This is a genomic window from Enterococcus gilvus ATCC BAA-350 (assembly GCF_000407545.1).
Classification (GTDB): domain Bacteria; phylum Bacillota; class Bacilli; order Lactobacillales; family Enterococcaceae; genus Enterococcus_A; species Enterococcus_A gilvus.
This window is the reverse complement of the sequence record NZ_ASWH01000001.1, coordinates 840,515-955,857: the sequence shown is the minus strand read 5'-3', so window position 1 is coordinate 955,857 and position 115,343 is coordinate 840,515. Positions and strand designations below refer to the sequence as shown.

108 protein-coding genes, 1 pseudogene, 1 riboswitch and 1 other annotated feature (2 of these 111 running past the window's edge) are annotated in these 115,343 nt (G+C 41.5%); of the genes and pseudogenes, 32 read left to right on the top strand and 77 right to left on the bottom strand.

The genetic code is table 11. The annotated features are described in order from the left end of the window. The 3 genes in view from I592_RS04665 to yjbM are tightly spaced (at most 4 nt apart) and all read right to left on the bottom strand, a layout consistent with a single transcriptional unit that may run on beyond the window. Positions 1–391: the 5' portion of an RluA family pseudouridine synthase gene (locus tag I592_RS04665; RefSeq protein WP_010781371.1), read on the bottom strand. 503 nt of this gene lie to the left of the window's left edge; the window shows 391 of its 894 coding nt (coding positions 1–391); its start codon is at positions 389–391; its stop codon lies beyond the left edge, outside the window. 4 nt (positions 392–395) lie between these two features. Then, the gene (locus I592_RS04660; RefSeq protein ID WP_010781372.1) at positions 396–1,199 is read right to left on the bottom strand and encodes an NAD kinase; all 804 of its coding nucleotides are present in this window, start codon (positions 1,197–1,199) and stop codon (positions 396–398) included. Next, positions 1,171–1,836 carry a GTP diphosphokinase gene (gene yjbM / locus I592_RS04655; protein WP_010781373.1) on the bottom strand — a complete coding sequence of 222 codons (666 nt, stop codon included), beginning with the start codon at positions 1,834–1,836 and terminating at the stop codon, positions 1,171–1,173. Before yjbM ends, I592_RS04660 begins: the two co-directional genes overlap by 29 nt. 205 nt (positions 1,837–2,041) lie before the next feature. Here yjbM and I592_RS04650 point away from each other — a divergent pair, with 205 nt between their 5' ends. Together I592_RS04650 and I592_RS04645 are read left to right on the top strand one after the other, a co-directional pair. Continuing rightward, positions 2,042–2,650, top strand: coding sequence for a CYTH domain-containing protein (locus tag I592_RS04650; RefSeq protein ID WP_010781374.1), 609 nt, complete (start codon positions 2,042–2,044; stop codon positions 2,648–2,650). Then, positions 2,647–3,297 (top strand): DsbA family protein, encoded by a 651-nt coding sequence (locus I592_RS04645; RefSeq protein ID WP_010781375.1) that lies wholly within the window; start codon positions 2,647–2,649, stop codon positions 3,295–3,297. The genes I592_RS04650 and I592_RS04645 overlap by 4 nt, the downstream gene beginning before the upstream one ends. Before the next feature lie 34 nt (positions 3,298–3,331). Here the strand turns inward: I592_RS04645 and I592_RS04640 are convergent, their stop codons facing one another. The 6 genes from I592_RS04640 to spxA all read right to left on the bottom strand — a co-directional run bounded on the left by I592_RS04640 (position 3,332) and on the right by spxA (position 10,356). Next, on the bottom strand, positions 3,332–4,471 hold the full coding sequence (locus I592_RS04640) for a class C sortase (RefSeq protein ID WP_044926429.1): 1,140 nt from the start codon (positions 4,469–4,471) through the stop codon (positions 3,332–3,334). Positions 4,472–4,511: 40 nt separating this feature from the next. After that, positions 4,512–5,690 (bottom strand): class C sortase, encoded by a 1,179-nt coding sequence (locus I592_RS04635; RefSeq protein ID WP_010781377.1) that lies wholly within the window; start codon positions 5,688–5,690, stop codon positions 4,512–4,514. Positions 5,691–5,984: 294 nt separating this feature from the next. Next, positions 5,985–7,802, bottom strand: a complete 1,818-nt coding sequence (gene pepF, locus I592_RS04630) for an oligoendopeptidase F (protein ID WP_010781378.1) — start codon at positions 7,800–7,802, stop codon at positions 5,985–5,987. A gap of 170 nt (positions 7,803–7,972) precedes the next feature. Further along, positions 7,973–8,977, bottom strand: a complete 1,005-nt coding sequence (locus I592_RS04625; RefSeq protein ID WP_244265155.1) for a competence protein CoiA — start codon at positions 8,975–8,977, stop codon at positions 7,973–7,975. A gap of 134 nt (positions 8,978–9,111) precedes the next feature. Next, positions 9,112–9,756: an adaptor protein MecA gene (locus I592_RS04620; RefSeq protein WP_010781380.1), complete on the bottom strand. Its 645-nt coding sequence runs from the start codon at positions 9,754–9,756 to the stop codon at positions 9,112–9,114. Between the two features lie 201 nt (positions 9,757–9,957). Beyond that, positions 9,958–10,356, bottom strand: a complete 399-nt coding sequence (gene spxA, locus I592_RS04615; protein WP_010781381.1) for a transcriptional regulator SpxA — start codon at positions 10,354–10,356, stop codon at positions 9,958–9,960. Positions 10,357–11,133: 777 nt separating this feature from the next. Between spxA and I592_RS04610 the strand changes: the two genes are divergently transcribed. After that, complete coding sequence (locus tag I592_RS04610) at positions 11,134–11,853, top strand: HAD family hydrolase (RefSeq protein ID WP_010781382.1); 720 nt, start codon at positions 11,134–11,136, stop codon at positions 11,851–11,853. A gap of 18 nt (positions 11,854–11,871) precedes the next feature. On the opposite strand, the gene I592_RS04605 is transcribed toward I592_RS04610, so the two are convergent. From I592_RS04605 to I592_RS04595, 3 genes are read right to left on the bottom strand one after another with little or no spacing between them, the layout of a single operon-like run. Next, positions 11,872–15,051 (bottom strand): DEAD/DEAH box helicase, encoded by a 3,180-nt coding sequence (locus I592_RS04605; protein WP_010781383.1) that lies wholly within the window; start codon positions 15,049–15,051, stop codon positions 11,872–11,874. Continuing rightward, positions 15,052–18,174, bottom strand: coding sequence for an AAA family ATPase (locus tag I592_RS04600; protein WP_010781384.1), 3,123 nt, complete (start codon positions 18,172–18,174; stop codon positions 15,052–15,054). It lies immediately after the preceding gene. Beyond that, a complete protein-coding gene (locus I592_RS04595) occupies positions 18,174–19,307 on the bottom strand; it encodes an exonuclease SbcCD subunit D (RefSeq protein ID WP_010781385.1) in 1,134 nt (377 codons plus the stop codon). The genes I592_RS04600 and I592_RS04595 overlap by 1 nt, the downstream gene beginning before the upstream one ends. A gap of 158 nt (positions 19,308–19,465) precedes the next feature. On the opposite strand from I592_RS04595, the gene I592_RS04590 reads away from it, so the two are divergent. Beyond that, positions 19,466–20,194, top strand: coding sequence for a DUF554 domain-containing protein (locus tag I592_RS04590; protein WP_010781386.1), 729 nt, complete (start codon positions 19,466–19,468; stop codon positions 20,192–20,194). A 67-nt stretch (positions 20,195–20,261) separates the two neighbouring features. Here the strand turns inward: I592_RS04590 and I592_RS04585 are convergent, their stop codons facing one another. Continuing rightward, the gene (locus I592_RS04585; protein ID WP_010781387.1) at positions 20,262–20,891 is read right to left on the bottom strand and encodes a lysophospholipid acyltransferase family protein; all 630 of its coding nucleotides are present in this window, start codon (positions 20,889–20,891) and stop codon (positions 20,262–20,264) included. A 75-nt stretch (positions 20,892–20,966) separates the two neighbouring features. Here I592_RS04585 and I592_RS04580 point away from each other — a divergent pair, with 75 nt between their 5' ends. Then, positions 20,967–21,701 carry a tRNA1(Val) (adenine(37)-N6)-methyltransferase gene (locus tag I592_RS04580; RefSeq protein ID WP_010781388.1) on the top strand — a complete coding sequence of 245 codons (735 nt, stop codon included), beginning with the start codon at positions 20,967–20,969 and terminating at the stop codon, positions 21,699–21,701. Continuing rightward, the gene (locus tag I592_RS04575; RefSeq protein WP_010781389.1) at positions 21,691–21,966 is read left to right on the top strand and encodes a GIY-YIG nuclease family protein; all 276 of its coding nucleotides are present in this window, start codon (positions 21,691–21,693) and stop codon (positions 21,964–21,966) included. Before I592_RS04580 ends, I592_RS04575 begins: the two co-directional genes overlap by 11 nt. Before the next feature lie 148 nt (positions 21,967–22,114). Here I592_RS04575 and I592_RS04570 read toward each other — a convergent pair whose 3' ends face one another. The 4 genes from I592_RS04570 to hisS all read right to left on the bottom strand — a co-directional run bounded on the left by I592_RS04570 (position 22,115) and on the right by hisS (position 28,513). Then, positions 22,115–23,995 (bottom strand): acyltransferase family protein, encoded by a 1,881-nt coding sequence (locus I592_RS04570; RefSeq protein ID WP_010781390.1) that lies wholly within the window; start codon positions 23,993–23,995, stop codon positions 22,115–22,117. Between the two features lie 314 nt (positions 23,996–24,309). Further along, entirely contained in the window at positions 24,310–25,188 is an 879-nt protein-coding gene (locus I592_RS04565; RefSeq protein WP_044926427.1) for a YitT family protein, read from the bottom strand. Positions 25,189–25,381: 193 nt separating this feature from the next. Further along, a complete protein-coding gene (gene aspS, locus I592_RS04560) occupies positions 25,382–27,154 on the bottom strand; it encodes an aspartate--tRNA ligase (RefSeq protein ID WP_010781392.1) in 1,773 nt (590 codons plus the stop codon). Between the two features lie 60 nt (positions 27,155–27,214). Beyond that, the gene (hisS, locus tag I592_RS04555; RefSeq protein ID WP_010781393.1) at positions 27,215–28,513 is read right to left on the bottom strand and encodes a histidine--tRNA ligase; all 1,299 of its coding nucleotides are present in this window, start codon (positions 28,511–28,513) and stop codon (positions 27,215–27,217) included. Between the two features lie 437 nt (positions 28,514–28,950). Between hisS and I592_RS04550 the strand changes: the two genes are divergently transcribed. Beyond that, entirely contained in the window at positions 28,951–29,886 is a 936-nt protein-coding gene (locus I592_RS04550; protein WP_010781394.1) for an aldo/keto reductase, read from the top strand. Positions 29,887–30,045: 159 nt separating this feature from the next. After that, positions 30,046–30,981, top strand: coding sequence for an aldo/keto reductase (locus tag I592_RS04545; RefSeq protein WP_010781395.1), 936 nt, complete (start codon positions 30,046–30,048; stop codon positions 30,979–30,981). Positions 30,982–31,007: 26 nt separating this feature from the next. Here I592_RS04545 and I592_RS04540 read toward each other — a convergent pair whose 3' ends face one another. From I592_RS04540 to I592_RS04525, 4 genes are all read right to left on the bottom strand, one after another. Beyond that, positions 31,008–31,982 carry a D-2-hydroxyacid dehydrogenase gene (locus I592_RS04540; protein ID WP_010781396.1) on the bottom strand — a complete coding sequence of 325 codons (975 nt, stop codon included), beginning with the start codon at positions 31,980–31,982 and terminating at the stop codon, positions 31,008–31,010. A gap of 338 nt (positions 31,983–32,320) precedes the next feature. Continuing rightward, on the bottom strand, positions 32,321–33,760 hold the full coding sequence (gene proS / locus I592_RS04535) for a proline--tRNA ligase (RefSeq protein ID WP_010781397.1): 1,440 nt from the start codon (positions 33,758–33,760) through the stop codon (positions 32,321–32,323). 315 nt (positions 33,761–34,075) lie between these two features. Beyond that, positions 34,076–34,927, bottom strand: a complete 852-nt coding sequence (locus tag I592_RS04530; protein WP_010781398.1) for a DUF368 domain-containing protein — start codon at positions 34,925–34,927, stop codon at positions 34,076–34,078. Positions 34,928–35,282: 355 nt separating this feature from the next. Continuing rightward, positions 35,283–35,849: an NAD(P)H-dependent oxidoreductase gene (locus tag I592_RS04525; protein WP_010781399.1), complete on the bottom strand. Its 567-nt coding sequence runs from the start codon at positions 35,847–35,849 to the stop codon at positions 35,283–35,285. A gap of 195 nt (positions 35,850–36,044) precedes the next feature. Here I592_RS04525 and I592_RS04520 point away from each other — a divergent pair, with 195 nt between their 5' ends. Then, a complete protein-coding gene (locus I592_RS04520) occupies positions 36,045–36,572 on the top strand; it encodes a CDP-alcohol phosphatidyltransferase family protein (RefSeq protein ID WP_010781400.1) in 528 nt (175 codons plus the stop codon). 453 nt (positions 36,573–37,025) lie between these two features. Here the strand turns inward: I592_RS04520 and I592_RS04515 are convergent, their stop codons facing one another. The 14 genes from I592_RS04515 to I592_RS04450 form a co-directional block, all read right to left on the bottom strand. Continuing rightward, complete coding sequence (locus tag I592_RS04515) at positions 37,026–38,222, bottom strand: acetate kinase (protein ID WP_010781401.1); 1,197 nt, start codon at positions 38,220–38,222, stop codon at positions 37,026–37,028. A gap of 47 nt (positions 38,223–38,269) precedes the next feature. Next, entirely contained in the window at positions 38,270–39,277 is a 1,008-nt protein-coding gene (locus tag I592_RS04510) for a class I SAM-dependent methyltransferase (RefSeq protein ID WP_010781402.1), read from the bottom strand. Between the two features lie 166 nt (positions 39,278–39,443). After that, on the bottom strand, positions 39,444–39,794 hold the full coding sequence (comGG, locus tag I592_RS04505; RefSeq protein ID WP_044926069.1) for a competence type IV pilus minor pilin ComGG: 351 nt from the start codon (positions 39,792–39,794) through the stop codon (positions 39,444–39,446). Continuing rightward, positions 39,757–40,170, bottom strand: a complete 414-nt coding sequence (comGF, locus tag I592_RS04500; RefSeq protein ID WP_010781404.1) for a competence type IV pilus minor pilin ComGF — start codon at positions 40,168–40,170, stop codon at positions 39,757–39,759. The genes comGG and comGF overlap by 38 nt, the downstream gene beginning before the upstream one ends. Next, positions 40,157–40,438 (bottom strand): competence type IV pilus minor pilin ComGE, encoded by a 282-nt coding sequence (gene comGE, locus I592_RS04495; RefSeq protein WP_244265154.1) that lies wholly within the window; start codon positions 40,436–40,438, stop codon positions 40,157–40,159. Before comGE ends, comGF begins: the two co-directional genes overlap by 14 nt. Then, on the bottom strand, positions 40,416–40,880 hold the full coding sequence (comGD, locus tag I592_RS04490; RefSeq protein ID WP_139243567.1) for a competence type IV pilus minor pilin ComGD: 465 nt from the start codon (positions 40,878–40,880) through the stop codon (positions 40,416–40,418). Before comGD ends, comGE begins: the two co-directional genes overlap by 23 nt. Continuing rightward, entirely contained in the window at positions 40,852–41,130 is a 279-nt protein-coding gene (gene comGC / locus I592_RS04485) for a competence type IV pilus major pilin ComGC (protein ID WP_010781407.1), read from the bottom strand. The genes comGD and comGC overlap by 29 nt, the downstream gene beginning before the upstream one ends. Continuing rightward, a complete protein-coding gene (gene comGB / locus I592_RS04480; RefSeq protein WP_010781408.1) occupies positions 41,127–42,140 on the bottom strand; it encodes a competence type IV pilus assembly protein ComGB in 1,014 nt (337 codons plus the stop codon). Before comGB ends, comGC begins: the two co-directional genes overlap by 4 nt. Further along, positions 42,100–43,050: a competence type IV pilus ATPase ComGA gene (comGA, locus tag I592_RS04475; protein WP_044926424.1), complete on the bottom strand. Its 951-nt coding sequence runs from the start codon at positions 43,048–43,050 to the stop codon at positions 42,100–42,102. Before comGA ends, comGB begins: the two co-directional genes overlap by 41 nt. 92 nt (positions 43,051–43,142) lie before the next feature. Further along, positions 43,143–43,793 (bottom strand): tRNA (guanosine(46)-N7)-methyltransferase TrmB, encoded by a 651-nt coding sequence (trmB, locus tag I592_RS04470; RefSeq protein ID WP_010781410.1) that lies wholly within the window; start codon positions 43,791–43,793, stop codon positions 43,143–43,145. Positions 43,794–43,875: 82 nt separating this feature from the next. Then, complete coding sequence (locus I592_RS04465; RefSeq protein WP_010781411.1) at positions 43,876–44,658, bottom strand: phosphotransferase family protein; 783 nt, start codon at positions 44,656–44,658, stop codon at positions 43,876–43,878. Between the two features lie 89 nt (positions 44,659–44,747). Next, the gene (gene dat, locus I592_RS04460) at positions 44,748–45,617 is read right to left on the bottom strand and encodes a D-amino-acid transaminase (protein WP_010781412.1); all 870 of its coding nucleotides are present in this window, start codon (positions 45,615–45,617) and stop codon (positions 44,748–44,750) included. A 3-nt stretch (positions 45,618–45,620) separates the two neighbouring features. Beyond that, the gene (locus tag I592_RS04455) at positions 45,621–46,829 is read right to left on the bottom strand and encodes an ABC transporter permease (protein ID WP_010781413.1); all 1,209 of its coding nucleotides are present in this window, start codon (positions 46,827–46,829) and stop codon (positions 45,621–45,623) included. Next, entirely contained in the window at positions 46,822–47,559 is a 738-nt protein-coding gene (locus I592_RS04450; RefSeq protein ID WP_010781414.1) for an ABC transporter ATP-binding protein, read from the bottom strand. The genes I592_RS04455 and I592_RS04450 overlap by 8 nt, the downstream gene beginning before the upstream one ends. Positions 47,560–47,837: 278 nt before the next feature. Between I592_RS04450 and I592_RS04445 the strand changes: the two genes are divergently transcribed. The 5 genes from I592_RS04445 to I592_RS04425 all read left to right on the top strand — a co-directional run bounded on the left by I592_RS04445 (position 47,838) and on the right by I592_RS04425 (position 51,332). Further along, positions 47,838–48,263, top strand: coding sequence for an HIT family protein (locus tag I592_RS04445; RefSeq protein ID WP_010781415.1), 426 nt, complete (start codon positions 47,838–47,840; stop codon positions 48,261–48,263). Next, the gene (locus I592_RS04440) at positions 48,264–48,650 is read left to right on the top strand and encodes a YtxH domain-containing protein (protein ID WP_010781416.1); all 387 of its coding nucleotides are present in this window, start codon (positions 48,264–48,266) and stop codon (positions 48,648–48,650) included. Positions 48,651–48,806: 156 nt separating this feature from the next. Continuing rightward, positions 48,807–49,739, top strand: a complete 933-nt coding sequence (locus I592_RS04435; RefSeq protein WP_010781417.1) for a peptidylprolyl isomerase — start codon at positions 48,807–48,809, stop codon at positions 49,737–49,739. Between the two features lie 104 nt (positions 49,740–49,843). Then, entirely contained in the window at positions 49,844–50,671 is an 828-nt protein-coding gene (locus I592_RS04430; protein WP_010781418.1) for an NUDIX hydrolase, read from the top strand. Between the two features lie 181 nt (positions 50,672–50,852). Further along, entirely contained in the window at positions 50,853–51,332 is a 480-nt protein-coding gene (locus I592_RS04425; RefSeq protein ID WP_010781419.1) for a DUF2798 domain-containing protein, read from the top strand. A gap of 171 nt (positions 51,333–51,503) precedes the next feature. Here the strand turns inward: I592_RS04425 and I592_RS04420 are convergent, their stop codons facing one another. The 4 genes from I592_RS04420 to I592_RS04405 form a co-directional block, all read right to left on the bottom strand. After that, on the bottom strand, positions 51,504–52,319 hold the full coding sequence (locus tag I592_RS04420; RefSeq protein WP_010781420.1) for a hypothetical protein: 816 nt from the start codon (positions 52,317–52,319) through the stop codon (positions 51,504–51,506). An 80-nt stretch (positions 52,320–52,399) separates the two neighbouring features. Further along, positions 52,400–53,467, bottom strand: coding sequence for a dual-specificity RNA methyltransferase RlmN (gene rlmN / locus I592_RS04415; protein WP_010781421.1), 1,068 nt, complete (start codon positions 53,465–53,467; stop codon positions 52,400–52,402). Between the two features lie 262 nt (positions 53,468–53,729). Beyond that, entirely contained in the window at positions 53,730–54,512 is a 783-nt protein-coding gene (locus I592_RS04410; protein ID WP_010781422.1) for a glycyl-radical enzyme activating protein, read from the bottom strand. A 14-nt stretch (positions 54,513–54,526) separates the two neighbouring features. Next, positions 54,527–56,875 carry a formate C-acetyltransferase gene (locus tag I592_RS04405; RefSeq protein WP_010781423.1) on the bottom strand — a complete coding sequence of 783 codons (2,349 nt, stop codon included), beginning with the start codon at positions 56,873–56,875 and terminating at the stop codon, positions 54,527–54,529. A 168-nt stretch (positions 56,876–57,043) separates the two neighbouring features. On the opposite strand from I592_RS04405, the gene I592_RS04400 reads away from it, so the two are divergent. Beyond that, a complete protein-coding gene (locus I592_RS04400) occupies positions 57,044–57,802 on the top strand; it encodes a DeoR/GlpR family DNA-binding transcription regulator (RefSeq protein ID WP_010781424.1) in 759 nt (252 codons plus the stop codon). 39 nt (positions 57,803–57,841) lie between these two features. On the opposite strand, the gene I592_RS04395 is transcribed toward I592_RS04400, so the two are convergent. From I592_RS04395 to I592_RS04320, 16 genes are all read right to left on the bottom strand, one after another. After that, positions 57,842–58,933, bottom strand: coding sequence for a PTS fructose transporter subunit EIIC (locus tag I592_RS04395; protein ID WP_010781425.1), 1,092 nt, complete (start codon positions 58,931–58,933; stop codon positions 57,842–57,844). 11 nt (positions 58,934–58,944) lie between these two features. Next, positions 58,945–59,256 carry a PTS fructose-like transporter subunit IIB gene (locus I592_RS04390; RefSeq protein ID WP_010781426.1) on the bottom strand — a complete coding sequence of 104 codons (312 nt, stop codon included), beginning with the start codon at positions 59,254–59,256 and terminating at the stop codon, positions 58,945–58,947. A gap of 28 nt (positions 59,257–59,284) precedes the next feature. Then, positions 59,285–59,746 (bottom strand): PTS sugar transporter subunit IIA, encoded by a 462-nt coding sequence (locus I592_RS04385; protein ID WP_010781427.1) that lies wholly within the window; start codon positions 59,744–59,746, stop codon positions 59,285–59,287. A 4-nt stretch (positions 59,747–59,750) separates the two neighbouring features. After that, complete coding sequence (locus I592_RS04380; RefSeq protein WP_010781428.1) at positions 59,751–61,697, bottom strand: BglG family transcription antiterminator; 1,947 nt, start codon at positions 61,695–61,697, stop codon at positions 59,751–59,753. Positions 61,698–62,004: 307 nt separating this feature from the next. Beyond that, positions 62,005–64,413, bottom strand: a complete 2,409-nt coding sequence (locus I592_RS04375; protein ID WP_010781429.1) for a DNA translocase FtsK — start codon at positions 64,411–64,413, stop codon at positions 62,005–62,007. 114 nt (positions 64,414–64,527) lie between these two features. Then, the gene (locus I592_RS04370; protein WP_010781430.1) at positions 64,528–65,355 is read right to left on the bottom strand and encodes a transporter substrate-binding domain-containing protein; all 828 of its coding nucleotides are present in this window, start codon (positions 65,353–65,355) and stop codon (positions 64,528–64,530) included. 26 nt (positions 65,356–65,381) lie between these two features. Further along, positions 65,382–66,017: an amino acid ABC transporter ATP-binding protein gene (locus tag I592_RS04365; RefSeq protein WP_010781431.1), complete on the bottom strand. Its 636-nt coding sequence runs from the start codon at positions 66,015–66,017 to the stop codon at positions 65,382–65,384. A gap of 13 nt (positions 66,018–66,030) precedes the next feature. After that, positions 66,031–66,672 carry an amino acid ABC transporter permease gene (locus I592_RS04360; RefSeq protein ID WP_010781432.1) on the bottom strand — a complete coding sequence of 214 codons (642 nt, stop codon included), beginning with the start codon at positions 66,670–66,672 and terminating at the stop codon, positions 66,031–66,033. Positions 66,673–67,095: 423 nt separating this feature from the next. Next, positions 67,096–67,321, bottom strand: a binding site (T-box leader). An 80-nt stretch (positions 67,322–67,401) separates the two neighbouring features. Further along, positions 67,402–68,493, bottom strand: coding sequence for a DUF871 domain-containing protein (locus tag I592_RS04355; protein WP_010781433.1), 1,092 nt, complete (start codon positions 68,491–68,493; stop codon positions 67,402–67,404). Positions 68,494–68,512: 19 nt separating this feature from the next. After that, a complete protein-coding gene (locus tag I592_RS04350; protein ID WP_010781434.1) occupies positions 68,513–69,901 on the bottom strand; it encodes a glycoside hydrolase family 1 protein in 1,389 nt (462 codons plus the stop codon). Positions 69,902–69,990: 89 nt separating this feature from the next. After that, positions 69,991–71,256 (bottom strand): PTS sugar transporter subunit IIC, encoded by a 1,266-nt coding sequence (locus I592_RS04345; RefSeq protein WP_010781435.1) that lies wholly within the window; start codon positions 71,254–71,256, stop codon positions 69,991–69,993. Between the two features lie 19 nt (positions 71,257–71,275). Next, positions 71,276–72,418, bottom strand: coding sequence for a GNAT family N-acetyltransferase (locus I592_RS04340; RefSeq protein WP_010781436.1), 1,143 nt, complete (start codon positions 72,416–72,418; stop codon positions 71,276–71,278). Between the two features lie 11 nt (positions 72,419–72,429). Next, positions 72,430–72,759: a PTS lactose/cellobiose transporter subunit IIA gene (locus I592_RS04335; protein ID WP_010781437.1), complete on the bottom strand. Its 330-nt coding sequence runs from the start codon at positions 72,757–72,759 to the stop codon at positions 72,430–72,432. A 25-nt stretch (positions 72,760–72,784) separates the two neighbouring features. Continuing rightward, positions 72,785–73,102: a PTS sugar transporter subunit IIB gene (locus tag I592_RS04330; RefSeq protein ID WP_010781438.1), complete on the bottom strand. Its 318-nt coding sequence runs from the start codon at positions 73,100–73,102 to the stop codon at positions 72,785–72,787. Between the two features lie 121 nt (positions 73,103–73,223). Next, the gene (locus I592_RS04325; protein ID WP_010781439.1) at positions 73,224–75,902 is read right to left on the bottom strand and encodes a sigma-54-dependent transcriptional regulator; all 2,679 of its coding nucleotides are present in this window, start codon (positions 75,900–75,902) and stop codon (positions 73,224–73,226) included. 95 nt (positions 75,903–75,997) lie between these two features. Then, on the bottom strand, positions 75,998–76,537 hold the full coding sequence (locus tag I592_RS04320) for a TetR/AcrR family transcriptional regulator (protein WP_244265153.1): 540 nt from the start codon (positions 76,535–76,537) through the stop codon (positions 75,998–76,000). A 100-nt stretch (positions 76,538–76,637) separates the two neighbouring features. Here I592_RS04320 and I592_RS04315 point away from each other — a divergent pair, with 100 nt between their 5' ends. After that, on the top strand, positions 76,638–77,558 hold the full coding sequence (locus tag I592_RS04315; protein WP_010781441.1) for a ketopantoate reductase family protein: 921 nt from the start codon (positions 76,638–76,640) through the stop codon (positions 77,556–77,558). 66 nt (positions 77,559–77,624) lie between these two features. On the opposite strand, the gene I592_RS04310 is transcribed toward I592_RS04315, so the two are convergent. Then, positions 77,625–79,700, bottom strand: coding sequence for a DNA topoisomerase III (locus I592_RS04310; RefSeq protein ID WP_010781442.1), 2,076 nt, complete (start codon positions 79,698–79,700; stop codon positions 77,625–77,627). Next, positions 79,639–80,010 (bottom strand): DUF1033 family protein, encoded by a 372-nt coding sequence (locus tag I592_RS04305; protein ID WP_010781443.1) that lies wholly within the window; start codon positions 80,008–80,010, stop codon positions 79,639–79,641. Before I592_RS04305 ends, I592_RS04310 begins: the two co-directional genes overlap by 62 nt. A gap of 243 nt (positions 80,011–80,253) precedes the next feature. Here I592_RS04305 and I592_RS04300 point away from each other — a divergent pair, with 243 nt between their 5' ends. Both I592_RS04300 and I592_RS04295 read left to right on the top strand, forming a co-directional pair. Further along, positions 80,254–81,501: a multidrug efflux MFS transporter gene (locus tag I592_RS04300; protein ID WP_010781444.1), complete on the top strand. Its 1,248-nt coding sequence runs from the start codon at positions 80,254–80,256 to the stop codon at positions 81,499–81,501. 51 nt (positions 81,502–81,552) lie between these two features. Continuing rightward, positions 81,553–81,810 carry a hypothetical protein gene (locus I592_RS04295; RefSeq protein ID WP_244265152.1) on the top strand — a complete coding sequence of 86 codons (258 nt, stop codon included), beginning with the start codon at positions 81,553–81,555 and terminating at the stop codon, positions 81,808–81,810. 40 nt (positions 81,811–81,850) lie between these two features. Here I592_RS04295 and I592_RS04290 read toward each other — a convergent pair whose 3' ends face one another. Both I592_RS04290 and mnmA read right to left on the bottom strand, forming a co-directional pair. Beyond that, complete coding sequence (locus tag I592_RS04290) at positions 81,851–83,596, bottom strand: carbon starvation CstA family protein (RefSeq protein WP_010781446.1); 1,746 nt, start codon at positions 83,594–83,596, stop codon at positions 81,851–81,853. A 207-nt stretch (positions 83,597–83,803) separates the two neighbouring features. Next, positions 83,804–84,922, bottom strand: a complete 1,119-nt coding sequence (gene mnmA / locus I592_RS04285; protein WP_071875860.1) for a tRNA 2-thiouridine(34) synthase MnmA — start codon at positions 84,920–84,922, stop codon at positions 83,804–83,806. A gap of 181 nt (positions 84,923–85,103) precedes the next feature. Here mnmA and I592_RS04280 point away from each other — a divergent pair, with 181 nt between their 5' ends. From I592_RS04280 to I592_RS04270, 3 genes are read left to right on the top strand one after another with little or no spacing between them, the layout of a single operon-like run. Continuing rightward, on the top strand, positions 85,104–85,472 hold the full coding sequence (locus tag I592_RS04280) for a GntR family transcriptional regulator (RefSeq protein ID WP_010781448.1): 369 nt from the start codon (positions 85,104–85,106) through the stop codon (positions 85,470–85,472). Between the two features lie 5 nt (positions 85,473–85,477). Next, on the top strand, positions 85,478–86,854 hold the full coding sequence (locus tag I592_RS04275; protein WP_010781449.1) for a PH domain-containing protein: 1,377 nt from the start codon (positions 85,478–85,480) through the stop codon (positions 86,852–86,854). Between the two features lie 22 nt (positions 86,855–86,876). Further along, a complete protein-coding gene (locus tag I592_RS04270; RefSeq protein WP_010781450.1) occupies positions 86,877–87,374 on the top strand; it encodes a GNAT family N-acetyltransferase in 498 nt (165 codons plus the stop codon). A gap of 58 nt (positions 87,375–87,432) precedes the next feature. On the opposite strand, the gene lepB is transcribed toward I592_RS04270, so the two are convergent. The 7 genes from lepB to I592_RS04235 form a co-directional block, all read right to left on the bottom strand. Continuing rightward, positions 87,433–87,975: a signal peptidase I gene (gene lepB, locus I592_RS04265; protein ID WP_010781451.1), complete on the bottom strand. Its 543-nt coding sequence runs from the start codon at positions 87,973–87,975 to the stop codon at positions 87,433–87,435. Positions 87,976–88,150: 175 nt separating this feature from the next. After that, complete coding sequence (locus I592_RS04260) at positions 88,151–88,756, bottom strand: metallophosphoesterase family protein (RefSeq protein ID WP_010781452.1); 606 nt, start codon at positions 88,754–88,756, stop codon at positions 88,151–88,153. Between the two features lie 138 nt (positions 88,757–88,894). Continuing rightward, a complete protein-coding gene (locus I592_RS04255) occupies positions 88,895–89,539 on the bottom strand; it encodes a hypothetical protein (RefSeq protein WP_010781453.1) in 645 nt (214 codons plus the stop codon). Positions 89,540–89,784: 245 nt separating this feature from the next. Then, positions 89,785–90,132: a DUF1831 domain-containing protein gene (locus tag I592_RS04250; protein WP_010781454.1), complete on the bottom strand. Its 348-nt coding sequence runs from the start codon at positions 90,130–90,132 to the stop codon at positions 89,785–89,787. 64 nt (positions 90,133–90,196) lie between these two features. Further along, positions 90,197–91,342, bottom strand: a complete 1,146-nt coding sequence (locus I592_RS04245; protein ID WP_010781455.1) for a cysteine desulfurase family protein — start codon at positions 91,340–91,342, stop codon at positions 90,197–90,199. A 317-nt stretch (positions 91,343–91,659) separates the two neighbouring features. Further along, a complete protein-coding gene (locus I592_RS04240; protein WP_010781456.1) occupies positions 91,660–92,631 on the bottom strand; it encodes a ribose-phosphate diphosphokinase in 972 nt (323 codons plus the stop codon). Positions 92,632–92,674: 43 nt separating this feature from the next. Then, positions 92,675–93,238 (bottom strand): hypothetical protein, encoded by a 564-nt coding sequence (locus I592_RS04235; protein ID WP_010781457.1) that lies wholly within the window; start codon positions 93,236–93,238, stop codon positions 92,675–92,677. A gap of 147 nt (positions 93,239–93,385) precedes the next feature. Here I592_RS04235 and I592_RS04230 point away from each other — a divergent pair, with 147 nt between their 5' ends. After that, positions 93,386–95,293 carry a M13 family metallopeptidase gene (locus tag I592_RS04230; RefSeq protein ID WP_010781458.1) on the top strand — a complete coding sequence of 636 codons (1,908 nt, stop codon included), beginning with the start codon at positions 93,386–93,388 and terminating at the stop codon, positions 95,291–95,293. Positions 95,294–95,342: 49 nt separating this feature from the next. Here the strand turns inward: I592_RS04230 and I592_RS04225 are convergent, their stop codons facing one another. The 7 genes from I592_RS04225 to I592_RS04195 all read right to left on the bottom strand — a co-directional run bounded on the left by I592_RS04225 (position 95,343) and on the right by I592_RS04195 (position 103,752). Continuing rightward, on the bottom strand, positions 95,343–96,179 hold the full coding sequence (locus I592_RS04225) for an SDR family NAD(P)-dependent oxidoreductase (protein ID WP_010781459.1): 837 nt from the start codon (positions 96,177–96,179) through the stop codon (positions 95,343–95,345). A 96-nt stretch (positions 96,180–96,275) separates the two neighbouring features. Next, positions 96,276–96,893 carry a hypothetical protein gene (locus I592_RS04220; RefSeq protein ID WP_010781460.1) on the bottom strand — a complete coding sequence of 206 codons (618 nt, stop codon included), beginning with the start codon at positions 96,891–96,893 and terminating at the stop codon, positions 96,276–96,278. 41 nt (positions 96,894–96,934) lie between these two features. Next, entirely contained in the window at positions 96,935–99,055 is a 2,121-nt protein-coding gene (locus I592_RS04215) for a hydantoinase/oxoprolinase family protein (protein ID WP_010781461.1), read from the bottom strand. Between the two features lie 37 nt (positions 99,056–99,092). Next, entirely contained in the window at positions 99,093–100,421 is a 1,329-nt protein-coding gene (locus I592_RS04210; RefSeq protein ID WP_010781462.1) for a hypothetical protein, read from the bottom strand. Positions 100,422–100,666: 245 nt separating this feature from the next. Beyond that, on the bottom strand, positions 100,667–101,956 hold the full coding sequence (locus I592_RS04205) for an MFS transporter (protein ID WP_010781463.1): 1,290 nt from the start codon (positions 101,954–101,956) through the stop codon (positions 100,667–100,669). 74 nt (positions 101,957–102,030) lie between these two features. Then, positions 102,031–102,879, bottom strand: coding sequence for a shikimate 5-dehydrogenase (locus I592_RS04200; RefSeq protein WP_010781464.1), 849 nt, complete (start codon positions 102,877–102,879; stop codon positions 102,031–102,033). 18 nt (positions 102,880–102,897) lie between these two features. Then, the gene (locus tag I592_RS04195) at positions 102,898–103,752 is read right to left on the bottom strand and encodes a sugar phosphate isomerase/epimerase family protein (protein WP_010781465.1); all 855 of its coding nucleotides are present in this window, start codon (positions 103,750–103,752) and stop codon (positions 102,898–102,900) included. 262 nt (positions 103,753–104,014) lie between these two features. On the opposite strand from I592_RS04195, the gene I592_RS04190 reads away from it, so the two are divergent. After that, on the top strand, positions 104,015–104,917 hold the full coding sequence (locus tag I592_RS04190; RefSeq protein ID WP_010781466.1) for a LysR family transcriptional regulator: 903 nt from the start codon (positions 104,015–104,017) through the stop codon (positions 104,915–104,917). A 61-nt stretch (positions 104,918–104,978) separates the two neighbouring features. On the opposite strand, the gene I592_RS04185 is transcribed toward I592_RS04190, so the two are convergent. Continuing rightward, a complete protein-coding gene (locus tag I592_RS04185) occupies positions 104,979–105,719 on the bottom strand; it encodes a hypothetical protein (protein ID WP_010781467.1) in 741 nt (246 codons plus the stop codon). Positions 105,720–105,899: 180 nt separating this feature from the next. Continuing rightward, positions 105,900–105,996, top strand: a riboswitch (THF riboswitch). 36 nt (positions 105,997–106,032) lie between these two features. On the opposite strand from I592_RS04185, the gene I592_RS04180 reads away from it, so the two are divergent. From I592_RS04180 to I592_RS04140, 9 genes and pseudogenes are all read left to right on the top strand, one after another. Next, complete coding sequence (locus tag I592_RS04180; protein WP_010781468.1) at positions 106,033–106,563, top strand: folate family ECF transporter S component; 531 nt, start codon at positions 106,033–106,035, stop codon at positions 106,561–106,563. A 184-nt stretch (positions 106,564–106,747) separates the two neighbouring features. Then, a complete protein-coding gene (locus I592_RS04175) occupies positions 106,748–107,647 on the top strand; it encodes a WaaS/CpsH family glycosyltransferase (RefSeq protein WP_010781469.1) in 900 nt (299 codons plus the stop codon). A gap of 365 nt (positions 107,648–108,012) precedes the next feature. Further along, positions 108,013–109,119 (top strand): annotated as a pseudogene (locus I592_RS04170) (tyrosine-type recombinase/integrase). A gap of 540 nt (positions 109,120–109,659) precedes the next feature. Beyond that, complete coding sequence (locus I592_RS04165) at positions 109,660–110,385, top strand: hypothetical protein (RefSeq protein WP_010781472.1); 726 nt, start codon at positions 109,660–109,662, stop codon at positions 110,383–110,385. 297 nt (positions 110,386–110,682) lie between these two features. After that, positions 110,683–110,886, top strand: coding sequence for a hypothetical protein (locus tag I592_RS04160; RefSeq protein WP_044926420.1), 204 nt, complete (start codon positions 110,683–110,685; stop codon positions 110,884–110,886). A gap of 21 nt (positions 110,887–110,907) precedes the next feature. Continuing rightward, positions 110,908–111,126, top strand: a complete 219-nt coding sequence (locus I592_RS04155) for a DUF2922 family protein (RefSeq protein ID WP_010781474.1) — start codon at positions 110,908–110,910, stop codon at positions 111,124–111,126. A gap of 64 nt (positions 111,127–111,190) precedes the next feature. Beyond that, on the top strand, positions 111,191–111,580 hold the full coding sequence (locus I592_RS04150; protein ID WP_010781475.1) for a hypothetical protein: 390 nt from the start codon (positions 111,191–111,193) through the stop codon (positions 111,578–111,580). Positions 111,581–111,633: 53 nt separating this feature from the next. Beyond that, positions 111,634–112,233 (top strand): DUF2922 family protein, encoded by a 600-nt coding sequence (locus tag I592_RS04145; RefSeq protein ID WP_010781476.1) that lies wholly within the window; start codon positions 111,634–111,636, stop codon positions 112,231–112,233. A gap of 541 nt (positions 112,234–112,774) precedes the next feature. After that, complete coding sequence (locus tag I592_RS04140) at positions 112,775–113,227, top strand: hypothetical protein (protein ID WP_010781477.1); 453 nt, start codon at positions 112,775–112,777, stop codon at positions 113,225–113,227. Positions 113,228–113,280: 53 nt separating this feature from the next. Here I592_RS04140 and I592_RS04135 read toward each other — a convergent pair whose 3' ends face one another. The 3 genes from I592_RS04135 to I592_RS04125 all read right to left on the bottom strand — a co-directional run. After that, a complete protein-coding gene (locus I592_RS04135) occupies positions 113,281–114,009 on the bottom strand; it encodes a helix-turn-helix domain-containing protein (protein ID WP_010781478.1) in 729 nt (242 codons plus the stop codon). A 221-nt stretch (positions 114,010–114,230) separates the two neighbouring features. Next, positions 114,231–114,794, bottom strand: a complete 564-nt coding sequence (gene efp / locus I592_RS04130) for an elongation factor P (protein ID WP_010781479.1) — start codon at positions 114,792–114,794, stop codon at positions 114,231–114,233. Between the two features lie 181 nt (positions 114,795–114,975). Beyond that, on the bottom strand, positions 114,976–115,343 hold the 3' portion of the coding sequence (locus I592_RS04125; RefSeq protein ID WP_010781480.1) for a YczE/YyaS/YitT family protein. The gene runs 253 nt beyond the window's last position; the window shows 368 of its 621 coding nt (coding positions 254–621); its start codon lies off the right edge, out of view; it ends in the stop codon at positions 114,976–114,978.

The following is a 115,343-nucleotide window of genomic DNA, read 5'->3' as shown; positions in this document are numbered from 1 at the left end:
TAACGACATGAACGACCTGATTGGCATACCCTTGCGCCACATAATAAGCTTTCACCCGATTCGCCATTGTTCCTCTTGGATGATACTGTGCTGGAATCGAGGCGATCCCTGCTGGCTTGTTAATAACCAATAAATGCTCATCTTCAAAAACAATGTCAATCGGCACATCGTCCGCCAATAAGGTTTCATGAGGCGCTTCATCTGGAATCACAACTGTTACAATATCATGGGCTTTTAAAGAAAACAAGACGTTTTGTTCTGCCCTGTTCACTAAAATTTTCCCACCTTGAAATTTGATTTTTGCCAATAATTTTTTCGATATTCCTTGATGCTTTAAAAAAGTTCTTACGAGCAAAGGAGTCTGCTCTTGATAAGTCCAATTAAATTCCACTTAATTAATCCTCTCGAATAAAGGCATCTTTCACGCGATGCCAAAAATGCATATGCCGATAGGAAGCAAAATGAATCCGCTCTTCAGCAATCTTATATTTGATCGATGTGATGTCTTTTCTGTTGATATCCAGTTGATCAATCGTGATCGAATGGTATTCATTGCTCTTTAGCCGTACGTCGATCCACTCGTGAGACCCAATAATACTAGGCGAACCGAGCGTTCGAAAAACACGATTATTCAATGAAGCGATCTCCGCCAATTGCATCGCGTTGATGCTAGGATGAACCACTGCTCCCCCAACACTCTTATTATAAGCAGTCGAACCGGTCGGAGTAGAGATTGCCAACCCGTCTCCTCGAAAACGCTCAAACAACTCTTCCTTAATATAGACATCTGCTACCATCGTGCGGCTGCCTTTACGAATCGTGGACTCATTCAAGGCCAAAAAATGTTTTTGCTCCCCTTCGTTCGTTGTTAACACAACGTCTAAAAGAGGGTAGCTGACACTTTTTCCTTGTTCGGCGCTCAAGCTGTTTACAAGCTCCGTCAGCTCATAGTCACGCCAATCTGTATAAAATCCCAAATGTCCAGTATGTACGCCAAGAAAGCGTACTTCATCCAGGCGATGGTTGTATCGATGAAACGCGGACAACAAAGTCCCGTCTCCGCCAATGGTGATCACTAACTCGGGATTACGATCCACGATTTCTAAATCATCCTTTTCTGCTAATAACTTGCGCAAACGCTGCAATACTTGAATCGATTTTTCTTCTTGATTATGGATGATTCCGATCCGTAGACTCATGTCGTCTCACTTCCTTTTTCTGTTCCTTACGATTGAATAAATGCTGAGCTTCTTGAATCTCTCCGCGAATACTGGACATTTCTTCATCCAATTGATAGGCGGCTTCTGCTGCTCGGAATAAGCGTTTTTGAATATCCTCAGGAATCTGTCCTTTATATTTATAATTCATTGAATGTTCGATCGTCGCCCAAAAGTTCATAGATAATGTTCGGATTTGAATTTCAGCTAACAGTTTCTTTTCCCCTTCTAACATCTGTACCGGATATTCGATAACCAAATGATAGGAACGGTACCCGCTCGCCTTTCGGTTCGTGATGTAATCTCGCTCCTGTATGATCCTCATATCGTTGCGTCGTCGCAATATTTCTACAACTAAAGGGATGTCTTCAACAAACTGACACATGATACGCATCCCTGCCATATCAGACATCTCTTCTTCTAAACGATTCATGGGGATTCCCCGAAGCTCTGCTTTGTTGATAATACTTTCTAATGGTTTTACTCGTCCAGTAACAAACTCGATCGGAACATGCCCCCCGCTCGTTCGGTACTGTTTACGTAATCCCCGTAATTTTATCTTTAGTTCAGCAACTGCCAATTCATAGGGCGCTAGAAATGTATCCCAGTCTCTCTCCATCGTGTATCCCCCGCTTCTCTTTCCGTTCCTTACCTATCTTATCATAAACTTTCAATAGAAAGAATTGCCACATTTTTGTCTTTTGACAAATATTACAAAATACTAACATTTTCATGTATTTGATTCTAATCGTTTGACTAATCAGGTTATTCTATGTGAGGATGACTTATATTAGGAATATTCTGAAATCAGGAGTAAAATAAGATTGAGCAAAGAGATTGAAATCGAATTCAAAAGTATGTTAACAAAAACTGAATACGAGCACTTGTTACGTTTCTATCGTGTTACGGATAACCAATTTGTCACACAAACGAATCTTTATTTCGATACAGTTGATTTCCAATTAAAGCAACATGGTATGGGTTTAAGAATCAGGCGTTTCTCAGATCGTGCAGAAGCGACATTAAAGGTTCCCCAACCGATCGGGCTATTAGAGGTCACTGATCCCTTGTCGCTATCAGAAGTTGACAACGCCATGGAAAGTGAGCAATTCACACCTGAGGCAAACGAGATTTCTGATTGGCTAAAGGATTTAAAGATTCGATTACAAGACGTGCACCTTATTGGGAAATTAGTCACAAAGAGGGCAGAGTTTATGATCCCAGAAGGAAAACTGGCTTTAGATGAAAGCTGGTACAGTAATCAGCATGATTTTGAATTAGAACTTGAAGTACCTGATTCAACTTTTGAAGAACTCGATTTTAAACAGCTCCTCAAGCGTCATGATCTACCCTATCGCCACACACAAAATAAGATTGTTCGAGCAGTGACGGCATTGCAAGAACAACATAAAGAGATGGAGGGACTTCAGTGATTGAGATTTATTTGTTTGTGAATCCAATTGGAAAAAAATGTTTGTCAATTGAACAACGAATTATTGATTTGATCAACAAATACGATATGAAAATTCAATTACGTTTGGTTCCCATCATGAATCTAAATACTGTTTCAGAATTCATGCAGCGAATCGGCGGCTCTGAAAAAGATATTCAGTTACGAACAGAATTATCTCAAGAGATACATTCTGCTGCTTTAGATGTAAAAGCGGCGCATCTTCAAGGAAAAAAACGCGGGCGGGACTTTTTGATTGAACTGCAAAAGGCTGTCGGTGAACAGAAACAACCCTACTCGAAAAAATTAGCCATTCAATTGTTCACGAAAGTGGGCGGAGACTTAGAAATGTTTTTAGAGGATCGACACTCTGCTTTTGTGCAAGAATCTTTCCTGACAGATCAGCAAATCGCCCATGAAATGGAAATCACCTCTCACCCTTCTGCGGTTATCTACAATTACGGAAGTAACTGTGATGCCGGGATTCGCATTGAAGGTTGTGACGCGATCCACCATATTTTAGATACATATAACACGAAGGAAGCGCTGCTTGCTTTCTTAGAAATCGAGAGTAAACATGCACCCATGAGACACTCTCCAGATATTGACCATCATTTATCGTTGATTTAATAAAAGCGTCATTGCCGAGATTGGCAATGACGCTTTATTTTTTTAGATACACCGCATTGTCTTTTGTGAAAATATACTTCTTTTGCTGCTTATTTAGATAGAGAGTAATACGATCTTGTCTTAAATTCTTGATTCCAGCCTTGAATCCGACCATGTCACTCTCTTTGACAACATATACACCACCCGGAATATTTTCAAATCGGGCGCGCCCTTCCTCATTTGTTGTCGCCATGAATGGAAGGCCTTCTCGTTGAATCGATTGCTTTCCGTTCTTTGTATATAAAGCGAATTCTTTTCCAGTTAAAGGATTTCCTTCTTGATCCATTCGAAGAATAGTCAAATTGAAACGCCTGCTCCGCAAAAGATAGCTATGAACCGCACGATATATTCCAAAAAGTAAAAGTAAAACGGTCAATGCAACGCCAATCAATACCAACAATTCTTTTAATTTTCGTGTGTCGTCAGCCTTTTTTATTGCTTGCGCCATTTTCTTTGTATAGGGGACGCGATGTCCCGTAACTAAAAGTCGGTGACTGTTGATCATGTAAGGTGTACAGGTAAGCAATGTAGCGATGTCACGTCCAGGTTCAATCGTAATTACGGAGGTGTCTGAAGGTTCGACGATATCTATTTTTTCTACTTCATAAGCTAATTTATCATCAAAAAGGTCAATGACAAAGACTTCTCCAATTTTCACATCTTCCAAATCGGTAAATAGTTTTTTTTCTGGCAATCCGCTATGAGCAGAAATGACGGAATGAGTGTCTGCCCCTCCTGTTGGATAGGAGGTTCCCTGCAAAACAGTGGCTCCCTCTTGCAGCAGCTTCTCATTTGTTGTGTCAAATAGCGGCAACGTGATCTCGATCGCCGGAATACTGATCGCACCAATTAGGTGTTTGCGAATGTAAGCATCCCCTACGATTTTCCGTTCATTGCTGTTTGTAAAAGGCGGTGCTTTAGGAACTAGCCCGTTTTTTTTCAGCTCTTCATTGCGTTGCTTCATTCGTTCTTTCGCTTTACGTACTTGTTCTATATTTTGTTCTCGATTTTTTCGTTGAACTTCTTCCATCCGCTTTTGATCGATAAAATCATTCACCGCATTGATATAAAAAGGATACGTCATTACTAACAACCCGACTAAGAAAATCAGTATCATAAAAATCTTGCTGACCATTTGTCTCTTCGGACTCTTTTTTTTAGGTGCGCCTTTCACGCTAGTTCACCTTGCTTTCAATAATAAAATGTCTGATTTTCTGTTTGATATTCTTGTATCCGCGATGCTTGAGAATTTTGAATTTCTTGTCCTTCAATCGCCATACTTTCCCTTTCACACTTAAGCCATTCTCGGTCTCTGCTCGGTAAACACCACCAGGGATTTGCTTGAATTCAACCTTTCCATAGGCATCACTGACTGTGTGGACAAGGCGGCCATCTATCCGAACAACGTCTCGTTTTTGCGTCAGTAACGCTCGAACCCCCGGTAAAGGTTCGCCATTTTTATAGAGATAAAAGACAAAGGTATACTCGCACTTCTTCGATTGATAAAGGATGATCTTACGCCAGACAAAATAGCCAAAAAGCGCTGCAAAGAACAAGCATCCTGCTACAAGATAATAGACTCGTTGCCGGTGGTAGGATTCAGTCTCTTTGATTTTTTTTGCAGCCTCTACTGGGTAGGCTACTCGATGGCCTGTAACGAGCAATCGATGGCTATTTACCCCATAAGGTGTACAGGTCAACAACGTCACTAAATCTCGATCCAACTCTATTTTAAGTGCCGCATAATTATCAGGTTTTACTTTCTTGATGCGATCAACCTGATAAGCGCGTTTCTTTCCTTCAATATGTAAGAAAAAACGGTCTTTCTTTTTCAACAGCTCCAGGTCGGTAAAAAGCTTTTTCTCTGGCAAGCCTGTATGACCCGTTATCACTGAATGTGTTCCTTTCCCACCAACAGGAAAAGACGTTCCTTGTAAAACAGTTGCGCCCTTATCCAATAGGAAATCATTGGTTTCATCGTATACAGGCAAACTAACTTGTATTTTCGGAATAAATACCGCGCCGATCATATGCTTTTCATAGTATTCTTTTTTAGGGCTTTTCGTTCCTCGCAACGAAGACTCAAATGGATCATCAAAGCTGCCAGCACCAGGAATAATGGTTTTTAACTTCTTATTTTCTTTTTCAAGTCTTTCAAGACGCTTTTTCTTATCCGACTCAGAACGCGACTCCATCTTTTCCTGCACGGCTTCCAAACGCTGCTGATCTACATAGTTGTTGATAGAATCAACGACGAATGGGTACATAAAAATCAGAAAACCCGCAATAAACATGACGGCAATCGATAGCTTTAAAAACAAATCGATTTTGTCTCTTTTATTTGGTTTGCTCATCTTTACCCACCCCCCTATACTTATGCTAATTTTCTCATAATTATTATCAAAAGAGAAATTCCGTTTATAAAATTTTTTTCAATTATTTGAATACATTGGCCTTAATTATTAAGTTTTTATTGAGAAAACGCTTAAACCCTTAGATATCCACTTTTAATAAGTCCTTCGCCTCTAGTTATCCACATTCTAAAAAAATAAAACTAGCGAATCCTTTTCTTTTTTCGCTTTCGCCTCCATGAAACGCCATTGAACCGAAAAAAAAGCAGAGGCTGTCACCTCTGCTCACTCACGCCATTATTCTTTTAATTCTGCTACCAATTCTTCTAACTCATCCAACCGGCGAGCGAAAATTTCCATAGCATCCTCGATATATGTCGGTTGTGTCATATCCACGCCCGCTTTTTTCATTACTTCGATCGGATAATCACTGCTGCCGGATTTTAAATACGTTAAGTACTTGTCTAAAGCATCTGGCTCCCCTTCAACGATCCGTTTCGCTAATGCGCTTGCCGCTGAAAAACCTGTCGCATACTGATAAACATAATAATTATAGTAGAAATGCGGAATTCTTGCCCATTCGTCTTTTATTTCCTCATCGTTAACGACGATCGGTCCATAGTATTTCGCATTCAGTTCACCATAAAATTTGCTTAGATGTTCGCTAGTCAGTGGTGTGCCAGCCGCATCTTCCGTATGAATAAAGTGCTCGAATTCAGCAAACTGGGTTTGACGGAAAATGGTTCCTTTAAATCCATCTAAGTAATGATTGATAATATAGGCACGAATTTTCGGATCTTTCTCCGTCTCTAATAAGTAGCTCGTCAGCAGATTTTCATTCGTCGTAGACGCGATTTCTGCTAAAAAGATTGAATAATCTCCATAGACATAAGGCTGTGTGTGACGGGTAAAATAGCTATGGGCACTGTGGCCCATTTCATGGACGAGTGTGTAAAGCTCATCTAATCGGTCGTGCCAGTTTAAAAGAATGTACGGTTGCGTATCATAGGCCCCAGAAGAATAGGCACCGCTGCGTTTGCCTTGGTTTTCTACAACGTCGATCCAGCGCTCTGCAAATGCTTTTTTGACGACATCTAAATATTCTTCCCCTAAAGGTTTTAACGCTTCAAGCGCTTTTTCTTGCGCTTTTTCATAAGTAAACTTCATTGGTGCTTCTGCTAATAGTGGTGTGTACAGGTCATACATATGCAACTCTGGTAGACCCAACAATTCTTTACGCAATTCCACATACCGATGTAGCAGTGGTAAATATTGGTTGACCACGAGCGTCAATGTTTCATAAACATCCTCTGGAATATGATTCCCACTCAATGCGGCTTGGCGGGCAGACGTATAACCGCGTACTTTTGCTTTATAATTATGCCCTTTTACATGCGTGCTCAATGTTGTTGCCAGCGTATTTCGAAATTGATGATAAACGGAATATAAGGCCTTGAATGCCTCCTCGCGAACTGTGCGATCCGTACTTTCTAGTAACTGTCCATAGACCCCATGAGTCAATTGAACATTTTCCCCTTCTTCATTTTTTACAACTGGGAATTTCAGATCCGCGTTGTTCATAATTGAAAAAGTATCCGCTGAACTGCTAAAAATCTCACTGGCTCCAGCTAACAAGGCTTCTTGCTCAGCAGGTAAAACGTGGGCTCTTTCTGAGATGATTTGTTCAACAAAGTGACGGTACAACTCAAGTTTTGGTTCAGCTTCAAAGAAAGCCCAAATTTCTTGATCCGAAAGCTGCAACATTTCCGGTTCAAACCAGCTAACCGCTTCACTGACCTGCGCGATCAGACTAGATGCTCTGGCGTAAAGTGCTTGGTTGGTCGTATTAGCCGTGTCTTCATCGTTTTTCAAATGAGCATAGACATAAATGACCTCCGCTTTGCGATAAATATCCAAAATATAGTCAATCGCCATTAAAAATTCTGTTGCTCCTTGATTTAGACTTCCCTTGATCTTGTTTACTTCGGTCAATTCATTCGCTAAATCTTGAAATTTTTTCTCAAAAGCAGCAGCATCAACAAAGATTTTGGTTAAATCCCAAGTCAACTCCGCTGATACTTCTTGACGCGTTGGTAATTGCTTTGCCTCACTCATAACTACACTCCTAACTCTATTTTCGTACTTTTTCCATTAGAAAAAAGCAGCATGTATGAACGTTTATCTTTACACTTCAGTCGTTTTACTACGTAAAAGTAAAGGATAATCGATTGTATTTTTCATCCTCAATCTTACCACAATTTAGAAAAAAGTAATTTGGAAAACTGCTAGGGGGATAAAACTTTAGCCTTTCTTTGACAAAAAATAGCCTCAAGATACATTCTCTCTAAAATTTCGCGCTGGTCAATTCTATAAAACAGCCATTCTTTCTGATTCTCTTGACGGAATTCCAAAAATTTCTGAAAGATTCGGGAAGCGTTCTTAGCTTCCTTTTGAAACAAGTAGCGAAATACAAGAAGATCTTCCTGATAGAAAAAAGAATAGCGGCTGGGAAAATATACCCAATTAGGCAAATACAACAAATGTCTACGCTCACTATAAAGATATTCTTGCAACGCTCGGACTCTGGGATTGCTTTGAACAAGCTTGAGACTCAATTCCTGTTTTCTTTGACTGATACTTTCACTAGTTAGATAAAGATGGGGCGGACGTTTTGCAACACAGGAATGATAAATTTCTTTTAACGGGTGGGAAGTCTCCGACCACCGCTCTTCTGAATAAATCACCTCATCGATTTCGTGGATATGATAAAGCAATCGAATTTGATTATCTCCTAACAGCCATAAATGAACCCCTCGTTCTTTATCGAAGGAACAAAACTGTTTTTGCAATACCGTAAATTTTTCTTTTGGCCAAAGTTTTTTTCCTAATAACCACCAATCCTGATAGTTTTTGTCCCGGTACCCGTGGATACGTTCTTCTAAGCGCGTGCTTTTCAACGGGGAGCATTGAATTTCCACCGCAATACGTTCATGGAGCAGGTCTGGACGTTGCGGTAGATCTGGTAATGGCGTTTCCAACTGCCACGTTTCGTCAAAGTGATTTCCCCATTCATGAAAAAACCATTTTGCTCCCAGATGTTCCGGTGTCTCTCCTTCACTTAAGCCATGACACTCCGAGTGTCTTCCATGAGCGAAATGAGGAATCTTGATTTGACCTGCCTTTCGAATCAATCCTTCACCACAATCCGGACAAAAAACATGTTGTTTCTTTTCAACTTCCGAAGCTTGTACCATCTCTTTTTTTTCAGTATAAGCAAATATCATTCTCATCACCTCAAAAAAAGATACGCAATTGCATTCAAACCTGCCCATTTTTTGTAGAAGCGTTTATTCCATTCGACAAATATACTGAAAATCAAAAAAAGCCCTCGTTCAAACGAACGAAGGCTGTAATATCAAACTATTTAATTAAAATGAGCACGGGTAATTTCAATCGCTTCACGATGCATCAAAAGCTTCCCATATTCTTCTAACATTTCTGTCGACACAGAAGAATCTTGCGCATATTCCAAAACTTCAGCAATCACGTCTGATAAACCAAACTCACCGAAAATTTCAGGATCAAAGTAGACTTGTAAATAATAAGTCTCGTTCAACAGATATAAATCACACCAAGCTTCATCTAAAAAGTGATAACTTGCTAATTCAATCATATCCTCAAAACTATTCAACTGAAAAACCCGTAAGCGGCTTGTTACTTCGTCCTCTTCAAGGCTTTCAGAGTTTGCTAAAATTTGTTGACGAATCAGTTGGTCAAAATCATTCGTTTCGAACTCTGTCGAATTGTTCATCTTGTTGATGTCTTCTGGTGTCAAGTTTTTACTAATAAATAGTTCCAATCCGTCATTTTTCGGAAGGACCTGAAACGTTACCGCTTCACTACTTTTAAACTCATCTTCGATATCTACTTCTTCTAAAATACTGTAAAAGAAGGATTCGATTTCTCGATGATTTCCTAGTAGATCTAAGAAAGTAATACCGCGCTCCGCTAGATCTTCATTCTCAATAATGACTCGGATCGTATTTTCATTGATGTGTTCCATCTCCATCTTGGCACACCTCACTTTAAAGATAGATTATATGTTCATTGTAACTGATTCCGGTTAAAAGTAAAGAAAGCCATCGAATTTTATTAAATTCCTATAAACAAAAGAGGAAACACTCATTTATAAAGGCTGTGCACTCAAGAAATTTTCCCCTTAGAAAAAAAGAGAATCAAAAAAACACCTCGCAACCGCGAGGTATTTATTCTATAATCCAGCCATTAATTGGGCTTGACGTAATTCATATTGGCGAACATCACGCGGTAGGAATCGACGAATTTCATCTTCATTAAATCCTACTTGCAAACGTTTCTCATCGATCATGATCGGACGACGTAATAATCCAGGATTGTCTCTCACTAAATCCAACAATTCCTTCAGTGACAACTCATCTAAATCCATGTTCAACTTTTGGAAAACTTTCGAACGGGTTGAAATGATTTCTTCAGTCCCATCTTCAGTCATTTGTAAAATGGCCTTCAACTCATCAATGTTCAATGGCTCAGAAAAGATATTTCGTTCAACATAAGGAATCTCATGTTCCTGTAGCCAAGCACGTGCTTTCCGACATGATGTACAACTAGGGGAAGTATATAGTGTTAACATGCATATCACTCCTTTTCTTGACTCTCAATTTTTGTAACAGATAATCAGTACTTCCTGCTATCTGTTTCTATTATACAAAAAAAAGGTAACAAAAAAAAGAGGACATTGTCTTTTTTTTTACAAATATTAACGTTATTTAATTTAGGCTTCCGTTATACAAGGAGTCACGACACTTCCCATTTGTCAATATGAGAAAACAATGGCGTATCTCTCATTTCAAACAGTGCTATAACAGTTGCGAAATCTGTAACATAATAAGCGCCATTTTTAAATAAAATCAAATTTTATTCTTTTAAAAAATTTTTTTTATCTTAGAAAAATTAAAAAACAATATTTTTATAAAGTAAATTTGTGTTTATAAAACTTTATATAACAAGGCTTTTTTAGAATGATTTTAAAAAACTTCAGCTAATAAAGTACAGCAGTTATTATTTTATAGTTATTTTATTTTGTGCTGTGAGTAATTTTTCTGTATCAAATTTTTTTACTATTTTGCGGTTAAACAATAGATACAGCTTCCAAATAGTCGAAATAAATCAAAAATTTTATGGAGTTTTCAAAAATTGGTAGACCTTAAAATTCCGCACTTTCTTCCCATTTCAATCATTATTTTTTTCTGCATGAATATTTTTGATTGATGGCGGTCTATGTTTTTTCATCCATTTTGATGCATTGATAACATAACAAGAATTCTCTTAAGTTTCTATTTTTTTGCTCAGAACTGTTAAGAATTTATTATTTGCTATAATAGAGGTACAAACTATTAGGAGTGAGAAAATGATCCAAGGTATCGTATTTGACCTAGATGACACTTTATACGAACAGCAGTCACCTTTCGCAGAGGCGATCAAAAGCCTATTCCCATCGTTTCCAGCCAGTAAAATGAATGATCTTTTTATCCGGTTTCGCTATTACAGTGATTTGCATTATATGAAATCAATTACGGGGGAATGGACGCTTGTGAAAATGCGCTATGAACGCATTCGACTTGCTCTGGCTGACTTCGGTTACCTCCCGACTGACTCAGAAATTCATACTTTTCAAGAAAACTATGATCACGCTTTAAAGAACATTGCTCTTCCTTATGAAATAACGGAGGCACTCGACTATTTGAATCAGTCAGAAATTCCTATTGGACTTATCACCAACGGTCCTGTCGAACGCCAAAATGATAAGATTCGCGCATTGAACATCCCTCGCTGGATTGACCAGAAACATATTCTAATTTCTGATGGTGTTCAAATTCAAAAGCCGGATCCCGGTATTTTCAAGCTGATGGAAGCTGCTTTGAATCTATCACCTGAATCGCTTCTATATGTTGGCGATAGTTTTGATAACGATGTTCTCGGCGCTAAAGCTGCGGGATGGTCTGTTTGGTGGTTCAATCATCAGAGACGTGAAATACCTAAGAATCAACTCCCTATTTTTGAAAAGGAACTGCGGAGTTTTAACGAATTAAGCCAAGCCCTTATGAACAAAAAAAGTTTGCAGCGCTAACGCACTGCAAACTTTTTTTTATTCACCCAAACTTAAAATCATCCGAATATCTTCTTCTGTAAGTTTGCTTGTTTGTTCTTCATTGCCTTGGATCACTTTTTGGAACAGTTCACGTTTTTCTTGCTGCAACTGATTCATTCGTTCCTCAATCGTCCCCTCAGCTATCATTCGCCAGACTTCGACCACTTTCTTCTGTCCGATTCGATGCGCGCGTCCAGCTGCTTGTTCCTCTACAGCAGGATTCCACCAGAGATCGTATAATATGACCGTATCTGCACCTGTTAGGTTTAGACCAGTGCCTCCTGCTTTTAATGAAATCAAGAAGACGTCTTTCTCACCTGAGTTAAATGCATCGACCATGGTCAAACGATCAGAAACTTTCGTACTGCCTCGCAAGTAGAAGCTGCTGATTCCTTCTTCGGCAAATTCTTTTTCGATAATTGAGAGCATACTGGTAAATTGTGAGAACAATAAGACACGTCGACCATTTTCTTTGGCCGCATGGATCAGATCCTTGACCTGATCTAATTTACCTGAGCCGCCTTCGTAGCCTTCCATGAATAATCGAGGATCATCACAGATTTGGCGCAAGCGGGTCAGTCCTGCTAAAATACTTACACGCTGTTTGCGGAATGTTGCCGAATCCATTTGATCAACTTCTTGACGCATCCGTTTTAAGTACGCCAGATAAACGGTCTTTTGCTCCTCTGTCAGGCTGCTTAAGACATTGGATTCGATTCGTTCTGGCAACTCCTGCAACACAGTGTCCTTATCACGACGGAGCACGAATGGCTTGATCATCTTTGCAATTTCTGGAACAGCCATTTGTCGGAAGCGTCCAATAGGTGGAAAGAATCCAGGCATGACTGTTTGAAATAATGACCACAGCTCTTCCAGATTGTTTTCGATTGGTGTCCCACTCAAGGCAAACTGATGTGGAATCGACAAATTCCGTAGTGCGCTCGAGGTTTTAGTCGAAGCGTTTTTCACCATTTGCGCCTCATCAAGAATCATGTATTGATACCCATTCTTTTCGTGAAGGTCGATATCCTGACGCAAACTTGCGTAAGAAGTAATGACGATCTCCTTTGCTTCTCCAAGCAATTGCTCACGTTCTCCTCGATTACCGGAAACTACGATAGAGTCCAGCGTAGGAGCAAATTTTCTAATTTCTGCCTGCCAGTTATAAACCAAGCTTGCTGGAGTCACGATCACCGCTTTGATCGGATGCTGTTCTTTTTCTGCTAAGAGGAACGTAATAACTTGGATCGTTTTCCCAAGTCCCATTTCATCTGCTAAAATCCCTCCAAACCCATAATCACTCAGCATTTTCAGCCAACGGAAACCCGATTCTTGATACGGACGCAACGTGGCTTGCAGATTATCCGGCATCGCCACTTGATACTCTTCTGGATGCGTCAAGTCTTGTACCATCGCAGTAAAGCTTTCACTGAATTGCGCTTGCGGATTGTCTTTTAAGCGCTGCTCCAGCATGATTCCTTGGCTTTTAGGCAAACGAATCAGCCCATCTTTCGCACTAATTTTATCACGCAGCTGGCCGATCATCTCACTAGTCTGTTGAAATGCCTCTGAGTCAAAAGATAATACTTCGCCATTGTCTAATGTATAAAAACGATCTTTTCTCAGTAAACTATTCAATACATGATCTATCTCATTGTCTTTAATACCTGTGACATCAAATTTGATATCTAACCAAGACCCGGCTTGATCGACCTCGATCGTTGGCTGGTATTCTTCTCCGTCTAAGAACAATTGACGAAGTTTTTTCCCCATTCGTACTTCAGCGTATTTTCTAAATTCTTCTACTTCAACCTTGAAAAAGTAATAAAGATTGTCTTTCACCGGCAATTTTTTTTCAAACCCGGTATCGATTTTTTGATAGCGATAAGTATCGAAGAGATCCAATAGTTGCTTTTCCTTTTTCCGGTCTCTCAAGATCTCGACATTATTAGGAAGCTTGGGCTGATGGGTCTCATTCGTTGAAAAATAAGCGTTCCCGTAATGGAATTCTACCTCTGTCTTAATCATCCCTTTAATTTTCCGAAAAATTACTACCGCGCGCAAAGGTTCCTCTTTCATGATTTCAGCAACCTCATCCAAAACAATCACGCGCCCAATTTTACGCAAATACGGAAAGACATCCGTAAATAATTGTGAAAGCTGACGTTGCTCGTATCCAATAACAGGCTCTTTCAAGCGTTTCATCAATTGCTTCAATGTGATGTAGGTATCCTGCTGCTCATGAGTCATCAAATAATAAGAATTCTCGACAAATCCCAAGAAATAGTTGCTGTAATAATTTGTAAAACCATCCTCAACAGTCAAACCGAAGTCATTTTCCCCACGCTTCTCTAACGTAAACGTTAAGGGTAATTCTTGCCCTTCATGAACTTCAGAATAGGTCTTATCCCCCAGATTGATAGTTAAATTTCCCGTGACTTCCATTTCCTTCAACAATTCCTGCATCCGATGAACAGGCAATAATAGATAACGCTTGTCTAATTTACCTTTGACTTGTAGACCTGCTTTACCTAGCAATTGATACGTTTCGCTGATGCCTACTAAATCTTCAATCAAATCTCGACATTTTGGATCAAAAGCGCCCGCTTCGATTTGGAAACGGTACTGTTTATTTACGGTGTATACGGAATCCGTTTGGTACGCATGAAGAAACTCATATAAATTCTTAACGATGTAGCTCCGTTTATTCAAATTACTTCCAATTCTTAGTGAAACTGCTAAAACATCCAATTCAGGGTGGTACGGATTTGTCGGGATTGCTTCTACCACGAATTCCACAAATAATGAACGCAAAGGTTCTGCTTCCTTCTCTAATCGGGAAAACCCTTGATTTAGGAGATCCGCAAAAGAAACACTGCTCTCCATTTTTTTAGGTAGTACACTTTCAGGTTTGATTACTCGTGACAATCCTTTTTCCCGCAAATACAATTCCACAGCTACCGTGTGCTTGCAATAGCCATGCTCTTCCCAATAAGGACATGCACAAATATCATTTTCTTTTCCACTGCCATCTAAATCAACCAGATAAAGTTCACTGCCTAATACTTCACCATGCCAAACACGACGAGCGGGATCTGCCTCTACAGACAAGACCCGACCTTCCTTCAAGTAAGTTCTGCCGCGTTCGATCACTTTTTCTGGAATACTCCATCTCATTTACGCTTCACTCCATCCTTCTAGCTGGTAACGAATACTGCTGCGTCCCGTCCCGCTAGTTTCCACCACAATTTGCTGCGGAATACGTTCTTTTAATTCTCGTACATGACTGATGATACCGATCATACGTCCTGCACTTTCTATTCCTTCTAAGGCTTCCATTGCCATTTCTAATGCCTCTTCATCTAACGAGCCAAACCCTTCATCAATAAACAAGGCCTCAATTGCTACTCCACCTGCTTGATTTTGGATCACTTCGGCTAATCCTAATGCCAATGACAATGCGGCAATAAAACTCTCTCCTCCAGATAATGTGTGAGAACTGCGAGTCGCCCCTGCATTATCATCGTATACATTGATTTCTAATCCGGTATTGCCTTTAGAGCGTCCCGTTTCTTGTTTTAGTTCAAACTGATAACGCCCTTTTGTCAGCTGCTTTAATTGCTGATTGGCATTTTTTAATACTTCTGCTAAATACCACTGCAATACATAGCGCTCCAAACTGATTTTTTGAGGATTGTCCCCATTCATCGTTTGATACAACTGAATAATTTGACTTAAATCCGTTAACTTGTCCTTACTTTGTTCCTGAAGACTTTTGATTTTCATCACTAAATCACGCTGCTGCATTAACTGATTCTCTTTAGCATAGTACTGTTGCTGATACAACGCAACTTCTGCATCACTTTCGGTCAACAGTTTTTTGAGTTGTTCCATATCCGGTTCAACCTGCCCCTGTAACGTCTCTTCCAACTGTTTCTGACGATCACTCAGAACAAGCACTCGTTGTTCAAAATCACTGATCTCCTGCTCCAGCAGAGAGACATTTACGAGTGGCTGCTTCACTTGATCGATCGTTAAGCTTTTTTCAGCCAATTGACTGTTCAACGATGTTTGATAGCTCTCAAGAGTTTGGGCCGAGTCCTGCTGTTGTTTTTCTAAAAACCTTTGCTGTTCGTGCAAACGAATGCGCTTCTGTTCGACCTCTTTTACTAACGCCTGATGAGCGTCTAATTGCCCGTGGTACTCCTCTACACGTTGCTTCAGATCAGAGATACGAGCTTCTAAAGCCGCAACTTCCCACTCTTTTGTTTGTTCATCGACGCTGGCTAAACGCCCTTCTATACGTTGGTTTTCTCCTTGAAGTACGTGGATACTTGTTTCAAATGCATGCTTTTCAGTTTCATTTTTTTCAAGACATGCTGCCAACTCTTGCATATCGTGATTGGCTTTTGAAATTTCTGCCAATGCGTCTGCTGTTTCATTTTGTCGCTCCTCAAGAAATTGAAGGATCGGTTCAAGTTCTGCAGCAACCTTTTTCTGGTAATAAGTTTCAAAATCTCTTTGAACACGTTTTATTTTCTCTAATAATGACTGTTGTTCAGATAAACGAGCTGCTTGCAGAGTATCGAAAGCAGTCATTGAAAGCTCATAACGAGCTTCAGTTTGTTCCCTTATCAGCTCTAATTGTTTTAAACGAGCTTCTTGCGTTTCAAGTGCTACCTGTAATTTACCTAAGTTATCTAGTGTTAATTCTTTATGCTGTACCGGATTCGGATGCTCTTTTGATCCGCACACAGGACAAGGCTCTCCCGGCAGAAGGTCCATGCTTAAACGAGCGATCTCTGCTGAAGCCCATTGGCTCTTTAATTTTTTATATTCTGCTTTTTCACTCGTCAGCTGGTTGCTTGTACTGCTGACTTTTTCTACTAATTGAGCTAATTCGATCTGTTGGGATTCTTCCGCTTCTTGCTGCTCAAAGATATGTTTAGCTGATTCTTTTAACTCCGCAATTTTTTGTTGAAACTGCAGTTCTTCATACCGTCGCTCTTGCCAAAACTTTTCGCTGTTTTGCTTTTCTTTCAATGTTGCTTGCTTATCTAGCTGCCTCGTGATTTCCTGATTTAGTAGCGCTAATTGTTCCTGTTGCTGTGCTAGCTTTTGGATCAAATCATTTTTTTGTTTGACCAATTCTTCCTTTTGTCGAACCAGAGGCAAGAAGGATTCTAAACTTTGCAATTCTTTTTCTTTTGCTTGCCAATCGGAGCGCTGTTCTTCAAACAGGTCCGATTGCTTTTGACAACGTGTAGATTGGCTTTCTAATTCTTCAGATAACCGTTTATTTTCATTTTCTTCAATCGTTTGCTGCGCTTGGATTTTGAGTAATTCTTGTATGCGGTCATAGGTTGGACGCAACTTCTCAATTTCTTTTGTTTCACTCAATCGCCGCTTTCTTAATTCATTCTCGGGTAAGTCTGCTTTCACTTCTTGCAGCTGCTCTTGGGTCTGGCGATACGATTTGAAACTCTCAGACACCTTTTCTGCTTTTTGAACTTGCGACAGCAGCGTTTTTTGCTGTGTCTGTTTTTCAACAAGCGCCGCTTTTTTTTGTGTTAAGGCCTGCGCCTCCTCAGAGAGATAGCCCTCAGCAAAAATCAATGACTCTTCATAGGTTGCCCCTTTTTCAGCTAAGACCTGTTGGAATAGCTGATCGATCCTAGTGGTCAGCTCACTAACCCCTTTTTCCAATTCTGCCTTTTTGAGTTTCAAATTCTCTGTAAACTGTCGATACACATTCGTTCCAAATAAACTACGCAAAACGGCCTCTTTTTCTGTGCTGTTCGCATTTAAAAAGGTTCGGAATTCTCCTTGAGGAAGCATGACGATTTGGCGAAATTGATCTTTTTGCAAATGTAAAATCTGATAGATCACTTCGTTCACGGCATCTACTTTTGTATAGGCTTCCGCTTCTTTTCCAGTATCGTCAAAAATGCTGAGCTGAACCTTTTGATTTTTAGTCGTTTCACCCTTGCCGTTTTTCTTTGCTAAAGTCTGCTTTGGCCACCGCTCGATGGCATAGCTTCTTCCCTGATGTTCAAAAATAAATTGAACGCGGGTTTCTTCCGTAGGCTCCGCAAAGGAAGAACGAATCTCATTAGATGAACGTATTCCCCCTGAGGCGTCTCCATACAAAGCAAAGGTTATGGCATCAAAAATGGTGGTTTTTCCGGCACCTGTTTTTCCACTGATCAAAAACAAAGGCGCTTCTGTCATTTCTTCAAAATTTACTTCTTCATGAAGGAAGGGGCCGAAATTTTCCATAATAATCTTTTTGGGAAGCATTATTCCTCGCCTCCTTTTTTAAGTTCGGTATGCAAGCCTTCTTCGATCCAGAACTTTTGTTGTGTTGTTAAGTCATTTTGTGAGACCTCTGTGAAGAAATCCTTCGTTAATTCTATTGGGGATTTTTCTTTAATATTTTTTACTTTTAAACGTGTCTGACTTTCATTTTCAAATCCATTCGCTCGTTCTACTTGAATGATCCGTGGATATACCTGCCTCAATTGATTCATTAAATTCGGGATCACAGCTCGGTCTTCCAACAGAATAGAAAGATAATCTTCACGGTTAATCGTTGAATAGAACGCCGGATCGAGCAATGTTGCAAAATCGGCTTGCAGCTCTTTAATTTCATGAAGCGGCGACAATTCCCGAAAGGAGAACGCCAGCGTTTCTGTATCTAAGATCCAAACACCCTTCGTCTGGTCTTTTTCTGACAACGAATATTTTAAAGGCGAACCACTATATCGCGCATTCGGCATTTTTAAGGCATTTTTTCCATGTAAGTGTCCCAATGCAACATAATCAAAATCCGACAATAATTGCCCATTGATTCCATCAAGTCCGCCCACTTCGATCTTTGTCTCAGAATCGGTCTTACTGCTTCCTGCAACAAAAAAGTGGCTTACAAGTATCTGTTTTTTGCTTGGATCAAAACTTTTGACTATTTCCTGCATTACCTTTGGCATTGCCTCTTGAATCGTCCGAATGCTTGAATCTTCAAAATAGATGCGGGCATCCACGGGTTCAAAGTATGGAAGCAAGTAGAACTGAGTATTGCCTATCTCGATCGGAAGTAGCCCTTCCTGTAATCGCGTATGTAAATGAAAGTTTGCTTGATTGAACCAAGGCGCACCCGTTGCTAGTCTCGTGGCACTATCATGATTCCCAGAGATCGCTAGTAGCGGAAATTGTTCCGTTAAATTCCACTCAGCAATCGTTTGATTTAATAACCGTACACTGTCCTCTGAAGGAACAGAACGATCGTACAAATCCCCTGCGATCACAATAGCATCTACTGCTTCTTCCTGTGCGATTTTTTTTATTTGATCAAGAATATATGCTTGGTCTGACAACAAGTCATAGCCATGCAATTTTTTTCCTATGTGCCAATCCGCAGTATGCAAAATTTTCATTGATCCACCCTTTTTCTAATAAAGTCCTTCCCAAAAGTATAACATGATTTCCCTTTTTTTTCTGCTTGGCGAGTGAAGGTCACACTATAAAAGACTTTCTCTTCAACGTGTTTTACGATACGATAAATGAAGTGTCGAATAAAAAAGGAGGAAACGTTGTGCCTGTTGGTATTATCATTAATTCGCTCTCTATTATTATTGGCGGAGTCTTGGGGGGGTTTTTAGGACATCTGCTTTCTGAAGATTTTAAAAAGCAAATCACCTTGATTTTTGGTGTTTGTTCAATGGCTATGGGAATTCCCAGCATAAGCCAAATGGCGAATATGCCTGCTGTGATTTTAGCTATTATATTAGGAACCTCATTAGGACTTCTCTTACATTTCAATCAAAGGGTCAATGACGCTGCCGCTCTGATGCAAAAACCGATCGCACGATTCCCGCAAAAAGATTTACTTCTTTCACAGGATGAATTTATGGGAACACTCGTTACGATCATTGTCCTTTTTTGCGCAAGCGGGACGGGTATTTTTGGCAGTTTGACTGAAGGGATGACAGGAGACCCCACGATCCTCATTGCAAAATCGATTTTGGATTTATTCACCGCAGCAATTTTTGCCTGCAACATCGGTTACGTCGTTGCAGTAATCGCCATTCCTCAATTTATTATTTTTTTCTTTCTGTTTCTTATCGCGGTTTTTATCTTTCCATTGACAACGCCGTCCATGATCTTAGATTTTAAGGCTTGTGGAGGATTTTTAATGCTCGCAACAGGATTTCGCATGATCAAGGTTAAAATGTTTCCTACAGCCGATATGATTCCAGCAATGCTTTTGGTGATGCCCATTAGCTGGATTTGGACGTCGTGGATTGTTCCGTTATTTGGCTAAAGAAAAAAACAGGTTCCACACTCTACAGTTGAGCGTGGAACCTGTTTTTATGAAGCCATACACAGAATCAGTCTGCACTTTTTTCTTTTGCAACATATTTATACGTTGGATCGATCTCCTCATCTAGTTGGTTAAAGGCGCCTTGAACGCGCCGCTCAACCTCCGCTAAACCAGCCTTGTCCATTTTTTTAATATCAGAGATATCAATAGGATCTCCATATCGAATGATTACGGGCGTCCGTTTGAATAGATGGGAAAATTTAGTCGGTCCCTGATAAACAGAAGGAACAATAGGCTTCTTAGACAAACGGGAAATCAAAGCCATGCCTCCCTTTAACTCCGAAGAGTGACGCGTTCCACTTGGAAACATGATCAGGCTCTTGTCAGAATCCTTCAACATCTTGACAGGTTTTTTAACGACACTAGGCCCTGGCTTGTCGCGGTCCACAGGAAAAGCATTCAAATGAACCAAGATGAAGCGTATAACAGGATTCTTAAATAGTTCCGCTTTCGCTAAAAAGCTGAACTGTTTTGGCGAAGCACCAAGAGCCAAATAAAATGGGTCCCACCACGTTCTGTGAGGGGCTACTAAGATATAGTTTCCCTCGGGTAATTTTTCTCGATTTTGATAGTGAGCGTTCCCATTAACAATCGCCAAGAGAACTCGTACGATGACACGGATAAATTTAAAAAACATTTTTTCTTCCTTTCAGTTAACTAACTAAACGTAGTATAATACATCAGTATGATTTTTTTAAGGGGGCAAAAGAAATTGTTAAAAAAAGGCGAACGAATCGATCAACTTTATGCGGAGGACATCCAAATTATCCAAAGCTCAGAAGTCTTCTCTTTTTCCATTGACGCCGTTTTGCTGGCAAATTTTGCTCGTGTTCCAAAACGAGGCAAGATCGTGGATCTTTGTGCTGGAAACGGTGCGGTCGGCCTTTTTTTGAGCCGAAAAACAACTGCGCATATTGATCAAATTGAATTGCAGCCTCGACTTGCCGATATGGGACAACGAAGTATTCAATTAAACCATTTGGAAAAACAATTGACTATGTACGAATTGGATTTAAAAAATACGTTTGATCGGATTAAAGCAGATTCTGCGGACCTTGTTGTCTGCAACCCGCCTTATTTCAAAGAGCTGCCGACTAGTCAAAAGAACCCCAACCCCCATTTAGCTATCGCTCGTCATGAGATTCACGCAACTTTAGACGATGTTGTCGCTGTTTCAGCAAAATTATTAAAAATGAATGGTCGTTTTTCAATGGTCCATCGTCCAGATCGATTCTTAGAAATTATCGACTGCCTGCGTACCCATCGCATTGCACCAAAAAGGATTCAATTTGTTTATCCCAAGCCAGGAAAAGAGGCCAATACACTCCTCATTGAAGGCATTAAAGATGGAAAGAGTGAAGGCTTGCGATTCCTTCCACCAATATATACTTATGACCATTCCGGCAGCTACTCTGCGGACTTACAGGAGATGCTTTATGGCAACTGATCAATTTTTCTACGTATTACTTTGCAAAGACCATAGTTTTTATGGCGGGTACACCACTGATTTATCACGCCGCTTAACCGAGCACAATAATGGGACCGGGGCAAAATACACCCACCCTCAAAGTCGGCGTCCTGTGAAGATGATTCACGCCGAACGTTTTGATACACGGAGCGAGGCCACAAAAGCGGAAGCAGCGTTCAAAAAATTACCACGTAAACAAAAAGATAAATACCTAATAGACAATCAAACAAAAAATGTTCTATGATCAAAAAAGACCCTGTAATTTGTACACGAGAAAAACGTGTGTGAATTACAGGGCTCTTTTTGGCTTTCTCAAGATTCTTCTATCTTCTCAAGAAAAATTAAGACGTCCGTCTGATAACTGACGGACGAACCTTGTTTGTTGTTGCTTCTTACTCGCCTTTTAACAATTCTTTTGTAATCAAATGACAATAATGGATCGAACCTGTTTCATTCGGATGGACTTGATCGTCATAAAACCAGTCTGGATGATTATTACTAAAATCATACCAATCAATCAAGTGAACATTTTTATACGTTTTAGCCGCAGCCTCTAAGTTTGCATTTACATCATTTTGCCAACGTCGTGTCGGAACATGTGTATTGATAACAAAGACTCGATGTTTTTCACCTAGTACGTTCATTATTTGAGCAAAATCATCGCTGTTAAACGCACCATTTGTCCCTAAACTCAATAAAATCGTGTCATGCAGTTCGCCTTTATCCTTCAAGGCCTGCAACAATGGCGGGCTATCTTTCAACTGTCGGCCAACTTCACCGTCAACCACCATTTTAGGAAATATCTCTGTAAGTCCTTTTGAGCCGGCCAATAGGACGGAATCCCCAAAAGCCGTGACCTTTAGATTCTTCGCCTTCGTTACTTCACGTTGACTAAGACTATATTTGTCTGCCAAGCTTGTAGGGATTTCAGAACTGCTGGTAGACCCTTGTGTCTGATCGGTTCCACTTGAGTCCTGTTGCTCAGAAGAACCTTCTGTTTTATTAGCTGCCTGTTTATTCTGTTCAATTTGCTTTTGCAGTGCCTCTTGGTTCGCATCTACTCTGTTTGTCGGCGCGATAATCATACCAACAACTGCAATCAAAGCAATCAAACTAGAAAAGACAAAACCGATTTTTCTACGACTCTTGATTGGTGCCCCAAACGAGCGTTTTAATGAAACAAACGTCTTGCGATAATTAAAGGTACGCAACGGTTTTTCTACATAGCGATACGAAAGCTCTGTAACGAAAAGAATCAGGATGACTTCCATAATCGTGTGCAAAAATGTATGATTGGCTACATTTACTTTCGCTTCATAAAAAATCATCACTGGAAATTGGTACAAATAAATGCCGTAGCTGCGCTTCCCAATCCAAGTAAAGACTGGATTTGTCAGCCATCGGTTCCAACTTGCGCCAGGATGAGCTGTAATAGCAACTAGCAAAACGCTTAGTAAACTAACGAGAAACATTCCGCCGTAATATACAAAAGACAAATCATCTCTTAAGAATAAGAACGCTAGGATCAATAGTAGTAAAGAGCCAAATCCGATCCCATTTAATATTCGTTTCGCTTGTGAAGGGATTCTCGCCTTCAGCCGTGTACTAGGCCAAATGAACGCCAAAGCTCCACCTAATAAAATGGAGAACAAACGTGTGTCTGTCCCGTAATAAACACGTGTAGGGTCTTGTCCAGGTACGTATAGAATAGCCATCAAAATCGCTGAAAAGATCGCTGCTCCAACAATACCAAGAAATACTTTCCCTTTATTTTTTACAAACTTCATCAATAGGACAAAAATGATCGGCCAAAATATATAATTTTGTGTTTCAACCGCCAAGGACCAGATATGGGTGAATGGTGATTCTCCTGAAAAGCGATCAAAGTAAGACATTCCATGATTGATCTGCCACCAATTATTTATATAAAATAAACTGCTGATGACATTTCCCCGTAAATTATTCAGCAAATTACGTTGAAACAAGGTGATGTAGGCCGAAGCCCCGATCAACATAGTTACCAATGCCGGATACAACCGTTTCATTCGTCGATAGTAAAATTGCTTGATATCGACTTTCCCGGTTTGTTTCCATTCTTGAATTAATAAATCGGTAATCAAGTATCCTGAAACTACAAAAAAAACAGGAACTCCTAAGTATCCGCCACGCATTTGAGCGGGCATCAAATGATATAAAATTACGCCAATTACTGCTAAGGAACGGATGCCATCGAAACCAGTAATATAACGGCTATGCTCTAGTCTTTTTCCCATATTTTTACTTTCCAACTTTACTATAGAATATCAAACTAACTATACGTATAAATCAAACAAACTGCAACAATTTCTCAATAAAAAAAGCATTTCCTAAATATTTTAGTTTTTAGATTGAAAAATGTTGATGAGAATATCTTTTGCATTGAGTGTTCTTCTAAACGATCAATTACTCATTTGCCTACGTTGACTACTTTTTAGACTGCCTGATTTATTATGTTCTCATAGTGCCAATAGTCTTATACTCATGTCAACTGTTATCAACTGCAACCAGCAACGCTGACAAAAAAAGCTGAGACGGCTGTCTCAACTTTTTAATCCATTGTCTCCTCGTAAAAACGCCCCATGATTCGAACGTTCTCTGAGATACTTACGAACGCAGCTGGGTCACTCTCGCGCATGATTGCTTCTAATAAGGGCAATTCAAAACGAGTCACGACCGTAAATAAGACGGTCTGCTTGTCATGCTTATAAGCACCTTCAGCTTCATTGATTATTGTAATTCCGCGACGCATTTGATCTTGAATACCATTGATCACTCGTTCTGGACATTTTGTGACGATCATGACTTGCATTTTCCGCTGCTTCGTATAAAGGGCATCTGTTAGTTTCCCGCTCATAAAGATTGCTAAAGCAGAATAAAACATGTATTGCCAGCTAAACAAAATTCCAGCCATCAGCATGATCATTACATTGAAAATAATAGAAATCGAACCGACAGAAGTTCCCGTTCTTTTGCGGATGGTGATACTCAAAATATCCAATCCGCCAGAAGACAATCCGTTTTTTAAAGCAAAACCGATTCCCACACCCATAATTGCTCCCCCAAAAATCGCACAGATGATTGGGTCTGTTGTTAGGGTCGTTTCTGGAATAATGTGAATGAAAAACGAGGTTAAAAAAACGGTTATAAACGTAAATATCGTAAATTTGTGACCGATTTTAAACCAAGCCAAGAAAAACAACGGCACGTTGATCAAAAATAATGTGACAGATACTGGTACGGTGAAGCCAACTACACGATGCGATAAAGTTGTCAATATTTGAGCAAAACCAGTTGCTCCACTTGAATAGATGTGTCCTGGTTGGTAAAAAAAGTTTACGGCTATCGCCGCTAAAAAAGCATAAACTACTGCGACAGATAAGCGGGTGGCGTAATCGTGGTGAGGCCACTCCTCTATCTTCTTTTTCATCATGTCATGTCCGCCTCATTTCAAAATTTCACTCACATTATACGTATTTTCATGAAAAAAAGAAAGCACCTACCATAAAGGCAGGTGCTTCTCTTAGTATTTTCTTAGAGTTACTACTTGATTATCCAGTTTTTATAGAACATCGGCTCTCTTTAGAGCTGGATTTGCTCGCCTAAATACAGGGTTCAGCTGATTACTCTTCTATTTTAGTCACATCGATACTCAACTCATAAAGTTGTAATGGAGATACGGTACTTGGTGCATCTGACATTGGGTCTGCTGCTTTACCATTCTTAGGAAAGGCAATGACTTCACGAATATTGTCTTCGCCAGCCAACAACATAGCAAAGCGGTCCAAACCAAGGGCGATCCCGCCGATTGGAGGGAACCCATAATCTAGTGATTCCAATAAGAAGCCGAATTGTTCATTGGCACTTTCGCGAGTGAAGCCTAAAGTCTCAAAGACTTGCTCCTGTAATTCACGTGTATTGATACGCAATGAACCACCGCCCAATTCGTACCCGTTCAAGACAATGTCGTAGGCCTGTGCGTATACTTTTTCAGGATGATCTTTTAAGTTCGCAATATCCTTTTCCATTGGCATCGTAAATGGGTGATGGGCAGACACATACCGACCCAATTCTTGATCAAATTCAAATTGCGGCCAATCAACGACCCATAAATAATCGAAACGGTCTTCATCGATCAAACCAAGTTCCTTACCAACTTTTGAACGAACAGCACCTAGAGCAGTTACAGCAGTTAAGAATTGGTCGGCAGCGAACATCAATACGTCGCCAGCTTCAGCATTTGTCGCTTTCTTCAAGTCTTCACTGACACCGCCCATGAATTTCGCGATCGGTCCAGTTAATTCACCGTTCTCGTCTACTTTGATCCATGCCAATCCCTTCGCACCAAATTGACCAACGAACTGACCTAGGCGATCCAATTCTTTTCGAGAATATTTATCGGCAGCACCTTTTGCGTTCAACGCTTTAACCACGCCGCCATTATCAGAAGCCATGCGGAACACTTTGAAATCAGTGGCAGAGGCAATATCTGTCACATCGATCAATTCCATATCGAAACGCGTATCTGGTTTATCTGAGCCATAGCGTTCCATCGCTTCATCCCAAGTGATCCGTGGGAATGGCAACGTCACTTCAACTCCACGTACATCCTTCATGACTTGTGCAATCATTGCTTCGGTGTATTCTTGAATTTCTTCAGCCGTTAAAAAGCTCGTTTCAATATCGATTTGTGTAAATTCTGGCTGACGGTCGCCACGTAGATCTTCATCACGGAAGCAGCGAACGATTTGATAGTAACGGTCAAATCCAGCAGTCATCAATAATTGTTTTAAAATTTGCGGTGATTGCGGCAACGCATAGAAATGTCCTGGGTGAACACGTGAAGGAACCAAATAGTCCCGAGCACCTTCTGGCGTTGATTTAGCTAAATAAGGTGTTTCAATATCTAAGAAATCATTGTTATCTAAGAAACGACGAACCGATTGTGTCAAACGGTGACGCATCATCAAGTTTTGTGTCATCTTCGGACGACGTAAATCCATATAACGATATTTCAAACGGACTTCGTCACTGATATTTTGGTCATCTTCAATTGAAAATGGCGGTGTTTTCGCACTATTTAAAATAGTGATTTCTTCACCCTTCACTTCAAAGTCGCCCGTGCTCATTTTTTTGTTTACCGCACCTGCATCCCGTCGGATCACCGTTCCGGTAATTTCAACAACGAATTCGCTGCGGCATTGATCCGCAACCTCCCATGCTGTTTTCGATTCTTCAGGATTAAAGACCACTTGAACGATTCCTTCACGATCTCGCAGATCGATAAAGATCAGTCCGCCTAAATCTCGACGTTTTTGTACCCACCCTTTTAATGTCACTTTTTGATCCAAATACTCTTCGGACACGCGCCCGCAATAGACAGTACGTCTAGCCATTTTTCCATTCCTCCATTTTTTAAGTAATCTACCTTTTTTATCAGTAGGATTTATTTCGTTTTAATCAATTTTCGGCATCGTCATTTCGTCATAGATCGCTGCAAAGTCGTCGTACAAATCAGCTAATGGAAAGGCCTTTTCCTCACGAGTGGCTGAATCTTTTACATTGATCACGCCTTTAGCTAATTCATCTTCCCCTAAGGTTAAAACAAGTTTTGCCCCTTCTTTATCAGCAGTCTTAAATTGCGCTTTCGCTTTGCGACCCATGAAATCACGATCGGCTGAAAAACCAAATCCGCGAATCGCTTGAACCACTTTCAGGGCTTCTAAGTTTGTCACATCTCCAAGACCCACGACATAAGCGTCGAGACTTGCCGCACTTGGAATCATCACTTCTTCTTGTTCTAGAGTCAATAAAATGCGTTCGATTCCCATCGCAAACCCAATTCCAGGTGTCTCTGGCCCACCAAGCTCCTCAACGAGGCCATCATAACGACCACCGCCACAAATCGTCGTTTGCGCTCCCATCCCTGGTGCGTCACTCATAATTTCAAAAATCGTATGGTTATAATAATCCAAGCCTCGAACCATTCGGTGATCGATTTCATATGAAATGTTCAAATACTCCAAGGTTTTTGTGACACCTTCAAAGTATTCTTTCGCATACTCGCTTAAATAATCCAAAATACTTGGAGCATCCGCAACGATCGGCTGGTCTTTACGGTCTTTACTATCTAAAACCCGCAACGGATTTTCATGCAAGCGACGACGTGAATCTTCACTTAGCTCTTCTTCATGCGCTTCAAGATAGGCGATTAAAGCTTGACGATAATTGGTCCGTGTTTCTTGATCTCCTAGAGTATTGATTACTAATCGCAGCTGGTTGATGCCTAGTTGCTTAAAGAAATCCATCGCCATTGCCATTACTTCTACGTCAAGACTTGGATTTTCACTGCCAAACGCTTCGACACCAATTTGATGAAATTGACGCAATCGTCCTTTTTGCGGCCGTTCATAGCGGAACATCGGTCCAGTATAATAAACCTTGTATGGTTTCTTGAATTCTGGTCCAAACAACTTGTTTTCAACGTACGCACGTACGATAGGAGCTGTTCCTTCAGGACGAAGAGTTACATGCCGATCACCCTTATCATGAAAGTCGTACATTTCCTTAGAAACGATATCCGTAGTATCCCCCACACTGCGGGCAATTACTTCGTAGTGTTCAAAAATCGGCGTACGAATCTCTTGGTACTGATAATCGTTGAATACTAAGCGGGCAGTCTCCTCGACAAATTGCCACTTTTCACTTTCTCCCGGTAAAATATCATTGGTCCCTTTTGGTCGCTGATAACTCATGGTTTATCTCCTTTTTCTTGATATCGCAAAAATACAAAAAAAGCCCTTGTTCCTATGAACAAGGGCGAAAATCGTCGCGGTACCACCTATTTTTTTAAAAGAGTTTTACTCTTTTTCTCTGGCAATTAACGCTTGCTTTACGGAGCGGCTTTGCACACGCTCATCTCCAGACTGTCTTTCAATTACTTATCACGAAATTGCTTTCAGCCAAGGCAATTTTTTCTGTACGTTATCTCGTAATTTACTAGTTCCTTCGTAGATGTTTCATTGATGTTTTTATCTCTTCCTAAGCTACTAAAAAAAGGCTTGAAAGTCAAGTGATTTTCAAATGATATCTGAAAAGTGAAAAGAGGAGTCGCTTTTTCCCGCTCTTTATTTTAAACTTGGAAAGAAGCATCATTTTTTTATTGCGAAACACAGAAAGGGGAAAATGTACTATGACAGATGTGCGAATTGGAAAATCACAAGTTTATGCAAGTGCCTTAGGATTAGGGACGAATGCCGTTGGAGGCCACAACCTTTATCCAAACCTGACCGACGATATTGGAAAAGAAGTCGTTCGGACCGCTATCCATAACGGAATCACACTATTGGACACGGCTTTCTCATACGGACGCGGGCGTTCAGAAGAACTAATTGGCGAAGTGCTACAGGAACCGGAATTCGATCGTTCACGTGTCATTATCGCTACAAAAGCTGCCCACGATATGCAGCAAGATGGGAAATTTAATAATTCACCAGAATTTTTACGTCATGCTGTCGAAGCGGCATTAGAACGATTGCAAACAGATTATATCGATATTTTTTACATCCATTTTCCTGACGAAACTACTCCAAAAAACGAGGCAGTCGCAGCTTTGCATAAATTGAAAGAAGAAGGAAAAATTCGCGCGATCGGTGTCTCCAATTTTTCTTTGGAACAGTTAAAAGAAGCGAATAAAGATGGCTATGTGGATATTGTCGAAGAACGTTTCAGCCTGATTCATCGAGAACACGAAAAAGAGCTTTTCCCATACTTGAACGAGCATACGATCAGCTTTGTCTCTTATTATCCGCTAGATTCAGGTTTGTTGACTGGAAAATACAGCGAGGAAACAGCCTTCGAGGACAGCGATCTTCGTAGTAAAAATCCTGACTTTAAAGGAGAACGCTTTAAAGAGATCATCAAAAAAGTAGATCAATTGAAACCCATTGCCAAAAATTATGACGCGACGGTTACCCAATTAGTATTGGCTTGGTATATGAAGCACCCGCATATTGACGTGGTCATTCCAGGAGCAAAACGACCAGAACAAGTCGAGGCAAACGCAATGGCAGTGGATATTCACCTTTCTGTCGATGATTTTGAAAAAATTGATCAGTTATTCCGTTAACAAACAGAGCCATGACAGGGAATTGTCATGGCTCTATTTACATGTTCATTTCATTGAAGTATTCATCGAAATAGAATAGTCGCTTTTTTTTAAACTTTAAACTACACTTGGAAAATAATCACTTATTTTTGAGTGATAGATAAAAGGAGCGAATGTTTTATGACGGATGTACGAATCGGAAAATCACGTGTTTATGCCAGTGATCTGGGATTGGGCACAAATGCAGTTGGTGGACACAATCTTTTCCCTAACTTAAATGATGAAACTGGAAAAAAAGTCATACGGACAGCCATCAATAATGGAATCACGTTGCTGGATACAGCTTATGCCTATGGCTATGGTCGTTCTGAGGAATTGATTGGCGAGGTTTTACAAGAGCCAGAGTTTGATCGTTCTCGTATCATCATAGCGACTAAGGCCGCTCACGATCCTGAAAATAACTATGCCTTTAATAATTCTCCACAATTTCTTAAACAATCCGTAGAGGACGCGTTAAAAAGGCTACAAACAGAATATATCGATATTTTTTACATTCATTTTCCAGATGAAGCCACACCTAAAAACGAGGCTATCGCCGCGCTACACGAACTGAAGGAAGAAGGAAAAATCCGTGCAATCGGTGTTTCAAATTTTTCACTAGAACAACTTAAAGAGGCCAATCAGGAAGGCTATGTCGATGTTGTCGAAGAGCAGTTCAATTTGATTCATCGTGAACATGAAAAAGACCTCTTCCCTTACCTGAAGGAAAATAGGATCAGCTTTGTTCCATATTTTCCTCTCGCTTCTGGTTTACTTACTGGAAAATATAAGAAAGAAGATCGCTTTGACGCGTCAGATCGACGGAGCCAGAGGCCCGATTTCACCGGTGAGCGTTTTGAAAAAATCGTCGGCAAAGTGGATCAGTTAAAGCCCATTGCCAAAAATTATGATGCCACTGTAGCACAATTAATTCTGGCGTGGTACATGAAGCATCCACAAATTAGTGTCATTATTCCCGGCGCAAAACAACCTGAACAAGTTGAAGCGAATGCAAAATCCGTGGACATTCGATTAACAACTGAAGATTTTGACACGATTGATCACTTATTTAAATAATCAGGAAAGGAGCCCGATGTGTGTCATCAGGCTCTTTCTTTATTTACGACATTTTTTTCTTTCCCTGCTAAATAAGCAGCAAAGTTGTCCACGGCTATTTCCATCAAACGCTCTCTTGTTTCTAATGGACGCCATGCGATATGGGGGGTGATGATACAATTTTTAGCAGACATTAACGGATTGTCCTTTGTCATTGGTTCTTTTGAGACGACATCCACACCTGCCGCAAAAATTTGACCTCTATTTAATGCGTCTGCAACAGCAGCTTCATCTAACAGACCCCCACGCGCCGTATTTAATAAAATGACGCCCTCTTTCATCCTGGCAATCGTTTTTTGATTGATCATTTTTTCTGTTTCTGAGGTTTGAGGAACATGCAAACTGATGATATCGGCTTGCTGATAAAGTTCTTCAATAGATACTTGCTTCGCCCAATCCTCTTGAGCCTTTTTGGGACGATGGTTCCAGTAAATAACCTTCATATTAAACGCATGCGCAATTGTTGCAGTGGCCTGAGCAATCTCCCCATACCCTATCAAACCAATCGTTTTCCCTCTTAATTCCATTAACGGTGTTTTTTGATACGTAAAATCTGTACTCCGCTGCCATTCTCCTTGTTGAACAGAAGCATTGTGCACACCAACTTGATTAGCGATCTCCAATAATAATGCAAACGTAAACTGTGCCACGGCGTCCGTTCCATAGGAAGGGATATTGGTCACAGGAATGTTCCGTTTTCTGGCAGCAGCAACATCGACTACGTTATATCCTGTCGCCACTACACCGATATATTTTAGTTTCGCAACAGCAGACAAAATTTCTTCGTCAATTGGCGTCTTATTCGTAAGAATGGCTTCTGCTTCACCGATTCGATCAATGATTTCCTGTTTATCCGTAAAAGAAGTCCGATCATAGACCGTCACTTCACCAAACGCCTCAAAGCCTTGCCAATCCAAATCCCCTGGGTTTAAGGCATAGCCATCTAACACTACGATTTTCATTTCTCATTCTCCTCACTTATTGCTTCATTAAACAATAGCATTTAATTTCCTTTACCGTAAAGAAAAAGTAATTCAACAAGAATGTCTTCTATTTAATGAAGATATTTTGGATGCGGATGCCACTGAGTTTGGAACCACGCAATTCATGATAATAAAAAAACAAGCCTGAACCGATCAAATGTCTTTGATAGGTTCAGGCTCTAAGAATATAACCGCACAGATCAACCTTTTTGGGAAACCAAATTCCCTACCGTCCTGCTTACTGGTGGCTGATTGATAAAACAGTAATTGCAAAAACTTATTTATATAAAAGTGATTCTGTGGCGGACTTCCTCAAATTAATAAGCGCGTGCGATCCAAACGGTATGCTTCGCAGGCTTTCCATTCACGATATCGACTGTTTTTTCAACAGGTGGGTTAAATGGAATATTCCGTGTAGTGAAGCCTGTTTCTTCTTTGATCTTAGCTTCCGTTTCTTCCGTACCATCCCAACCGATTAAAACGAATCCTGGTGTTTCCCCAGCTTCTTTCGATTTTTCGATATGTGCTTTCAAATCATCTAACGTATCAATATCTGTATGTTCATTCGCTGTATAACGTTTTTGTGCGCTTTCGAATAAACGTTTTTGCATTACATCCAATTGGGCAACAATGTGTTCTTCGATGCCGTCTAAAGAGACAGATTCCTTGTCCGCTAAATCACGCATTTTGATAACGGCTTGATTGTTTTCAAGATCACGCGGGCCAAATTCAATACGTAATGGTGCCCCTTTAAGTTCCCATTCATTAAATTTATATCCAGGTGTATTGTCCGTAGTATCAATTCGAACACGTAACCCTTTCTCAACTAAGGATGCTTTTAATTCTTTCAGACGATCAAGAATTTCAGGTTTCTTTTGCCAAGGGCCAACAGGGATCAAAATCACTTGTGTTGGTGCAACTTTCGGTGGCAATACTAATCCTTGTTCATCCCCATGAACCATAATCAATGAGCCGATCAGACGTGTTGAGATTCCCCAAGAAGTCGTATACACATGGTCATGTTCGTTGTTACGATTCAAGAATTTAATATCGAAAGCTTCCGCAAAATTTTGTCCAAGGTAATGAGACGTTCCTGCTTGGACGGCTTTTCCGTCACGCATCATTGCCTCTACTGAATAAGTATCTACTGCACCTGCAAAACGTTCAGAAGGTGTTTTTTGTCCACGATACACAGGAATTGCCAATGTATCTTCGATCAACGTAGCATATGCTTCTAAAACGCCCATTGTCCGTTCGCGTGCGCTTTCTTCTGTTTCATGTGCCGTATGTCCTTCTTGCCATAAGAATTCTGAAGTACGCAAGAAAGGCATCGTCTTTTTCTCCCAACGGAAAACGTTCGCCCACTGATTGATTTCGTAAGGAAGATCACGGTAAGAGTTGATCCAGTTAGAAAATGCATCACCGATCAGTGTTTCAGATGTCGGACGTAAGGCATAAGGTTCTTCCAGCTCTTCATCGCCAACTTTCGTCAACCAAGGTAATTCTGGCGCAAATCCTTCTACGTGCTCTTCTTCTTTTTCCAAGAAATGTTTAGGGATCAGCATTGGGAAATAGACATTGCGAATATCTTGTGTTTTTAGGTATTTGTTAAAGTCCTCTTGAATATGCTCCCATAATTCCCAGCCATCTGGTTTAAAGATAATACAGCCGCGAACGGGTGAATAATCCATCAAGTCTGCCTTTTGGATTGTTTGTAAATACCATTTTGAAAAATCTTCTTTTTGTAAGTTTGTCATTCATGCATCCTCCTAAAATAAAAATAAAAAAACCGTTCCATCCCTACAACTTGTAAGGACGAAACGGATAATTTCGCGGTACCACCTTGCTTGGTCAAACATTGTTGACCCAACTTTCAGCTCCAATAACGCTAGAGTCGCGTGCTGTTTTCACAACAATCAACTTTGGTAGGTTCATAAATCTCAGAGGGCGCGTTGATCTTTCAGACGGTGAATCAACTCTCTGCTGCCAATAAAATTTATTACTATTCCAAATGCTTAACACCATATTAAAGACTTCTCATCAAAAATGCAAGCCTAAATGTTAATTTTTTTCTAATCCTCTGGAACATAGCGTTCTTCTAAGCGGCTCATCCACCAGCCCAAAGCTGCTCCTAAAAGGCAGAGAACTGCGCAGCCGAGGAATCCAAGGAAGCCGATCCCGCTATAATCTGTTGGTACGATCATGACCGTAGAGGCGAATACAATTCCTAAAATAAAATGAAACATTGGGGCATAATAGTGACTGAAGACCCAGTCCATCACTTTTGATAAACTCAAAACTGTCACTAATCCTCCGATGCCGATCGGAAGGATCACACCCATATCGACTGTTTTGAACCCGTCTGCCATTGCTTTATACATACCCATATACACCAAAAAATTAGATGGGCTAAGTCCAGGGACAATAAGGCCTAAACCGATCAAACCACCTGCGATCATCCAAGTAAAAAAGTTTTGATCGACTGTTCCGAAGAGACTCGATCCCTTCCATAAAAATAAAAATCCTAAAACAAAACTAACCGCAATAATAACATAATCTTTTGTTCCTCGGCCTTTTTTTCCAGCCTCTTTCCATAAAGCTGGGATCGTCCCGATAATACATCCTACAAAGAACCACAGCATAATTGTTTCAAATTCACCCAACAAAAAGCTAACCGCAAACGATAACACGAACACTCCTGTCAGACCACCAAGCCCCACAGGTATGAAGAAAAGTACATTTTCTTTAAAGTTCTTTGTGATATGGGCTAAAAATGAAATGATTCGTTCATAAATACCAAATACTGCTGCCAAAGCACCCCCGCTGACACCTGGTAAAATAAATCCTGAGCCGATGAACATTCCTTTGATGAAGCGTAAAAACCAGTCGCTTTTATTCGGCTGTGTAACTTTTTCGTTTTCCATAAAAAAATAAGTCCTCCTAGTTCATTTAAAAGAACACATTTTCCAAAAAAATGAAAAATGATTCTATTGTCGTGGTGTTCATTCGTTTCACGAATAAAAAAATCCTATTGCACCTTAGTTAGTGTACCGATAAAAAGAAACTGGCGCAAGGCTAACTAGAGAAGACGCGTCGAAAACTTATAAATTTTTTTGAGATTTTGATCATTCCTTTACGCATAGTCCTTTCAGAATTGATGACTGTAGTCACAATTTTTTAGTCATTATCTAAAAATAAACGAAATTATTTTTAAGCGATTGATAGCCCAAGCATCAAAAAAAGAAACCGGATGCGCATTGTTTGAACATCCAATTTCTTTTATAATTTATTATACACTGAATCAAGGTACTCTTGACGTTCTTCAAGCGACAAATTTTTTAGAGATCCCAAATGGTGCCAAGAGATATTACGCATCCCTATGTCCTCTAACGTTGTCGTCAATTGATGCTTATAGCTGCGAGTGCAGCGACGCTCTAGACTCTCTGTCGGTTGATCAGAAGTAGTAAAAACAACGACTGACTCAATCGATAACAGTGGCTGGATACCATTCCCGCCATCAAAAAAAGCGAATTCATTTAGCAGCACTTTGTCAAGGAACCCCTTTAAACTAGCCGGCGAGCTGTACCACCAAATTGGAAAAACCAGAACGAGCTGTGTTGTTGTACGTAACAAATTCATATAATGCAACACTAAAGGATCTAAAACAGAACCGCTTTGATAAACTGCCAGCTCTTCTTCCTTCATGACCGGGTCAAATCCGTCTTTATTTAGATCAATTATTTGATAGATTTTCTGATCTTGTTCAAGACCTTCGACCAATCGATTCAAAATACCATGATTAAAACTTTCTTTCCACGGATGATCAATTATCAATGTTGTTGCCATTTCAGTCTCCTCTTTACCCTTTTTAACAAAAATAGCACAAGTTTATTGCATTTCGATTTCATTTTGATTTCAAAAAAGCTAAGAACTTGATAAAGTTAAGTTATATTCACAAATCCCCTCGTCAATTCCTTTCGATAAATGTGTTTATTTTTCAATTTCCAGACAGACGATCCGCAAAAAACAAGGAGTTTGCTCATGTATTATTTACCTAATATAATAACTTTTCTTCGTATTTTGGTCGCGTTAGCATTGCCTTTTATAGCAGACAATCTTTTTCTTCCGCTCTATTTATTTACTGGATTGACAGATTTTTTGGATGGATGGCTGGCAAGAAAAATGAATTGGACTACTCCTTTAGGCGCATGGCTAGATAGCGTGGCGGATCATATTTTCTTCGCTTCCGTCACAGTCAAGGTTATAGAGATTTTTACAGTGCCTCTATTTATCCTAAAAGGCGCGCTGCTGATCTTACTGATTCGTTGTCTCTCTTATGTGATCGGTTATTTTCGGTTTCATCAATTCACCAGTTTACATACGTATTTAAATAAATTAACGGGAGGTCTTCTTTTTATATCTCCAATAATCTTATTTTTTCTACCTATCCATTTGTTAGGTTCGCTTCTGTTGTTTGTTGCGACGCTCTCTGCTTTTGAAGAGTTATTGATTGTGCTGACTTTTCCTAAGATAGATAGAAATGTACCAACTTTTTTTAAAAGAAAATAAATCGTCTCATTACGGCTTCTTCTTACAGTAGGTAAACTAAGGATTACTCATTTATTAAAATAGTCGAGGTGATTATGTAATGAACGAGGATAAAAAAGGATTTTAATGCCCTGCTGAATGAGAGTGATTTTATAGAGCCGATCACTGCGGCTGTCTTCATTTTTATTGCAGCTTGGGCCAGTGAACAACGCAATACCGATTAAAAGCCATACCGGCGAACAATAAAGGCAAACGGAGAAATCAACCCGAAATTCCCAAGGGGAATAAAAAAGCAGAGAGAACTACTTGAGGCAGAGGGGCATCGTGTCATTCGTCGAGGAAAAAAATTTCCGATAGTATGTTGAAATTTTGAAGACGCAATGTATGAATTGTAAGTTCCATTTTTATGATGAAAACAAACCGAATTTATGCAGTAAAAAAAGCCTTTACCTATTTCGGTAAAGGCTTCATTGTTTATTTACTCAAGCGTTCAACATCACGAGCAATCATAACTTCTTCATCTGTTGGAATTACAAAAACCTTCACACGAGAATTTTCAGTGGATAGCTCTGCTTCTTTTCCGTGGATACTCTTATTGATCTCTTCATCAATTTCGATACCGAACCACGTCATATTTTCTAAGACCATGCTGCGAACAGGATCAGCATTTTCCCCCACACCAGCAGTGAAGACAATCGCATCGACACCGTTCATCACTGAGATATATTGCGCAATGTATTTACGGATGCGATCGCAATAAATATCTAAAGCCAAGATGGCATCTGCATTGCCCTCTTCAGCGCCATTTTCGATATCACGCATATCGCTTGAAATACCGGTTAGACCCAAAACACCTGACTTTTTATTTAGAACATCAATCATTTCGTTGATATCTTTGATACCTGCTTTTTCCATCAAGTATGGCAATAATGAAGCATCGATATCACCTGCGCGCGTGCCCATTGTCAAACCCGCTAACGGAGTGAAGCCCATTGACGTATCTACTGATTTTCCACCTTCGACAGCAGTTACAGAACCACCATTACCGATATGAGCAGTGATGATTTTTGTTTCTTCAATCGGTTTGCCCAGTAACTCTGCTGCACGTTCAGAAACATAACGATGGCTCGTTCCGTGGAAACCATATTTACGAGCTGCGTATTTATCATAGTACTCTTTAGGGATGCTGTATAAATAATTAACAGCAGGCATTGTTGCATGGAAAGACGTATCAAAAACAGCTACACTTGTCACATTCGGTAAAATATGACGGAAGGCTTTAATTCCCATCGCATTTGCCGGATTATGCAACGGCGCAAATTCACTTAGCTCTTCAATTTTCGCCAAGACATCGTCATCAATCAAAACAGAATCTTTGAAGTATTCGCCGCCCGCTACTACACGATGACCTACGCCAGTGATTTCATCAAAGGATGCAATGATTTTCAACTCAAGTAATTGGTCCAATAACATTTGAACGGCAACTTCATGGTCTTTGATATCAAGAACTTGTTCAAATTTTTCACCTTCACCGTATTTGATAGTGAAGATTGAATCATTTAAACCGATTCGTTCAACGATTCCTTTTGCGATTACTGATTCTTCAGGCATTTGATAAAGCTGCCATTTTAGGCTTGAACTGCCTGCGTTGATTGCAATTGTTTTTGACATTTTAACTCTCCTTTGTTATTAAATTACTTTTCGCTCCATTGAGCAGTTTATAAATTAGAAGACTTCCAGTCCTCGAATTTTTTAAAGAACTCTGTTACTTGGGCAGGATCTTTTAGGGAAGGAAGATGAACAAGCAATACTTTTTCTACCTGTTCGGCCGTCTCACCTTTTTTTTGTAACAGTAAAATACTTTTCCTTGAATGTTCAGATTGGAATAATTCGTCTGGTAATTGGATAATTCCTTGAAGCAATACTTCATCCTTCAACCATTTTTGCAACAACGGCCCTTGTTCTGTTTCAAGAAAATTACTTGGTACTAAGAATAATCCAAAGCCATCTGGCTTCACATAGTTCATCGCTTGTTCCATCAATAAATGATGCGCATAACTATGCTCTTTCTCAGAATGAGTCGCAAATTTTTCCGCTTGCTGATCATTTGGATAATAGCCGACTGGCAAATCTCCGATCACATAGTCAACAGGGTCAACTAATAAATCTTGCAAACTATCTTGGTGGAATAACTTAATTTCTTCATCCATCAGCAATCCATCTGAAGCAGCAATGGCTAGTAAGGTTTCGTCGTTATCCACGCCAATTCCTTTAACAGAATAATTTGCTGCCTGCAAATTGATCACTGTTGTCAGTAATAAATTTCCCATTCCGACAGTAATATCTAAAATTTCTAATGGCTGATCCTTTTTCACTGTTAGTTGTTCTATCAAGAAAACAAATAGGAAACCAATACTGTCAGGTGTTAACTGATGATTGGGTTGTAATCCTTCATTTTTCGAACCTTTAAGTAAAATTAATTGGGTTAGCTTTCGCCAATCTTCTTTCCCTAGATCCAATGCTAATAATTCTTGATATAATGCTTCTACTCTTGCAACAGTACCTGCATCTGGTTGCTCTTCAAAGACACGTACTTTTGCATTGTCGACCAAGTTCTCCGTATTTTCGATGTAAGCGTCAAAAAAAGAAGTTCCTAGTGAACGTTGCAATACGATAACTGCTTCTTCCATCAATGAAAAAGCTTTCTCAATTTTCTCTGGATCCATCTTGCACCTCACAAACTAATATAACACTCACGATACCTGTTCTATTTTAGCGAACATGCACCAATTAATCAATCGCTTTCTTTCTTTTATCATCGATTTCCTAATTCGGTGTAAAAGTACCTTTCACACTGTATTCTCTCTCTTTCGCGTAATATCAAAGGCTATATCAATCCGAAGAATTTGATGTTCTATTTTTTTCAAAAAATTGATGTGTTTTCTTTTTAATTTTCACGTTCATCACTAAGCGATTCACCTCTGTCTCATAGGCGATCTCTCCTTTATTGAATTTCCATACACCATTTTTATTTTTCAACTTTGGATAATCTGCTAAGAAAAGCTCTTTAGCGATCTTAGCTTCATACAACTGCTCCGTTCTTTTTGTTAAATCTGCTGTTTGATGATAGCTTGTTGTTAAATTTAGTAATAAGAAACTAAATAGAAAAATAGCCAATAAGACGGAAAGTAAAATTCCGCCTTGGCTATTCGATGATCCATGTCCCTTCTTTTTGTTTTCCATCCTTGAAGGTAACCACAAAATCCACTCCATGATTTTTTTCTTGGCAAACAAATCGACTCACTCCTGTTAATAATGGCTGATAGCCATCAGATTGGCTTTTAATAATTTTGTCATTGCTTTTCTTAATAACTATTTTTTTCTTTTCATCATTCTCCGCCCAAATCTCACGTGAACTGGTTTGTTTATAATGGAGACCCTCCATCTCCGTTTCCAATTGTAGTAGATAGATTTCCCACTCTAGCTGATGATACCCGCTAAGCGACTGTTCCATCTTATGCGCATGTTGAATTAACCCAGAAAGCAACAACAGAATTCCGCTTAGCATCAAAAGCGCCACTAAACTTTCTAACAATGTGAAGCCGCTATTTTTTCGCAATCAGAATTCCCCCCTGTTGATTTGACGCCGTTCCATTTTCCAAGGAAATAGAGATTTGTGGCCGGGTAGACTCCCCCTCATGTATTCTGCACCGTCGAGTTTCAATATACAGGTCGCGATAATTTTCTAAATTCGCCAGACGTTGATGGCTCTCCTTTTGCATTTTAACTGTGACGCCCACATAACTAGAAACAAGAATCAGTAATATCGCCAAACTAATCAAACTTTCTAACAAGATGTACCCTTCATTTCCTTTCAAAACGACCACTCCCCAGTTGAAATTGATACGTAATCTTTTGATTGTCTTCTGTGAAAACCACATGCGGAATACTGCCATTTCCAGGCTGTGTGGTCGATATATTCCCCGTTCCTGCTTTGAAAGCAATCGAATACCCACTTTGTAACTTCACAGTACGAGGGATCTTCAATTTTCTCCAAGAAAGCTCAGTATGATTTGTAAAAAAATCAATCAGCTGCGCCTCATTATGAAGATCGATCCGTGTATTGCGCTGGTCGGCAATTGCAACTTGTTGGATATGCAGGGTAGACTTCTCGAACTGATAATAGAAAAACTCTTTTTCCAACTGTTGTTGCCACTCCTTAATAGCAAGCGTTGGCAGTAAAACGAAGCTGCAAACCAGCGCAAGAACGATCAGTGTCTCAATGAGTGTAAATCCCGAATTATTTCGGTTGTTTTTGCGCTCTTTCATACGCGTCATACTGCTCCTTTTTGACGTATTCTTGATCGATTAACTCTTCTCTTGTGGGTGTCTTTCCAAAATCTAATTCATACACTTGAATTTGTGTTTCTACTACTTTTGCTATTGCTGCATCGCTTTTTTTACTAGCGCTTTCTTTTTGATTAATTAGTTTAGGCACGAATAATAATAAAAGCAGGCTGATTACAAAAAGTACGACCAACATCTCTAATAAGGTGAACCCAGATACTTTCTTTTTCATATAATTCCCTCCAAATTCGTTAACGGCAAAAGCATCGTCATGTATAGGCTGATAATCAAAAGGGCAACGATCAAAAAAACAAGGGGCTGCAACCAAGAACACAGGAATTCTAACTGATTGAAAAAGCGACGCCAGACTAATTGACTGTAAGTTAATAACTCTTTGGCCAAATTCCCTCGAGCTTCTCCTTGAAAGATGATTCGTCCAAACTCTTTGGTTAAAAATGGGTAACGTTTCAATTCTTCGGCTAGCGAACTGCCTTGAGCTAAGCGGATCTTCAAATCTGCTGCTAATTCTTGCATCAGTGATTTTCCATCTATAGACAATAGACATTCGATAATTTGATTTAATTCCAATCCTTGCTGAAAAAGTTTGCCCCATTCCAAGGCAAAATAGGCAGAATAGTAATTACTAAATAATGCTCCAGCTAACGGTACCCTTGCTAAAAAGCGAAAACGGATCAAAAAGTTTTGTCTTCTCCCCCAAGCTTGCCAGCATACTATTAATACTAAAAAAAACAGGATCATTCCTAAGGCAATCACAGGAACAACTTTTATGAGCTGAACCGAAAAATCCTCCTCCCGAATTATTCCGCTAGCTAATAGCTGAGGCAACAAGAAAAACCGCATTCCCAATAAAATAACAATTAGAAACACCAATAGAAGCAACGGGTACGAAACCGCCTTGAGAAAATTCTCTCTTTGACGTTGGACTAACCGCATTTGTTCAGCAATTCCCAGCAATGTTTTTGACAAGTCACCGTGAGAATCAGCAAGTTCTATTTGTAGTATTTGATCGTTTGAGTAATTCAACTTTGCAAAACTCACCGCTAAATTTTCCCCTTGATGGAGGTCTTTTTGTACACCGATTAATACAGAAGGCAGAAAAATGTTTGCATTAACAAAGAAGTCCAATGCCTGCTGCAAGCTAAACCCATTTTCCATCAACTCACCTAATAAATGAGCAAAATCAATTCGTTGTTTTCTGGTCAGTTTGTTTCTGTGCCACACGACGCATCCCCTCTTCCCAGGTGAATGTCACCTTCTCTTGATAAAATTGGTAACTTGTCAATAACCCTACCGTTTGGTCTATTGGTAAAAGTTCTTGATAAATAATTCCCCGTAGGCATTCTTTTAGTAACGAGGCCTCTCCTCCAAGCTCAAAGACCCGTGCATGAGCAGTTTCTAAGCTGGCAGCATGAAGGGTAGCAAATACGCAATGACCCGTTAACGCGGCTCGAATTGCGCCTTGAATCGTCTTCTCATCACGGATTTCACCGATAATCAACACATCTGGATGGTGTCTCAATGACAACTTGATCAGTTCATCATAGCTTTGTTGAATTTTTTCATTTACTTGCAACTGTACAAAATCAGGTTCTTCAATTTCTACCGGATCTTCAATGGTAATAACTTGCCCTTCCATTTCACGTGCCAACTTGTACATCAATGTTGTCTTACCCGAACCCACAGGCCCGCAGAAAATATACAGCCCTCTTTTTTTAGTATGCCTTCGCAAAATATCCAATTGCTCAGACAAGTGGTAAACCTCGGGACTAGTACCAAACTGATGTAAAAATCGAATAACTAAACTCTCCCGTTGTAAATAATCTCCTACCGTGGACAGCCTCAATCGCTGATTCGTCTCCGGTAACGGATAAGAGATCGCCCCAAGCTGAACTTTGCGCTTTTCGCTGACATCCATTTGCCCCAAATATTTGAAGCGGTTAATCAACTGCAATGCCGTACGTACATTCATTTCATTATCAACATAGGAAAGATCTGAGTTCTTATGCTCATAAAATGGGCCTCTGCGAAAAAAGTATCGATACTTATCTTTTTGGGGCAACAAATATAAATCTTGCATTTGGTGGTCAAAACCATATTGAATCAATTCGTCTGAAAGCTCTTCGATCTCCATTTTTATCACCTCATAAAACAAGATACGTAAAAACTTTTTTCTGCTCCAAAAAAAAGAAGATAAACCTAAAAGGTCTATCTCCTCGTCTGCCATTATTTTGTCTTATCCTGAAAACGTGCTTCCACTCGATAAATTCGCTGTCCTTTGTTTGAAAACTTCTCTTCATATTCGGTCATAATATTTCCCTCAAAAGAACTTTCGTGCAGATCTAACCAAACGTGTTCAAGAGTCATTCCGTATTTTGAGAAACTACTCAATGAATATTCAAATAACCCTTGGTTGTCTGTTTTAAAATGGATTTCTCCGGCTGGCTTCAAAATCGCTTCGTCTACTTTTAAAAAGCTTGGCGATGTCAGTCGGCGTTTTTCATGTTTTTTCTTTGGCCATGGATCAGAAAAGTTCAAATAAATCTGATCTACTTCGCTGTCCGCAAAATAATTCGTCAGCTCTGAACCATCTACATGTAGCAATTGTAAATTAGGCAATTCTGCTTCAACTAGTTTATCTAAAGCTAAAGAAATCACGCTCACTTGCATTTCTATACCGATGTAATTGATCTCGGGATGAGCCGCCGCCATTCCAGTAATGAACTGCCCTTTACCCATGCCAATTTCAATATGGATCGGGTGATCGTTACCAAAACGTTCAGACCAGCGCCCTTTCCATGATTCAGGCTCTTGCACCGCATATTCAGGTCGAGCCGCCAGCATTTCTGCTGCGCCCGGACGATTTCTAACTCGCATGTTTTTCCTCCAAAAACTATTTTCTAATTCTCGTTTCTTTCTATTATAGCTAATAAAACTCGCAAAAAGCTGAACAAAACGTTCAGCTTCCAGCAAAAATTCGTTTTAATTGTAAGATCGATTGGTTCATGTGATGAAATTCTTCCCGTTTGTATTGACGAGCAATCTCTAACAGCAAACTCATCAACCCATACCAATAGACACGTTCCATGTTCTCATCAGTTGGGCGAATCCCATAGCGAACAAGCCACTTGCTCCAGCTAGATAACGGCACATAGTTTCCTAAAATCGTTCCAATATCCAGAGCAGGATCAGCAAACATCACGGAATCCCAATCAACCAAATATAAATAGTTGGAACAAACCAACCAATTTCGATGATTTACATCACCATGTACCACCGTATAATTTTTCTTTGCATACGTCGGTATATTTTTTTTAAGGTACGCATACACCAGCTCAATGAACGCATTTTGTTCGATCATCGTCGGTAAATTCGCCTCATAATCAGCCAATAGCTGCTGTGGTGAAACTTGGCGTCCACCCATTTTTTTTAACATCACTTTCAATGAAGGCGAGTGATGTAAGTGATACAGTACATCTACTACGTCATTGCGACGCGGTATTTCTTCTGGTTCGAGAATACGACCATCCAACCATTCTTGAGCAGTCAATGTATCGCCGTTTCCTGTCCGTTTGATCCAAACAAGTTTCGGTGCGATTCCTTCACGAGATAAAGCCGCCAACATTGGGGTGGTATTTCGTTTAATGAAGACGCGATCTTCGTCACGATAGCCGATATACGTTTTTCCTGTATCGCCTTTGATCGGCTGCACACGCCAGTCACTATCCAACTGAAACTCCATTCCCAAGGCCCTCCCCTAGCATTTTAAACGTATTTACTATTTTAGTCGGGGAAGGGCTCTTCGTCAAGAGCATGTATGTTCTTCTTTGATTATTTTTCATCACGATGTGCCTGAACCGATAAATTCACTGCTTCGATGTAGGCGTGAAGAATTTTTTTCGTTACCTTCCCTGGCATACCGTCGCCGATTTTTTGATTGTCAATTTCGATAATCGGCATAATTTCTGCCACTGAGCTCGTTTTGAAACATTCATCAGCTGCTAACAGCTCTTTGTCTGTGAACGCCTCTTCTTTCAATTCAATACCTAAAGCTTTTGCAATTTCGCGAATTTTAATTTTTGTGATACCTGGCAAAATCAAATTCCCGTCCGGATGCGTATAAAGAACTTCATTTTTTACCATCCATAAATTTGAAGCAGAAGCTTCTGTCACGTAATTGTCACGGACCAAGACAGCTTCTTCATAGCCGTTTTGTTTGGCCTCGTCTAAGGCCAAAAGATTCCCCAATAGGCTGATAGATTTTATGTCACAATGCAGCCAACGTTTATCTTCTACAAATCCAGCACGGATACCAATAGTTTGTTTCGCCGTTGGACGAGAAGCCGGCTGAATATCCGCCATCAGGACCGGCGGAACTTCTTTCGGATCAGGAAAATCATGCAGCCTTGGTTTTGCAGTTCCCCGTGTCACTTGAAAATACACCCGCGCGTTCTCCAAACCAGCTTCCTTGGCTAATTGGTGCAACCGTTCGCTAAGCGCCTCTTTCGTAAAAGGAAGTGTCATACGGATTTTTTCAGCACTCACCCATAGTCGATCTAAATGCTCCTTTTCCATATACATGTATCCATCGTAAATACGGATAACTTCATAAATACCATCACCAAATTGGTAGCCGCGATCCTCTAAATCAATCTTTACTTCTGATTCATCAACGATTTGATCGTTCCATAATACCTTCATTCTTTAATCCTCCATTTTCTTTATCCTTGTTGGGAGATAGAACCACGCAAACAAACTAATTTCGATTAAAAGTAACACAAGTATGATCAAACTTCCAACGATTGACAAATGTACAAGGCTGCACAACGTGAAGATAAGTGCTGCAGCAACTAATAAAATCACCATCAAGCGCTGCAAAGCCGTTTTTTTGTATTTTTTTGACACAGGATAAAGCTGTGTCGCACTGATATAATCAAATTGTCCATACAATGGAATCATTTGAAACCCGATCAAATAAATAAACAATAGACTGACTCCAGCAACAAATCGGATGTCATTCAAAGAGAGCAACAGAATACTTCCTACAATCAACAAGCGGAAAAACAACCCGCCAAATTCTGCCCCCCGTAACGCGCCTCGCGCAAACAAATAAAGATACGTGTTTTCCTGTTTAAAGGAAATTCTCGCTAATAGACCATCTAGATATTTCCTGCGACGAACCTTTGCTTCGACTTCTGGAACATCCGTAAACAAATTAATAAATTGATAGATCCGATGCAGTCGAGCATTTTCACGCGCAATCATCTGGATCCAATCCAGTAACTGGCTTTTCTCTTGTGTCAACACTACAAAACCCATCATCGTAGCTACTGCCAAGACCGAACCTAGCCATGCCATGCTGTAAAGGGCGATAAAAATTATCGCTCCGCTCCCGACAAACCAAGCGAAATACAAACGCTGCGTCTGCTTGCGCGTTTTTTGGTAACAGGCGAAGCGCTGGATTCTAAGATTTGCTAATTTCAGACTCCACAACACTACTATATAGAAGAAAAAGTTTATAAACCCTATTTGCTTCGCTAATACCACTAATGGGAGCAATGCACCGCATAAAAGCAGTTCAACTGTAAATGGCAGTGCCAAGGAGTGACGCAACCCGCTTGTCAAATAATTGCCCATTTCTTTTTCTTTCGGCAATAAGAATGTCATATCAGCAGGCTCAACGAGAGTCGCTAATCTCCCAAAGGGTAAAACGAGCCACCACACTACCCCGACGATCGGCAGACTCCAAGGGAAATCTGGTGGCAGTTGTTTTAACAGGTTTGAATAATAAAAGGCTAGACCGCCAACTAAAAACAAGCACACCAAAACAAAATGATCATTTAAAACATAGCGCATGTACTTCATCATTTTTTTCTGGTGGCGTTGACGCCTCAATAGAAAAAAATCATGCATGTTCCTTCTCCTTTGTTAAAGCGATATAAATTTCATCTAACGAAGAGCCTGGCAAATTGAATTCTTGCTGCAATTCTTGCAACGTACCAAGTGCCCGCACTTCACCCTCATGAAGCACAACGAAACGATCGCAATATTTCTCTGCTGTCGCTAAGATATGGGTAGACATTAAGATCGCGGCCCCCTGTTCCTTCATGGTCACCATCAATTCCAACAGAGCATTGATAGCCAATGGGTCCAATCCTAAAAAGGGTTCATCAATAATGTATAAACTCGGTTGGATCAAAAAGGCGCATAGCACCATTACTTTTTGTTTCATTCCTTTTGAAAAGTTCACTGGAAACCAGTCTAACCGATTTTCCAAGCGAAATGTTTTCAATAACGACTCTGCTCGTTGCATCGCTTCTTCTTTAGGAATACCATAGGCCATTGCAGTAACTTCGATGTGCTCTCTCAACGTTAATTCTTCATACAAAGATGGCGTCTCAGGAATGTATCCAATTTTCTTTCGATAATTTCCTGGGTCTTGCTGCAGGGTAAGTTCATCAACCTTGATCGTCCCCTTTTGCGGTGTTAATAACCCAATAATATTTTTTATCGTCGTAGATTTTCCCGCGCCATTCAAGCCAATCAGGCCAATCATCTCGCCATTTTTAACATCAAAATTAATATCCTTTAAAACAGGCACGTGTCCATACCCGCCTGTTACGTGTTCTATTACTAAACTCATGCGTTCCCTCCAAGTTCCTATTTATAAGAAAACAACTATTATAATTCTCCAAGGTCTTTTACCTAAAATAAGTAGCCCCTCAGTCAAAGTTAAAAGAGCGGCTCATTCATAGTTAACATTATAGCAGAATCCTGCAAATAATTAATCTTCACTTGACCTTTTACAGCACAAGTATTCCAAGTTATGGTAAAGTTAAGGAAGAATTTTCAGTTGTCGGGACATTTTACCCATACTGACAGCACAAAATAAATCACCACGAAACAGGAAGGATGTTTGCAATGGAAAATTGTATTTTTTGTAAAATCATTAATCAAGAAATCCCCAGCTACAAAATTTATGAGGACGACAAAGTCTATGCTTTTCTAGACATCTCACAAGCAACAAAGGGGCATACTTTAGTAGTCCCAAAAAAACATGTTACGGATATTTTCGACTATGATGAAGACTTGGCAGCAGACGTCTTCGCACGTATTCCTAAAATTGCACGTGCGATTGAACATGCTTTTCCTGAAATGGACGGATTAAATATCTTAAATAATAATAAAGAACTTGCCTATCAATCCGTTTTTCACTCTCATATCCATTTAGTGCCGCGCTATAGTAAAAAGGATGACTTTTCAATTCATTTTGGAAATCATGCGGATCAACAAACAGCGGAAGAAATGCAATTAATTGCCGATCAGATTAAGGAGCAGGTGAAATAAATGGGCTTTTTTAAAGGAATTCTATTTGGTGCCGGTTTAGGAACCTTAGGCGGACTTCTATTAGCGCCGCGTAAAGGTGAAGAGACCCGTGAAAAACTAATTACAAACACGCGTGAGTTGGTGGAGTTAACGGATGAATTAAACGATAATTTGGCGGCGTTCCGCGAATCATTGGTTACTTTAAAAGGAACGTTTGATACGCTGGTCCCAGCTTTCAAATCAGGAGTCGAAAAAGATGTAGAAGATTTTCGCTTTCAGGCAGAGCCTCGTATCCAACAGATTCAAGCGCAACTTGAAAAGATCAATCAGTCTTTACCTGTCACGGAAGAAAAGACGGTACTGAAAAAAGGACGCTTTACACTGGAAAGACCCACGGACGGAGACTGATTCTCCAGTGTTTTTTGCTTAGTTAATTGTGCTTTTATTGTGAATTTTCTCGGAAACTATTTTTAACCCCCTTTCCTTTGCATTTTTAGGTGTGTTATAGTTGAAAAGGAATAACAAACGGATGTAAATTATAATTTTAGGAGTTGTAGCATAGAAATGAAGAAAAAGATTCTTTTAGCCACTGCTGGCTTACTTAGTGTAATTGTATTGGGGGCCTGTTCAGGTGGTTCTAGCCAGGACATCGCAACAATGAAAGGCGGAAAAATTACCGTCGAAGATTTTTATAACGAAGCGAAAAAAGAACAATCAAACCAAAGCTTAGTTCGCAACATGATCATCTATAAAGTATTTGAAAATGCTTATGGAGACAAAGTTTCAGATAAGCAAATCGACAAAGAGTACGACAAGCAAGAAAAACAATTGGGCGACAGCTTTGAAAGCCAATTAAAATCTGCTGGCTACACAAAGAAATCTTATAAAGATTACTTGAAACAATCATTGGCTTTCCAAGAAGGTTTGAAAGCTCATGTGAAAATCACTGATAAAGATACAAAAGCTGCTTGGGATTCCTTCCATCCAGAAGTGACTGCTCGCATCATTTTAGCAAGCAGTGAAGATGAAGCAAAAGAAATCAAAAAACAATTAGATGACAAAGGTGATTTCGCAAAAATCGCGAAAGAAAAATCACAAGATCAAACAACGAAAAAAGATGGCGGAGAGATCAAATTTGATTCTCAATCAACAAACCTGCCTGCTGAAGTAAAAGAAGCTGCTTTCAAATTGAAAGACGGCGAAGTTTCTGACGTGATCACTGCGATGGATTCATCAACTTACCAATCAAGTTACTACATTGTCAAAATGGAGAAAAATTCTTCTAAAGGCAACGACATGGATAAATACAAAAAAGAATTGAAACAAATCGCTGAAGATACAAAAATGGCGGATCAAACCTTCTCTTCTGAAGTAATTGCAAAAGAATTGAAGAAAGCAAACGTGAAAATCAAAGATGATTCATTCGAAAACATCTTATCTGATTTCTTAACTACAAATAGTTCAGGTAAAAAAGCAACAACTGAATCAACCAAATAGTTTGATTGAAACAAAAGGGGAATTCCAAGCGGAGTTCCCCTTTTTTGCCTATTCATGCTACAATAAAGTAGCGAATACTTATAATTAGAAAATGGGTGAAACATATGAAAAAATTTGCCTCTAAAGAAGCAGAAAAAGATTATTATGAACACGAAGCAGACGAAGCTGAATTCGTTGCTTGGTATAAAGAACAAGATCATCCCGAATATGACAAGCCGTCAGTAACGGTCGATATCGTCATCATGGGGTATAACAAAGAAGAAGACCAATTAAAAATTTTATTGATCCAACGACGCGGCAATCCGTATCGCAATTCATGGGCATTACCCGGAGGCTTTGTCGAACGGAATGAATCCACGAATGATAGCGTTCGGCGTGAGACTGCTGAAGAAACGGGCTTAACGATTGGCCGGAAAAGTGTGGAACAGCTGCATACCTTTAGTACTCCGAACCGTGACCCTCGTGGTTGGGTAATTACGGTCAGTTATTTGGCCTTCATTGGGCAAGTCCCACCTACTGCTGGCGATGATACACAAGATGCCCGTTGGTTCAATCTTGAACGTCATGGTGAAACGATCAGCCTGACAAGTGATGATATTTCCATTGAGATCGAATTGGAAGCTGGGAAATCCGTCGGAAAAGATACGTTGGCCTTTGACCATAACGAAATCATTCGCAAAGCATTCAATCGAGTGTTAAATAAAATGGATCATGAACCTCTCATCCTGCAAGTATTGGGCGAAGAATTTACGATCACCGAAGCCCGTAAAGTGTTTGCGAAGTTTTTAGGTGTCGATTTCAAGACAGTCGATCATTCCAATTTTAAGAAAGCCATGCTGCAATATTTCGATGAAATCGGTGAACGTCCAGTCGGGATCGGACGTCCTTCAAAGATTTATCGCCTAAAAGAAGAGATCGGCGAAAAAAAATAAAAATTTTACTTACATGAAATTGAAAAATCTGTATATAATGGAACAAGCAAAAAAGAACGTTTCATAACGCAGTGAAGATACCTTAAAAGGCCGTCGTAGCGAGTTATACGATGGCCTTTTTTGCGTCCGAAATTCCATTAATTATTTTTGGAGGATCGGTCTACATTATAGGAGGATTTTTATGCCAAGTAATAAAAGAGAAAGTTTTGTTTATACGATAATGATGTGTTTTGTGATGGTATTCTGGATGAGCGCGTATAACATCGCCCTCCATTCAGGTGCTCTTACGTTGGACAGTTTAAAATCAGCTTGGCTGGGGCTGCCATTGGGGTATTGCTGTGCACTGCTTCTTGATTGGTTTGTGGTTTCTGGCCCGGCGAAAAAAATAGCCTTTCAATTAATACCGACATTTTCTAGTCCTTTGCGCAAAGTGATTACTGTCTCTAGCTGCATGGTTTTACCAATGGTCTTCTTCATGTCTCTTTATGGGACGATCGAGGTGTTGAGTCAAACACACCATTGGGAACAGTTTTTTATTATCTGGGGACTTGCTATTCTAAAGAATCTCGTTATGGCCCTCCCTTTCCAATTGCTTGTGGCTGGTCCATTGGTGCGAAAAGTTTTTAGAAAAATTTTCCCGATCGGTACGATTTTAGCCTAATACAAAATAGCCAAGAACACCTGAAACATGTTCTTGGCTATTTTGTTTGACGGATCGCTGTTTCCATCAAGAGCATTCTTAATTTTTTGCAACCTGCAAGAGGATTTTCTCTATCGCGCGTACTTCCTTACGCAGTTTCTTGGTAGTGCAGCACCTAAAAAATTCTTTCTTCTATTTTGCTAAATTTTTGAGAATTTCTTGATAACGTTTCGTCGCGACTGCGCTTGTTTGACCTTTTTGACAAAAGGTCAATTTCCGTAATTTCGGAACCACCCGTTCAACGACTACTTGCCCATCCACTGTTTTGTCTTTAAATAATCCAAAGGCTTCCATGAATCGCGCGTCTTTACGAGCCTGCTCATAGAAGGACAAGACATAGAGATAGTAAAATAAATTGTATCCGCGAAATGGATATTCCACCTGCATGAACAGCGTTCCGATTCCGTAATGACAGGGACCAATCGGCAGTTTCGTTTCCCAATGATGTAAGAGAAATTCAATCGCCGCCTCTAATTCTGACGCGTCAACAGTTTCTATCTGGCGGAAAAGTTCCAATGCATTCAATGTCGGCAGTGGATTGGAAACGGTTGTTTCAGGTCCTTTGCCAAAGTAGAATTTTTTGCACCACCAGCCGCCGTCTTTGTGACGTGTTGACAGTAAATGCGTGACAGTCTGTTTCATTCTTGGGTCATCCCCATGACCTAACCGTACGAGTAACGTAGCCGCTGGGATTGTTTGGCATGGGAATATTGCTCCTTTAGGATATAGCTTTAAATCCCCGGGCTCCTGCCAGCTTTCCCATAAAAGTTGCGCTATCTCTTGTAAGACTTCTGTCTGCGGGTCCATTCCCAGTTCCAATAAATACTCCGCCGATTCTAAACATGAAAAAGGCGCCCCTTTTCCTAAGCGTCGGTCTTCTGTCGTCCAATAATCCCACCCTTGATCATAACGGCGATCCAAAATTGCTTGAATATCTTCAGTATTCATCTCTTTCTCCTCGCGCACTTTCTTTTAAGTGTATCATACAACAAAAAAAACTCCTTCAGAAACTGAAGGAGACGTTTGTTTTATTTTGAGGCTGCTTTTTTCATTTGCTTACTACGTAGTTGTCCGCAGGCGGCATCGATGTCTGTACCATGTTCTTTTCGAATGACACAATTGATTCCGTTCTTTTTCAAGACATCGTAAAAACGCAGAACATCTGCTTTACTACTTCGAGAATATTGGTCGTGTTCACTAACCGGGTTGTAAGGAATCAAGTTTACGTAAACCAGTTTTTTCTTGTCCTTCATCAAATCGGCTAATTGCTGTGCATGATCTGGACGGTCGTTTACTCCAGAGAGCATAATGTATTCAAATGTTACACGACGATTGGTTTCTTCTATATAATAATCCACTGCGTCCATCAATTTTTCGATTGGGAAGCTGCGGTTGATTCGCATGATGGATGAACGAACTTCATTGTTTGGTGCATGCAATGAGATGGCCAAATTGACCTGTAAACCATTTTCCGCAAATTTTTTGATTTTTGGTACTAAGCCGCTTGTTGAGACCGTAATATGGCGCGCGCCAATGGCCATTCCCTTGTCGTCGTTGATGACATGCAGAAAATCCATCACATTGTTGTAATTATCGAAGGGTTCTCCGATGCCCATAACAACAACGTGTGAGACACGTTCTTCTTCGCCGCGTTCATCGAAATAGTGCTGCACGAGCATGATCTGTGCGACGATCTCGCCTGCCGTTAAATCCCGCTGTTTCTTTAATAACCCAGAAGCACAAAATGTGCAGCCAATATTACAGCCAACTTGAGTCGTCACACAGACAGACAACCCGTATTCTTGGCGCATCAAGACCGTTTCGATCATTAAATGATCCGGTAGTTCAAATAAATACTTGACCGTCCCGTCGCTAGCTTCCTGCACGACCAATTGTTTTAACGGATTGATGATAAAATTTTCCTCTAACAAAGCAATTGTTTGTTTTGAAAGATTGCTCATTTCTGCAAACTCACTGACACGGCTGCGATAAAGCCATTCCCAAACTTGTGTTGCACGGAATTTCTTTTCCCCGTGTTCTAAAAACCATTCGACTAATTCTTCTCTTCTTAAACCATAAATTGAGGGTTTATCCAAAGTGTTACCTCCTAGTGCATTCTACCGAAGTGCTCGCCCCTTATTTTACTGGGGACTGCTTATTATTAAGGTGAAACCTCTTAGTAATCTCTTTTCCTTCGTGCGTTTCCCCTCACTTTCTTTCATATAAGTAAAAAAAAGCTGGAAACATTCGCTACATACTATAACTGATTCACAAAGAGAAAACAATCAACTTTGAAAAAAAGAAATGATTTCACAAAGTAATTGCTCATAAAAATAAAAAAGAGAGGCTCTACGCCTCTCAGTCTAACCCTTCAATATTGGCATGGATTCCAGCACATTGGAAGTCCTCCTTAATAGTTCTCACTTCTTCCGTGCTTAACGGTTGAACCTCCTTCATCGCGTATTCCCACCCTAAATAATCATATTTACTGCTGCCGTACTGATGAAAGGGCAATAGATGAACCTCTGTTAGTTTACGTTTTGTTAAAAAGTGAATAAGCTGCTGCCGATTTTCTTTATTCGTCGTGTATTCAGGAATCAACGGAACTCGAGGAATCACTTGGATGTGCGTTTGCGTCAAAAGATAGTCCATGTTTTCTCTGACTGTGTCTGTTTCCAGACCGATCACTTTTTTTGCTTCACAGCGGTCCATGATCTTTAAATCAAACAATACTTGATCAACATACGGTGTAAGCATTTTTAAGCGCTCTACTGGAAAACAGCCCGTCGTTTCAATAGCTGTATGAATACCGAGATCGTGCAGCTCTTTTAAAAAAGCCGTCGCAAACTCGGCCTGCATTAACACCTCACCGCCAGAAAGCGTGACCCCGCCGCCAGATGTCCGATAAAAAATTTCATCCTTCAAGACAACCTCCAAAAGATCGTCTATGGTGCGCCACTCACCAATCTGTTCAGTTTTCCCATTTTTTGTCCACGTAGCGGGTGTTACTTTTTTACGTGATTCAGGATTTGAGCACCACGGACAACGCAAAGGACATCCTTTCAAGAAAACCAGTGTTCGAATACCGCCGCCATCGTGAACCGAATACCGTTGAACATTAAAGACCAATCCTTGTTTCATTGCTATCCCTCACCCTACAATTGATGTTCAACACGTGCGATAATATCGTCTTGAATTTGTTTGTTTAAATCAACGAAAAAGGCGCTATACCCAGCTACGCGAACCAGCAATCCCGAATATTTTTCAGGATGTTTTTGAGCTTCTAACAACGTTTCTCTTGATTGAACATTGAATTGGACGTGTTGAATTTTTAACTTTGTAAACGCCAATAAAAAGTCGGCAAATTTGTTCAAGCCTTGCTGTCCTTTCAACGTGTTCGGTTGAAACTTTAGGTTCAGTAAGCTGCCATTCACCGTCAAGAAATTATCTAGCTTGCTGACAGACTTTAATACCGCTGTCGGCCCTAAATGATCGCGCCCGACCATCGGTGATAGTCCGCCATCAGCTAATTGTTCCTGTGCTTTTCGACCATCAGGAGTCGCACCCACTGCTTCCCCTAGTGGGATATGAGCTGAAACGGTATAGGCCCCAGGAATAAACTGTCCACCACGCACATTCTCGTATTTCTCTAATTCTTTGGCATAATGTCGGAAGAATGTTGCTGCAATGATATCCAGCTCGTCATCGTCGTTTCCAAATTTTTCAAAATCCTGGATCACATGCTGTTGCAGCGCAGCATAGTCACCTGTAAAATTAGACTCTAATGCATCCACTAACTCACTAAAGCGCATTTCCTTCTTCTCAAAAACCATTTTCTTGATGACATACATCGAGTCACTCAAGTTGGCTTCTCCAATGCCCTGCACTCCGGAAAAGTTGTAACGAGCACCGCCTTCTGTGACATCCTTTCCATTTTCCAGACAGTCATTGATCAAGACAGATAAAAATGGGGTAGGCGCGTATTGCCGATGACCCAAATCCACGATATTCGATCCTTTAACTACCAACTCCACATAGTAATCGATTTTCTTTTCAATCGTTTCGACTAATTGGTCATAGGTCAAATCCGACTCGTTTCTCAATTCATAGATACTCAACTCCATGATCCGAAGCAGATTAAAAAGTGCAATATCGTGGAGACCGTAAGTCTTTCCAGGAATCGAAGTCTCCACACAGCCCACCGTTGCATAGTCTCGCGCGTCGTCGAGCGATACGCCTTTACTCAAAAATGCGGGAACACAGACATCGTCGTTGAATAATTGAGGGATACCTGTTCCCAAACGAATCGTTTCCACCGTTTTTAGTAAAAACCGGCGAGGGATCAATTCGTTCATTCTCACTGACAAGTTTGGCTGCGGCAACAGGATCTCATGGTAAAGTTCCAACATCACGAACGACAGCGGATTAACAGATGTGTGTCCCAATGCATCTAGCCCACCTAGAACAACGGTATAGCCAGTAGGAAATCCAGCGAAGCATTTTGCGCTGCTTTCAGAACGTAGAAGCACTACGTCATTTGTCTTCACATAAAAATCACCCAGCACTTCGTAAAGGAATTCTTTGTCCACGCCTTTATTTAGCGAGGCTTCGTAAAATGGATATAAATAGTGATCCATTCGTCCCAAAGAAAGGGAAGATGCATTTGATTCATACTGTCCAACGATACTGGTCATCCATAATAATTGAAGAGCCTCATAAAAGGATTCTGGCTTATCAATACTTAGTTTCCGGCACATTTCAGCGATTCGTTGCAGTTCTTGACGTCTTTTTGGTTCTTTCTCGTCTTTTCCTAAAGACTCCGCCAATTCCCCATAGCGTAAGAAATGATCTTTCATCCCAATAAAAATGATTTTCCCAGCTTGGTAAAACAGGTTATCCGGGTCTTCCTTGATTTTCTCGTCTAACTTTCCAAGATAGCTGCCGATTCCACGTGATAGGATGCCGGGGAAATCCATAATAATGTGCCCTTGTCCCTTATCCGTTTGATTTAATTTGAAAACTTCCTCCTTCAAAGCTGCACTTACTTCTTCTGTCAGCTCACCATTGATGAAATCTTTCATTGAGCGCTTTTCCCAATATGGAAATAATTTTTCACGGTAGATTTTTTTATCCGCCTCTGTAAACTCAAATTGGTCCTGCGGTCGTGTATCGATCGTATCGATTTCTTTCATGATCCAATAAGGGTCCATTTCCGGTGAAAGAATCCCTGATCTCGGACGCACCGTTCGATTTCCGACTAACAATTCCCCTTCACGAATGCTTATTTCAACACTCCCTAAAATATGTGCGACTGCCTTTGCGCGACGAATGATGGTAGGCTCACCTTCTGTTTGACGATAACTTTCCGTATAAAGCAATGCGCGTTCCAATGAAATCTGACGCTTTTCTTTGAATAAATGACTCTTCATTGCTTGAATCCGTGGATTCCCTTTCATCACGAGATTTGCATTGTTTTGTTCCAAATCAATAACTCCTGTTCCCATTTTTTTCACTCCTCTTCTTCTATTCACACTTAGTATAGAAATATGTTTCGATTGAAACCACAGAATTCTTTGAATTACAGTAAAAAAGTTGGATTTGTTCACTTTTTCCCAAGTTTTAGATTGTTTTTGTTGGAATCTCATGCTACCGTTAAAAAAAGGGGGATGTTTATGAAGGCTGCAGAAATTGCGCAACGCCGCAAAGAAATCACGGAACTTTTCTATCATCAAAATGAGCTGAAAGTTCGTGAATTAGTGAAAAAGTTTCATGTCTCTGATGAAACCATTCGAAAAGACTTAACCTACCTAGCGAAGGAAGGCATTATAGAAAAGCTGCACGGCAAAGCCACGTTAGTTCGTGAAAAAGAATTGGCTCCTGTCTTCCAACGTACCTCACAATTTGCTGAGAAGGAAGCATTGACACAAGCCGCATTAGATTGCATTACTTCTGACGACTATACTATCGGCCTCGATCAGGGAAGCACCTTGGCACTTTTGGCAAAAAAAATGGGGTCCTTGGAAAAGAAACAGATTTTTACTAGCTCCCTTGCGGCCATCTCCCAACTTGCCCTCAGTCAACACAAACTCTTTTGTTTTGGCGGAGAATACTCTCCCGCAGATATGGCTTTTCGCAACAATGGCAGTGAGATATATCCCGATATTCAATTTGATCTTTGCTTTTTCGGCTCCAGCGGGGTCAAAAATCGCAAAGGCTTTTGTACATCGTCTTTGATTGACGCTGAAGCAAAACGTCGGATGCTAAAAAAATCTACAAAAAAAATCGTGCTTTTGGATCACACGAAATTTGAAAAAACTTCTCTCGTTCAAGTGGCTCCCTGGTCATCAGTAGATGTAGTCATTACTAGTAAAAAATTGCCTCTGGACTACAAGCGCATGATCAGTGCCTATGCGAAATTGATTTTAGTCTAGAAAAGAGGGCTCGAAACGACGTTCGATCCCTCTTTTTCTTTACATGATCTCGATATCTAGGTCGAAGTCATCCCCGATTCCCACTGCTTGACTTGATTCTTCAACAACGGGCTTCTTCAAGGCAATCACGATGCCTGCGGTAATTACTGAGCCGATGACTGTGCCTAAGATATAGACCAATGGATTTTGAGCAACGGGAGCAACGATCCATCCACCCCATGGTGCCGGGTTTCCAGCACCTAAGACCATCGCAATAGCTGCACCAATGGCACTTCCTATCATATTCGCCGGAATGCAGCGCAGCGGGTCAGCTGCCGCGAAGGGAATGGCTCCTTCTGAAATACCTACCATCCCCATGACAATGGCTGCTTTTCCAGAGTTCCGCTCCTCCACTGTAAACTTCTTCGGTGCAACGATCGTCGCTAATCCCATCGCAAGCGGCGGAATACAGATAGCTGCACCGATCCCAGCCATGATCGTCAAAGCAGTTTCACTAGGCAAGCCTGTCGCAGGATTGATCGTCCCTACCATCGCAGAGCCAAAACTAAAGGCCACTTTATTAATCGGTCCACCCATATCTGAAGCGATCATCGCACCTAAAATCAATCCCAGTACAACTAAATTTCCCGTTCCCATTGATTCTAACCACTTGGTCAACGCTGTCATCAAGGCCGCGATCGGCTGACCAATCACCCAATACATCAATGTACCGACAACCAGTGTACCAAACAATGGAATGATAAAAATTGGTCCTAATGAACGCAAGCTTGATGGCAACTTGATTTTCTTTAAATAAAAGACGACGATCCCTGCGAGAATCCCGGATAATATTCCTCCTAAGAATCCTGCACCAATATTACTGGCGATCAATCCGCCAATAATCCCTGGTGCCAGCCCGGGACGATCGACCATTGAAAAGGCGATATACCCAGACAAGATAGGGACCATCATACCTAATCCCGTGATACCAATAGTAGCAATGTCAGCCAACCAGCCTTTATCTGGAACGGAGGCGTCTCCGGACAGCAAAACACTCAATGCTAACAAGATACCGCCCGCGACAACAAAAGGAATCATATACGAGACGCCAGTCATCAAATTTTTTCTAGTACCTTTTAATAATTCAATCATTGCTGTTCCTCCTATTTTGCTAATTTCTGCTGAATTTTTTTGACGATTGCTTCTCCTTTATTGATACAGTCCCCTGCGCTCACACGCACGACCGGTTTCCCTTTGAAGCGCTCTTCGTTCTTGATCCCGATATTATTTGTCAGAATCACTACATCCGCACCAGTGATCTGCTCCATCGTCAACTCGTTCTCGATACCGATCGACCCTTGTGTTTCTACATGAATGTCTACATTATTTTTTTTAGCAGCAACCTCTAAGCTTTCAGCAGCAAGATAGGTGTGTGCCACTCCTGACGGACAAGCCGTTACAGCAACTAATTTCATACGTTTCTCTCCTTTTATGTTTTATTCACTAAGCGACTACGCTAGCCAGACTGTCATTCAGCAAGTCCACGATCTCTTGATCACTCGTTGCGTGCGCCAATGTTTCTCTGAATTCTTGATGAACCAACTTTCTTGATAACCCAGCGATTATTTTCAGGTGTTGATCGCCTTGACATTCTTCTGGAACAGCTAATAAAAAGACAAGCCCGACCCCTTCACCATCCAAACTCTGCCAATCTATTTTATTAGTCAATCGTCCAAAAGCGACGGTCGTTTCTTTAACATGAGAACTTTTCCCATGAGGAATGGCGATGCCAAAACCAATTCCAGTAGTTGTTAAGTTTTCTCGATTTACCACACTTTCTACATAGCCTGCATGCTCATGTAAACGTCCCGCCTGGTTGATACGATCTGCTAATATATTGATCGCAGTCATTTTTGAATCTGCGTCTATCGATAGATCTACTAATTCTTTCGTAATCACTTGCATTTTTTTACCTCCCGATAATATCGTTATAAATTTCTACTGCCTCTCTATCTCCAAAAATACTTTTTAACTGTTTTTCCGACTGAACAATCTTATGAATGTCTGTCATCACTCCTCGTACAAGGGTCCGGTCGCTTTTAGCAATGCACATCAATAAGATCGAATGCACTTTCCGTTTATCCCAAGTAATCGGCTTTGTCAAAGTGACGATCACGATCTTCGTCTGCAAAACATTTTGCGGTGATGCGTGCGGGATCGCTACCCCCGTTGCTAACGCGGTCTCACCAATCGTTTCTCGATCAAATACTTCTTTGCGAAACCCACGTGTGACGATCTCCCCTTTTTCCAGCTTATCGATCAACCAATTCAAGCACGTTTGCTTATCCGAAAAATGCTTTTTCGTATAGATATACGCAACATCAATGACCTTTTTTAAAAATGGAAATGCCAAGTTTTCAGCTTCTTCAGATTCTTCTGAATAGAATAAATTCGAATAAAGGGCCGTGATATTTTTGATGTCTTCTTGAGTGACTAAGGTAGAGACCTGAATGATCGGCTTATTGACACTTTCTAATTTGATAGAGGAAATTATCAAATCAACATTATCCAAATTTTTCTTATATAGCTTATCGAGCGTCGTAATCTCCGCGATATCTTGTGCGGGCAAAATTCGTTTGATCTTATTGAAAATCAATTCCGATGTTCCTACCCCATTGGGACAGACAATCAAAATCTTTTTACCGTTTTGACTTTTCTCAAGCGAGACTTGAAAATACATGGCTACCAACGCCACTTCTTCATCGTTGAAATGAACGCCCAACTTTTCTTCAGCATTGGCGAGTGCATACCAAGTGGCACTAAAGGTGATGGCATATTGGCTTCGAATTTCATCGACCAACGGATTTGTGATGACGATTCCCATCTTTAATCGATAGATCATTGGAACAAAATGGCTGGCAAAACGTTCTTTTAATTGTGTGTCAGCCACAAAATCAACCTGCATGATCTCACTCATGTTTTTAATGATCTTTTTGATTGATTCCGCGTACCTTTCATAGCTCTTATGACTTTTACTGTTTAGCTTTACACCGTAACCGACCAGTTGACGATTGACGTAGGAGATATCTTCTTCGTCATACGTGACAGCGAACGTGTCTGATACCCGCACAACTAATTCATTGGCGATCAAATACGTATCAATCAATTTAATTTGATCAAATAGAAATTCCTTTTCTTCAATGTGCTTGCCTCTAGTCAAACGGAAGCAGAACACCAACAGACGGATCATCAACGACTTTACGTAATGACCTGGAAAACAGAAAGCCGTTTGACTTCTCCATTCCGTAATTTGCTGGAACACAAGCGCTACTAACTGTTGTGGAAAGAAGTATCCCAACAAGTCTTTCGATTCTTTATTAAAAAGATGCTCTGTATCGACTCGATGAGTGTCTAAGTAATCTTCACAAAAACGAAATAAGCTATTTTGAATCTCCTCCTCGTTTCCTACAACTTTTGTCCCTTGCTTCGTAGCTGCTAGCGTTAAACGATAGTTCTCAATGATTTTTTCTAAATCGCTCACGATCGAACTTGGACTTACATGAAACTGCTGAGAGAGCATTTGCTGCGTCACGGTCTCTTCGTTGATTACTAACTGTTTGACGATCTCCCATTGCCGCTCCTGTGAGCCAACAGCTTCTTCCGTGTTCACTCCAATGTGCTGCTCTAGAAAGTGCATTTTTTCTTCTACTGTTCCTTTTAGCAAAATACCAACACGCGGCTTTTTTTCTAAAACAAGCGGTTCTTTCTCCAATAAAAGTTGGATCTTCTTCAAGTCAGAATAGAGCGTCCGATTTGATTTTCCTAACTTCTCAGAGTAGAAAGACACTGGCAAATAATGCTCATTTTGAACCAGTAAGTGAAGTAATTTGGTTTGCCGTGAGTTCAACCCTTTCATTTTTTGTTTCCTCCAATTGTAAGCGCTTATCAATCTAACAAAAAGATAGCACAGCCTTTTTCTATTGTATAACACATAAAAGTTCCACATTAATGTTGAAATTTATTGTTTCTTCTTTTTTTAGCTATAATTTCTCTATCTTTCACTACACAAAATGTTGATATAGCAGGCTTTTTATCCTTGCAGTCCTATATTAGACACGCGTAAAAAAAGAGTGTGTGAGAATTGAAATCACTGTCTTTTTGCACATTTGTGCAATCAATTAAAAACACAACAAAAAAGCTTTGCCAAAAAATGGCAAAGCTTTTTATTCATCCAATGGATTTTCGGGTTCTTCTTCGGCTTTTTGCATAAAGACTTCCCGCGGCTTGCTGCCGGTTGAAGGCCCGATGACGCCGTGTTCTTCTAATTCATCCACGATCCGCGCTGCTCGATTATAGCCGATACGGAATCTTCGCTGCAACAAAGAGATGCTCGCTGTCTGCATATCCACTACTAATGCTTTTGCTTCTTCGTAAAGTTCATCCTGCGGTGTTTCTGATGGCGAAGAGCTTGTTTCTTCTGTTGGCATCATTTTTTCTTCGTAGTGAGCTTCCTGCTGATCAGAGACAAACTCAACGATCTGTTCTACCTCGTGATCTGAAATAAACGCACCCTGAACACGGATCGGCTTGTTCTCTCCCATTGGCAAGAACAGCATATCTCCACGTCCTAGCAGTTTCTCCGCGCCATTTCCATCAATGATCGTTCGTGAGTCCGTCCCGCTTGAAACGGCAAAGGCAATTCGTGACGGAACATTGGCTTTGATGATTCCGGTAATAACATCGACACTTGGACGTTGCGTCGCAAGGATCATATGGATACCCGCCGCCCGCGCCATCTGTGCCAAACGCGTAATCGCGTCTTCCACTTCATTGCTTGCGACCATCATTAAGTCTGCCAACTCATCCACTATGACAACGATAAATGGCAAGATCGGCCTGTTTTGACCATCTTCCAAATTCTTCTGAATCACCAATTCGTTAAAGCCGGAAATATTTCGCACACCTGTTGCGGCAAATTTTTCGTACCGTTCTTCCATCTCCTGAACGACTTTTTGCAACGCTTGTGCGGCCTTTCTTGGATTCGTCACGACCGGCGTCAATAGATGAGGAATGCCGTTATACACATTCAATTCGACCATTTTCGGATCGATCATCATCAATTTTACTTCATTTGGTTTTGCCCGCATTAAAATACTTGTAATGATCCCGTTGATTGCTACAGATTTACCACTACCAGTGGACCCAGCGATCAGCAAGTGGGGCATCTTCGTTAAATCTGCCACCCGTACCAATCCAGAGATGTCTCGACCTAATGGAACTTCCAGAATTTTATCTGGATGGTTCGGTTGAGATTCGATGATATCGCGGAATGACACCGTACTGATCGTGCTGTTTGGCACTTCGATCCCAATCAAAGATTTCCCTGGGATCGGCGCTTCCATTCGGACATCCTTCGCTGCTAAAGCCAGCGCGATGTCATCGGTTAGATTGACGATTTTGCTGACCTTTACACCAACGGCCGGTTGGACCTCAAATTTCGTAACAGATGGTCCTAAGCTGGCTTTGACGACTTTGGCCTCTACACCGAAACTATTGAAGGTTTTCTCCAATACCTTGATATTTTGCTCGATCTTTTTGTATTCATCGCTTTGATCGGCAGCTGGAATTGAATCTAATAACGTTGACGGCGGCAACTGATAGTCATGATCCTCAGGCTCCGCGCTGATCTCAAATTCTAAATCACCTGGATCATCAATCTCCTCATCTTCAAGTGGGGCTTTTTTAGGTACAGGTGCGGCTGTCGTTCTTTCGGGCTCCAAATTTTCTTGAAACCCTTCGATCGGCACGAGCGTCATCTGCTCAGGTTCCTTAACTAAAGGCTCCTGGCTTTCTTTCGCCAATTGCTCCCCTGGTGTCATTGAACGAACCTTGTTTTTTTCTCGCTCGGCCAATTCGGCCTCCAGCTTGGCCTTTGCTGCCGCTTGCTTTTCAGCTTTGGCTTGCGCTTTTTGTGCTTGCCGTTCTTCTCTTTTTGCTGCCTTCAGTTCTTTTTTCTCGTCAGATTCTGAGAATTTTTCCTGCATCATTTCGACAAAATTGCCTAAATAATCCGTTACTTGGTTGAATTCTAAAAGGCTGAACAAAAAAATACCCAATAGTAATAATAAGCCGGCAATCAAATAGCTGCCTACTTGTGATACGAGAAAGTGCGTTAAATTATAAAGCGCCGCACCTAGCATTCCACCGCCGACATTTTGGGTAATTTGATTCCCTAAGAAATCTGTCATCAATAAATCCCAAGTCGTTTTCAAAATATTAGGATCTTTGCTTTCCACATTCGCAAATAAACGTGCATGAAGAATCAGCAATATTCCAAGGTAGAAAAAGCCGATCCCTACCCATCGTCGCGGTTTAGTCAATCGCAACTTGGTATTCTTTACAACGAGCAGCGTGCCATAAAGTCCTAACAGCAAGGCTAAAAATTGATACGTGTTTCCGCCTATCAGACGTAAGACATTCGCAATCAGATTTCCTAAGAACCCTAGCTTAAATAATGCAAAGACAGTAAATAATATAAATAAAAGTCCAATGCCGATGATCAGGCGCTGCTCTTGGAGTTGTTTTTGCTTTTTCGTTTTTCTTTTTTTCTTTGTACGCTTCTTTTGCGCCATGATATCCCTCTTTCCATTCTATACCATTATACAAAAAAAAGAAGGCGAACAAAAGTTTTGCTCGCCTTTTCTTTCTGATTAAATAATGTTTAAATTTTTGGAGAGACATTTCGCTTATTCTTTAGGCAAGGACAATTCTTCCCCAAACCATTTTTTCGAGATCTCACCGTATTTTCCATTTTCCTGCAGCTTCTTGAATGCTTCGTTGATTTTCTCAACCAATTCCTTGTCTCCTTTGCGTGCACCGACCGCAAAGTTTTCATTTTCGAATCCTACGCTGAAAATATTGTAGGCATCTAATTTATTTGCTTGCTTCAAGTAGTAATCCGCGTATACTTTATCGATCAATAATCCGTTGATTCGATTGTTTTCAAGGTCGATCATCGCTTCATTGAAGCTGGCATACAACGTAGCGTCATTCTCTTTCACGATATCCTTCAGTGTTTTAGCTTGATTATTGAAGGCTTCATACCCTGAAGACCCTTCTTGCGCCCCTAAAACTTTATCCTTCATATCTTCTGGCTTCGTGATGCCGCTGTCCTTTTTAGTGACTAGGACTTGTTCATTCTGTGCATAAGCATCAGAAAATAAAACTTTCTTTTCGCGTGATTCTGTCACGGTGTAGCCATTCCAAATCAAGTCGATCGTGCCGTTTTCCAATTCATTTTCCTTCATTGACCAATCAATTGGTTGAAAATCTGCTTTGATCCCGTATTCGTTAAACACTGCTTTGGCTAAATCGACGTCAAAACCAACGATCTTTCCATCTTCATCTTTAAATCCCATTGGAACGAATGTGTCATCTAAACCGATCGTCACCTTTTTATCTTTTTCAATCGTCTTCCAGCTTTCGTTGCTGCTCGCTTCTTTTTTGCCGCAGGCTGCTAACGTCACCAGTGTTAAAACAGCCACCATTCCCAAAATAATTTTTTTCATTTTCATACGTTACTCCTCCTAATGTTTATTTTTTATTTGATAGGTTCAACCTTCAATAACTGATCACCAATTTCTTCTGCAAAAACCAAATCGTGGGTAACAACAATTTGAGTCACTCCGTCCGCTTTTAATTCCAGAATCAAACTTGCCACTTGCTGACGCAACGCAGGATCTAGCGCACTGGTTGGCTCATCATACGCCAACACTTTCGGATTCATCGCCATCGCACGAGCAATCGCTAAACGTTGCTTTTGCCCGCCGGATAATTGATAGGGATAGTTGTTCAATAATTCTTCAATGCCTAGCAAACTTGCTAAATGCTCGGCTTTATTCATATACGTTTCTTTGTCTTGCTTTAAGACCAGTCTAGGACCGATCGTGATATTGTCTAGGACACTTAAATGCGGGAACAATTGAAAATCTTGAAAGACGACCCCAACAACTTGTTCTTGTTCTTTCGAAGAAGTAGGATCGAAGGCGGCGCCATCTAGTAAAAAAGTGCCGCTATCTGCTGTTTCTAAACCAGCCAGGGTTCTCAGTAAGGTTGTTTTCCCACCACCGGAAGGGCCAACGATCGCTAAGATCTGTCCATCTGGAATTACTAAGTCCAAATTATCGATCACCTTTTTATTTCCAAACGATTTGTTTACTTTTTTTAATTCGATCATTTTTTCCACCTGCCTAACGATAATAGTTCAAACGATTTTCTAGTTGCTTCAAGATCACTGAGGTCACCCCAGTCAACACTAAGTAAATGAGCGCTACCCCGAATAATGGCAGCAACGTCGTATCTCGTTCCATTGCGATCTTCCCAGCCCGCATCACATCTGACAATCCTAAGATATAAACAAGTGACGTATCTTTTACTAAATTAATGACTTCATTTCCGACAGAAGGTAAAACAATTTTAACGACCTGTGGAATGATGATTCGCGTGATCGTTTGAATCGGTGTCAATCCAATGACCTTCGATGCCTCGTATTGCCCAACTGGAATTGATTGAATCCCACCACGGAAAATTTCTGCATAGTAAGCGGCGTAGTTCAATACGAAAGCAAATAATGCGGCTTCGAAACGGTCGAATATGATTCCCATCAATGGCAGACCATAAAAGACGAAAATCAATTGCAGCAGCAACGGCGTCCCTCGCATGATCCATACATAAAACTGTAAAATCCATTGTAACGGTTTAAAGCGGCTCGCCAATCCAAACGATAGCAAGATTCCTAACGGCAGTGAGCCCAATATCGTATAAGCAAATAATTTCAGTGTTATCGCTGCCCCTTGTAATAATTGCGGCATGACTTCGATCAAATAATTCATCCCAATATCCCTCCATTTTTTTGAAAGTTGTACGGCCTTTCAAAAGCTCTTAATCGTGACTATTTTTAGTAAAGATAGAATTTGCTAGTGGCGGCTAACCTTTAATTCTTGATTAGAAACTGACAGCTAATTCGTTTTAATGAGTTAACTTTTTCAAAAAACGAAAAAGTTAGTTTGACCCTCATCACGCATACCATCCAACTACACAGTTACTTACTTAATTAGCTGAATGAAATTTTACTCACCCTCCACCTCATTGAACTGCGGAAAATCGGACTAGCAAAAACGCCCTCTGGTATCTCTACCAGAGGGCGTTGAATACGCGGTTCCACCTCATCTTTGTTCCCTTCTCGCGAAAAGAACCTCTACGGGTCTTTCATGATCCAGCAGGTAAAACTAAAAAAAGTCCTTTAGCCGCTAGGGCTAAAGGACGTAGTTACGTGGTTCCACCTTTTTTCATCGTCGTCTCACAACGAACGATCTCAACTGGTCAATCTGACCTCCGCTATAACGGGCTCTCCCGGACCAACCTACTTTCTTCAGTTGATCGACTCAAAGATGTGGTTCACAACTCATTGCCGTCTCTTTTCACCAACCAGAGACTCTCTGGGAACAAATGAACTGCTACTCTTCTTTTCACTGTCGTTTGATTAAGTTGAGTCATACTTTACACGCCTTTATTGGGTTTGTCAATAAAGATCATTCATCTTTTTTTCATTCGCTTCAAATTTAATTTTTAGGAACGAATTGAAATTTCGCCCAAGGCTTCAAAAAGTCCAGCATGATCACTTCTTCTTGCGGTATTTTTCCGACTAAATTTTTGCGAGAATCACTATGAGGTTCTAAAACGATCTGCAATTCATTTTTATATTTTCCAAATTCATCATTCCCTACAACGATGTCTCCCACTTGAAATTCTTGCGTATTGTCGTGAGCAGGATTTGCCTCGCTGGCATATTTCACTCGAACCATCGTTGACCGGACGGCTGTTGACGTAATATCACCCCGACGGAAATGCTTTGGATCAGCGACGATTTTGCGCTCGATTTCTGTTGCTTCAGGTACGAATTCAATGCCAAGACTTACTTTGTACCGATCGACGGCTGCTACTTTTTCCAATTCGTCATCAGAAGCATAGGCATTGCCGATGATGACTGTATCGATCACTCCCGTTGCAAACATGTGGCGTGCTTGTAAATCAATCGGCAGATGGCGATGCATCTCTAGTGTAGGCAAGCCATCATTGATATCCCATGGGCCGTATTCCGCATCATGGCTCGTAATAAACGCAGCCGTCTTAATGCCGTGTCCCTTGAAACGTTCACTGCAACTGATAAAAAAGTCGTAGGGCAAGGCAGAACCTTCTTGAGGATAGAAATTGTGACACCCATAGATAAATGGTTCGTTTGCTTCATAGGATAAGATGTTGTCCAAATAAGCAACATTATTACTCATGTTCAGCTCAATGGCCAGACCCTCCGGATTATAACTCAGCATTGCCTCTTTATTTCCATCAAAGCCTTCATCCAACCGAATACCTTCTGCACCAAGTGCGGCGAAAAAGCTCAGGTCGTCATAAGAAATACCCAAATCATCAAAAATCGATGGCGCGATATCTAGAACTGTTTCAAACCCCAGATCCTTCGCGTAATGGATGATGCTACCGAATTTTTCACTGACTTTTTCTTTGCCTTCCGTCACTTCCAGCATACTCATGAAAATACGCGTATAGCCAAGCTCTGCCGCCTTTTTGATATACGCGCGATCCGCTTGCGGATCACTATGATCGGGATAGACCGAAATACCTAATTCACGTTTCATTCTCTTCCTCCAGTTATTCTTAGTCTGCTAATCCGTTTCGTTCAGTCACTTCTTTGAACCAGTAGCCTGATTTTTTAACAGTCTTGATTTGTGTATGAATATTATTTGAAATGAAACCGTAGCGGTTCTTATAGGAATTCAACCAAGACCAGCAGTCGATCGGTGTCCACATATGATAGCCGAAGCAATTTGATCCTTCTTCGATTCCTTTATGCAGCCATTCCAGATGTTCTTGGACAAAATCGATCCGATAATCGTCTTCGATCATGCCTGCCGTGTTTTTAAAGCGGTCTTCATTAGAAACACCCATACCATTTTCAGATACGTACCACGGAATGTTCTTATAGTTTTCTTTGATATTTACAGCGATATCGTAAAGTGCTTTCGGATAGATTTCCCATCCGCGGTCCAAATTCACTCGGCGACCAGGCATATCATATGCATCATAATACCGATCAGGCATCCACTCGCCAACGGAGTTTGGTGCAACATCGGGTGCTTTCACGCGATTCGGATGATAGAAGTTCACCCCTAAGAAATCAACCGTATTATTCTTTAAAATGTCTTTTTCTTCGTCCGTTGTTTCCCATAAAACCTTGTCCTTCGTCAACAGCTCTTCCAATTCAGCAGGGAAATGTCCATACACTGCGGGTTCCAAAAACATTTTATTGTTCCAAAGCTCCGCAATACGCGCAGCCTCTTGATCTTCCGGCGCGTCGGAAGCTGCATAAGTCGGTGTCAGATTTAGAATCGTTCCGATTTGCGCATTCTCAATGTTTAATTTGCGGAATGCTTGGATGGCTTTCGCAGAAGCTAAATTCAAATTGTAGGCCACTTGTACCGCTTTTTTTCCATCAACGATATTTGGATAGTGGAATTGGAATAAGTATTCGCCTTCTACTACCACCATTGGTTCATTGTGCGTCGCCCAGTATTTCACACGATCACCAAACAATTCAAAACATTTCTCAGCAAATCCTACATACAGATCCACCACTTTCTTTGATTCCCAGCCGCCGTATGTATCGTACAATTCTACTGGCAAATCAAAATGGTGCAGATTCATCACAGGTGTCATGCCCTCTGCCAACATTGTGTCGATCACATTGTTATAAAAGTCGACAGCGTCTTGATTCACCGTATTTGTTTCTAAATCATCGATCAAGCGGCTCCATTGGATGCTGGTCCGTAAGCTGTTCATGCCGATCGAGCGCATCATAGAAATGTCTTCTTTGTAGCTGTTGTAAAAATTCGAAGCGACATCCGGTCCTACATGATTATGGAATTTTTCCGGTTCGATCTCGAAATGATAGTCAAAGACATTCGCATGTTTTTTGTTGAAGCGTCCTTCGCTTTGTGGTCCAGATGTGGCTGCGCCCCACCAAAAATTTGTTGGAAAAGTTTTCATTATTGTTCTACCTCATTCTTAAAAATAGTATTTTTTAACGAATAAAGAGGGTGGAATCCAGTGATCCGCACCCCCTTTTTTGTTATCAATTAAGCTTCTGCTTCTTTAACTTTTTTCAATTCTTGTCTTGTTGCTAAGGATACGAATGGTACATACATTGCGATTGAGATTACTAAGTTCACTGCTGCCAAGATGGCGCCGGAGAAGCTTTGAGTAGCTAAGAATCCACCAATGATTGGAGGAGTTACCCATGGCGGCATTACTGTTGCTGGCGGCACTAAACCGAATTTCGTCGCAAAGTAAGCTGTTGTTACACAGACCATTGGTGTCAAAATGAACGGGATAAACATAATTGGATTCAACACTAATGGCAGACCGAACATCAAAGGTTCATTGATGTTGAAGATACCAGGAGCTGCTGCCAAGTTGTTTACGACCATAAATGGTTTGTTTTTACGTCCAACTAAGTAGATAGCAATGATCAAACCGATCGTTACACCTGTACCACCCATGTTTACAAATGAATCGATGAATGGTTTGTTCACGATATACGGAGCTGCTTTACCTGCTGCCAATGCATTTGCATTTGCTTCAATCGCTGGCGCATTGATTGCTTGCATGAAGGGATCGATCATGTTGGCACCGTGTAAACCGAAGAACCATAAGAATGGTGTGATGAAAGCAATGAGTAACGCTGAGCCGTATGAATTTGCTAAGCTCATGAATGGTTCTTGAACAGCTGCGTAGAAAGCAGCAAACATATCTTCTACACCGAAACCTGCAATAATCGCAGCAATTAAACCAAAGATCGAGATAACGATCATCGCTGGGAATAGTGACGCGAATGAACGTGCAACTGCTGGCGGCACGCCATCAGGCATTTTGATAACTAATTTTGGACTACCCACTAAACGAGTGAATAATTCTGCAACGACCATACCCACGATCAAGGCAACAAACAAACCTGAAGAGTTCATTCCGCTAGTTGCTGCTCCTAAAGTGAAGAATGATGCCACTGAAACAACACCTGTTGCGATTGGATCTTTTCCATAGTGGCGAGCTAAATTGTAAGCTACTAAGAACGCGATGAATACAGAAAGAACACCAAATGTTCCGTTCCAAACAGCGCCCCCGAAGCCTTTCCATGATTCGCCGCCGAAGATACCGTTCATGAAGTTACCAAAGGCTGGGATCGAAAGTGACAAGTTGTTGATCATTACTGCTAACGCTCCTAGGATCATTAGCGGCATTGTTACCATAAATGAATCCCGAATCGCGACTAAGTGACGCTGATTACCGATTTTTGAAGCAACCGGGATAAAGTGTTTTTCCATAAAATTGACAAATTTATCCATTTTTTATAGTCCCCCTAATTTAAAAATAATCATAAAAACTTTGTTTTCCTTTTGGAAAAATATCTAACGCAACGTCTTTTGACGCAGTGACTTTCCCGAAGAAAAGTCCTTCAGCTAAAGATAATTCGCCTAGTAATAATTCGCTCCACCCGTGGATAGAGGCTTTGACATCGCCTGCTTTTTGTACTTTTTGACACGTCCCCTGACTGATCTGCCAGCTACCAACATTCCAAGGACATTCCTTATCTTCAGTTACTTCTAAAATAATTTCTTGTTGCTTTATCGGAAGTTTCGGTAATAATTGCGTGATGTCAATAATTCGACTCATCATATACGGTTCCAAAGTAATCGTGAAATAGTCTTGCTCAAGAAAACATTTTTCTATGCATTCATGAACAGGAGCATGATAAAGAAATTCTTCAAATGATGAGACATGGGATTTCAAGTACGTTAATAATTTTCGCATCGCGAGTTCGTCCTCGTAAGCGAGCTCATCGACTACTAATGTGTTTCCTTGCATTCGATAAATAATGTAACCCTTCGCCTCACCAGCATCATCGAAAGCTACCGCATAAAAACGATGTGGATAATAGTCGTTTAGACGTTCCCACCACCACTCTTCTCGGATCACTGTTCCGACTTGCTGCTGTGTTAGCAAGCGTTGGTAAATGGATTGGATCTCAGGCTTCAATTGCTGCCAAGATCCGCGTTTGATAGTCCCCCTTCTTTCACTTTTTAAATAAGTAAAAGCTAGTGCCGGGATGCGGTATGTTTTTCTTCGGCTTGTAGGTTCGTACCCGAATTTACGATAAAAATCTTCAGAAAAAGGAGCAAGCTGAGAAACCGCCACGCCTTGATCATACAGATCAGACAAAAGTTCGGACATGATGCTGCTGATGCCGCCCTTGCCTCGGTATTCCGGATAACTCGCTACGTACCCAACACCAGCCATTTTTACTTTTTGTTGAAAGAGCTGCATCTCGAAATGATTGGCCATCACTAAGTTCGTCAATTCATTGTCTTGATACACTCCATAACAATCCGCGTGTTCGTAACGTGATAAAAAGAGCGGATCATCAATGATCGGATCTTGCTTTCGAAAAGCATATTCAACCAAAGCTGTGATCGCTTTCAACGTTTCATGATCGCGAGCTAATTTCACGTAATCACTTCCTATTCGTTCCCTATACGTTTGTAAAGGGCCACGACTTCTTTAGCCATATCATTGAAGGTAATACTAGTCATCAAATGATCTTGACTGTGCACTGCTAAAAGCGTCACGGTCATTGGATTACCGCTGGCTTCTTCTGTTAACAACCCTGTTTGAGAATGATGGGCTTCAACTAATGCTTGGTCGGCTGCTTCAAGTTTTTCCTGCGCCAAATCAAAGTTGCCTTCTTTAGCGGCTTGAATCGCTTCCATTGCATCGCTTTTCGCATTGCCGGCATTGATGATCAACCCCATTACTGCTTCTAATTGTTCTTGACTCATCGTATCGCTCATCTGCTTATCTCTCTCCTCCGGACAATTATTTCATTAATTTTAATGCGGTATTTAAAACGGCTTCACCATTCATCATGCCATAATCTTTCATATCGATGACATCAACTGGGATTCCTTTATCCGCAAGTTTTGTTTCAAATTGGCTCTTCATGAAACGAACTTGTGGGCCTAATAGTAAAACATCTACTGGTTTGCTTGCATCTTCTAATTTAGAATCCGCTTCCGAAGCTGAGACCGCAAAGATATCAGATTCCAATCCTTCTGCTTCTGCTGCTTTTTCCATTTTTGTTACTAATAAACTGGTACTCATTCCTGCTGCACAAACTAACATAATTCTTTTCATAAATGACACTCCTCAATTTTTATTATTGTACACTTTATATAAAGCAACTCCCGTGCCAACTTTTACAGTGCACAGAAGCCGTCATGATAAGGGTTTCATCTTACACACAAAAAAACTAGGATTACACACTGTGCAATCCTAGTTCGATTCGATTGTCTTCAAGGGTCTTAACGATGTAAGCGATATCGTCTTCAGTAAAGCGAACCCCAAACTGTTTTTCAAGCACTGAGAGATTTGCTGCTGTTTGATTGAAGCGCACACGATGCTGTTGATGAAAGTATTTTACATTCTCGAACGTCGGGCGGTTCTCGCCTTTTTTGATTTTATCCACTAAAAAGGCAATATGGACACTCAATGCCTGCAATGCCGTATTCTCAATAATCAATTCCTGGTCTTTACGGATCAATTGCAACACATCATCAATCAATAAAAACAATGTTTTGACATCCAATTCAGGAGAAAAGTTCTTCGTTAAGGAGTCCACCATCTCCGGCAAAGTGATGGTGCTTCCCAACAGATCCTGAAACTCTAAGATCTTTTCTCGTTTAAATAGATTCATTGCTGGAATAAATGGAATCTTTTGATAATGAATCTCCATCGTTCCTACGATCGCCACGATATCTTTGTGAGTGATTAGCTGGTCAATGCGGTGCTTGAAGCTTTCTCGCTCCAAGGATTGCATCTGAATAACTTCAAACTCCTCCAGATTGACGATCTGCGAGACCACTTCATTCAATCGTTTAGAGACGCCTTCGCCAGTGAAGCAAGCAACGATGATGACTTTCTTTTCATCCTTTTGAGTGGGCTCCTCTAGACGGACCATCGTTTGGAACATGGAAATCACACTGGTGTAAATCTCCTCCAAAGAGCGTCCCAATGTAGCTAAGCGCAAGCTCTCCAATACCAGCATCGTACTTGCCATAGAAATCACTCGCGTACGAATCCCCATTTCATGAAAGATCAGATTCCCAAAATTATTAGGCGAACCCATGTCTGTCAGAAGAATGATCCCTTCAGAGAACTCTTCTCGTTTTCCTGAGATATAATTTTTGATTTGACCATACATTTTCTCAGTATTTAATGTCAAGGGCATGTTAAAGGCGATGCCGCTGGTCGTGCCCAACAGCTCCTGGACCGTTTCCAGCATACTTGATGCGGTTGATTTTCCGTGCATCACTACCAGCACTGCGACTTGCCGTTCATCGACCTGCTGCGCTTCTTGATTGTCCATCGTCAAAAACATGGTGATAAAGCCGATCTCATCTAAGGGAATCATAATGGCATAAGCTTCTTCGATCCGATTCGACAATTCGATGGCTAATTGGAACTCTTTTGAATAATTCCGACGAATATCGTTTAAATTGGGGTGAGAGATGAATTGATTGCCACGAATTCGTTCAATCGTCGAATTGATATGCAATGCAAACGCAAAACGCACTTTCTCATCGTACTCACGGTTCATTTGACTTGAAGCAAAGTCATAAAGTTCATTCACCAGCTTCCACAGATCGTCAGAAATAATTTCGCGATAGGCGTTCGTGTGTGACAGCTCTTCAACATAGGTCTCAAAATACTGATCGACATCATCCGAAATCAATTCTTCCAAATCAATCTCAGATAAATTTTCACGACCTAGCTTTTCTAACTTATAGGTAATAGAATGATAGACTTCCATATCTTTATTTGGGTCTTGCCCCCAAACGACTTCCTCCGTCCCCGGTTTCAAAGTCAGATAAAGATTTCGTTTATCCATAAAAGGAGTGAGTTTGTCTTGTACTTCATTCATTCGCAAGAGGCCTTTTTGGACTACTAAAGGCAAGTCTTCTTCTACGATCATGAGTTTGTCTGACTCACTATTGGTTTGATGATGCAAAAAGGCCTTTGCGCAGACTAATTTTAAGTCTCGTTTTAATTGCCCGATGTTTCCTTCTGCATTATATAGAAGAAAGGCTAACAAGCTCCGCTTATCGATCGCGATTTCCTGCATCAATCGATTGGCTTCCTGCTGAAGAAATTCTTTAATGATGGCTAGTCGCTCGTCTAACGAACGTTCGGCCAAAGAAGGCAATTCGATCTGCATGGGGATTCGACGATTAAACGTAGACAAAAATGTCGAACTTGTTTCTGTCGTTGCCCCAATGATCTGCACGGAAGCTTTCTTTTCTTGACCGTCACCCAGAGAACGGAACGTGCCCTTATCAATAAAGGTGAAAAGCATCTCCTGTCCTTCCGGCGGCAAGCGATGAATTTCATCCAAGAATAAAATGCCTCCATCCGCTTGTTCCATCAGCCCTTTTCGTGTTTCCTCTGCACCGGTAAAAGCGCCACGCTTCACTCCAAAAATATGTCCGTAAAGCAACTGGGGATTTTGTGCATAGTCCGCACAGTTAAACGTGATAAACGGGGCGGTCTCATTTAATACATTGGCAGAAACAGCAAAGCGATACATGCATTCCGCAAACATCGTTTTCCCTGTTCCCGTCTCGCCAAATATGATCGTATGCAGTCCGCGGGGAGGATATAAAATAGCGGCTTTTGATTTTTGAATTTGACTCTTCAAAGAATCTTCGCGACCAATCAAATTATCAAAATTAATATGTTTTTCCGTGGACACCGTAGTAATTTGAAACTTTACCGGTCGTCCGTCGATTTTTTTTACTGTGCCGTCCTTCATCAATTCATTCAAGTAGCGGCTGACATTGGTCCGATCCACGCCTAATTGATCCGCCAACTCTTGGGCTGTCAGTTCGTTAGGATTTGCTCTCAATGCGTCTAATACTTCATCTTTTCTTGATTTCAAAAAAATCCCTCCCGAAAGTGGTATAAACCATTTACATTGTAACCCTTTTCTTTTCTTATTTCTACTCCTTCAAGTTCAAAAAAATTTACACTCCATTAACGAAATGAATGGGTGATTTTTTCTAATTCCTGAGACACCTCTACTTCTGAAACATCATTCGTCAAATAATACTCCAGCAAGCCAACCAACCCGTGAGCGAAGAAAACACTGGTCATCGGCGATTGGTCCGTCATTTGCTCCATCAAATAATTAATTTGAAAGCTCGCAAAAAAACCTTGCTTATCCGCACGAAACAACCGTTGCAGATGGTCACGATTTGCCGTTACATATTCAAACGTTTTTTCTAGTTTTCTCTGATTGCTTGTTTCTTCGTTCCGATCACAATACTCGAATAATTTTTGCATCTCGTAAGCAATACTTTTTTCCAGCAGGTCATCTTTATCAATAAAATGAAGATAAAACGTTCCTCGATTAATATCCACCGTCTGACATATCAGGCTCACAGATAGGTCCTCATAACTTTTTTTCTTTAAAAGCTGATAGAAAACGGATGTAATTACTTTTTGAGTCTTTCGCTTTCGTCGGTCCATCATTGCACTCCAATCAATTAATACTTTTTGTTCAATTATCAACATAAAAGACTTTTTGTTGATTGAAACTTCTGAATAGTCCACTTATTATAATGTACACAAGTTGATTAATCAACGCCTGTTGATTTTGGAAGGATTGAAAAAGATGAAAATACTAGTATACGGTGCAGGCATCCAAGGAAGCTATCTTGCCCATTCACTCCTAAAAGGGAACAATCAAGTGACACTCCTGGCACGAGGTCAGAGAAAAAAAGAGCTGCAGACAAATGGTTTGGTGTTGACCCATTCCCTTCAGCGCAAGCAAACAAAAGATACCCTTCAAGTGATTGAAACGCTTCAACCGAAGGATCAGTATGATTTGATTTTTGTGACGATGAAATACAGTGATTTCCCGACAGTCATTGACTCTTTGGCAGAGAACTGCAGCCAAACGATCCTCTTTGTGGGCAACCAGATCGACGCGGCTGGTTTAGAAAAAGATTTGCAACAAAAAAGTGTGCAGCCTAAAGACGTTTACTTTGGTTTTCAATTAACTGGGGGTATGTCTACTGACACTGGGGTCTCCGTTCTGCGTTTTGGAAAAGGGCAAATGAAAATCGGTTCGCTGCACACACACTTTAAACTCACACAAACCTTAGATACTGTGTTTGAAGGTACAAATTACGGTTGGAGTTATGAACAAAAAATGGATGACTGGCTAAAAAGTCACGCAACGATGGTCATGATCCAAAATTCGTTTGAATATCTTTATGATTTTTCCGCTGTGACCATTCGCAAGTCCGGCGAACTCTCGACGCTTTCCTATGCATTAAAAGAAGGCATTGATTTGTTAGAAGCAAGCGGTAGTGAGATTTTTCCTAAAGGACAACAATTTCTATTCCAGCACCCGGCTCTTGCAAAGCTTTTTTACACACTCTATTATCGTTCACCAATCAGTCGAATGGTTCAAGGAAATTTCAAAGAGGTTTATGAATTGATCCGGACGTTTGAACACTATCAAACAAAAGAGAATAAAGAGCTTGATACCCTGCTTCAAACTGCTAAAGAAAAGTACGAAAAAAGCTGAGGAATTTATCCTCAGCTTTCTAACTAATAAAGCCGCCAAGACGATTTCAATCTTGGCGGCTTGTCGTTAATCTTGGTCTTTCATGGCTGCCTTTAGCGCAGCAGCTAATGGACTTTCTTGCGGTTCTTCTTGATCATTGAGTTTCTTTAATAAGCGGCGTTCTTCGTGCTTAGTCATTTTCTTTGATCGTTCTTTTTTGTCTAACATCTTCTCTGTCGTTCCGTCATATTTACAGCGGAAGTAAGCGCCGTTTTTCCCGTCGATGATCTCCATCTTGCGGTGACATTGCGGACAACGATGATTCGAGACTTTTGGATCTTTCCGACGGCGGTACGTACACTCTGGATTCGTACAAATATAGATTTTACCATCTCGCGTATTTTTTTCTCGTAACGGTGACCCGCACTCCGGACATTTTTTTGCTGTAATAGAGAAATCCTGATACTTCTTGTCGCTATGTTTAACTTCACTGACTAATTTCTTCGTATCGGCTTCGATTTCTTGCAAAAATTGCTTGCTGCTGTATTTGCCGTTAGCGATCTGCTCTAATTGCTTCTCCCATTTTTCTGTCAGCTCTGGGGTCACTAATGAAGGATTCACCAGCTCCAATAACTGCTTTCCTTTTGGTGAAACCAATAGTCCGCTAGTCGTCCGTTCCATTAATTCCGATTTGATTAATTTCTCGATGATTTCAGCACGTGTAGCGGGAGTTCCCAGACTGTGTTTTTCCATCTGTCCTAGAAGAGTTCCTTCATTCAATGGCTTCGGCGGTGTCGTCAGAGCCTTTTCAATTGTAAAGTTCGGAACTATTTTCATTCCTTCAGACCATTGAATTGCCTTTTTCGCCTCTTCTTCGGGCTTCCATCCAGCAACCAATACCTTGTTTTGACGGAAAGTGAACGTCTCCTGCTGGAATGTCACGGTTACTTTTTGTTGGCTTTCCTTGTGCGCTTCTGCAAATAAACCTAAGAATCGTGTGACGATCATATTATAGATTCGCTGCTCATCGGTGGACAATTTTTCGAAGCGGGCACGCTGTTCAGTCGGGATCAGCGCATGATGATCTGTCACCTTGCTGTCTTGGAACACGCGCTTTTGTTTTACTTGCGCACCATTTTTGATATATGTTTTTACTTCTGGCGCAAAATCACTGACTGCTTGCAGGCGTTCTTTCATCGTTGCCTTCATATCATTTGTCAGATACTTACTGTCTGTTCGCGGATAAGTCACGACTTTATGAGTCTCGTATAGGCTTTGGACGAGAGACAAGGTTTTCTTCGCAGAAAATTGATAACGGGCATTGGCTTCTCGTTGGATCTCTGTTAGATCATACGGCAAAGGAGCCGGTTCCGTCTTTTCCTTTTCCGTTATCTCTGTCACTGTTCCTTTTTGCTGTGACAAATCCTTAACCAGCTTTTCAGCCGCTTCACGTTCAGTGATTCCATAAGGGTTCTTTTGGTTCAATTTGGCTTTTTGCCCTTCAACCTCCAAAGAAACCACAAAATAATTTTGCGGACGGAATTTCTCGATTTTCTTCTCTTGTTGCCGAACCATCGCAAGGGTCGGTGTTTGCACACGTCCAGCCGATAGACTGTCTTCGTATTTTACTGTCAATGCGCGTGTGACATTTAAGCCAACGAGCCAGTCCGCTTTTGCCCGTGCCAATGCTGAATAATACAGATTGTCATAATCTTTCGCAGGCTTTAGCTGCTTAAAGCCGTCTTTGATCGCTTTGGTCGTCTGTGAAGAGATCCAAAGACGTTTGACAGGTTTTTCAAAACGTACATATTCCAAAATCCATCGCGCGACAAGCTCCCCTTCACGTCCGGCATCAGTAGCAATCACCGCTTCTGTAATATCTTTTCGTTTTGCCAGCTGTTGGATCGTTTTTAACTGTCCACGAGTTTTAGGTAACGGCTTGATGCCGATCGTTTTAGGAATCATCGGCAATGTCTCCATCTGCCAACTTTGCCATTCCTTATTCAAATCCTCCGGCATTTTTAAACCCAATAAATGACCAAGGGCCCAAGTCACGACAACATTGGGTCCTTCAAAATAATTCTTATTTTTTTGATTGGCGTTAAGCACCTTGCTCAAGTCTCTTGCAACACTTGGCTTTTCCGCTATAATTAGCTGTTTCATAAAATTCCTTTCTGCTATCAACCGTTAATGGCTGTTCATCTTTCAATAAGGCAAGACCCCAATACTGTTGTAAATAGTCATCACATTCCTCACACCAGCGTTCGTCCTGTTCTTTCCAAAATGCGCTTAAAAAGTTATGTTTCGCACTGCTATATGTATTGGTATTTTGGAGCTCGCTCCAACGATGTTCGTAATAAGCTACAGCCGCGTCAAAATCCTCAAAAGTCGCGGTTTCTTGAATATCTTCTTGCCATTCTTCAAAGAACCACCAAGGTTCATTATCTCCATACATTGTAATTACTTGATACATCCCGCTACCCTTCTTTCCACCCTAATCATAAGTATCATGAAATAAAAATTCAAGAAAAATGTTTCCGGCTGAAACAAGTTCAAGAAAAATCAAGATAACCACAAAAATTTGCAGAAAAATATTGATTTTTTCTTAATTATATCCTACCACAAAGCGAGAGGTTTTTATATGCACCTTAAGAGAGTTATAATGAAAATCGATTTTTGAAAACTTCATAGGTAATGAAAGAAGGCAGTTAACACGTTGAGTAAACTCAAAAATACATTGTTTCAACCACGCCCTACTTGGCAAAAGAACTTGATTGTTTTATGGTTTGGTACCTTTATGGCTGGCATTGGGTTCAGTCTCGTGATGCCTTTTATGTCTTTATACATAGATTCACTAGGCCACTATACCAACCAGCAATTGAACTTTTGGAGTGGGATCACCTTTTCTTCGACTTTTTTGATCACCGCGATCGTCTCTCCGTTATGGGGAAGATTGGCTGACCAAAAGGGCCGAAAAATAATGTTGCTGCGGGCCTCTCTAGGAATGGCGATCGTCATCAGCTTGATGGGAACAGTAGGAAATGTTTATCAGTTGATCGGTCTGCGCTTGCTGCAGGGTGTTTTCTCCGGCTACATCAGTAATTCTACCGCTTTGGTGGCAACAGGCACCCCTCGTGAAAAAAGCGGACAGGTCCTTGGAACATTAGCCACAGGAGCTGTAACGGGTAATTTGCTCGGACCTTTGGTGGGAGGCGTCACCGCGTCCATCTTTGGGTATCGTTTGACCTTCTTCATCACAGGCGGGATTCTATTTTTAGTCTTTCTTTTGAGTCTGATATTTGTTCATGAAGAATTTACACCGATCGAGAAAAAAGATATGCTTCCGGCAAAAGAGATTTTTCATAGCTTGAAATACCCACATGTCGTCATCGGAATGTTCGTTACGACACTGATCATTCAAGCCTCGAATAATTCAATCAGCCCCATTATCAGTCTATACATTCGACAGTTGATGCATAATCACGGCAATGTCACTTTAGTCAGTGGTATCATCGCCTCCATTCCAGGGATCGCCACCTTGATTGCGGCGCCGCGCTTTGGACGGCTGGGGGATAAAATTGGAAGTGAAAAAATTCTGGGAATCGGATTGATCTTTGCCATGCTGGTCTTTCTGCCTATGTCCATCGTAACAAATGTTTGGCAACTCGCTTTTTTGCGATTCCTTGTGGGTATTTCTGATGCTTGTCTGCTCCCTGCTGTACAAGCGCTGATCACAAAGTATTCCCCTCAAGAAGCTGCGGGAAGAATCTTCAGCTACAATCAATCCTTCCAAGCGGCTGGAAACGTTGTTGGGCCTATGATCGGGTCTAGTGTTTCCTCACTCTTCGGCTATCGCGGAGTCTTTATTTCAACCTCCGCATTGGTTCTGATGAATTACTTGTTAGTTCACCGCAATACGAAAGAAATCGCTGAAAATCATCACCAAGCACAAGGTTCTCATTGACCGCCGAGACAGATTAATGGCAACTTTTTCGTTAGTTTTTTATACTAATAAGTGATTCTAACGAAAGAAGTGAAAACGATGCTTGATGGACAATTAAAGTTTTTAGACTTTTTCCTCAACAATACGATTGAAGGAAAAGAAGAGGAAGCAAAAGAGATTCTAGTGAAAAGCTTCGCGGATAAAGAAACTGAGGCGTTAAGCCTGCAAGAATTCAAGAAGCTGCAAGAAAAACTATTCCCCTTGATCAAACCAGAAAAACTTAATGAAGTGAAAGTTGCCATGGCACATTTTGCCCAGAGCCTTTCATAGAAAAAAGACTTCGTCGAATGGACGAAGTCTTTTTTTATTCTTATTCTGCGACTGCTTTTTCTGTGCTTTTACTTTCTACATTAAATAAAGAGCGCAGGCATTTCGTTGCGACCATCAAGCCCAATCCTAATAACAGAAAGGCAAAGACTAACTGTAATCCGTCTGACAAGAAGACAAATTGTCCTGCAGCCGGAACTGCTGGGATCGTCACTAAGTAGTCTGTTGCACGGATCAATTTCGTTACCAGCCCATAAACAGACATGCCCAGTGCCGTAAAGGTAACGGCAAGCATGATTCCCATAGGAATGTAAAACATCACCCCTGATTTTTTAGAGGTCTTCATATAAACGGCTACCGCAATCATGACCATCGCAGCCAATAATTGATTCGCTGAACCAAATAGCGGCCATACACTGTTATAGCCTCCAAGCGCTAAGACAAACCCTACACCTAAAGTCACAACCGTTGCGACATATTTATTTGTTAATAATTTAGCTAGCCCTTTTTGCTCGGCACCCTCTTCATAAAATAATTCCTGCAACGACATTCGGCCAATACGTGCAACGGAATCCAGCGAAGTCAATGCCAATGCAGAAACACACATCGTCATGAAGGCTTGCGCAACATTCAGCGGCAAACCAAATTTCGTTAAGAATCCAGCGACTGAACCAGAGAAGATCTGGAAAGGTGTTCCAGCCGGTAATTGACCATTCTTAGCAACAGCGCCTGCTACTACCAAAGCCACTACCGCCAAAACACATTCGCACATCATCGCGCCATAGCTGATAGGACGCATGTGTTTTTCGTTCGTTACCTGCTTCGAAGAGGTTCCCGAAGAGACCAGACTATGGAATCCAGAAACAGCACCACAGGCGACGGTGATAAATAAAATCGGGAAAAGGTATTTCACATTTCCTGTTGCATCCTGTACCGCAAATCCATTGAAGGCATTCAGCTCAACCATCGGCGCTTCAACCAAAAGTCCCAACACTGCCGCAATGATCATCCCTAACAGCATATACGTGCTAAGAAAATCACGAGGAGCCATCAACAACCAGATCGGCATAACCGATGCTAAGAACAAATAAGCAAATACGATCAGCAGCCACGTTTGTTTGTCTGCGAAAATCGGAAAGAGAATACCAATAGCCAGCGTCACTAACAAGACCACGATTCCAAAAGCATGCATAGCGATGCCCTTTAAGTGCACTTTCTTCATAAAGAATCCGACTAGCACTGCGGAAACGATAAACAGCATCGAGATCGAGGCCGCAGAAGCATTTGCTGTGTTGACTGCTGCGGGAACGTCCGGTGTCATTCCATTGAAGGTCGTGGCAACAATGTCACCAAAAGCTGCAATGACTAACAGGGCAAACAGCCAGCAGAACAATAGGAACAGCTTTTTCCCAACTTTTCCAATATATTTTTCAATGATCAGTCCAATTGACTTGCCTTCATTTTTAACGGAGGCGTAAAGAGCGCCAAAATCATGTACTGCTCCAAAAAAGATTCCGCCAAACAAGATCCATAAGAAAGCTGGCAACCAACCAAACATCGCGGCAATGATCGGGCCTGTCACCGGTCCGGCACCAGTGATCGATGAAAATTGATGACTAAATACCACAAAAGCCGGCTCAGGTACGTAGTCGTCTCCATCCTCCAGAGCGACCGCAGGCGTTACCGCCTTCGGATCAATGCCCCATTTTTTCTCCAACCAGCGGGAATACCCAAAATACGCGGCGATAAAACAAATAATAGCTACTACTAACAAAACAACACCATTCATAAACTCACCCAACTCTCTTCGTTTTATAATAAATATTTAATTAGTATCTTCCCATAATTCCATGAGCATGTAAAGAGAATCATTTTAATTTTCACGAATTTTCTGTAAATACAATTGAAACAAATTCGTCCTGTTCTTGAATACTTTGACTTTTTTATTCACAAAAAAAACAGCCACTTTTGTAGAAAGTGACTGCTTTTCTCTAAATTAAATATATTGTAATTCCTTTGCTTCTTGGTACGCATGATCGATCAATCCGCCGCCTAAGCATTCCATGCCGTCGTAGAAAACGACCGCTTGACCTGGTGTGATCGCGCGAACAGGATCATCGAAAATGACTTCTGCTCGATCGTCTTCCAGCAAGCGCACCGTAACGGGTACGTCTTGCTGACGGTAACGAAACTTCGCAGTACATTTGAATTCTGCTGGACGCTCTTCATTTGTCGTAAAGTGAATCTCGCTCGCATCCAAACTCGTTGCGTATAACGCTTCATGATGAAACCCTTGTCCAACATACAGCGTATTGGTAGCTAAGTCTTTGCCGACTACGAACCAAGGATCATTGGTTTTTCCGCCGCCGCCGATTCCCAAGCCTTGACGTTGGCCAATCGTATAATACATCAGGCCCGCGTGTGTTCCTTTTTCTTCACCGTCTAGCGTGACCATCTTCCCTTGCTTTGCAGGAAGGTAGTTGCTCAAGAATTGTTTGAAATTCTTTTCACCGATGAAGCAGACCCCAGTAGAGTCTTTTTTCTTAGCAGTAGCCAAGCCAGCACGTTCAGCAATCGCACGAACTTCTGGTTTTTGCATCCCGCCTAAAGGAAACATCGTCTTCGCTAATTGCTCTTGCGATAACTGACTCAAGAAATAGGTTTGGTCCTTGTTATTGTCCACGCCTCGCAACATGTGGACCACCCCGTTTTCATCCTTTTCGACTTGGGCGTAATGTCCAGTCGCGACATAATCCGCACCTAACTCCATCGCGTAATCCAAGAAAGCTTTGAACTTGATTTCTTTGTTACACATCACGTCTGGATTCGGCGTGCGGCCTGCACGGTACTCCGCTAAGAAATATTCAAAGACACGGTCCCAATATTCCTTTTCAAAATTGACAGAGTAATAAGGAATGCCGATTTGGGCAGCGACTTTCGCCACGTCCTTATAATCTTCTGTCGCGGTACAAACACCATTTTCGTCAGTGTCGTCCCAATTTTTCATAAAAATGCCGACTACATCATAGCCTTGTTCCTTTAACAACAAAGCTGTTACTGATGAATCGACGCCGCCGCTCATTCCTACGACGACTCGTGTGTTGCTGTTAGACACAGTATCACCATCATTTCAATATAGATTCCGAAAACTCTACGATTTGAAGGTCGCAACTTTTCAGTATGACGAATTATACAACATAAATCTTAAATTTTCGATAGATATTCCTTTATATTATTTTTATTTGTCTTTTTGTATTGTTTGTATTAATATAGATAATACAAAGGAGGGCAAGTAAATGATTATAGAAATTGATTCCCGTTCCGAAGAACCCATCTATTTGCAATTGCGGAAACAGATCATTATCGGTATCGCCCGTGGTGAGTTGAAGCCAAACGAGCAACTGCCGACCGTCCGCCAGTTTGCCGATGAACTAGGAGTAAACACGATGACTGTCTCTAAGGGCTATCAGCAATTGCGGGAGGAAGGCTATCTGATCACGGATCGGCGGAAAGGAACTTTGGTCGCTTCTTTACCTGTCACCTCTAAGAAAACAGACGAGGAACAATTAACATTAGTGTTGGCAGAACTTTATTTGTCTGAACCTGACGAAAAAGCGATCCAAGAAAAGGTCAAAAAAATAGTAACGAGTTTTGGAAAGGAGTAAGGCGGATGTTCGAATTTATTCTGTTGCCTATATTGATTTTTTGCAACTTTATCATGGCCTTCGTTAGCTCTTTAGCCGCGAAGCCGCATAACTATGTGATCGTGGAAAATACTTTTCCAGCAGATAAAATGGAGGAGCCGCAAGTACTAGCCTTTCGTAAAGACTATCGAAAGCGCCAATTTCAGTTGGCCTTTGGTTTGAGTATTGCTGCTTTTCTTCTCCTCATACCAATGAAAGAATCCCTCTTCATGCTGCTGTTTTTCTTTCTTCTGTATCTCAGCATTGGTTCTGCGTATTTACTGCAACTTCGCTACATTCGTAGAGGTCGGCAATTGATCGTTGCGAATCAGTGGCAGTTGACCGAGCAGCCGATTCGTGTGGATACAAAATTGGTTCTTGAGAAAAATCGAAAATTGGTATCCCCTTGGTGGTTTGTTTTATCCATCGGCTCACTGATTTTATTGACTGCTCTGACCGCTCGACAAGGTGCAGGAAGCTTAACTTGGATCTTATTTGGTGTCTGCAGCGTCGCGCTGGTTCTCTTTATTCTAAGCTGGGCATCGATCAAGCGCCTGCCGACTCGAGCACTCACTGACGATTCGTCCATTAATCAGCAATACAATGACCTGACAAAATTTTATTGGTCAACATTCATTGTTGCAACGAGCGTTTTCATTAATCTCATTGCCTATATTCCAATACTGACCATGAACAGCAGCAGTCGTCTATTTAGCGTCCTGATGATCAGCGAATTCTTGCTTATTTTTCTTTTTTGCGGGCTGACCTTCTGGTGGTTGTTTCGTTTACGCAAGAAGCAAGACCAATTATTGTCTCAAACTCCGAGCTTTCGGTATGCAGGAGACGATTACTATTGGCGTTACGGAATATACTGCAATCCAGATGATCGTCGTTTGATGATCCCTGACCGTATTGGCATGAATTTGACGATCAACTTAGGGCGAATCGGCGGAAAGATTTTTCTTGCTTCTGTTCCGCTTCTTCTCATTGTCGCTATGGTTGTCTCCGTAGGACCTTTGTATATCTTGGACTATCATCCCGATCCATTGACTTATCAGATCCAGCAAAAATCGATCCGTTTGGATGGTCCGCTTACTAAAGAACAAAAAATTTCTTACGATGAGATCAAAACAGTTGCGTTGATCGAGACTCTCCCCGATTCTGGAATGAAGATCAATGGCTTAGGGACTAAAGATTACGCCCTCGGAAGTTTTAAAATCGATGGCAAGCCCGCCTCTCTCTTCGTGGATCATCGTTCCAAACCGATCTTAAAGATTTCGACAAACGAACGCGATTACTATTATACGAATATCAAATCAGCCGTTACTAAAAAGGCGTATCAGCAAATCCAGTCTCACCGTTAAAAATCAAAAGGAGAAGAACCTAATGACACAAACTGTTCGAGTGATCCGCTTAAGAGAACACCCTGAAAAAATTGATTCCATCCTGTCCTATGTAAAAAAGCAATGGGCTTCTGAAGAAACAACAGCCGTCTATGAGGACTGTCTGACCCACGCATTAACGACAAAAAGCGTGCTGCCCCAGTGGTATGCGTTGATGGCTGGTGAAGAGATCATTGGGTGTGCCGGCCTTATCACAAATGATTTCATCAGCAGAATGGACCTATGGCCTTGGCTTTGTGCTGTTTATGTCGATACTCAGCATCGCGGACACTTTTTAAGTAAAGTACTCATTGAGAGCGTCGAAGAAGACGCACGCAGGTTCGGGTTTGAGAATCTTTTTCTCGCGACGGATCATGAAGGTCTCTATGAAAAAATGGCCTTCCACTATATCGGCGATGGCTATCATCCATGGGGGGAACACTCGCGGATTTACAAAAAGAGCCTTCGAGAAACTTTTAAAGAAACCAGCCTCCACGAGTGATCCTTTTAAAGAAAAATAGACAGACGGCTTATAAAGAGTCGTCTGTCTATTTATTTTTTTATTCTACTTTTCCCATTCGTTCGATCGGCCAGAAGACAAATTTCACATTGGTCAGAATATCGTCTTGATCGATCATGCCAATCATGCGGCCATCTTTTGAAATTCGACGGTTGTCGCCTAAAACAAACAGCTTTCCTTCTGGAACATTCTGCTCCCCAAACAACTCCTGCAAATCAAAATCGGTCGTTAACGGCAAGCCATCCGTAACTTTTTCTTTGTATTCGTCCAAATAAGGTTCGCTGTATTTCTTGCCATTGATATAAAGCTGATCCTCTTTGTAAGCGACAGTATCCCCAGGCAATCCGATCACTCGCTTGACATATTCGGCGCCGGGATTGTCCGGAGCTGGAAATGTCACGATATCAAATCGGTCGAGGCCGGTATGTTTCAATCCAAACATTCGCTCTCCATTATTCAGTGTCGGCTTCATCGAATCTCCCACCGCTTCGACGGGGGTGAAGACAAACCTGCGCAGTGCGATCACTAAGCCGACCATCAGAACATAAAATAGAATCGTTTTGATTATTTCCTTTTTGTTCACTTTCGGGCTCCTCTCTTGCTTTTATGTTATCCGTTCCTTCAAATTTACCACAAACCCCTTGTCACGAAAACAGTACCTCCGTTTTTCGTTATTCATTTTTTTGATTCGCTGTAAACTTTACGAAAAGGTAAAAAAACATGAAAAAAGGCATCGACTGTTCGATGCCTCGCCTGTACTATTTTAATTTCTTTATTTCTGCTTCTTTGTATTCCGCGATCTCGTCAATCAAATTTTCAGAGATCGGCGTTCCGAATGGCAGGGGGGCTTTTAAAAATCCTCGTTCAGGCGCGTCTACCCCAACATTGATATCCTCCGCGATCGGCATACTGTAATTATGAATATGTCCATGGAGATTCCGAATATTCAACGTCTTTCCTAAGAGCATCGGATAATGGGTCAAATAATATTGATGATGGTTAAATTTTACGATCGCGCCCACATCGTGAAAGACAAATTTGTCTTCCCCATTCTCAAGCTTTGGATCATGGGCCGCCAAATAATTGAAAAAAGTCCGAGAATCATGGTTTCCTTTGATAAAAATAATACGACCGTTTAATTGTACCAACTGTTCTAAAATTTCTGGAAAGCCTTTTTCATATTTCGGATGCATCGCCACATCTCCTAGGTGATAGACCGTGTCCCTTTCATTCACGACAGCGTTCCACGCACGGATCATTTGCTGATTCATCTCGTCCACAGAATCAAATAAGCGCGGCGCAAAGTCATTATCCCCTAATAAATTCTCATGAAAAAAATGCGTATCTGAGATAAAATATTTCATTCCATTCACCTACAAACGAATTCAGATTGTTTCTTATAGTTTACCATCTCTTCTAAAAAAATGCGCTTGACTGTTCCTTTGTTTTATAAATTTCTATCCATGATTGGAGAAAGCAGCCAAAGAAAAAAGACCACCAACTTATACTTGGTAGCCTTGTTTTTGTAAAAGTGCTTGATATTTTAATTTGATAATAGAAAGAACTGCTTCTAACTGTGTTAGATCTTCCACTTTGCTGGCATCGAATTCCCGCGTGCGTTTGAAGGATTTTCCAGTGTCGATCAAATGAAACACTTGGTTCCACTTCTCAAATTCAGAAAGCGTGTTGAAGTTGGCGATGGGAAAGGCAGCGCCATCGCAAATTTCCCACAAGCGGAAAATCAAAAAGGCCGTGTCGATGACTTCCATCCGTTGCCTCTTCTTCGTACAAGTCACGATCACTTTTTCAGGATTGTATTCCAAGTACCAATCTAAAAGAATGAAAAAGGCTTCCCAACGGTACGTGTCTTTAAACATTCGCTGTGTATCTGGCATATCTCGAAAAATCAGCGGAATCAAATACTGCTTTTTATATTTCCAACAAGGGATTCCGTCGATAAAATAATCAACATAACGTGTTAAATAGCTATTTCCTTCATAATCACTAATATAATAATCTTCCACCCCATATTTTTGAAACTCTTTCGTCAGCTTGGCGCAGTCTTCGATCGAGACGGTTAGGCCAGATAAGAGACGGAAATCAGAAATAATTTTGTGATGATCGATCGTATGTACCTTTTGAACCAACTTGTCACCTTCATTTCCAGCTATTTTCTTATTATAAGTGTACCATAATCTTCTGAATTTTAAGCTTATCAGCCTTAAAATTTTTCCCAAAAAAAGATGAATATAGCAAAATAGACACAGAAATATAATAACAGCGCGTTTTAAAACACGAATCAATAAAAAAATATTAGCTTTTTATAATCGCTAAATAATTTCGCAAAAAAAAAGGAAGACCTTATCCTCTTCGATAAGATCTTCCGTCTTCTTTAGACTTCCTCTTTGACAAACAATCCACGCTCGATCATTCCATCCATTAGGAAATAGAATTTTTCTTGAACCATTTCTTGTCGTTCATCTTTAAAAATATCCACTGTTTTCAGACCATTGGCAGTCGTTACAGACATTTTCATTGTGCTGATATCTTTTGATACCGTAATTTTCAATTTGAATCCTTCTTTGCTTTGGGGCGTTGCCTGTAATGGACGGATCAATTGGAAATTACCTGAAGTTGTCTCAGTAAATCCATTGTCTCGCAAGGTATATTTTTTAGCGGTCGGTGCCAATGCGTAGTGATACTTTGAACCTTTGATCGTTGTTGTCTTCGTAAATGCCATTTGCTCACCTCATCATTTTTTCTTTTCACTCTCAATTATAAAGATAAGTTTCAGGCATTTCAATCTACTTTGTCAGTTCGTGCAAACTCGCGACGAGTTGTTCCGCAAAATAATCGACTTGTTCGATTGTATTTCCGTAACCAAAACTGACGCGCAACGATTCTTTGACTTCGATCGCACCTTCGCCGTACATTGCCTCTAATACATGAGAAGGATCGATCGTCCCTGCGGTACAAGCAGAACCCGTAGAAACAGCAATGCCCTTCAAGTCTAGCTTCATCAACAACAAGTCGTTGACGATCCCAGTAAAGCGGAGATTCAAAACGTGAGGCAGCTTATTGTTCAAATCACCATTCACGTGATAATCAACCCCTGCTTGATCAAGTGTGGTCAATACTTTTTGAGTGAATTGTTCATAGAGTTTTTGACGTTTTTCACGTTCATCCTCTGTCAGCAGTTCTACCGCTTTAGCCATTCCGCAAACCCCTGCCAAGTTTTCAGTTCCTGCACGGCGTTTTTCTTCTTGTTCCCCACCGTGAAGCAATGGCTGCAATTTGGCCTCATCACTTTTATACAGAAAACCAACACCCTTTGGTCCATTGATCTTATGCGCAGAAATACTTAAGAAATCAACGCCTAATTCACGAGGACGAATGAATTGATTCCCGTAGGCTTGGACAGCATCCGTGTGAAAATAAGCAGGATGGTCCTTTAACCGCTCCCCGATTTCTTGAATCGGCATCAAATTACCGATCTCATTGTTTCCATACATGATAGAAACCAAGATCGTATCGGGGCGTAGGCTTTCCTCAAAATCCTTTAAAGAAATCCTCCCTTTGCGATCAACTGGCAAATACGTCACTTCAAATCCTTGAGTTTCCAGATACTTCATTGAATTGATGACTGCTGGGTGTTCAATTTGTGTCGTGATCAAGTGACGGCCTTCATTTTGACGACCAAAGGCGGTCTCTAGAATCACTGTATTATCCCCTTCGGTCCCGCCGCTGTTAAAAATGATCTCATGGTATTTTGCACCAAGACTTTTCCCGATCACTTCACGGGCCATCTCTAATTTTCCTGCGGCTTGTCGTCCAAAAGAATGGATACTTGAGGGGTTCCCAAATGTTTCATTCATCACTTCTGTCATCGTTTCGATTACTTCTGGATGCATCGGACTTGTTGCCGCATGATCTAAATAAATAGTTTCCACAAACCTTCAAACCTTTCTATACGTCAGGATTAACAAATCTGCTCAATAGAGAAGCACCAAGCAGATACTATTTTTCGCATCCGTCCACCGATGCTTCCAGCAATAAGACATATTTCGGTCAAAATCGCTTAGAAGCACAATCATTGGGTGCATAGATGAAGCTTAGTATCTCCTTGGTGCTTCGTAAATTTGAACAACATTTGCTTATTGATCAATTATTCGTTTTTCTATGTCGCACACTCTGAAGCTTGGAACAGAGAGTGCTCTGACTGTCAGTCAATTTGTGGGTGGATCACCCGCAGGAGGGTAGACAGTGTTTATTCAAAATCCTTTTGTTCCATCGTAAACAATGGACTAACGGATTCATTTTGATGGATTCGTTTCACTGCTTCTCCCATCAGCATCGCACTGCTGATAATGGATAATTTCTCAGGATGACGCTCAGGTGCCGTCAAAACGGAGTCTGTGATACAAATATCTTTGATCTCAGTCGCATCCAAATTGGCTTTTGCTGGCGGTGAAAGCAACCCGTGAGAAGCGCAGGCAACGACTTCCTTCGCCCCTGCCTTTTTCAAGGTTCTCGATGCATTGGAGAAGACTTCACCCGTGTTCAAGATGTCATCTACCATAATACAACAGCGGCCTTCTACATCTCCGATCACGTACCCAGAATCTGGATTGCCCTCTTCGGCAACATCTACGATCGCGATTGCTGTATCTAAGTATTCCGCTAGGCTGCGGGCACGCTGCACCCCGCTGTTTTTAGGAGAAACCACCACATAATCATCCCCAACCATTCCGCGGCGACGATAATAATGGGCAAATAAAGGCATCGTGAACAAATTGTCTACAGGAATATCAAAGAAGCCTTGCACTTGCACCGTGTGTAAATCAAGTGTCAACACTCTTGTCGCACCTGCGTCTGAAAGTAAATTCGCAACCAGTTTTGCAGTAATTGGCTCATGTGGTTTTGCCGTACGATCCTGTCTCGCATACCCATAATAAGGCAGAACGACATTGATCGTTTTTGCACTTGCTCGTTTTAATGCATCGATCATGATCAATAATTCCATGTAATAATCATTTACCGGCTCATTGGTCGACTGGATCAAATACACATCAAATCCTCGTACTGTTTCTTCTAGATTGATGGCGATCTCTCCATCACTGAATTGCTTGACAGTACTTCTCCCTAACGGCACGCCACAGACATCGGCGATTTTTTCAGCCAATGGTCTGTTCCCATTAAGACTAAAAATTTTAAATTTTTCCTTACTTTCTTCTGACATGGTGTCCCTCCAAGTATTTTTGTACCACCAGTTTAACATATTTTCAGTTATTTGCTGTAGCATTTACTTTTTTTAAGGAGATTGTGCCATTCCCCCACTCAGCCGGGATCACAGCCTCGCTCTTGCCCCAGTTGTCATGGATTTTATAAAACCGATCGCCCGCCGAGGTCTCCATAAATCCATGAACGACGACCCAATGATTTTTGTAGGTGCTGCCCCTTAGTTGTAAAAGACCGATCATGACCGGCTCGCCTCCTAATAGGCGCTTAGTCACCCGCTGCCAAGAACCCACCATCGTCCCGCGGGCACGGTAAGGAATGCGGTAGCGACGAAAGAAACGATTCAAACCGATCGAAATCTGCAGCGGCACTGTCGGGAAGTCCACCGGCTGAAGCATTGGTTTCAACGCACGAATCAGTTCTTCTTTTTGTTTGCTGTTCTTTTTTCTCAGTCCCGCGGGCAAACAGGCAACATCAATCTGATCCTGCCAATACGCCAACAACACGCTGCTGGCATAGGTCCCGCATAAAAAGCCTCGCGGTGTCTTCCACTCGCGATACGTTTCAAAGCTTTTCAGGTCATACCAGTGATCCTTTAAATAGTCCATTGCTTCCACCACCAAATCATTTTCTTTTGTGTATCTTCTTAAGATATATCATAATAGATAGTAGCTGAAAGAACTAGAAAAAGATCATGGACAATTGCCAGAGTCTTTTTAGTTTTCAACTTATTAAAGAATTAGGAGGAGTCCATTTTGGATAATACTAAGATCACAGAGGATTTATACGAAGCCGTCAACGGCGAATGGATCGAGCATGCAACGATCCCAGCAGATAAGCCTGCAACAGGCGGCTTTCAAGACCTCGTCGATGAGATTGATGATTTGTTGATGGCTGATACAAAAAAGATGAGCGCGGATCCTTCTGCCATTCCAAACGATTTAATGAAGGAATACATTGCTTATTTCCAATTGGCAAACGACTATCAAAAACGCGATGAAGACGGCGCTGCACCCCTTCTTCCCTTATTGAGAAAAGTGGAAGACATTGAAGCGCTCGCAGATTTAGAAGAGCAATTAACCAGTTGGGTCATTGAAGGACTGCCGTTACCTTTTGGAGTCGATGTGGATGCAGACATGAAAAACACAACGATCAATGCCTTATTCGCAGGTGCACCTGGACTGATTTTGCCAGATAAGACCTACTATGAAGAAGGCCATCCACAAGCGCCGCAGCTTTTGGCGATCTTTAAGGAAATGACGATGACGCTCTTCAGCCTTGCCGGCTTCGACGCGGAAAAGGCAGAAAGAATCACAGAGGAAGCCTTGCGTTACGACAAATTACTGGCCCCTCATGTAAAAAGTGCGGAAGAAAATGCCGACTACAGCAAGATGTACAATCCTGAAAGCGGCGAAGAATTTATCAAGCACAGCCAACACTTGGATTTAAAGAAATTATTGATCGGGCTGATCGGTGAGATTCCTGAAAAAATCATCGTAACGGAACCGGCCTATTTTGAAAAATTGGATACCTTAGTAAATCCTGATACCTTCCAAGAAATGAAAAGCTGGATGCTGGTCATGACCATCAACGCATTGACTGGTTACCTGAGTGAAGAATTCCGTCAAGTCGGCGGAACATACAGCCGTGCCCTTTCTGGCGCTCCCGAGGCACGTCCGAAGGAAAAAGCAGCGTTCTACCTCGCCTCTGGTCGTTTTGATCAGATCGTTGGGGATTATTATGGAAAAACTTATTTCGGCGAACAAGCCAAAAAAGATGTCGAACAAATGGTACAACGGATGGTGGGGATCTACCAAGAACGCTTGAGCAGTAATACGTGGCTTAGTGAAGCGACCCGTGAAAAAGCGATAGTCAAACTAAACACGCTGGGCATCCACGTTGGCTACCCAGAGACGATTCCGCCCATCTACACACAATACAAGGTAACACCTGTAGAACAAGGTGGTACTCTTTTGAGCAATGCCCTGCACTTCAGTCAATTAAAACGAAAAGACGATTACGCAAAATGGAACAAACCCGTGGAACGTGACGAATGGGAAATGAGCGCAGATACTGTGAATGCCTATTACCATCCCTTCCGCAATATCATCGTCTTCCCAGCAGCGATCCTCCAAGCACCCTTCTACAGTTTGGAACAATCAAGCAGCGAGAATTTCGGTGGGATCGGCGCGGTGATCGCACATGAAATCTCCCACGCTTTTGACAACAATGGGTCACTCTTTGATGAATATGGAAACCTAAACAACTGGTGGACAGAAGACGATCGGACCCGTTTTCAAGAGTTAGCTGATCAAATGATCGCTGAATTTGATGGCCTAGAGATCGCTGGCGGGAAAGTCAACGGCAAACTGACTGTTTCAGAAAACATTGCGGATGCAGGGGGATTAAGCTGTGCGTTAGAGGCAGCGAAGAAAGATCACGATGTTGATTTGAAGGGCTTCTTTATCAACTGGGCAACGATCTGGCGCATGAAGGCACGGCAAGAATACACGCAATTGCTGCTTTCTATCGACGTTCATGCACCGAACAAATTACGGGCAAATGTTCAAGTGAAAAATTTAGCCGATTTCTATGACACATTTAACATTCAGCCAACAGATGCCATGTACTTGGCACCTGAAAAACGCGTACGTATTTGGTAATAGAACAAAGGGTTCTGACAATTTTACTGTCAGAACCCTTTTTTTATGCCTATGCTTTTGGTTTCTTTGAGTCGATCGCGTATTGGCGACGTCCACCTGGTTTTGGTACAAGATCGCCGATCATGTTGCCGAAGCCGCCTTCTACACGCAGTTCATGACCATTTGTGTAGTCTGAACGTTTGCTGGCAAGGTATAATACCGCATTCGCAATATCTTGTACTTCGCCGATACGACGGTTGGCAGTCATTCTTCTTCTGCCTTCTTCCACTTCTGCATCTTCATAGAATTTAGTTGATAATGGTGTTTTAACGAAACATGGCAAGACACAGTTGCTGCGTACGCCATATTGTCCCCATTCACCAGCGATCATCTTAGATAGCATATTCACGCCGGCTTTACTTGGGCTGTATGCTCCTGAGTATGTTTCGGGAGCGATCGAAGCGATCGTCGAGATATGGACCATGCGGCCTGATTGTTGTTCGATCATCACGCGGCCGATACGTTGTGAGACTAGGAAGTACCCTGTCAAGTTTACATCGATCGTCCGTTTCCATTCCTCTAATGCTAAATCTTCCAATGGGCTGAACGTTAAAATCGCTGCAGTTTGAACCAATACGTCGATTCTGCCAAAGTCTTCTTTGACTGTTTTCGCCAAGGCATCTACTTGCTCTTCAACTGTTGAATTGCATGAATAGCCTTTCGCTTTGACGCCGTATTTGTTCGCTAATTCTTTCGCGTAGCTTTCTGTTGCTTCTTCATTCAAATCGACTAAGGCCAAGTTAGCTTTTTGTTCCGCAAAATCATTAGCGATTTTCCGTCCCATGCCCCCTAAAGCTCCTGTGATAACTACGACGTCTCCTGCTAAATCTAACCATGTGTTTTCCATTCTTTCCGCTCCGTTCTTTTATGTAATCTTTCTTTAAATATACTGAATCCGTTCCCAGGATACTAATTCTTTTTTTCAATCAATCTATAGTCTTGTTCAATCAATCACCAATAACCGCTTGATCAGCGTCTCGCTGTACTCGGGTGCGACCGGATCGAGCAGCACGATATTTAATAGAACCGGTGAAAAATCCAGCTCTAACACGGACTGAGCAAAGCTCATCGCCGCAATTTCACTTAACGCGTGCACTCGTGCATGACGCTTAAAGGGCCCTGTTTGGTAGCTTAAATTTTTTTGAATCGTGAACAACTGCTGCTGATTCTCAATAAAGTGATACAGCTCATGAGCCAATAAAATATCTTCTACTTGCTGATCCTTTAAGAAGTCATATTTCTTCAATGAAGGCGCCGCTGCCCTCAAAAGACTTTGATTGATCCGAATGCGATCAGGCAGTTGAAATTCCGCAAAAACATAGCGAAAGCTCTCCGCTTTTATTTCTTCCTCAAAATAATCGATCGTGATCTTTTCTTGCTCACAATACGCACGAAGATCCTTAGCGGGCACTTGAGCCCCCGCGGCTTTTCCACAGTCGATCGCTTGATACAAAAGAGTTGAGCGCTGTTCTTCAGGGATTTTTCTGTAAAGATGATCCTGCGACAATAACCCCTGCGCATAAGTCGCATCGCTTAACTCAAGCAACGCAGCAATATCCATCTGCAGCGCCCCTCCTTCTTTGTTAGCTTTTCTCGTTGTCGCTAAATATAGCGATTCGCGGCAATAATAATGATCTCATCCGTCCCCAGAATCTCACTCATTTCAATCTCCATCAGCATGGTTAATTGAGAAAAATCTGTACTAGAAAAATCCAATAGCCGCGGACCAACGCAGAAATAATAGTCCGGTCGAATAATCAAATCACTTTGATAGTTCGCCATGCTTTCCCATAATTGATTGACTACTTCAAAATAGCTTTGGATCGTCGTTTTGACTACTTTGGCGTGCTCGCGCTGTACGCGAATAAAGCCTTTTTTGTCAATAACTCGGATCGCATCCCCTTTTTTCGTTTTTGCCCCATAAATAGCAAAATGATCTGTCGTATCCAATAATCTGACTTGATCAGAGGGCAATCGGAAGTCCTGGATCGCGATCTCTCGTGCCTCCGCTTCAGTTGCTGCACTTTGAAGTTCCGTTGCCTGTGCCGCGGTCGATCCTGAGGCGCGGGCAGTGATTTTTTGTGTTTGAGGATCGATCTCGATATGGACCTCGACACTGTCCTCTGTTGCACCACTCTCGATCGCCATATCGGTCACTTCTTGTTTGATTGCTTGGATATCCTGCTTCGTGGGACTAGGCACGATTCGCTCAACGACATCCTGAACAGCCGCTAATGCCACTCCAATCGAGGAAATGACCTCCGCGTTTTCTGGTATCTTATAGTTGAGGGCCATCCGTTCAGCCGCATACTTGATCAAGGCAGCGACACCGCCGCCGACACCGACTAACGTCATTTGGTTCTTCTCAAGCTGATATTTCTTTGCTAATGACTGGATCACAGGCTCGATCTTCTCGACTGCTTTGGTCAATATCTGATGCGCGACATCTTCAATAGACACATTGAGATAGTCAGCCAAAGGTGCCATCGCTTTTCTTGCAGAGGCGACGTTTCCATAACAAAAATCGTCATCCGTCACATAGCCCAATACGTTGGCAGCACAAGAATTGGTTATCGTGATGCGTTTCCCATTTGCCAAGCGAATGGCAACATAGTCTTCCGGGTCCCCCTCCTTCGGCGAATAAAGCTCCAATTGAGGGTCGACGATTTCTTCTTCCGGCGTATAAACAGCGTATTCCAAGCCGGCGATATGCGCACTGCGGGGGCCGACATCCTTTACACCGCTCTTATTCACACGGATCATACTGCCGCCAGCGACACCCAATACTCGAACATCCAACGAATTCACATACGTCTTATGCCCAGATATCTCCGAGTAGTCGATCACAGGCCGACCGTTTTTGATCACCCCTAAATTTGTTGAGGTCCCGCCCACTTCAAAATAGATACCGTTAGACGTGCGCAGATACATCAACGCGCCCATTACACTTGCCGCCGGACCTGACAGCATCGTCAGTACCGGACGTTTTTTCATCTCGACAACATCCATCAGACCGCCATCCCCCCGCATGATCATCAAGGGAACATCCACCCCTGATGAACGAACACTGCGCTCAGTCGAATTCGCTGTTTCCAGCATTTTCGGTAAAATCGAGGCATTGATCGTCGCTGTTCGCGTCCGTCGTGAGAGTCCATAAAGCTTGGTCATCTCTGAAGCAAGTGTCACTGGAATATTTTTTTTGCGAGCAACTGCTGCAATCTTTTCTTCTAAGTTGAGATTATCTACGCCGAATGCCGCAGAAGCGACTAAAACATCCATTCCTTCTGCCATCAACTCGTCAACAATCGGAGCGATTTCTTCTTCGGTTAGATTTTTTTGCGAAATGAATCGCGACATTACGTGGATACTTCTTCCTGTACCTAGATCAATATCCTTCAAATTTGTTTGCGGTCGTGCCAGCCAGCCTTCGAGCCCAGGTTTCGCTGTGCTGATGATCCCGATATTAGCAACGTCCCCTTCTAATAAGGCATTTGTCGCCTGCGTCGTACTATGGGCCACGAAGACGACTTCCTCTGGCGCAATATCAAACTCTTCTAAACATTTCAAAAAGGAACGAACGACACCTTCAGCAACACCTTGCTCGCTGTCATGCGTCGTTTTCACGGAAGATTTCCCGATAATTTCTTGAGTATCATTGTCGATAGCTACTGCTTTCGTATGCGTACCGCCGACATCGATCCCGATCCGAACACGTCGTTTCATGTTGAGACCTGCCTTTCCTAAATTCTCTCTTCTAACTCTAAAGTGGATTGTTGAGGAAGAAGTTTGCGACTTCTAAAATCAATGCCACCATTGTTCCTGGAATCAATGCCACTTTCATGTAGTCCACTGCATTGATACGATTGAAGCCCAATCCCCAAGCATTCCAAGAAATCGTAATATCAAAATGAGCCATGCCGATCAGGACAGAAGCAAACAAAGGATACAAGAAAGTGGTTGGAAAGTTGGTCGTTTGGCTGACTACCGCCAGCAAGGCAGCACCTGAACCGATCAATGAGAGTGGGCCTTTGAACCAAGTCAACGGTGCTAAAATCCCAAACGCGATACACAGGATCAACGGCGATGAAGGAATCCAACTGCCGATGATCTCTTGGAAATAAGGTGCCGCATAGACGGCCGCATCATTGAACATCGCTAAGGTGATCCAAAAAGCGATCAGCGCCGACATATCTTTTACACCCTCGGTAAAGATGCGAGAAATGGTCCGACAGATCTCCCGGAAGTTCCCCGACAGCCCGTCGCAGACACCTAGTCCGTATAAGCTGGCTAAGATAAAGCATAAAATGACCGGCAGTTTAAAGACGATCACGCCCACTACAGGCAAGAACGGAGTGATCAAAGAAATCCCCGGTGCATCCACCACTTCAGATTGTTTGGTCGCTGCCCAAGAATACGTAAGATTTTCCATTTTCAGATAGATCATTGACGCCAACGAAACGACGGTGATCATTACCGCAAAGGCCAAAATGCCAAAGGGAAAATAGTCATTGTACGTGTACTCTTGTCCTCCATTGGAATTCAAAAAGAAGGCTGAGTATTGCCCGAAATTGATGGGATTCAAAAAGATCCCCGCCGCGACCGACCCCGTAAAGGAGAAGAATCCGACCACTTTTGGAATACCGATGGAAAACAAGATCGGCAAGACGATCACCGCGATCGCGATCACGGACCCGCCGCCTGTCATCGAAGTAAAGATAAACCCGCTGATCACATTCACGATCGCGAGAATCACCGCAGGATTGTCTCCACCAAGCTCGACACTTTTTCGAATGATCGTGGCCGCGATACCGGTATCCAAGAGGATTCTCCCAAAGAAGGCCCCTAAGAAAATGTTCATGACCGACGCGCCGTATTTTTCAGGCGCCGTTTGATACACCTGACGCAGCATATCGTGAACCGTCAATCCGTCAAAGGCCGCATTAGGCGACAGTAGATTCCCGATGATCGGCAAAAAAGTCCAAATCGTAGCCATGATGAAAAACCCGATCATCAAGTTATGTCCTTTAATACAATAAATGACCATTCCCGCGAAGGAACAGATGAGTAATAGTCCAATTAAAATATCCATGAGGACCTCCTAAAATAGCTAGCGTCCAACGACGGACACCTGTTGATACTGATGATACACGAAAAAGACGTGCATTTACCAGGTTCTTTTTGGAGCTGCAACAGGAACTGCGCGGATACCCATGCAGTTCGATTTGATTCTTAGATCAGAAACACGTATTACGTCTCTCTGTTTGTTGTAAAAACAGGTGCAAGACGCGGAACGAGGAGGTGACTCTATTCAGTCATACCTCCTCTGCTCTGCAATTAATCACGCATTTTTTCAAAGGCACTATAGCCGAATACTTTTTTGTGTTGCTCTAACAGATAGACCATCATAACAGTGGCTGTAAGTGCCGCCACTAAAAGCAAGCCCATCATGATGTAGATCGCTTGTTTTTCACCCACTGATTTCGTCATCGCAGAAACGATGAACGGCAAGAAGGTACTAGCAAATCCCATGAACGTATAGTAGATCCCCGTATTTCTTCCTTTTGGTCCCGGGCAGAATAGCTGACGCAGCCCTAACCCTGTTTGCAACGCACCACCTGAGGCAAAGAAGCCTAATGCTGCGATACCGATGTAGATCACTGCCGGCTGACGGATCAGTAAGACGATCGCCAAGGCCAGCGCTGTGAAGACAGAATCGATCACGAGAACCTTTAATGGGTTCCAACGCAATTTACCCATCATGAATGCCCAGAATACAACGGCGATGATCCCGCCAAAAGTGTAGATCGATGTTAAGCCCGCCGCTTGAAGTTCCGTCAAGCCGGCATTGCTCAAGCCAAAAGCTTTCGTGTATTGCTGTGCACCATACATGATGAACATACATAAGAAGGCATAGAACATTGTAATGAAATTGACTAAAATATTTGGTTTTACTAACATTTTTGCTTTAGCAGCTTCGATTTCTTGTTTGATCGCATCGGAGTGACTGCCGCTTGACTCCTCTTGATCGCCGCCGCCCTTCATCATGTCGTCATAAGCGAATGGTGAGAATGCCGCTAAGACCAGACAGCCGATAGATAGCGCCAATGGAATGATCACGCTTAATTGAGGAGAACCCATGTTAGTGAAGTTCACTACCATCAATGGATAAACGATTCCGGCTAATGAAACGAACAACTTGATCCCTAACAAAGCAGAACCTGAATATTTTGGTGCAGCTTCTTGAACGGCTGGGTACAATGAAGCATCCCAGAATCCAGATGTCGCCACACCTGCCATGAAGGCACAGATCGAAGCGATCAGCATGCTTGGACTTAATAGTAAGCCGGCAAAACAGATGATATACAGAACCGCGCCGCCGATCGCCATTTTCTTCCGGCCGATCTTGTCGGATACTTCTCCGCCGATCCATACAGAAATAAATTTACCAAAACCAGTTGCAGTAATTGCTAGCGAAACGGCAGCAGCTCCAGCCGTCGCATCCGTGTATCCCCATTTTTCATAAAAGTAAGGCATATTTTGACTAAGAATAAGTGCTTGCATCCCATGTGTAAAGTAGCACAAGTAAGTTGTCACTAATGACATGATATATTTTTTCGATCTCATCCCTACACTCCTAATTTGTGTTAGTATAATTTCTTTCCGTACATCCTTTTTTCAGCATGTACGGAAAGATTCGCCTACGGCCGAACTGGTAATTCTTGGTCTGTAAAAATCTTGAACGCTGCTTTTCCTTGTCCCAGCAACATTCCTTCGCCAGTAACTGTCTTACAGCCCTTCGCTGACGCGTCATTGATCAATTGCGTCTTCGGCGGGTTATAGATAGCATCTGCGACGATTAATTTTTCATGAAGCATGCTTGTATCGCTGATCGGTGTTCTCGTTGAGCCTGCGCCCATACCAACTGTTGTTCCATTTACTAAAACATCCGCTTCCGCGATTTTTTGCTTCAATAGATCCGCATCGCCTAGATCATGGATCGCTACCGCCAATTCTGGGTAGAATTTCTTGATGCGTGCAACAGTTTCTTCTCCCTTAACAAAGAAATCATCTTTGATATTGAAAATATCGATCGCCGCTGCTTCTTCGATCGCTAATTGTACTTGGATCGCTGTCGCCGCGCCGCCTGTACCGATAACGACAAATTTCTTGCCCTTCGGATCAACGTCGTTTGCTTTCAAGTTATCGACAAAGCCGATCCCATCAGTGATATGCCCTGTTAATTTGCCATCCTCATTTTTGAAGGTATTGATGGCGCCTACCATTTGTGCCGCTGGTGATAATTCGTCCATATATTTCGCCGCTTCACCTTTACAAGGCATCGTGACATTTCCGCCAGGCATGTTGAATGTGCGAACGGATTGGAACGCATGTGCAACTTCTTCTATTTGTACATCGAACGCAAGGTATACAGCATCGATCCCTAATTGTTCAAAGCCATAATTGTACATCGCTGGTGACCCTGAATGCCCAACCGGACTTCCGATCAATCCATATAAGTGTGTTTTACCTGATACGCCTTCTAACATTTTTTTATCCACCTTTTTTTAATCTTCTAGTAATTCTGGCCACGCTTGTTTGATCACATCAATACTTGTGTCGTAGTTCATTTGTGCTGCTTTTTCATAGCCTAAGCTCAAGATCGGATCAGAAATAACTTCTGTCCCAATAACGCGAGGCTCGATGCCGTGTTCTTTGATTGCTTTCAAGAAGCCAACCGTATCGCCCCAGCCAGTTCCTGGGCATAGACGGTCATGCATTGATTCGTCACGTAAGATCGTATCTGGGTAGCGACGTTCTAACACATCACAGATTTGAACAGAAACAACTTTTTCTGCTGGAACATCTTTTAAATCTTCTGCTAATGTTTCAGCACGTGCCCAATGCCACGTATCTAGGATCAACATGCCGTTGTCACAGCCTGCTTCCTTCACGATATTCCATGCACTTGCTAAATCTGGTACACCGCTGTAAGGCATAAATTCTAAGCCGATCACTAATTCCTTCGCCCGTGCACACAATTCTTTAAAGGCTTGGATATGAACTTCTGCCGGATATTTTTCCATCAAGCCGCAGTTGATATGCCCTACGCCGAACAGACGCGCCATATGATACACCGTTTGTTCTTTGAATTGCTGTAACAATGTCTCTGGCGTTTCTTGAGTCTTATTAGGGTCTGCCCATAAAGTGATGTATTCCACTTCTGTGACTTTCATATCGTTTTCTTCTAAGATTTCCAACATGCGGTCATCTGAATAACCTTGTTTCACTGCCAACATATACGTTTCAGCACGTAAACCGATGCCATCAAAGCCTGCTGCTTTTGCGATTTTTACCCGTTCTTCAAAATCAATTTCCATACCTAATGTATAAGAGCTGATCGTCAATGGTACCTTTTTCATTTCATTTCCTCCTAAAATTATAGCGAATTTTCTAAAAGTTATTTCTTTCACATGCAGAGCTGCAGTCTCCTAATGTATGAAAGCTTTTTTTGTTGCGAAATCCGTACCTTTCATAATGTATCGGCTTTCACAATCAAATCTTGCCTTCATTTTAACGTGCAGCATTTCAAAATTCTAATTGGTTTTTCTCGTAGAATCTATAGGTAAAAGATATAGGTTTTGCTATACTTATAAAAAAGATCATATACATAGGAGAAGAGCTATGAATCTACAGCATTTAAAATATTTTGATGTGCTGGCCCGTGAGCAGCATTATACACGCTCCAGCAAACTCTTAAACGTCACACAGCCCAGCTTGAGCAACGCGATCGCCTCTCTCGAAGACGAACTCGGGATCACGCTGTTTGAAAAAAAAGGCCGGAATGTCGTATTGACCAAGCCCGGCATGATTTTTCAAGATTATGTCTCCCGTACATTAGGAACACTCGACGATGGGATCGAGACCGTCACCAAGATCAGCAAGGGCAGCGGGTTTATCAGCTTCGCCTTCTTACCCGTTCTAGGCACCACCTTTGTGCCCAAATTAGTCCGTGATTTTCATGACGCGAACCCCGACAAAGAAATCCTCTTTGACTTTCACACGTCTTCGGGTGTCACTAGAGAGATCGTGGATGGCATCAAAAACATGCACTACGATATTGGGATCTCTTCCTATCTGCCGGACGAACCCAGCGTGGAGTTCTTGCCCATCGCCGGTCAGGAGCTGGTCGTCATCGCACCCTTGGATCACCCGTTGGCCCAGTTCGATGCGATCTACTTGGAGCAAACGCAGCCCTATGAACAGATCGGATTCAGTAAAAGCAGCGGCTTGCGAAATGTGATCGACGAAACCTTCAAAAAAAATAATTGCAGCTATAATATCGTCTATGAAGTGACGGTGGATCAAGTTATCGCAGGCCTGGTCAGTCAAGGCTTCGGTATTGCTGTCGTGCCGAATATGTACATTTTGAAGCACCTGCCGCTAAAAACGATCCATTTGAAAAACGTGATGCTCGATCGCTCCTTCTATTTGGTCACCAATAAAGAGGCCTATCTGACACCCGCCGTCATTAATTTCAAGGAATTCGTGCTCGCACATTCTGATCCAAAAGAAATCGTCTATTAATATAGTAGAAACTTTTTTAATAACAAAGAAGCAGGAAGGGATTTCCCTCCTGCTTCTTTGTTTATTGTGCCTCTTCCTGCTCTTTTTTGGCCTTCGCCTTTCTCCGCTTCAAAAATGCTTCATCATCGTCTTCATCTGCGTAAAACTCCATGATCGACATGCGCCCGCATTTGCGAAACTCCAATTCGTGGAACCGACGAATGCCATTCTTTTGAAAAATACTTAGCCGCATCAGTGTCGTCAGCAAGATAAAATAACGGTCGTTCGACATACCGACATCCGCGTTCCGAAATTTTTGTACGATCTTGCGTCCATTTTCATCTCTGAAAGCAGCATGGTACGCATAGCTATATCGTTCCATCTCATTCTCGGAACGATCCGATTCGCTTAAGTAATTTTCATAGAGCCAGATTTTTCTTTTGTTCGTTGGCGCCGCCGCTGCTCGAACGGCTGCTATCTCAGGACGAATCTTACGGGTCCACTCAGAAAATTCCCTGCGGTTCTTAAATAATCGATCCCGCACCACTTCCCATTCATCGTAGGTAAAAAAATCATAGAAATACAGGCAATAGTCCCGCAAATGATCTGTCGGTTCCGCTGTCATAAAGAGTTCTTTGAATAAGTCTTTGCAGACGAACGAATAATTGTCCATGGTGATGGCATTGAATAAAAGAACGGCCACCCCATATTCCACCACTGATTCCGTATCGTGGGTCTCCGAATAATACTGACTGATCCTCTTTTCAAGGTTCCCACGCTTCATGGAAAATAATTGTCTTTCTCCCAAAGGTTTGATCTCCATGTTCTGCCCTCTTTCCTAATAATCGTTGTAAATCTATCATACCTCTAAATGAGGCGAAAAATTACCCTTCTTTATTCGCAAAAAAAAAATTCCTGAGTACTTTTTTCTTCAGAATGAAAAGATTGTATACTGCCTCTTTCTATGCTAGTATTTTTTTCGGGGGATCTCCCCCAAAAATAAATCAGAGTAGGAAATAAAGCGTCAAGTGCCGGAGGGATGGGATGTTGCCCTTTGGACGAAAGACTTTGTCTGCGGTTTTATTTTCGCATTCGCTGCATGAAGAATGTAGCAGCTCTATAAGGAGATGCTAGAAATGAAGAAACACCTCGATGCTAGAAGCATCACAACGATGGCGCTATTGATCGCCATGATGGTCACACTGTCCCGAATCTTAGGAATCGAGACGCAATTTGTCAAAGTCAGCTTTACCTTTATCCCAGAGATCATTATGGGCATGCTCTTCGGTCCATTCTGGACAGGGATCGGTTCGGTCATCGCTGATTTTATCGGAATGTCGCTTTTCGCAAAGGCCCCATTTTTCATCGGCTTCACCATCAATGCCTTTCTTGAAGGAGCCATCTACGGATACTTCTTTTATAAGAAAGAAATTACATGGAAAAATTCGATTCAGTCTGTATTAGTAACGACGGTCGTGATCAATTTGATCTTGACGCCGCTATGGCTGGCATTGATGTACCATGTGCCATTGACTAGCTGGGTGATCTGGGCACCACGTTTGATCAAGACCGTGATCTGGATACCTATCCAAGCCATCATCACCTATTTCTTAGGCGGTGTCTTGCCTTACAAACAGTGGATCTCACGCTTTAATCGCGCCCATTAATTTTTAGAATTTTATTATATTTAAGTGAATGTAGTTATTTACTTCACACGAATTTTCCTTTTGGAGACTGTCTCATCCCATAGACAGTCTCCATTTTTGTGTTATTTTTCTCAAGCATAATTATCGCTATTCATTTTGGAAAGCGCTATGCTATGAAAAATCCAATGTGAAAGCTGGGAGAAAAATGAAAAATTCAGATGTTTTGATCGTCCCTAAAGACCGTTCACTATACTTTTTCCCTGCCATATCAGAAATGAGTGTTTGTTCAGGGAAAGAACTGCTCACCGCCAGCAATGACTATTTACGTCATTACTTGAAAGAGTTTCAATTGATCATCTTTTTAGACTACGGCTTTGAACCCGCGATGGCAGAGCGTATTCGCCCCTTCACAAAAGCAAAAATCGTTTTATTTTTCTGGAATCATTTCAAGTTGGAACACTATCGAAAATTAAATGCTGCTCAAAAAGAGCCTGCCATTGATGAGATCTATCACTTCGATCCCTTAGAAGCACGAGACCTCGGATTGAAGCACAATAGTTCCTTTTACACACAATCTGTCGGAGAACCCTTCCATGATACAGACTACGACATCTTTTTTGGTGCGAACGACAATGGACGCAGAGAACAAGCCATGGCTTTAAAGGACCGCTTCGAATCCCTCGGCCTGTCCACCTTTTATCATATACTGCCTAAACGCGGCAATGAACAAGACGGCTATTTGCCCTACACAGACTACCTGAAGCTCGTCAAAAGCAGCAAAGGGATCTTGGAGATTCTCCGATCCGGTCAATACGGCGTGACCCTTCGAACCTTTGAATCCCTTTATCTTCAGAAAAAATTGGTTACCGCTAATGAGATGCTGCCATTTTACAGGATGTACGATCCAAGAAACGTCTTTATGATCGGCCCAGACCTGAGCCAACTGACCGCATTCTTGAATATCCCTTACCAGCCCGCAGACCATGCCATTCTCGACTTCTTTGAAGCAAAGAACTGGGTCAATCGCTTCATTGATTACGATCCACAGCTATTCGAAGAGTTCGAATATTACCCAGAGCTGATGAAACATGAGAGCGCGTTGTAGCCAATACAAAAAGCCAAACTTTCGAAGATGGAAGTTTGGCTTTTTGTAATTACTTTTATTGATGCTTTCCTTTTTTGAAATGGTTCCTTTACATTCTTTTGATATTGTTTTACAAAAAACTAAAAACAATTAGAATCAAAAAAATTATTCAACTTATTTATCTAGCGTTTTTGAATTAATCTGTAAACCTATTATAATTCAATTATTAGTAACAACCATTTTCGTTATTTAAAACAATTATTTTAAATAGCGAAAAATAACACGCTTAATCATTATTTGTTTCTGGGGGTTTTTTGAGATTTATTTGAGATATTCGGACAAAATAAACCGTCTATTTAGCCGTCAAATTTAGGAGGAATTAAATAGTGAGAAAAGGCGAGAACATTTACTTACGAAAAGATGGCCGATGGGAAGGCCGATTTCCGAAGGGGCGGAAAATCAATGGAAGGATAAAATACGGGTATGTTTACGGGAAAAGCTACACTGAAGTCAAATAGAAGCTGTATCCATTAAAAATCAAATACCAAACATTGCAGGAAGTCCAAGGAAGCTCGGCGGAAACGTTTGAGGAATGGACGATCAATTGGCTGGAAGAAATAAAAGGAGAGGTCAAACCTTCGACTTTTTCTAGTTATTATTATAAATTGACCAAATATGTTTTCCGATAATCCAAGATGTTTCATTGAACGAGATCACATTGGATACGGGAAAAGAGTTGTTGGGAAGACTGCAAAAGAAGCTTGCTAGATCAACGATTCAAGTAGTTTTTTAGAATACTGAACAAATGCTTGAACCATGCGAAGCGATTAAGAAAGATCACATCTAATCCATTCTCTGAGATCAAGATTCCAAAAGTGAAGAAAACGAAAGTTCGTGCATTGACACTGAACGAGCAGAAAAAAATCATGGACGTAGCTGCCAATGAAAAACGAGGCTACGACATCCCCGTTTTATTAGCCTTACATTCTGGAATGCGGATCGGGGAAATTGCGGCGCTCAAATGGTCGGACATTGATTTTGACACGAATCTTATTCATGTACAACACACGTATCAACGTATCCAAGCAATCAATGAGGTGGAAAAACGGACGCAATTGGTCTTTACCGACTCAAAGACAGAGGCATAAGTGCGAGTGATTCCTATTGGTCCAACATTAAAGAAGTTATTACTCAAGCATAAAAATAGTTCAAGAGGCGGCTTTGTTTTCTCTACCAATGGGCAACCATGCGAGCCTCGACTCCTCACTTATCATTTTCACAAAGTCAGAGAAAAAGCAGGGCTATCTACAATTCATTTTCATCAGTTGCGCCATACATTTGCGACGCGCTGCTTAGAAGCAAATCGTGATATTCCTTCTGTTAGCGCGCTTTTAGGGCATACCTCCACGCAGATGACGCTGGACACGTATGTTGACGCAATGATCGAACAACGAGTCCAAGTCATTTGTGAAATGACAAAATTAATCGGATAAAGAATCAATAAAGGACGTTTTTTAAAAAAAAAGGCGGACTTTTTGAGAAAATCTTTTTTCATTTTCTGAGAAAGCGATTGCTTTATGGACGTTTTTCTTATAAGACTAATTTTTTTCTAATATTAACTATTTTTTTAAAAGAGGTTTTGTTATTTTAAATAACTTTATAAATGAGCCGTCACTGATTGTCAACCAACTCTGAGATCCTTTTCACACCAAGGATTTTAGGGTTTTTCTAGTTTTTTGTAAGACTAAGTAATAATCCTTGAAAATACTTTTGCCAATAGTAATCCTAGCCAACGAATTATTTTAGCATTTTCCTTAAATATTATAAATATATTTTTTTACTAATAAATTGTTCATTTATTCTTTACGAGATCGATTAATGGAAAATTGGAGGTGAACGCGTGTATAAATATCAGCACGCGTTCATTTTTGTGTTTTCTTTAATTTTCAATTAAAAAATAAAAAAACAAATTTTTGGTTTTGTGGAGTATAGTTTTAGGTGAGCACAAAGAAGGTGCTTAAAGGAGGATGTATATGAATACGAGTAAAAGGTTGGATGTTTTAGAGGATAAGGTATGGTCGAGTTTGTGGCAGCAGTATTATGAAAGCGCTACATCGTTTGATCCGTTGAAGGTTCAGGTCATCAACTGCATCATCCCGAATCCGAGAGAGGCGGGGGCGTTGATCTTTTCCGACGAAGGGATCTCCTTTAGTCAGATGAATCCGCAGAAGACGTTGCGTCGTTTTGCGTCGGCCCATTGTTTCCCTGAATACAAGATTCTTTCTCGCTGTCTGAAAAATAATGGGAATTTTGGGAAATATAAGTTCCCGTGGGTCTGTGCCTTCTTTGCCTTGTTTCCTTTGGAGGGGTCGGAAACCACGATTTGGCTGAATCCTGCGAAGATCGTAGACTTGAAAAAGATGCAGGAGTCCTATTATGTGGCGATCGAAAATGGACCGAAGCTCACCGTACCGATCCATCGGCGGCGGATCATCAGTAATGCTGAGGTGGCTTGTCTGGTATTGGCAACGATGCGCCGCGGGCATTTTCACTTTATCACGAAGGGCACGACACCGCTTGATTTTTTAGAATTGCCAGACACGCCTTTTGCGAAAGTCCTACGGGGACGGCTGAGCTTGCAGTATTTCCGCACCCCCATCGGCGAGCTGAATCGGCTCTATAATAAAGCTTACTCTCTTTACCATTGCAATGATCTGATCGAAAATCGTGAAGCGGTCGATAGGATCGGCTGGTACTAATGACTAGAAGAAACACAGAAAGTGAAGGAACTTCTTCGCTTTCTGTGTTTTTTTGTGTTCCTGTCCATTTTTAGCCAAAACCTTTTATTTTATAGAAAATCAACGGCAAACGCAAACAGCAAATTGACTCCCCCTCCCCCCAATTTGACCTGTTTTTGCCAAAAAAGGGTCTTTTTACCCCCAAAACGAGTCATTTTAGGGGGGGAGGCGGTCATTTTGCGATTTGTTTCTTCTGGGAAAATCCTCTATCTTGTAGTCACCGGCCGGTACAAAAAAATCGAAACGGAGGAAACAACGATGCTTCAAAAATTAGGCAGCAAATTACAGGTCCATATCGACCAAGGATTAGAAAAGATGAAGAAGGTCAATTTTCAACATGTGATCGATGATCCGTCAGAGGAAGCCATCCTAGAATTGGGTGAGATCTTAACGGAATTGTCCGCGGAAGACAGCTACTTGGACAGCGCGATCTTAACGACGCAAACACGCTACGTGAAATAACCTATAAAGGAGGAAGAAGAAATGAAAAAACTTGTCGCGAAATTCAAAACCAGCTCTGGAAAAGTACAGACCTGGAGCCTGGAAAACCCAACAACGACGAAAACACCGACTGAGATCAAAGGCTTGCTAGGACGTTTAGGCGACCTGAAGCTCTTCAAAAAGGACGATGCTTTCCTATTCAATACAGTTGACAGCGCCGCTTATGTCGAAACGACGGAACAAGAAATTTTTAAAGGCTAATCACCAGGAGGTCGAGCGGGTGCTCCCCGCTCCCCTCTATTAAGAAAAGGAAGGATGAGATTCGATGAGAATGAAGGACTTGGCACTCGATCATCACCAGCTATTCACTTTGAAATTAGAAACATTGGAGAACCGGATCACGTGGTTCTATCAATTGACTCAAAACAGCACCAAAACGATTCATTATATCTTGGCATTACGCGTGCGACATCAACTGGGAGCGAAAGAGTTTGCCCATGTTCTGAAGGATCTCGTTCGCTACATTTTCTTAAATACAAAAGCCACCCGTACGATGAAACGCTTCTTCTACTATTTCCAGGATTACTTCATGGCTCCTGAATGGCGGGCGCTGCGGATGAAGATGTTTCCTGCTAGAGACTATGTAGAAAAAGCCAAGACAGTTGTTCGTTCCTTGATTTCCCTTGTCCGTCCCGAAGAAACCAACGAACCGTGAGATCATTCTATCTACCTGCGCACACAAATAAACTAAAAGAAAGGAACTTTGACATGAGTATTGAGACGACAAATTTAGTAACGACCTTCGCAGATGGTGAAGGGCACGCACATAACTGGACCTATAGAGACGTCGATACCAGCTTGACGCCGCAAGAAATGAAAGCAGCCTGCGAACTCTTGACGACCTTAGACATTTTTGAAAAGGATGGCGTAAAACTCTTTGATTCTGTGGTATCCGGCAAATTGGTAACGAAAAAAATCTCCCCTATTTTCGACAGCGCAACAGACATTTCGGAGGAAGAGGATTCTTTTGAACCTGACGTGCCTTGCTTTCCTGTGGCAGCGGCTCAAGAGCTTGCTCCGCTTCCTGAAGCATTGGTTCCACAGCTTCCTATGCCCGTGGAGCGCCCGAAAGTGCCAGCGGTCGTACTTGCGGACACTGCGACGATTAACCAACCGTCATTAATAAAAAACGTTATGCCCATAGGTAATGAACGCACAACTTCCTGTAGTGAGTCTTCTGTACAGACAGCTTCGTCCTACCAAGCGAAGCCGGCTGAGAAGAAGCCGCGAAAAAAACTGCTGGATCGTCTGTTTCGACGGAAGAAAAACAAGGGAGAGCCCGACTCTTCACCAGATAGACGCGAGTAAGGTCTCTAACGTAATCTTTGTTCGTCTCATTAGTGCTGCGTGCAGGTAGCCTCTCTTGTCGTCACCCTCCCCACTCGTGAAAGGAGGTGATCCTTTTGAGTGAGCTTATTCGTTATATCCTCGCTCCCCTCTTTGTGGGGCTGATCGTTGCCCTCGTCAATCATTTACTGCGGAGGCACGATCCCTGACGACTGAAAAAAAGATCTGTATTGTCTCTATTAATGCAGAGTTAAAAAAAATAATTTAATAACGATTGTTATTTTGTAAAAAAAGGAATTTCACACCGCAATCTTTTTTTGCTATAGTTATTTTAGAAAGTATCTTTATTAAGAATTGAGGCCATTTTTTGTTGCCCTTCCTATATGAAAACGGATATAGGCTGTTCTCATTCGAGAGGAATTACTCCTTAATATTAGGTTGTTACGACCCTTAGCAACCTGCTCTCAACTTCTTGTTCTTCCCTCTTGGATGGGACCCTTCTTTTTTAGAGATGCTTTCTTTTTATTATATTAGTGTAACTATTAGAAAAGAGGAAAAGACAATGCTTCAATTCACTACGAGTATTCCCACACGATTTGAATCCTTTGAAGATCAGCAATCCATTGATCAATTAATCTTTTTGAATAACAATTTTCCTACAAAAAGTCTGTATCCTGTGAGACTTTTACGCATTCAACAAAAGCGGTACATAGAAAGCTCCTATAGAGTACACGGGAGAAAATGGCATATCTGTCCCGGGTGTCTGCACCCCTTTTCTGAGGATCTTAACGACCACTGCTACACCTTCCGCCCGGATCATCTGAATCTCACCAGCAGTTTTTTCCAATTTGAATATGACGAATTCAGAAAAGTCATCCACTGCTGCTCAAAAGGGTGCTTGACGGCAAGCGCGACGATCTTCGCTCGTGACAGCCTCACTGCGAAAGGGCGAAAATACATCGCACCAAATAAAATCAATCGAGACATCCAAGACATCGTGCGTACGTTTCACTGATCGAAAAAAACTGGTAGAAAATATCGTGAGGTTTTCTACCAGCAGTGATCGTATTAGTTATTATTGACACTATCCCAGACAGCTTGAACCGCGCGGAGGTCTTCATTAAATTCTTTGGCATGTTCCTTTAGAATTTTCTTCGCTTCACTTGGTGGTGTATCCCCACTTACTTTTTCATAAGAAGGATTTCTTTCGTTTCTTTTGAAGCGCAGAGTAAAATTTGTCGACTTTGGAACATCTAATTTCATGCGATCGGCTTTTCCATAAAGACCTACATAGACGTAATCTCCATCGATACCTACATCGAAGGCGCTCCCTCGATAGGTAGAAACAGGGATATTGCCATTGTGCAGCGGCTCTAGATAGCGAAGGTCATGAGCCTGAAACGTATGCTTTCCTTTATGAAGATAATTATTTGCTTCCGTCTTATCCCAATCCTTCAACTTTTGATTTCTGGGATAGACTGCTGTGAACCAATAGAGATTGTAGAGTACAAATAATGCCACCAAAGCAAGACCTATACTTTTAAGAATCTTGTAGCGTCCTAATTTTTTTCTTTCTGTCACAAGGGTTTCCATGATCACCGGCTCCTCTTTGATTAATTGGTCTAAGGAGAGATCATACAGGTCGCTTAAATAAACGAGCTTTTCAATATCAGGAAATGTGCGCCCCGTTTCCCAACTTGAAACTGTCGTTCGGGAAACATTCAGCTTCATCGCCACCTCTTCCTGCGTTAAATTTCTCGTTGTTCGATGTTCTTTTAATTTTGATCCTATATCCATGATCGTCCTCCTGACCTATTAAAAGTATAGAGTATGAATGTCCCTTTATTACGCTATGAATCGTGTCATAGCAGCTATGTCACAATTTGTAGCGTTGTTTTCCAGGGGAATTCGCAGCGTTTCTAGTAAAGGTGTCATTTTCTATTTTGACATAAAAAAGCCATGACCGCGTGCGTCGACTCCTCTTGGAAGTCCTCCCAGCGATCATGGTCTTTTCTTGATTATTTATTTGCGCGTTTTTGGTACGTACCTTCTTGAGTGTTGATTTCCAGCATTTCGCCTTCTTCGATAAAGTCAGGAACGTTCACGACTAAGCCTGTTTCCATGGTCGCAGGTTTGCCTGAACCAGTAACTGTCGCACCTTTGATGGATGGTTGAGTTTCAACCACTCGCAAAACAACGGACGTAGGCAATGTCAAACCGATCACTTCTTCACCGTAAAATTGGATTTTTACTTCCATATTTTCAAGTAAATACTTCATTTCTTCTTCAACTGTCGCAATTGGAATTTCGTATTGTTCATAGGTTTCTAGATCCATGAAAATCGCGATGTCATCTTGGCTGTACAAATATTGAACAGGCTTCGTTTCCATCATCGCTTTTTCAAATTTTTCATCTGGACGGAACGTCGTATCGTAAGTTGAACCTGTACGAACGTCACGCAATTTCATGCGCATAACGGTGTTTCCCTTACCAGGTTTGTGGTGGCTGGCATCTAACACTTTGATCAATTTGTCTCCTTGAACAAAAGTCATCCCTGCACGTAAATCGCTTGCTGCAATCATTAATAAGCACTCCTATTCCTATTTTTATCTGTTCGAATCGTTTCATTCGATGGATCGTTCTTCGTATGCGCTTTTTTTCTGCCGGAGCAAGAAATCATTCGCACCTCTCTACTATAAAATGAACCTTATTCATTGTAGCAAATAACCCATTCGGTTACTAGGAAAAAATCGCTTCCTTGCTCTATTTTGCTTGCTGTACACGGAAAAATTTCAGTTTTGGCAAATGATTCAAGGTCATTTCCAACGAAGGGCCCATCAATAATAATACGATCAGCGTCCCAAAGCCGATATGTCCGCCTAACAGGAAGCCCGCCAAAAAGATGATGGCATCTAAGACGATCCGTGCCACCTTCACCGAGCTCTTCAGCAATCGCTTCATCAAGACCATCAAACATTCATACGCCGCTGATCCAGCATCCGCCAGTAGATAGATCCCGGTACCGATACCGAACACGATCGATCCCGCGATGATCGACGGATAGCCCAGCCCATCAGGAATCGTATGCAAGATCCCCATCCCATCCAAGAGATTCAGGCAAAAACCGAGTC

What these genes read in the sequence shown, in the direction of transcription:
- I592_RS04455 (WP_010781413.1), bottom strand. Translation starts at nt 46,829, where the DNA reads ATGCATGATTTTTTTCTATTGAGGCGTCAACGCCACCAGAAAAAAATG.
- I592_RS04195 (WP_010781465.1), bottom strand. Translation starts at nt 103,752, where the DNA reads ATGAAAAAGGTACCATTGACGATCAGCTCTTATACATTAGGTATGGAA.
- I592_RS04625 (WP_244265155.1), bottom strand. Translation starts at nt 8,977, where the DNA reads ATGAGAATGATATTTGCTTATACTGAAAAAAAAGAGATGGTACAAGCT.
- I592_RS04310 (WP_010781442.1), bottom strand. Translation starts at nt 79,700, where the DNA reads ATGAAACAGCTAATTATAGCGGAAAAGCCAAGTGTTGCAAGAGACTTG.
- I592_RS04550 (WP_010781394.1), top strand. Translation starts at nt 28,951, where the DNA reads ATGACAGATGTGCGAATTGGAAAATCACAAGTTTATGCAAGTGCCTTA.
- dat (WP_010781412.1), bottom strand. Translation starts at nt 45,617, where the DNA reads ATGAAGGTATTATGGAACGATCAAATCGTTGATGAATCAGAAGTAAAG.
- I592_RS04660 (WP_010781372.1), bottom strand. Translation starts at nt 1,199, where the DNA reads ATGAGTCTACGGATCGGAATCATCCATAATCAAGAAGAAAAATCGATT.
- I592_RS04235 (WP_010781457.1), bottom strand. Translation starts at nt 93,238, where the DNA reads ATGGACTATTTAAAGGATCACTGGTATGACCTGAAAAGCTTTGAAACG.
- efp (WP_010781479.1), bottom strand. Translation starts at nt 114,794, where the DNA reads ATGATTGCAGCAAGCGATTTACGTGCAGGGATGACTTTTGTTCAAGGA.
- I592_RS04220 (WP_010781460.1), bottom strand. Translation starts at nt 96,893, where the DNA reads ATGGATATTGCTGCGTTGCTTGAGTTAAGCGATGCGACTTATGCGCAG.
- I592_RS04210 (WP_010781462.1), bottom strand. Translation starts at nt 100,421, where the DNA reads ATGGATATTTTAATTGGACTATTACTCATCTGTTCCTTCGCGGGAATG.
- comGG (WP_044926069.1), bottom strand. Translation starts at nt 39,794, where the DNA reads ATGGAAAACAAAAAGAAGGGACATGGATCATCGAATAGCCAAGGCGGA.
- I592_RS04435 (WP_010781417.1), top strand. Translation starts at nt 48,807, where the DNA reads ATGAAGAAAAAGATTCTTTTAGCCACTGCTGGCTTACTTAGTGTAATT.
- I592_RS04605 (WP_010781383.1), bottom strand. Translation starts at nt 15,051, where the DNA reads ATGAGATGGAGTATTCCAGAAAAAGTGATCGAACGCGGCAGAACTTAC.
- I592_RS04515 (WP_010781401.1), bottom strand. Translation starts at nt 38,222, where the DNA reads ATGTCAAAAACAATTGCAATCAACGCAGGCAGTTCAAGCCTAAAATGG.
- I592_RS04365 (WP_010781431.1), bottom strand. Translation starts at nt 66,017, where the DNA reads ATGATCGAATTAAAAAAAGTAAACAAATCGTTTGGAAATAAAAAGGTG.
- I592_RS04320 (WP_244265153.1), bottom strand. Translation starts at nt 76,537, where the DNA reads ATGTTGATAATTGAACAAAAAGTATTAATTGATTGGAGTGCAATGATG.
- I592_RS04565 (WP_044926427.1), bottom strand. Translation starts at nt 25,188, where the DNA reads ATGAAAAAGAAGATAGAGGAGTGGCCTCACCACGATTACGCCACCCGC.
- I592_RS04305 (WP_010781443.1), bottom strand. Translation starts at nt 80,010, where the DNA reads ATGTATCAAGTAATTACAATGTATGGAGATAATGAACCTTGGTGGTTC.
- I592_RS04405 (WP_010781423.1), bottom strand. Translation starts at nt 56,875, where the DNA reads ATGGGAACAGGAGTTATTGATTTGGAACAAAACAATGCAAATCTCGTG.
- I592_RS04410 (WP_010781422.1), bottom strand. Translation starts at nt 54,512, where the DNA reads ATGAAACAAGGATTGGTCTTTAATGTTCAACGGTATTCGGTTCACGAT.
- I592_RS04250 (WP_010781454.1), bottom strand. Translation starts at nt 90,132, where the DNA reads ATGGCATTTACGAAGACAACAACGATCAAAGGTTCAAAGTATCACTAC.
- I592_RS04335 (WP_010781437.1), bottom strand. Translation starts at nt 72,759, where the DNA reads ATGAGCGATACGATGAGTCAAGAACAATTAGAAGCAGTAATGGGGTTG.
- I592_RS04260 (WP_010781452.1), bottom strand. Translation starts at nt 88,756, where the DNA reads ATGAAATATTTTATCTCAGATACGCATTTTTTTCATGAGAATTTATTA.
- I592_RS04370 (WP_010781430.1), bottom strand. Translation starts at nt 65,355, where the DNA reads ATGAAAATGAAAAAAATTATTTTGGGAATGGTGGCTGTTTTAACACTG.
- I592_RS04390 (WP_010781426.1), bottom strand. Translation starts at nt 59,256, where the DNA reads ATGAAATTAGTTGCTGTAACGGCTTGTCCGTCAGGAGTGGCACACACC.
- I592_RS04375 (WP_010781429.1), bottom strand. Translation starts at nt 64,413, where the DNA reads ATGGCGCAAAAGAAGCGTACAAAGAAAAAAAGAAAAACGAAAAAGCAA.
- I592_RS04205 (WP_010781463.1), bottom strand. Translation starts at nt 101,956, where the DNA reads ATGAGATCGAAAAAATATATCATGTCATTAGTGACAACTTACTTGTGC.
- I592_RS04450 (WP_010781414.1), bottom strand. Translation starts at nt 47,559, where the DNA reads ATGAGTTTAGTAATAGAACACGTAACAGGCGGGTATGGACACGTGCCT.
- I592_RS04270 (WP_010781450.1), top strand. Translation starts at nt 86,877, where the DNA reads ATGACACAAACTGTTCGAGTGATCCGCTTAAGAGAACACCCTGAAAAA.
- I592_RS04175 (WP_010781469.1), top strand. Translation starts at nt 106,748, where the DNA reads ATGAAAAATTCAGATGTTTTGATCGTCCCTAAAGACCGTTCACTATAC.
- hisS (WP_010781393.1), bottom strand. Translation starts at nt 28,513, where the DNA reads ATGAGTTATCAGCGACCAAAAGGGACCAATGATATTTTACCGGGAGAA.
- I592_RS04160 (WP_044926420.1), top strand. Translation starts at nt 110,683, where the DNA reads ATGCTTCAAAAATTAGGCAGCAAATTACAGGTCCATATCGACCAAGGA.
- I592_RS04445 (WP_010781415.1), top strand. Translation starts at nt 47,838, where the DNA reads ATGGAAAATTGTATTTTTTGTAAAATCATTAATCAAGAAATCCCCAGC.
- I592_RS04150 (WP_010781475.1), top strand. Translation starts at nt 111,191, where the DNA reads ATGAGAATGAAGGACTTGGCACTCGATCATCACCAGCTATTCACTTTG.
- yjbM (WP_010781373.1), bottom strand. Translation starts at nt 1,836, where the DNA reads ATGGAGAGAGACTGGGATACATTTCTAGCGCCCTATGAATTGGCAGTT.
- comGA (WP_044926424.1), bottom strand. Translation starts at nt 43,050, where the DNA reads ATGGAGATCGAAGAGCTTTCAGACGAATTGATTCAATATGGTTTTGAC.
- I592_RS04425 (WP_010781419.1), top strand. Translation starts at nt 50,853, where the DNA reads ATGCCAAGTAATAAAAGAGAAAGTTTTGTTTATACGATAATGATGTGT.
- aspS (WP_010781392.1), bottom strand. Translation starts at nt 27,154, where the DNA reads ATGGCTAGACGTACTGTCTATTGCGGGCGCGTGTCCGAAGAGTATTTG.
- comGC (WP_010781407.1), bottom strand. Translation starts at nt 41,130, where the DNA reads ATGAAAAAGAAAGTATCTGGGTTCACCTTATTAGAGATGTTGGTCGTA.
- I592_RS04140 (WP_010781477.1), top strand. Translation starts at nt 112,775, where the DNA reads ATGCTTCAATTCACTACGAGTATTCCCACACGATTTGAATCCTTTGAA.
- I592_RS04185 (WP_010781467.1), bottom strand. Translation starts at nt 105,719, where the DNA reads ATGGAGATCAAACCTTTGGGAGAAAGACAATTATTTTCCATGAAGCGT.
- I592_RS04545 (WP_010781395.1), top strand. Translation starts at nt 30,046, where the DNA reads ATGACGGATGTACGAATCGGAAAATCACGTGTTTATGCCAGTGATCTG.
- I592_RS04595 (WP_010781385.1), bottom strand. Translation starts at nt 19,307, where the DNA reads ATGAAAATTTTGCATACTGCGGATTGGCACATAGGAAAAAAATTGCAT.
- trmB (WP_010781410.1), bottom strand. Translation starts at nt 43,793, where the DNA reads ATGCGAGTTAGAAATCGTCCGGGCGCAGCAGAAATGCTGGCGGCTCGA.
- I592_RS04465 (WP_010781411.1), bottom strand. Translation starts at nt 44,658, where the DNA reads ATGGAGTTTCAGTTGGATAGTGACTGGCGTGTGCAGCCGATCAAAGGC.
- I592_RS04570 (WP_010781390.1), bottom strand. Translation starts at nt 23,995, where the DNA reads ATGGGAAAAAGACTAGAGCATAGCCGTTATATTACTGGTTTCGATGGC.
- I592_RS04600 (WP_010781384.1), bottom strand. Translation starts at nt 18,174, where the DNA reads ATGCTTCCCAAAAAGATTATTATGGAAAATTTCGGCCCCTTCCTTCAT.
- I592_RS04510 (WP_010781402.1), bottom strand. Translation starts at nt 39,277, where the DNA reads ATGGATCCAGAGAAAATTGAGAAAGCTTTTTCATTGATGGAAGAAGCA.
- proS (WP_010781397.1), bottom strand. Translation starts at nt 33,760, where the DNA reads ATGACAAACTTACAAAAAGAAGATTTTTCAAAATGGTATTTACAAACA.
- I592_RS04240 (WP_010781456.1), bottom strand. Translation starts at nt 92,631, where the DNA reads ATGTCAGAAGAAAGTAAGGAAAAATTTAAAATTTTTAGTCTTAATGGG.
- I592_RS04165 (WP_010781472.1), top strand. Translation starts at nt 109,660, where the DNA reads ATGAATACGAGTAAAAGGTTGGATGTTTTAGAGGATAAGGTATGGTCG.
- I592_RS04540 (WP_010781396.1), bottom strand. Translation starts at nt 31,982, where the DNA reads ATGAAAATCGTAGTGTTAGATGGCTATGCCTTAAACCCAGGGGATTTG.
- I592_RS04200 (WP_010781464.1), bottom strand. Translation starts at nt 102,879, where the DNA reads ATGTTAGAAGGCGTATCAGGTAAAACACACTTATATGGATTGATCGGA.
- I592_RS04280 (WP_010781448.1), top strand. Translation starts at nt 85,104, where the DNA reads ATGATTATAGAAATTGATTCCCGTTCCGAAGAACCCATCTATTTGCAA.
- I592_RS04215 (WP_010781461.1), bottom strand. Translation starts at nt 99,055, where the DNA reads ATGAAACGACGTGTTCGGATCGGGATCGATGTCGGCGGTACGCATACG.
- I592_RS04530 (WP_010781398.1), bottom strand. Translation starts at nt 34,927, where the DNA reads ATGGAAAACGAAAAAGTTACACAGCCGAATAAAAGCGACTGGTTTTTA.
- spxA (WP_010781381.1), bottom strand. Translation starts at nt 10,356, where the DNA reads ATGTTAACACTATATACTTCCCCTAGTTGTACATCATGTCGGAAAGCA.
- I592_RS04315 (WP_010781441.1), top strand. Translation starts at nt 76,638, where the DNA reads ATGAAAATACTAGTATACGGTGCAGGCATCCAAGGAAGCTATCTTGCC.
- I592_RS04385 (WP_010781427.1), bottom strand. Translation starts at nt 59,746, where the DNA reads ATGCAAGTGATTACGAAAGAATTAGTAGATCTATCGATAGACGCAGAT.
- I592_RS04360 (WP_010781432.1), bottom strand. Translation starts at nt 66,672, where the DNA reads ATGAATTATTTGATCGAAGTCATGCCGCAATTATTACAAGGGGCAGCG.
- I592_RS04330 (WP_010781438.1), bottom strand. Translation starts at nt 73,102, where the DNA reads ATGAAAAGAATTATGTTAGTTTGTGCAGCAGGAATGAGTACCAGTTTA.
- comGD (WP_139243567.1), bottom strand. Translation starts at nt 40,880, where the DNA reads ATGAAAGAGCGCAAAAACAACCGAAATAATTCGGGATTTACACTCATT.
- I592_RS04610 (WP_010781382.1), top strand. Translation starts at nt 11,134, where the DNA reads ATGATCCAAGGTATCGTATTTGACCTAGATGACACTTTATACGAACAG.
- I592_RS04190 (WP_010781466.1), top strand. Translation starts at nt 104,015, where the DNA reads ATGAATCTACAGCATTTAAAATATTTTGATGTGCTGGCCCGTGAGCAG.
- I592_RS04355 (WP_010781433.1), bottom strand. Translation starts at nt 68,493, where the DNA reads ATGAAACGTGAATTAGGTATTTCGGTCTATCCCGATCATAGTGATCCG.
- I592_RS04155 (WP_010781474.1), top strand. Translation starts at nt 110,908, where the DNA reads ATGAAAAAACTTGTCGCGAAATTCAAAACCAGCTCTGGAAAAGTACAG.
- I592_RS04430 (WP_010781418.1), top strand. Translation starts at nt 49,844, where the DNA reads ATGAAAAAATTTGCCTCTAAAGAAGCAGAAAAAGATTATTATGAACAC.
- I592_RS04400 (WP_010781424.1), top strand. Translation starts at nt 57,044, where the DNA reads ATGAAGGCTGCAGAAATTGCGCAACGCCGCAAAGAAATCACGGAACTT.
- I592_RS04135 (WP_010781478.1), bottom strand. Translation starts at nt 114,009, where the DNA reads ATGGATATAGGATCAAAATTAAAAGAACATCGAACAACGAGAAATTTA.
- I592_RS04620 (WP_010781380.1), bottom strand. Translation starts at nt 9,756, where the DNA reads ATGGAGATGGAACACATCAATGAAAATACGATCCGAGTCATTATTGAG.
- I592_RS04395 (WP_010781425.1), bottom strand. Translation starts at nt 58,933, where the DNA reads ATGATTGAATTATTAAAAGGTACTAGAAAAAATTTGATGACTGGCGTC.
- I592_RS04640 (WP_044926429.1), bottom strand. Translation starts at nt 4,471, where the DNA reads ATGGTCAGCAAGATTTTTATGATACTGATTTTCTTAGTCGGGTTGTTA.
- I592_RS04290 (WP_010781446.1), bottom strand. Translation starts at nt 83,596, where the DNA reads ATGAATGGTGTTGTTTTGTTAGTAGTAGCTATTATTTGTTTTATCGCC.
- I592_RS04180 (WP_010781468.1), top strand. Translation starts at nt 106,033, where the DNA reads ATGAAGAAACACCTCGATGCTAGAAGCATCACAACGATGGCGCTATTG.
- I592_RS04350 (WP_010781434.1), bottom strand. Translation starts at nt 69,901, where the DNA reads ATGAAAACTTTTCCAACAAATTTTTGGTGGGGCGCAGCCACATCTGGA.
- I592_RS04520 (WP_010781400.1), top strand. Translation starts at nt 36,045, where the DNA reads ATGTATTATTTACCTAATATAATAACTTTTCTTCGTATTTTGGTCGCG.
- I592_RS04440 (WP_010781416.1), top strand. Translation starts at nt 48,264, where the DNA reads ATGGGCTTTTTTAAAGGAATTCTATTTGGTGCCGGTTTAGGAACCTTA.
- I592_RS04635 (WP_010781377.1), bottom strand. Translation starts at nt 5,690, where the DNA reads ATGAGCAAACCAAATAAAAGAGACAAAATCGATTTGTTTTTAAAGCTA.
- I592_RS04525 (WP_010781399.1), bottom strand. Translation starts at nt 35,849, where the DNA reads ATGGCAACAACATTGATAATTGATCATCCGTGGAAAGAAAGTTTTAAT.
- pepF (WP_010781378.1), bottom strand. Translation starts at nt 7,802, where the DNA reads ATGAGTGAGGCAAAGCAATTACCAACGCGTCAAGAAGTATCAGCGGAG.
- I592_RS04275 (WP_010781449.1), top strand. Translation starts at nt 85,478, where the DNA reads ATGTTCGAATTTATTCTGTTGCCTATATTGATTTTTTGCAACTTTATC.
- I592_RS04420 (WP_010781420.1), bottom strand. Translation starts at nt 52,319, where the DNA reads ATGAATACTGAAGATATTCAAGCAATTTTGGATCGCCGTTATGATCAA.
- I592_RS04575 (WP_010781389.1), top strand. Translation starts at nt 21,691, where the DNA reads ATGGCAACTGATCAATTTTTCTACGTATTACTTTGCAAAGACCATAGT.
- I592_RS04145 (WP_010781476.1), top strand. Translation starts at nt 111,634, where the DNA reads ATGAGTATTGAGACGACAAATTTAGTAACGACCTTCGCAGATGGTGAA.
- I592_RS04585 (WP_010781387.1), bottom strand. Translation starts at nt 20,891, where the DNA reads ATGTTTTTTAAATTTATCCGTGTCATCGTACGAGTTCTCTTGGCGATT.
- I592_RS04345 (WP_010781435.1), bottom strand. Translation starts at nt 71,256, where the DNA reads ATGGATAAATTTGTCAATTTTATGGAAAAACACTTTATCCCGGTTGCT.
- I592_RS04380 (WP_010781428.1), bottom strand. Translation starts at nt 61,697, where the DNA reads ATGAAAGGGTTGAACTCACGGCAAACCAAATTACTTCACTTACTGGTT.
- I592_RS04225 (WP_010781459.1), bottom strand. Translation starts at nt 96,179, where the DNA reads ATGGAAAACACATGGTTAGATTTAGCAGGAGACGTCGTAGTTATCACA.